The sequence below is a fragment of the Lysinibacillus parviboronicapiens genome, assembly GCF_003049605.2.
Taxonomy (GTDB): domain Bacteria; phylum Bacillota; class Bacilli; order Bacillales_A; family Planococcaceae; genus Lysinibacillus; species Lysinibacillus parviboronicapiens.
This window is the reverse complement of sequence record NZ_CP073713.1, coordinates 1837468-1952810: the sequence shown is the minus strand read 5'-3', so window position 1 is coordinate 1952810 and position 115343 is coordinate 1837468. Positions and strand designations below refer to the sequence as shown.

The 115343-nt window shown below is 37.5% G+C and carries 111 protein-coding genes, 1 pseudogene and 1 riboswitch (2 of these 113 only partly in view); of the genes and pseudogenes, 38 read left to right on the top strand and 74 right to left on the bottom strand.

All coding sequences use genetic code 11. The features are described 5' to 3' along the window. From C9J31_RS09195 to C9J31_RS09175, 5 genes are all read right to left on the bottom strand, one after another. Nucleotides 1-178, bottom strand: the beginning of a protein-coding gene (locus C9J31_RS09195; RefSeq protein WP_054768552.1) for a hypothetical protein. Its footprint begins 233 nt before the window's first position; 178 of the gene's 411 nt are visible here — the first part of the coding sequence; its start codon is at nucleotides 176-178; its stop codon lies beyond the left edge, outside the window. Nucleotides 179-410: 232 nt separating this feature from the next. Beyond that, nucleotides 411-1175, bottom strand: coding sequence for a hypothetical protein (locus C9J31_RS09190; RefSeq protein WP_107948004.1), 765 nt, complete (start codon nucleotides 1173-1175; stop codon nucleotides 411-413). 150 nt (nucleotides 1176-1325) lie between these two features. After that, entirely contained in the window at nucleotides 1326-1889 is a 564-nt protein-coding gene (locus tag C9J31_RS09185) for a hypothetical protein (protein ID WP_107948006.1), read from the bottom strand. 316 nt (nucleotides 1890-2205) lie between these two features. Beyond that, on the bottom strand, nucleotides 2206-2835 hold the full coding sequence (locus tag C9J31_RS09180) for a type 1 glutamine amidotransferase family protein (protein WP_107926180.1): 630 nt from the start codon (nucleotides 2833-2835) through the stop codon (nucleotides 2206-2208). A gap of 82 nt (nucleotides 2836-2917) precedes the next feature. Beyond that, on the bottom strand, nucleotides 2918-3880 hold the full coding sequence (locus C9J31_RS09175) for a helix-turn-helix transcriptional regulator (protein WP_107926177.1): 963 nt from the start codon (nucleotides 3878-3880) through the stop codon (nucleotides 2918-2920). A gap of 295 nt (nucleotides 3881-4175) precedes the next feature. Here C9J31_RS09175 and C9J31_RS09170 point away from each other — a divergent pair, with 295 nt between their 5' ends. Continuing rightward, the gene (locus C9J31_RS09170; RefSeq protein ID WP_107948008.1) at nucleotides 4176-4502 is read left to right on the top strand and encodes a BRCT domain-containing protein; all 327 of its coding nucleotides are present in this window, start codon (nucleotides 4176-4178) and stop codon (nucleotides 4500-4502) included. A gap of 34 nt (nucleotides 4503-4536) precedes the next feature. Here C9J31_RS09170 and C9J31_RS09165 read toward each other — a convergent pair whose 3' ends face one another. The 9 genes from C9J31_RS09165 to C9J31_RS09125 all read right to left on the bottom strand — a co-directional run bounded on the left by C9J31_RS09165 (nucleotide 4537) and on the right by C9J31_RS09125 (nucleotide 12998). Continuing rightward, nucleotides 4537-4920 (bottom strand): WapI family immunity protein, encoded by a 384-nt coding sequence (locus tag C9J31_RS09165; RefSeq protein ID WP_107948010.1) that lies wholly within the window; start codon nucleotides 4918-4920, stop codon nucleotides 4537-4539. A gap of 540 nt (nucleotides 4921-5460) precedes the next feature. Further along, nucleotides 5461-6156 (bottom strand): hypothetical protein, encoded by a 696-nt coding sequence (locus C9J31_RS09160; RefSeq protein ID WP_107948012.1) that lies wholly within the window; start codon nucleotides 6154-6156, stop codon nucleotides 5461-5463. Nucleotides 6157-6217: 61 nt separating this feature from the next. After that, entirely contained in the window at nucleotides 6218-6697 is a 480-nt protein-coding gene (locus tag C9J31_RS09155; protein ID WP_107948013.1) for a hypothetical protein, read from the bottom strand. Nucleotides 6698-7442: 745 nt separating this feature from the next. Next, entirely contained in the window at nucleotides 7443-8627 is a 1185-nt protein-coding gene (locus tag C9J31_RS09150; protein WP_107948016.1) for a thiolase family protein, read from the bottom strand. 15 nt (nucleotides 8628-8642) lie between these two features. After that, nucleotides 8643-9389: a 3-hydroxybutyrate dehydrogenase gene (locus C9J31_RS09145; RefSeq protein WP_107948018.1), complete on the bottom strand. Its 747-nt coding sequence runs from the start codon at nucleotides 9387-9389 to the stop codon at nucleotides 8643-8645. Beyond that, nucleotides 9382-10338 carry a 3-hydroxyacyl-CoA dehydrogenase family protein gene (locus C9J31_RS09140; protein WP_107948020.1) on the bottom strand — a complete coding sequence of 319 codons (957 nt, stop codon included), beginning with the start codon at nucleotides 10336-10338 and terminating at the stop codon, nucleotides 9382-9384. The genes C9J31_RS09145 and C9J31_RS09140 overlap by 8 nt, the downstream gene beginning before the upstream one ends. A gap of 18 nt (nucleotides 10339-10356) precedes the next feature. Continuing rightward, a complete protein-coding gene (locus C9J31_RS09135; RefSeq protein WP_107948022.1) occupies nucleotides 10357-11667 on the bottom strand; it encodes a GntP family permease in 1311 nt (436 codons plus the stop codon). A 16-nt stretch (nucleotides 11668-11683) separates the two neighbouring features. Further along, the gene (locus tag C9J31_RS09130; protein WP_107948024.1) at nucleotides 11684-12328 is read right to left on the bottom strand and encodes a CoA-transferase; all 645 of its coding nucleotides are present in this window, start codon (nucleotides 12326-12328) and stop codon (nucleotides 11684-11686) included. Further along, a complete protein-coding gene (locus C9J31_RS09125) occupies nucleotides 12312-12998 on the bottom strand; it encodes a CoA transferase subunit A (RefSeq protein ID WP_107948026.1) in 687 nt (228 codons plus the stop codon). The genes C9J31_RS09130 and C9J31_RS09125 overlap by 17 nt, the downstream gene beginning before the upstream one ends. Before the next feature lie 105 nt (nucleotides 12999-13103). Here C9J31_RS09125 and C9J31_RS09120 point away from each other — a divergent pair, with 105 nt between their 5' ends. Continuing rightward, nucleotides 13104-13703, top strand: a complete 600-nt coding sequence (locus tag C9J31_RS09120; RefSeq protein WP_107948028.1) for a TetR/AcrR family transcriptional regulator — start codon at nucleotides 13104-13106, stop codon at nucleotides 13701-13703. Between the two features lie 166 nt (nucleotides 13704-13869). On the opposite strand, the gene C9J31_RS09115 is transcribed toward C9J31_RS09120, so the two are convergent. After that, complete coding sequence (locus C9J31_RS09115) at nucleotides 13870-14124, bottom strand: hypothetical protein (RefSeq protein WP_153062516.1); 255 nt, start codon at nucleotides 14122-14124, stop codon at nucleotides 13870-13872. A 177-nt stretch (nucleotides 14125-14301) separates the two neighbouring features. Beyond that, nucleotides 14302-14619, bottom strand: a complete 318-nt coding sequence (locus C9J31_RS09110; RefSeq protein WP_107948030.1) for a thioredoxin family protein — start codon at nucleotides 14617-14619, stop codon at nucleotides 14302-14304. Between the two features lie 241 nt (nucleotides 14620-14860). Between C9J31_RS09110 and cysK the strand changes: the two genes are divergently transcribed. Together cysK and C9J31_RS09100 are read left to right on the top strand one after the other, a co-directional pair. Next, nucleotides 14861-15796: a cysteine synthase A gene (gene cysK, locus C9J31_RS09105; protein WP_107948032.1), complete on the top strand. Its 936-nt coding sequence runs from the start codon at nucleotides 14861-14863 to the stop codon at nucleotides 15794-15796. Between the two features lie 183 nt (nucleotides 15797-15979). Further along, a complete protein-coding gene (locus C9J31_RS09100; protein WP_338016327.1) occupies nucleotides 15980-16414 on the top strand; it encodes a ribosomal maturation YjgA family protein in 435 nt (144 codons plus the stop codon). A gap of 155 nt (nucleotides 16415-16569) precedes the next feature. On the opposite strand, the gene C9J31_RS09095 is transcribed toward C9J31_RS09100, so the two are convergent. The 15 genes from C9J31_RS09095 to C9J31_RS09025 form a co-directional block, all read right to left on the bottom strand. After that, the gene (locus C9J31_RS09095) at nucleotides 16570-17202 is read right to left on the bottom strand and encodes an NAD(P)-dependent oxidoreductase (protein WP_107948035.1); all 633 of its coding nucleotides are present in this window, start codon (nucleotides 17200-17202) and stop codon (nucleotides 16570-16572) included. A gap of 133 nt (nucleotides 17203-17335) precedes the next feature. Beyond that, a complete protein-coding gene (locus tag C9J31_RS09090; protein WP_238602016.1) occupies nucleotides 17336-17719 on the bottom strand; it encodes a hypothetical protein in 384 nt (127 codons plus the stop codon). A gap of 125 nt (nucleotides 17720-17844) precedes the next feature. Beyond that, nucleotides 17845-18465 carry a DUF3885 domain-containing protein gene (locus C9J31_RS09085; protein ID WP_107948037.1) on the bottom strand — a complete coding sequence of 207 codons (621 nt, stop codon included), beginning with the start codon at nucleotides 18463-18465 and terminating at the stop codon, nucleotides 17845-17847. Between the two features lie 200 nt (nucleotides 18466-18665). Continuing rightward, nucleotides 18666-20465 carry a DNA/RNA non-specific endonuclease gene (locus C9J31_RS09080; RefSeq protein WP_107948039.1) on the bottom strand — a complete coding sequence of 600 codons (1800 nt, stop codon included), beginning with the start codon at nucleotides 20463-20465 and terminating at the stop codon, nucleotides 18666-18668. 116 nt (nucleotides 20466-20581) lie between these two features. Continuing rightward, complete coding sequence (locus C9J31_RS09075; protein ID WP_107926144.1) at nucleotides 20582-21253, bottom strand: M12 family metallopeptidase; 672 nt, start codon at nucleotides 21251-21253, stop codon at nucleotides 20582-20584. 949 nt (nucleotides 21254-22202) lie between these two features. After that, nucleotides 22203-22355 carry a hypothetical protein gene (locus C9J31_RS23580; RefSeq protein WP_238602015.1) on the bottom strand — a complete coding sequence of 51 codons (153 nt, stop codon included), beginning with the start codon at nucleotides 22353-22355 and terminating at the stop codon, nucleotides 22203-22205. A 42-nt stretch (nucleotides 22356-22397) separates the two neighbouring features. Further along, nucleotides 22398-23333, bottom strand: coding sequence for a phosphotransferase (locus tag C9J31_RS09065; protein WP_107948041.1), 936 nt, complete (start codon nucleotides 23331-23333; stop codon nucleotides 22398-22400). Nucleotides 23334-23478: 145 nt separating this feature from the next. Beyond that, nucleotides 23479-24258, bottom strand: a complete 780-nt coding sequence (locus C9J31_RS09060) for an ABC transporter (RefSeq protein ID WP_107948043.1) — start codon at nucleotides 24256-24258, stop codon at nucleotides 23479-23481. After that, complete coding sequence (locus C9J31_RS09055) at nucleotides 24230-25189, bottom strand: ABC transporter ATP-binding protein (RefSeq protein WP_107948045.1); 960 nt, start codon at nucleotides 25187-25189, stop codon at nucleotides 24230-24232. The genes C9J31_RS09060 and C9J31_RS09055 overlap by 29 nt, the downstream gene beginning before the upstream one ends. Nucleotides 25190-25213: 24 nt before the next feature. Further along, the gene (locus C9J31_RS09050; RefSeq protein WP_107948047.1) at nucleotides 25214-26674 is read right to left on the bottom strand and encodes a PLP-dependent aminotransferase family protein; all 1461 of its coding nucleotides are present in this window, start codon (nucleotides 26672-26674) and stop codon (nucleotides 25214-25216) included. Next, complete coding sequence (locus C9J31_RS09045; protein WP_107948049.1) at nucleotides 26671-27813, bottom strand: hypothetical protein; 1143 nt, start codon at nucleotides 27811-27813, stop codon at nucleotides 26671-26673. Before C9J31_RS09045 ends, C9J31_RS09050 begins: the two co-directional genes overlap by 4 nt. Beyond that, nucleotides 27810-28997: an arginase family protein gene (locus C9J31_RS09040; RefSeq protein WP_107948051.1), complete on the bottom strand. Its 1188-nt coding sequence runs from the start codon at nucleotides 28995-28997 to the stop codon at nucleotides 27810-27812. The genes C9J31_RS09045 and C9J31_RS09040 overlap by 4 nt, the downstream gene beginning before the upstream one ends. Then, complete coding sequence (locus tag C9J31_RS09035; RefSeq protein WP_107948053.1) at nucleotides 28975-30201, bottom strand: diaminopimelate decarboxylase family protein; 1227 nt, start codon at nucleotides 30199-30201, stop codon at nucleotides 28975-28977. The genes C9J31_RS09040 and C9J31_RS09035 overlap by 23 nt, the downstream gene beginning before the upstream one ends. A 451-nt stretch (nucleotides 30202-30652) precedes the next feature. Then, nucleotides 30653-31528: a helix-turn-helix domain-containing protein gene (locus tag C9J31_RS09030; protein WP_107948055.1), complete on the bottom strand. Its 876-nt coding sequence runs from the start codon at nucleotides 31526-31528 to the stop codon at nucleotides 30653-30655. A gap of 379 nt (nucleotides 31529-31907) precedes the next feature. Then, nucleotides 31908-33037 (bottom strand): IS3 family transposase gene (locus C9J31_RS09025; RefSeq protein WP_107948057.1). Its coding sequence is split into 2 segments (ribosomal slippage): nucleotides 31908-32791 and nucleotides 32791-33037, totalling 1131 coding nucleotides; the frame shifts between segments, so codons are not numbered across the junction. A gap of 39 nt (nucleotides 33038-33076) precedes the next feature. On the opposite strand from C9J31_RS09025, the pseudogene C9J31_RS23575 reads away from it, so the two are divergent. Next, nucleotides 33077-33259 (top strand): annotated as a pseudogene (locus C9J31_RS23575) (class A beta-lactamase); the annotation flags it as partial. 598 nt (nucleotides 33260-33857) lie between these two features. On the opposite strand, the gene C9J31_RS09020 reads toward C9J31_RS23575, so the two are convergent. From C9J31_RS09020 to C9J31_RS09000, 5 genes are all read right to left on the bottom strand, one after another. Beyond that, on the bottom strand, nucleotides 33858-41465 hold the full coding sequence (locus C9J31_RS09020) for a non-ribosomal peptide synthetase (RefSeq protein WP_107948059.1): 7608 nt from the start codon (nucleotides 41463-41465) through the stop codon (nucleotides 33858-33860). Between the two features lie 443 nt (nucleotides 41466-41908). Further along, nucleotides 41909-42058: a hypothetical protein gene (locus tag C9J31_RS09015; protein WP_193766998.1), complete on the bottom strand. Its 150-nt coding sequence runs from the start codon at nucleotides 42056-42058 to the stop codon at nucleotides 41909-41911. 560 nt (nucleotides 42059-42618) lie between these two features. Continuing rightward, nucleotides 42619-43560 carry a hypothetical protein gene (locus tag C9J31_RS09010; RefSeq protein ID WP_107948060.1) on the bottom strand — a complete coding sequence of 314 codons (942 nt, stop codon included), beginning with the start codon at nucleotides 43558-43560 and terminating at the stop codon, nucleotides 42619-42621. 249 nt (nucleotides 43561-43809) lie between these two features. After that, nucleotides 43810-44391: a TetR/AcrR family transcriptional regulator gene (locus C9J31_RS09005; RefSeq protein WP_010859047.1), complete on the bottom strand. Its 582-nt coding sequence runs from the start codon at nucleotides 44389-44391 to the stop codon at nucleotides 43810-43812. Between the two features lie 93 nt (nucleotides 44392-44484). Beyond that, complete coding sequence (locus tag C9J31_RS09000) at nucleotides 44485-45495, bottom strand: fumarylacetoacetate hydrolase family protein (protein WP_107948062.1); 1011 nt, start codon at nucleotides 45493-45495, stop codon at nucleotides 44485-44487. Between the two features lie 167 nt (nucleotides 45496-45662). Between C9J31_RS09000 and C9J31_RS08995 the strand changes: the two genes are divergently transcribed. Together C9J31_RS08995 and C9J31_RS08990 are read left to right on the top strand one after the other, a co-directional pair. Beyond that, complete coding sequence (locus C9J31_RS08995; RefSeq protein WP_107948064.1) at nucleotides 45663-46685, top strand: MBL fold metallo-hydrolase; 1023 nt, start codon at nucleotides 45663-45665, stop codon at nucleotides 46683-46685. A 489-nt stretch (nucleotides 46686-47174) separates the two neighbouring features. After that, a complete protein-coding gene (locus C9J31_RS08990; RefSeq protein WP_107948066.1) occupies nucleotides 47175-47555 on the top strand; it encodes an EAL domain-containing protein in 381 nt (126 codons plus the stop codon). Between the two features lie 230 nt (nucleotides 47556-47785). Here C9J31_RS08990 and C9J31_RS08985 read toward each other — a convergent pair whose 3' ends face one another. After that, a complete protein-coding gene (locus C9J31_RS08985; RefSeq protein ID WP_107948068.1) occupies nucleotides 47786-49465 on the bottom strand; it encodes a formate--tetrahydrofolate ligase in 1680 nt (559 codons plus the stop codon). Nucleotides 49466-49674: 209 nt separating this feature from the next. On the opposite strand from C9J31_RS08985, the gene C9J31_RS08980 reads away from it, so the two are divergent. Continuing rightward, on the top strand, nucleotides 49675-49875 hold the full coding sequence (locus C9J31_RS08980; RefSeq protein WP_054768572.1) for a cold-shock protein: 201 nt from the start codon (nucleotides 49675-49677) through the stop codon (nucleotides 49873-49875). 177 nt (nucleotides 49876-50052) lie between these two features. On the opposite strand, the gene C9J31_RS08975 is transcribed toward C9J31_RS08980, so the two are convergent. Next, a complete protein-coding gene (locus C9J31_RS08975) occupies nucleotides 50053-50838 on the bottom strand; it encodes a VOC family protein (RefSeq protein WP_107948070.1) in 786 nt (261 codons plus the stop codon). Between the two features lie 104 nt (nucleotides 50839-50942). Here C9J31_RS08975 and C9J31_RS08970 point away from each other — a divergent pair, with 104 nt between their 5' ends. The 3 genes from C9J31_RS08970 (at nucleotide 50943) to C9J31_RS08960 (ending at nucleotide 52830) form a co-directional block, all read left to right on the top strand. After that, nucleotides 50943-51542, top strand: coding sequence for a nitroreductase family protein (locus tag C9J31_RS08970; protein WP_107948073.1), 600 nt, complete (start codon nucleotides 50943-50945; stop codon nucleotides 51540-51542). A 15-nt stretch (nucleotides 51543-51557) separates the two neighbouring features. Then, nucleotides 51558-52046: a flavin reductase family protein gene (locus C9J31_RS08965; protein ID WP_107926136.1), complete on the top strand. Its 489-nt coding sequence runs from the start codon at nucleotides 51558-51560 to the stop codon at nucleotides 52044-52046. Nucleotides 52047-52479: 433 nt separating this feature from the next. After that, entirely contained in the window at nucleotides 52480-52830 is a 351-nt protein-coding gene (locus C9J31_RS08960; protein WP_153062515.1) for a YhfM domain-containing protein, read from the top strand. Nucleotides 52831-52945: 115 nt separating this feature from the next. Here C9J31_RS08960 and C9J31_RS08955 read toward each other — a convergent pair whose 3' ends face one another. The 3 genes from C9J31_RS08955 to C9J31_RS08945 all read right to left on the bottom strand — a co-directional run bounded on the left by C9J31_RS08955 (nucleotide 52946) and on the right by C9J31_RS08945 (nucleotide 56090). Then, nucleotides 52946-53515 carry an ECF transporter S component gene (locus C9J31_RS08955; RefSeq protein ID WP_193766996.1) on the bottom strand — a complete coding sequence of 190 codons (570 nt, stop codon included), beginning with the start codon at nucleotides 53513-53515 and terminating at the stop codon, nucleotides 52946-52948. 189 nt (nucleotides 53516-53704) lie between these two features. Further along, complete coding sequence (locus C9J31_RS08950) at nucleotides 53705-53860, bottom strand: YezD family protein (protein WP_107926192.1); 156 nt, start codon at nucleotides 53858-53860, stop codon at nucleotides 53705-53707. 72 nt (nucleotides 53861-53932) lie between these two features. Beyond that, nucleotides 53933-54028, bottom strand: a riboswitch (SAM riboswitch). Nucleotides 54029-54662: 634 nt separating this feature from the next. Continuing rightward, nucleotides 54663-56090: a serine hydrolase domain-containing protein gene (locus C9J31_RS08945; protein WP_107948076.1), complete on the bottom strand. Its 1428-nt coding sequence runs from the start codon at nucleotides 56088-56090 to the stop codon at nucleotides 54663-54665. A 516-nt stretch (nucleotides 56091-56606) separates the two neighbouring features. On the opposite strand from C9J31_RS08945, the gene helD reads away from it, so the two are divergent. Further along, nucleotides 56607-58943 carry an RNA polymerase recycling motor HelD gene (gene helD / locus C9J31_RS08940; protein WP_107948078.1) on the top strand — a complete coding sequence of 779 codons (2337 nt, stop codon included), beginning with the start codon at nucleotides 56607-56609 and terminating at the stop codon, nucleotides 58941-58943. Nucleotides 58944-59134: 191 nt separating this feature from the next. Here helD and C9J31_RS08935 read toward each other — a convergent pair whose 3' ends face one another. From C9J31_RS08935 to C9J31_RS08915, 5 genes are all read right to left on the bottom strand, one after another. After that, nucleotides 59135-59329: a hypothetical protein gene (locus C9J31_RS08935; RefSeq protein ID WP_107948080.1), complete on the bottom strand. Its 195-nt coding sequence runs from the start codon at nucleotides 59327-59329 to the stop codon at nucleotides 59135-59137. Between the two features lie 114 nt (nucleotides 59330-59443). Continuing rightward, nucleotides 59444-60541: a DUF418 domain-containing protein gene (locus C9J31_RS08930; RefSeq protein ID WP_107948082.1), complete on the bottom strand. Its 1098-nt coding sequence runs from the start codon at nucleotides 60539-60541 to the stop codon at nucleotides 59444-59446. Then, nucleotides 60538-61125: a TetR/AcrR family transcriptional regulator gene (locus C9J31_RS08925; RefSeq protein ID WP_107948084.1), complete on the bottom strand. Its 588-nt coding sequence runs from the start codon at nucleotides 61123-61125 to the stop codon at nucleotides 60538-60540. The genes C9J31_RS08930 and C9J31_RS08925 overlap by 4 nt, the downstream gene beginning before the upstream one ends. Before the next feature lie 195 nt (nucleotides 61126-61320). Then, on the bottom strand, nucleotides 61321-61995 hold the full coding sequence (locus tag C9J31_RS08920; protein ID WP_107924316.1) for a phosphopantothenoylcysteine decarboxylase domain-containing protein: 675 nt from the start codon (nucleotides 61993-61995) through the stop codon (nucleotides 61321-61323). A gap of 285 nt (nucleotides 61996-62280) precedes the next feature. Continuing rightward, on the bottom strand, nucleotides 62281-63156 hold the full coding sequence (locus tag C9J31_RS08915) for a LysR family transcriptional regulator (RefSeq protein ID WP_107924315.1): 876 nt from the start codon (nucleotides 63154-63156) through the stop codon (nucleotides 62281-62283). Between the two features lie 134 nt (nucleotides 63157-63290). Between C9J31_RS08915 and C9J31_RS08910 the strand changes: the two genes are divergently transcribed. The 4 genes from C9J31_RS08910 to C9J31_RS08895 all read left to right on the top strand — a co-directional run bounded on the left by C9J31_RS08910 (nucleotide 63291) and on the right by C9J31_RS08895 (nucleotide 68430). Continuing rightward, nucleotides 63291-64187, top strand: coding sequence for a DMT family transporter (locus tag C9J31_RS08910; protein ID WP_107948086.1), 897 nt, complete (start codon nucleotides 63291-63293; stop codon nucleotides 64185-64187). Nucleotides 64188-64791: 604 nt separating this feature from the next. Continuing rightward, complete coding sequence (locus C9J31_RS08905; protein WP_107948273.1) at nucleotides 64792-65871, top strand: GerAB/ArcD/ProY family transporter; 1080 nt, start codon at nucleotides 64792-64794, stop codon at nucleotides 65869-65871. Beyond that, on the top strand, nucleotides 65855-67294 hold the full coding sequence (locus tag C9J31_RS08900; RefSeq protein ID WP_107948087.1) for a spore germination protein: 1440 nt from the start codon (nucleotides 65855-65857) through the stop codon (nucleotides 67292-67294). Before C9J31_RS08905 ends, C9J31_RS08900 begins: the two co-directional genes overlap by 17 nt. 5 nt (nucleotides 67295-67299) lie before the next feature. Continuing rightward, nucleotides 67300-68430, top strand: a complete 1131-nt coding sequence (locus C9J31_RS08895; RefSeq protein WP_107948089.1) for a Ger(x)C family spore germination protein — start codon at nucleotides 67300-67302, stop codon at nucleotides 68428-68430. Nucleotides 68431-68549: 119 nt separating this feature from the next. Here the strand turns inward: C9J31_RS08895 and C9J31_RS08890 are convergent, their stop codons facing one another. Together C9J31_RS08890 and C9J31_RS08885 are read right to left on the bottom strand one after the other, a co-directional pair. Beyond that, nucleotides 68550-69071: a general stress protein gene (locus C9J31_RS08890; protein ID WP_107948091.1), complete on the bottom strand. Its 522-nt coding sequence runs from the start codon at nucleotides 69069-69071 to the stop codon at nucleotides 68550-68552. Between the two features lie 133 nt (nucleotides 69072-69204). Continuing rightward, nucleotides 69205-69645: a Dps family protein gene (locus C9J31_RS08885; protein WP_107948093.1), complete on the bottom strand. Its 441-nt coding sequence runs from the start codon at nucleotides 69643-69645 to the stop codon at nucleotides 69205-69207. A 368-nt stretch (nucleotides 69646-70013) separates the two neighbouring features. Here C9J31_RS08885 and pepF point away from each other — a divergent pair, with 368 nt between their 5' ends. Together pepF and C9J31_RS08875 are read left to right on the top strand one after the other, a co-directional pair. Next, complete coding sequence (pepF, locus tag C9J31_RS08880; RefSeq protein ID WP_107948094.1) at nucleotides 70014-71819, top strand: oligoendopeptidase F; 1806 nt, start codon at nucleotides 70014-70016, stop codon at nucleotides 71817-71819. Nucleotides 71820-72178: 359 nt separating this feature from the next. Next, the gene (locus C9J31_RS08875; RefSeq protein WP_107924309.1) at nucleotides 72179-73162 is read left to right on the top strand and encodes an SEC-C domain-containing protein; all 984 of its coding nucleotides are present in this window, start codon (nucleotides 72179-72181) and stop codon (nucleotides 73160-73162) included. A gap of 283 nt (nucleotides 73163-73445) precedes the next feature. Here the strand turns inward: C9J31_RS08875 and C9J31_RS08870 are convergent, their stop codons facing one another. Further along, nucleotides 73446-73637, bottom strand: a complete 192-nt coding sequence (locus C9J31_RS08870; protein ID WP_054767583.1) for a zinc-finger domain-containing protein — start codon at nucleotides 73635-73637, stop codon at nucleotides 73446-73448. Nucleotides 73638-73820: 183 nt separating this feature from the next. Between C9J31_RS08870 and C9J31_RS08865 the strand changes: the two genes are divergently transcribed. From C9J31_RS08865 to C9J31_RS08845, 5 genes are all read left to right on the top strand, one after another. Further along, entirely contained in the window at nucleotides 73821-74213 is a 393-nt protein-coding gene (locus tag C9J31_RS08865) for a ribonuclease HI family protein (RefSeq protein WP_107948096.1), read from the top strand. Between the two features lie 274 nt (nucleotides 74214-74487). After that, on the top strand, nucleotides 74488-75294 hold the full coding sequence (locus C9J31_RS08860; RefSeq protein ID WP_107948098.1) for an amino acid ABC transporter substrate-binding protein: 807 nt from the start codon (nucleotides 74488-74490) through the stop codon (nucleotides 75292-75294). 190 nt (nucleotides 75295-75484) lie between these two features. Then, a complete protein-coding gene (locus C9J31_RS08855; protein WP_107924306.1) occupies nucleotides 75485-76141 on the top strand; it encodes an amino acid ABC transporter permease in 657 nt (218 codons plus the stop codon). Nucleotides 76142-76152: 11 nt separating this feature from the next. Next, nucleotides 76153-76899, top strand: coding sequence for an amino acid ABC transporter ATP-binding protein (locus C9J31_RS08850; protein WP_107924305.1), 747 nt, complete (start codon nucleotides 76153-76155; stop codon nucleotides 76897-76899). A gap of 502 nt (nucleotides 76900-77401) precedes the next feature. Continuing rightward, nucleotides 77402-78019: a C40 family peptidase gene (locus tag C9J31_RS08845; RefSeq protein WP_107948100.1), complete on the top strand. Its 618-nt coding sequence runs from the start codon at nucleotides 77402-77404 to the stop codon at nucleotides 78017-78019. A 212-nt stretch (nucleotides 78020-78231) separates the two neighbouring features. Here C9J31_RS08845 and C9J31_RS08840 read toward each other — a convergent pair whose 3' ends face one another. The 3 genes from C9J31_RS08840 to C9J31_RS08830 form a co-directional block, all read right to left on the bottom strand. Further along, a complete protein-coding gene (locus C9J31_RS08840; protein ID WP_107948102.1) occupies nucleotides 78232-79887 on the bottom strand; it encodes a methyl-accepting chemotaxis protein in 1656 nt (551 codons plus the stop codon). A 554-nt stretch (nucleotides 79888-80441) separates the two neighbouring features. After that, on the bottom strand, nucleotides 80442-81632 hold the full coding sequence (locus C9J31_RS08835; RefSeq protein ID WP_107948103.1) for an MFS transporter: 1191 nt from the start codon (nucleotides 81630-81632) through the stop codon (nucleotides 80442-80444). A 5-nt stretch (nucleotides 81633-81637) separates the two neighbouring features. Then, complete coding sequence (locus tag C9J31_RS08830) at nucleotides 81638-82036, bottom strand: MarR family winged helix-turn-helix transcriptional regulator (RefSeq protein ID WP_107948105.1); 399 nt, start codon at nucleotides 82034-82036, stop codon at nucleotides 81638-81640. Between the two features lie 299 nt (nucleotides 82037-82335). Here C9J31_RS08830 and C9J31_RS08825 point away from each other — a divergent pair, with 299 nt between their 5' ends. Then, nucleotides 82336-82890, top strand: coding sequence for a DJ-1/PfpI family protein (locus C9J31_RS08825; protein WP_107948106.1), 555 nt, complete (start codon nucleotides 82336-82338; stop codon nucleotides 82888-82890). Nucleotides 82891-82931: 41 nt separating this feature from the next. Here C9J31_RS08825 and C9J31_RS08820 read toward each other — a convergent pair whose 3' ends face one another. The 5 genes from C9J31_RS08820 to C9J31_RS08800 form a co-directional block, all read right to left on the bottom strand. Beyond that, the gene (locus C9J31_RS08820) at nucleotides 82932-83264 is read right to left on the bottom strand and encodes a YqzG/YhdC family protein (RefSeq protein ID WP_327323228.1); all 333 of its coding nucleotides are present in this window, start codon (nucleotides 83262-83264) and stop codon (nucleotides 82932-82934) included. Between the two features lie 181 nt (nucleotides 83265-83445). Further along, complete coding sequence (locus tag C9J31_RS08815; RefSeq protein ID WP_167395940.1) at nucleotides 83446-83589, bottom strand: hypothetical protein; 144 nt, start codon at nucleotides 83587-83589, stop codon at nucleotides 83446-83448. A 27-nt stretch (nucleotides 83590-83616) separates the two neighbouring features. Further along, nucleotides 83617-83841, bottom strand: a complete 225-nt coding sequence (locus tag C9J31_RS08810) for a hypothetical protein (protein WP_107924299.1) — start codon at nucleotides 83839-83841, stop codon at nucleotides 83617-83619. A 488-nt stretch (nucleotides 83842-84329) separates the two neighbouring features. Beyond that, the gene (coaW, locus tag C9J31_RS08805; protein ID WP_107924298.1) at nucleotides 84330-85166 is read right to left on the bottom strand and encodes a type II pantothenate kinase; all 837 of its coding nucleotides are present in this window, start codon (nucleotides 85164-85166) and stop codon (nucleotides 84330-84332) included. 514 nt (nucleotides 85167-85680) lie between these two features. Next, nucleotides 85681-86415 carry an SDR family NAD(P)-dependent oxidoreductase gene (locus C9J31_RS08800; RefSeq protein WP_107948108.1) on the bottom strand — a complete coding sequence of 245 codons (735 nt, stop codon included), beginning with the start codon at nucleotides 86413-86415 and terminating at the stop codon, nucleotides 85681-85683. Nucleotides 86416-86677: 262 nt separating this feature from the next. On the opposite strand from C9J31_RS08800, the gene C9J31_RS08795 reads away from it, so the two are divergent. After that, entirely contained in the window at nucleotides 86678-87526 is an 849-nt protein-coding gene (locus C9J31_RS08795; RefSeq protein WP_107948110.1) for a squalene/phytoene synthase family protein, read from the top strand. Nucleotides 87527-87564: 38 nt separating this feature from the next. On the opposite strand, the gene C9J31_RS08790 is transcribed toward C9J31_RS08795, so the two are convergent. After that, nucleotides 87565-88053, bottom strand: a complete 489-nt coding sequence (locus C9J31_RS08790; protein ID WP_107948111.1) for a metal-dependent hydrolase — start codon at nucleotides 88051-88053, stop codon at nucleotides 87565-87567. A 234-nt stretch (nucleotides 88054-88287) separates the two neighbouring features. Between C9J31_RS08790 and C9J31_RS08785 the strand changes: the two genes are divergently transcribed. Further along, nucleotides 88288-89202: a DnaD domain-containing protein gene (locus C9J31_RS08785; RefSeq protein ID WP_193766995.1), complete on the top strand. Its 915-nt coding sequence runs from the start codon at nucleotides 88288-88290 to the stop codon at nucleotides 89200-89202. 70 nt (nucleotides 89203-89272) lie between these two features. Continuing rightward, nucleotides 89273-90517 carry a ferredoxin reductase family protein gene (locus C9J31_RS08780; RefSeq protein WP_107948115.1) on the top strand — a complete coding sequence of 415 codons (1245 nt, stop codon included), beginning with the start codon at nucleotides 89273-89275 and terminating at the stop codon, nucleotides 90515-90517. A 560-nt stretch (nucleotides 90518-91077) separates the two neighbouring features. Here the strand turns inward: C9J31_RS08780 and C9J31_RS08775 are convergent. The 5 genes from C9J31_RS08775 to C9J31_RS08755 form a co-directional block, all read right to left on the bottom strand. Then, nucleotides 91078-91314 carry a hypothetical protein gene (locus C9J31_RS08775; RefSeq protein ID WP_153062513.1) on the bottom strand — a complete coding sequence of 79 codons (237 nt, stop codon included), beginning with the start codon at nucleotides 91312-91314 and terminating at the stop codon, nucleotides 91078-91080. A gap of 234 nt (nucleotides 91315-91548) precedes the next feature. Then, the gene (locus C9J31_RS08770; RefSeq protein WP_107948119.1) at nucleotides 91549-92367 is read right to left on the bottom strand and encodes an SPL family radical SAM protein; all 819 of its coding nucleotides are present in this window, start codon (nucleotides 92365-92367) and stop codon (nucleotides 91549-91551) included. A 37-nt stretch (nucleotides 92368-92404) separates the two neighbouring features. Beyond that, on the bottom strand, nucleotides 92405-92923 hold the full coding sequence (locus C9J31_RS08765; protein WP_107948121.1) for a methylated-DNA--[protein]-cysteine S-methyltransferase: 519 nt from the start codon (nucleotides 92921-92923) through the stop codon (nucleotides 92405-92407). Further along, nucleotides 92910-93512, bottom strand: coding sequence for a bifunctional transcriptional activator/DNA repair enzyme AdaA (locus C9J31_RS08760; protein WP_054767564.1), 603 nt, complete (start codon nucleotides 93510-93512; stop codon nucleotides 92910-92912). The genes C9J31_RS08765 and C9J31_RS08760 overlap by 14 nt, the downstream gene beginning before the upstream one ends. 56 nt (nucleotides 93513-93568) lie before the next feature. Then, complete coding sequence (locus tag C9J31_RS08755) at nucleotides 93569-94282, bottom strand: 2OG-Fe(II) oxygenase (RefSeq protein ID WP_107948123.1); 714 nt, start codon at nucleotides 94280-94282, stop codon at nucleotides 93569-93571. A gap of 163 nt (nucleotides 94283-94445) precedes the next feature. Between C9J31_RS08755 and C9J31_RS08750 the strand changes: the two genes are divergently transcribed. Continuing rightward, on the top strand, nucleotides 94446-95357 hold the full coding sequence (locus C9J31_RS08750; protein ID WP_107948124.1) for a DNA-3-methyladenine glycosylase family protein: 912 nt from the start codon (nucleotides 94446-94448) through the stop codon (nucleotides 95355-95357). Between the two features lie 339 nt (nucleotides 95358-95696). On the opposite strand, the gene C9J31_RS08745 is transcribed toward C9J31_RS08750, so the two are convergent. Both C9J31_RS08745 and C9J31_RS08740 read right to left on the bottom strand, forming a co-directional pair. Beyond that, nucleotides 95697-96020, bottom strand: coding sequence for a nucleoside triphosphate pyrophosphohydrolase (locus C9J31_RS08745; protein ID WP_107948126.1), 324 nt, complete (start codon nucleotides 96018-96020; stop codon nucleotides 95697-95699). 33 nt (nucleotides 96021-96053) lie between these two features. Further along, nucleotides 96054-96749: a nuclease-related domain-containing protein gene (locus C9J31_RS08740; protein WP_107948128.1), complete on the bottom strand. Its 696-nt coding sequence runs from the start codon at nucleotides 96747-96749 to the stop codon at nucleotides 96054-96056. A gap of 466 nt (nucleotides 96750-97215) precedes the next feature. On the opposite strand from C9J31_RS08740, the gene C9J31_RS08735 reads away from it, so the two are divergent. From C9J31_RS08735 to C9J31_RS08715, 5 genes are all read left to right on the top strand, one after another. Beyond that, nucleotides 97216-97584: a DUF2089 domain-containing protein gene (locus C9J31_RS08735; RefSeq protein WP_054767563.1), complete on the top strand. Its 369-nt coding sequence runs from the start codon at nucleotides 97216-97218 to the stop codon at nucleotides 97582-97584. A 13-nt stretch (nucleotides 97585-97597) separates the two neighbouring features. Beyond that, complete coding sequence (locus C9J31_RS08730; protein WP_107948130.1) at nucleotides 97598-97987, top strand: SHOCT-like domain-containing protein; 390 nt, start codon at nucleotides 97598-97600, stop codon at nucleotides 97985-97987. A 10-nt stretch (nucleotides 97988-97997) separates the two neighbouring features. Continuing rightward, on the top strand, nucleotides 97998-98279 hold the full coding sequence (locus tag C9J31_RS08725) for a hypothetical protein (protein ID WP_107948275.1): 282 nt from the start codon (nucleotides 97998-98000) through the stop codon (nucleotides 98277-98279). Nucleotides 98280-98777: 498 nt separating this feature from the next. Continuing rightward, nucleotides 98778-99266: a hypothetical protein gene (locus tag C9J31_RS08720; protein WP_107924288.1), complete on the top strand. Its 489-nt coding sequence runs from the start codon at nucleotides 98778-98780 to the stop codon at nucleotides 99264-99266. Nucleotides 99267-99643: 377 nt separating this feature from the next. Then, nucleotides 99644-100801 (top strand): pyridoxal-phosphate-dependent aminotransferase family protein, encoded by a 1158-nt coding sequence (locus C9J31_RS08715; protein ID WP_107948131.1) that lies wholly within the window; start codon nucleotides 99644-99646, stop codon nucleotides 100799-100801. Between the two features lie 151 nt (nucleotides 100802-100952). Here the strand turns inward: C9J31_RS08715 and C9J31_RS08710 are convergent, their stop codons facing one another. Together C9J31_RS08710 and C9J31_RS08705 are read right to left on the bottom strand one after the other, a co-directional pair. Then, nucleotides 100953-101147 (bottom strand): hypothetical protein, encoded by a 195-nt coding sequence (locus C9J31_RS08710; RefSeq protein ID WP_107924286.1) that lies wholly within the window; start codon nucleotides 101145-101147, stop codon nucleotides 100953-100955. 223 nt (nucleotides 101148-101370) lie between these two features. Continuing rightward, complete coding sequence (locus tag C9J31_RS08705) at nucleotides 101371-101616, bottom strand: YkuS family protein (protein WP_107948133.1); 246 nt, start codon at nucleotides 101614-101616, stop codon at nucleotides 101371-101373. A 142-nt stretch (nucleotides 101617-101758) separates the two neighbouring features. Here C9J31_RS08705 and C9J31_RS08700 point away from each other — a divergent pair, with 142 nt between their 5' ends. After that, a complete protein-coding gene (locus tag C9J31_RS08700) occupies nucleotides 101759-102235 on the top strand; it encodes a hypothetical protein (RefSeq protein ID WP_238602014.1) in 477 nt (158 codons plus the stop codon). A 301-nt stretch (nucleotides 102236-102536) separates the two neighbouring features. Here the strand turns inward: C9J31_RS08700 and C9J31_RS08695 are convergent, their stop codons facing one another. Next, nucleotides 102537-103853, bottom strand: a complete 1317-nt coding sequence (locus C9J31_RS08695) for a D-serine ammonia-lyase (RefSeq protein WP_107948135.1) — start codon at nucleotides 103851-103853, stop codon at nucleotides 102537-102539. Beyond that, nucleotides 103843-104316: a YaiI/YqxD family protein gene (locus C9J31_RS08690; protein ID WP_107948137.1), complete on the bottom strand. Its 474-nt coding sequence runs from the start codon at nucleotides 104314-104316 to the stop codon at nucleotides 103843-103845. The genes C9J31_RS08695 and C9J31_RS08690 overlap by 11 nt, the downstream gene beginning before the upstream one ends. 186 nt (nucleotides 104317-104502) lie before the next feature. Between C9J31_RS08690 and gdhA the strand changes: the two genes are divergently transcribed. From gdhA to C9J31_RS08675, 3 genes are all read left to right on the top strand, one after another. After that, nucleotides 104503-105876, top strand: coding sequence for an NADP-specific glutamate dehydrogenase (gene gdhA, locus C9J31_RS08685; RefSeq protein WP_107948139.1), 1374 nt, complete (start codon nucleotides 104503-104505; stop codon nucleotides 105874-105876). Between the two features lie 248 nt (nucleotides 105877-106124). Further along, the gene (locus C9J31_RS08680) at nucleotides 106125-106811 is read left to right on the top strand and encodes a phosphoribosylaminoimidazolesuccinocarboxamide synthase (protein WP_107924282.1); all 687 of its coding nucleotides are present in this window, start codon (nucleotides 106125-106127) and stop codon (nucleotides 106809-106811) included. A 189-nt stretch (nucleotides 106812-107000) separates the two neighbouring features. Further along, nucleotides 107001-107651 carry a Yip1 family protein gene (locus tag C9J31_RS08675; RefSeq protein ID WP_107948141.1) on the top strand — a complete coding sequence of 217 codons (651 nt, stop codon included), beginning with the start codon at nucleotides 107001-107003 and terminating at the stop codon, nucleotides 107649-107651. Between the two features lie 367 nt (nucleotides 107652-108018). Here C9J31_RS08675 and C9J31_RS08670 read toward each other — a convergent pair whose 3' ends face one another. Continuing rightward, nucleotides 108019-109221: an NAD(P)-dependent malic enzyme gene (locus tag C9J31_RS08670; RefSeq protein WP_107948143.1), complete on the bottom strand. Its 1203-nt coding sequence runs from the start codon at nucleotides 109219-109221 to the stop codon at nucleotides 108019-108021. A gap of 483 nt (nucleotides 109222-109704) precedes the next feature. Then, nucleotides 109705-110535: an MBL fold metallo-hydrolase gene (locus C9J31_RS08665; protein ID WP_107948145.1), complete on the bottom strand. Its 831-nt coding sequence runs from the start codon at nucleotides 110533-110535 to the stop codon at nucleotides 109705-109707. A gap of 359 nt (nucleotides 110536-110894) precedes the next feature. Between C9J31_RS08665 and C9J31_RS08660 the strand changes: the two genes are divergently transcribed. After that, nucleotides 110895-111509, top strand: a complete 615-nt coding sequence (locus C9J31_RS08660) for a TetR/AcrR family transcriptional regulator (RefSeq protein ID WP_107924278.1) — start codon at nucleotides 110895-110897, stop codon at nucleotides 111507-111509. 174 nt (nucleotides 111510-111683) lie between these two features. Here the strand turns inward: C9J31_RS08660 and menE are convergent, their stop codons facing one another. The 3 genes from menE to C9J31_RS08645 form a co-directional block, all read right to left on the bottom strand. Further along, the gene (gene menE / locus C9J31_RS08655) at nucleotides 111684-113186 is read right to left on the bottom strand and encodes an o-succinylbenzoate--CoA ligase (RefSeq protein ID WP_107948146.1); all 1503 of its coding nucleotides are present in this window, start codon (nucleotides 113184-113186) and stop codon (nucleotides 111684-111686) included. A gap of 69 nt (nucleotides 113187-113255) precedes the next feature. Then, a complete protein-coding gene (locus C9J31_RS08650) occupies nucleotides 113256-114827 on the bottom strand; it encodes an acyl-CoA dehydrogenase family protein (protein ID WP_238602028.1) in 1572 nt (523 codons plus the stop codon). A 305-nt stretch (nucleotides 114828-115132) separates the two neighbouring features. Next, nucleotides 115133-115343, bottom strand: partial view of a sulfurtransferase gene (locus C9J31_RS08645; protein ID WP_107948150.1) — the end only. The gene runs 599 nt beyond the window's last position; the window shows 211 of its 810 coding nt (coding positions 600-810); its start codon lies beyond the right edge, outside the window; its stop codon occupies nucleotides 115133-115135.

Here is a 115343-nt window from a genome sequence, read left to right as displayed (position 1 = left end):
CTTTTCCGATATATTCAATTGAATAGTCTGCCCATTCTCTTTCTTTACTTATTTCAGTCTCGTACTTAACAATCCAGTTGGTACTTTTTCCATAAAAATCATATTCTTTCCCACCACCTGAACAAGCACTTAACATCAAGCCTATCATCATTAGCACTACTATTGGATACGGTTTCACAATGCTCCTCCTAAATAAAATGGTGTATCTATGGTTTATTAATATATTTTCCTGTCATTTTAAAACTAATCAGCATCGTACTACAGTAAGTTCAACAATAAAAATAACGAAAACCCTTCTTCTTAAATCATCTCCTATACTTGGATAATTTATAGTTTGTTAGACAATTTCTTCTTGAACTAATTAGAACCATAAAGTTGTTTCTGTAAATCATAGCTCCTAAATTATATAACTACTCTTTCAATTCATTCTTCGCTTCATCTACAAATGACCAATACATTTGATAAAATTCTTTCTCTTTCATCGATTCTGCTGGTGTTAGACCATAATGCCAATTTCCATTAACACTTGCTAGTAATGTATGTCCTCCGACCATTACATCATAGTCATACCCACCTAAAGAATTCATCGTTGGACGAACAATTCCACCACCTGATAGTGACAGGGATTTATTTGTTGCTGTTGGTATGTTATCCATTTTATTTAAATAATCCACAAGTGATGGGTCTCCCACGGGTGTCATGTGATTTTCAGATTCATGTTTTTTGATTGCCTTCATCGCCTGTTGATGCAATGCTTTTCGATCGGGAGATACCGGTGAAATATACTGGGCTAGTAATTTTTCAATTTGCAGATTAATGGCTGTGCTTTCATCACCATTTCTTCGTGCAGACTTTGCAGCTAATGCCGTTCTTCTAGCTACTTCTCTCATTTGGTTTATTAACTCATCCTGTGGGGGAACGTTCATACCTTTTGTCGGGATCACATCCCAATTAGGTGTATTTAAACCATTTAGGCGCGATGAAACTGGATTTATCGTAGATGTCTTACCGACTTCATGTACTGAATAGTTCCACAATGACGTGGCAGTCTCTGCGCTTTTTCCGGTAAATTCATAGGTGTCCTTTAAAAGAGATTGCTTGTCTTTTTTCTCGTGATGATGATTCGTTGTGTATACAGATTTAGATTGTAGTTGTGATAAAGTAGTGATTTTCATAATTTATGCCACCGCCTTATAATAAGTATCATGAATTGTTCTAAAAAAATGGCTGTCAATAGATAGCGCAGTTGAAGCATTCAGAAATAACGTAATTAGGCATATATGTACATGATTTATAAGTTGTAACATAGTGCAGTTTTTAAAAAATTATTTATATTCCACTATCATTTTTCCGCCTAAAACCGTGAATCCATCCATGCCTGTATGCTGCATAAGAATAGTTCCTTCTAGTTGGACGAACCACTTAATATTCGCCTTTTTGTCCTTAAAGGCTGTTGTTTTACTGGTAGATGTTGGGCTATCTGTTTTCTGAAATTTCACAGCAACTGGTGAACCACTGCCATTACTAATCAGATAGTTGTCTATCGATGTATATTTTGACTGTGTGACTGTTGTATTCGTTGGACAGTAAATAGTGATGCTGACTACTGTTGTATCATCAGGAATTACTTTGGTTAAATCAATGTATTGTCCGATAGATTTAATTTTACCGGTCTGCCCTGTTGAAGTAGCGAAATCCTTAGATAGGATACTTGTTGTAGACTGATTAGTTGCATATAACGATGTATCTAAAACATCCGCTAAAGGTACCTCAATACTTTTTACTTCTTCCGTATCATCTGTTGGTATGTTTTCTGTGGCAAAAGTTGCAGGATTCCCTATAGTCAACATCATTGCCGCCGTTAGTCCTGAGTATATAAGCTTTTTCAAATTCAAAACCCCCTTATAAAATTTGTTTTAAATGAAGAAAACCTTAAAACTGCACTATGAATACTTATCATACCACAAAATAACATATTTTATATAAAGAAACATATTTTTACATATATTTATATTTTTCACTTTATAAAAATACAATATTTTAAGCGTCAACTTTTAAACGATATGTTGAAATATATATTATACAAAATACTAAATATTGGTATGAAAAACCAATATAATACCAGATTATAGACAACATTTTTCTAATCTATTTCTTCCATAAATCAACCCATCGTACTCCATGGCATCTTGCTTTATTAATCGGCTATTTAACAGCATTCATTAACTCGAAGAAGTATTTTGATTCTTGCGTCCTATAAAGATTGAACCATGCATGGTATGCCTCTGGTGCAAAGACATCTAGCACCTTCAATACATGCATCGCAAATTCCAACGGCGCTATTCCGGACGCAGTCACTAAATTGCCATCAGTAACTGCTGGTTCCGTTTCATAATATTTTTCTCCCCTATAATGAGGACAAACCATTTTCAAATAATCTAGATTGTTGCTTGTATGCCTTCTTGCGTCTAGCAAGCCCCTGTTGGCAAGCCCCACTGTTGCACCACAAATCGCCGCAACAACAGTACCTTCTAATAAAGCTTGACAAGCTTTTTTCAATATAGGTTCATGCATTGCTTCTGTCCACGTATTTCCGCCTGGGAGCACTAAAACATCCGTACTTTTCAATATGCATTCATCAATCGAAATACTAGGTAGTATATTCACTCCGCCCATTGTAGTAATAGGGTTTTTATCTACGCCTACTGTTACTACCCCTAAAGGTGCTAAATCTTTTTTAAAATATCTTCCCGAGTTTAGTTCAGCAATTAAGTAACCTACCTCCCAGTCTGCCATCGTATCAAATACATAAAGATACACTTGTTTTCTATGCATACTACACACTCCTTTTGTCATTCATTCGTCGATATACCCCATTATAAAAAAACTTTACTGACATCCTTCGTCAGTAAAGTTTTTAAACTTGATAATAATGCACTAAATCATGAAGAACTTCAATAATTGTTTGCTTCAAACTGCTTGGCTCCAGTACTTGAATAGATTTGCCATAAGGTAACAGTAAATACGGTACATATGTATGAATCGCTTCTTCTTCCAGAAGAAATATCACTTTATTTGCAGTCCGCTCTTTAATGTGATGTCCTAAAAACCAATGCTGGCATAAGCTATCTAGCGCACTTGCCTTACCATCAACGACTAAAGGCATAAGCCCTTTTTTATCTGCTACTGCTGGCAGTAAGCTTTTCATAAAAAATTCACCTGCCGAAAAAAACGTTGGTCGCTGGAAGGTAATGGCTGTTTGATTAATACTAATAATGCGTTCCACTTTAAAACTGCGCAGTTCATTCCTTAGATGACAAAATGCTATGACATACCAGTTATTATTCCAATAAACAAGACCATATGGATCAACAATCCTACGTGTGGCTTGCTCTTCATGACTTGTCTGATATTCAATGTCTACTGATGATTCGTGTACGATAGCTTGCTCCAATTTCTTCAAGACTGGCTCTACAGTTGATTTTGCCATTGGACTTAATACTGTAAGACCTTGTAAATGTTGCTGAATCAGTCTTTCCTGCTGTTGAGTTGCATACATTTTTAGCTTTGATGTTGCGCTATCTAATGCCTCTCCTAAATAATAGCCCGCTTCTTGTGCAAAAGCAGCCGCATGCAGTAATGCCGTTTGCTCTTCCACTTCAAAAAGAAGAGGACTTTCAATAAAATTATGCAACAGGGTATAGCCCCCATTATGACCTGAGTCAGCGATAATCGGTACACCACTGGCCGAAAGTGCATCGATATAACGGTAAACAGTCCTGATATTCATCTCTAACTTTTCAGCTATTTGCTGGGCAGTTATTTTCCTGCCTGAATGCAACATCCATAAAATCGTCATCATGTTGTCAATTTTAGCCATAAGATTTCACCTCATACTTCCAATCTATCTGAACGTCTACCATCACAATAACTGCATCTGCTTAAACACATGTAGTTCAATGTTGAAAGTCTATGTTAACATATTAACGATAAACTTTATTTCTTTAGGGTATGTTTTTCAGTTAGATACATTATTTTTAAAAAATAAATTCATCGATTATTGTATTTGAATATTGAAATACAGGACGATCAATAATTTCTGAGAGATAATTGTACGAAAACGAGTATGACAAAAAAATACCGTGTGATGGTATTCACAATTAAGGAGAAGCACCATGAACAAACAGACAGACGACACAGAAATCATTTTCCTTTGTGAGCCATCGGAATGCCTGATACATCCATTTAATCAAAAACAAATTGTCTTTACAGGGGCCCTTTCCACGATGACACGTTCACAGGCTGCAAAGCATGTACAAGCTTTTGGAGGCATTATGCAAGGTGCTGTTACACAGGACACAGATTTCCTAATTCTTGGAGATAAACGACGTGGTATAAGTACGAAACAAGTAAAAGCTGAGCACTTCATTAGCCACGGCCTGGACATTCAAATTATTCCAGAAGCTGATTTTATGTGGCTCATTTCTATGCACAAAGAATAGCCGTGTATAGATTTAATTACTATATAGTTATGAACTAGGATGCTGTAACAAATTTAGCCTCAGATTTAAATTCAAACTTTAACACAGCTCCATAACCCGCAGGATAACAAGTCTCACCTGACCACATTATTTGACCAGAATAGTTCATTTTACATTCGAAATAAATGGTACTCTCTAAATTTTTTAGGATGGCTTTTCCCTGCAAGCTACTACTCATTAATTTTAGTTCATCCACAAAATCTCTTACATCATCTGTTCTTAAATCCGCATAAAATTGAACCAAATAACCAGGGATTTCAACGTTTATTTTTGAATCAATCCAATTAACATCCCAATAATCAGCACTATTAGGATACTTTCTTGATAATACCTCCATCACTACTCTTTCATTTTCTTCACCCAATAAATGAAATTTCATTTAATCGCCTCGAATATGTATAAATTTTTTAAACATTGTTGCACCGATAGTTGAAGAAAGCCGCTGTCTCAAGTACAACTGTTTTCTTCAACTCTTGCATCCCGTTACTTAAGTATCGTTACTTCTTAAAAAGCCATAGATGATGAGCATTAAACCGACTATGAGAAACAATGGTACATAAAAATTGCTGAAAAAAGTTTATCCTTTGTGCCCCTTCGGAATACTTGATGACACGAAGTGGATACGCCCAAATCCACAGCAACATTTTAATGGTACCTGTGATTATGTATTCCCTATTCCTATCAGTCAGCCACAGCTTTGATCTTATTGTTTTACAATTCCAGTGATTTCAGAGCTTGAAGAGCATCAGACAAAAATTACCAATAATATGCTTTCTAACGTGTTTTTCAAGGGTATATTTGTCCGTTAATTTAATTTATTCCATATTAATACCCCCTTCTTATTTGAATAATAGGAAGGGGGTAAGACTTGTTATACTATTCGCGGATTTTATTTAAAAGACAGTCAGCATTTAAAGAACTATTTGTAAACAGCGAAACATACACCGATTGGCTTACTCGCATAGCCGCTTCCTTTTAATGTATCCCAACCAATAATTGGATCATTCCAAATTTCAAAATTTTTAACTAAATAAATGGGGTATGCCTTAATGTTATACGTTTTTCCAGCTGGCACTGCAATCGTATAGTCATCAGTAACCGTAAAACTCTTTGTCACAGTAAAACCTACTGCCGAACTTACTACCTGAGCATCTACTTCAAAATTAGTTGACCATTGAGCAGTGACACCTTCCGAAATAGACATTTTTGCAGTTGATGGTCCCTGATAATAACTTGAGCGAATTAGTTCTTGTCCACAAGCTTCTCCTGTATGAGTGATTTTTAAATATAGCGCGCGAGGAGCTATAGCTGGCGGTTCTTGTTCTTGTGCTGTATAAGCATACGCAAGACTAACTAACTGTTCACCGTCTTGTTCTAACGGAATATTTAATTCCTCCGCAGCTTTAGCTAAATCTTTCACTTCATAAACGATATTGCCAGAATCGGATTTAATAATTTCTGATTGCTGCTTTTCATAATCTGAGAAATCAGCTACACAGGGCTTAAAACTTTCAACTTCAGTTGTACTGGCATGTGCATTCGTAAGACCAAAGCTACCTAGTACTAAGGACAGTAAAGCAATTGATGCAAAAAATTTACTTGTAATTTTCTTCATTAAATTACCACCTTTCCTATTTATGTTAAATTTTAGCATATATTCTATCTTTAATAAAGCCCTAATTTAAATTTATTCGTTCTTCTTTCTTATTCCCTTGTTGATCATTCCACTTTATAATCATATAAATATCACTAAGTTCATTTATTGAAATATAGTCACCATTTTTAGAAGGAAGTTCATTCCCTTCTATTGACCCCATTTTTTTAGTAGCTATATTTACTTGCTCACCGGACGACTGGTGTTTTTGCATTACTTCATCTTTATTATTTATTGTTGCGTGGACTTCAAATGAAAAAAAGTCAGAGGAATATTCTGTTGTATTTTTCATAGTTAATATCCCATTCCCAAATTTAGAGGAATTAGGCGTTAATTCGATTTCATACCCGCTCAGTTCCCAAGTTTTACTTTCTCCCATAAACACATTAAATAAATTGCCTTTAGGAACCTGTACATTGTCATTTTGATTATGGCAACCAAAAAGAACAGTTGTGAAGATGAACAGTAAGATTCCGATTTTAAACCTTCTCTTATTAAACACGTGAAAACCTCCTAATAAAACCTAAGTTATAATAATGAATGTACCCTTTTCTAATAAAGGTAGTCACATACCCATGAAATTATAACATTTATGTAATATATAGGTATAAATGGTATTAATTACTTATTAAAATTTCAAAAGTAAAATCTAGCGATAACAGTGAATCCCCTATACTGCTTATTTTATCTTTTTATCAAAGCCTGAAGCATTCATGTATGTAGTTAGTTTTACACCTGTATGCATAGTTGTCAGAGAAAATAAAATGATTACAGAGGCTGGGACAAAACTTTAAATTTTAAGAAAGAGCAGCAAATGTATTATTAAATTTTTGTTATCTAAAATGAAGAAAAATTTAGAAAAGAGCACTAGTTGATGGTAGCGAAGGCGGCGACTCCTGGGGGATTAGCGTGACGACTGAGGCTACAGGCTCAGGCCACGCCCCCGGAAAGCGTCCGCCGTAGTGGACATCAATGTTCACAGCAAAAAAGTGTTAGATCGACATCAGTCAATCTAACACTTTTTCTCTTTTTTCCCAGTCTCTTTTAAATGGTTTACTATTAATAATAAAATTCTATCAAATGAACAAATACTACTACTTTTGCGTTTGCTCACAATTCGCTCACGACTTTAAGTGATTAGCAATCATGTATGTGTATAGTTGCCACACCATTCATTCACAGTAAAGCTAAAAAAGTTCTCCTGCTACTAAGCATTGCTAGATAACCCTAAGCCATGTAAATCCACACTACAACGCTGGATTTTCTAGTAACATAGCAATGCCTTGTCCGCCACCGATGCATAAGCTCGCTATGCCGTATTGAACGCCTCGCTTTTGCATCTCTAATGCCAGCGAGTAAGTAATACGCGCACCACTTGCCCCAACTGGGTGCCCCAGTGCTACTGCTCCCCCATTGACATTCACTTTTTCTTGATCAATCCCTAATTCCTTTATAACTGATAAGGACTGTGCAGCGAATGCTTCATTGAGTTCAAACAAACTGATATCCTCTACTGATAAATTTACTTTTTTCAATACTTTACGAATCGCCGGAGCTGGACCAATTCCCATAATTGTTGGATCGACACCGGCCGTTGCTGAAGTGACGATTTTTGCTAATGGCTGTAACTGATGCTCCTGTAAGAAAGCTTCTGATACAAGGACAAGTGCTGCAGCGCCGTCATTAATACCACTCGCGTTCCCCGCAGATACCGAGCCATCTTTTTTAAATGCCGGTTTTAGTTTGGCTAACGCTTCCATCGAAATTTCTTCACGGATATGCTCATCCTCCGTTATTTCTACCGTACCTTTACGTGTTTTCACCATTACTGGTGCAATTTCCTCGGCAAAACGGCCTGAACGACGAGCCTCAGCTGCGCGTTTATGTGAATTGTAGGAGAATTCATCCTGTTGTTCACGTGAGATGCCGTATTTCTCCGCTAAGTTTTCAGCCGTCATCCCCATACCACAACCAGCAACCTCATCGTATAAAGTTGCCCACAACATATCTTCTACGACTGGTGCTTGATTGGGTGACCCAAAGCGTGTACCACGTAATACTTGAGGTGCTTGGCTCATGTTTTCTGTCCCCCCCGCAATTACTGATTGCACATTGCCCAGTTCAATTTCCTGTGCAGCGGAGACAATCGCTTGTAAGCCCGAGCCACATAGACGGTTTACTGTAAGAGCTGTACTTTCTTGCGATAACCCACTTTTTAAGCCGATGTGACGCGCTAAGTATGATGAGGCACTTGTTGTTTGTATGACATTACCAAAGACGATTTCTTCAATCTGAGTTGCTTCCACCCCTGAACGCTGTAATGCTTCTTTAACAACGACAACACCAAGATCAATATCAGTTGTATTCGCAAAGGCACCCCCAAAAGTACCAAATGCCGTTCTACTACCATTTACAATATATGTCGACATGATTCAATCCCCCTTTTTTTACATACCACCTGAAACATTCAGTGCTTCGCCAGTAATACCCGTTGCATGCTTCGAAGTAATGAAATAGACACTGTCTGCAATTTCTTCAGCCGTAATAAAACGTTGCATCGCTTGCTTCGGATACACGATTTCATTTAATGCCTCGGCCTCTGACATGCCTTTGCTCTCTTCCAGATCCTTTATTTGTTTCACAAGTAAAGGTGTTTTTACGGGCCCTGGTAGAACGGCATTTACCGTAATTCCATGTGCCGCACCTTCAAGTGCTGCTACACGTGTTAAACCAATGACACCGTGCTTTGCTGCAACATATGCCACTTTTTCAGGTGTTGCCAGTTCACCATGAACCGATGAAATATTGACGATACGCCCATGTTGTTGCTTTTTCATATAGGGGAACACGTATTTCGTCATTAAGAATGGCCCTTTTAACATGACATTTTGTAGTAAATCCCACTGATCTTCTGGAAAATCTTCAATTTTAGCACGATATTGCAGCCCAGCATTATTGACAAGCACATGAAGTTCGTGTTTTTCACAAATACTATTTATAACATGTTGGACAGAAATTGTATTCGAAACATCTAACGCAATCGCCTCTACCTTCCCTGGATATAAATCTGCCACTACCTGAGCTGCTTCTATCTTTAAATCTGCGGCAAATACATAATCTCCTTGTGCAACAAATTTCTCCACCATCGCTGCGCCTAAACCGCCGCCTGCACCTGTCACTAAAATATTACGCATGCTCCATCCCCCTTTGAATTTTATGAAATGTTTTTAGCTGTTGAATCAATGAACGATCTCGCTCGATTACGTATTCATCTAAGCCTTTTCCCGGATAGTCAAAGAAACCTTTAGAAGATTTGACGCCTAGATTGCCTTGTTCGGTTTTATCATGAATCACGTTAAACGAACGAACTTTCGATTCAACCACTGGTTGTAATTGATCCAATACGATGCCCCAAATATCCAGTCCGCCAAAATCCATAATCTTCAGTAAACCACTCGACGCAAATCGGAAGCCTGGACCTGCGAATATAGCACTTTCTAAATCCTGCTCTGACACCACGCCGTCTTCTAACAAAGCTAAGGCTTCTCGCGCTAATGCTACCTGAATACGATTGGCAACTAGACCTGGCACTTCACGGCGAACTTCAATCGTCACTTTGCCCATTTTTTTCATAAATGCATCCACTTCATCGTATGTTTCTTGCTTTGTATCAGGACCCTTAAGCAGCTCCACAAGTGGTACAATATGCGCTGGATTAAAAAAATGTGTGAGCATCACTTTATCCTTACGCTTATCAAGATGACTAACAATTTCTGAAAGTTTTAAACTTGACGTATTTGAGGCTAAAATTGTATGTGCAGCGCAAACCTCATCCAGTTGTTTGAAGATTTTCTGCTTGAGCGCAAGATTTTCTGTTGCAGACTCAATGACCAAATCACACTCAGCGAGCTTTTCAATATTTGTAGTGCATGTTAAGCATGCTATAATTGTTTCATCTACATCTTCAAATACTGTCCCCTCCTCTCTGAAAATCTTCAAGTAGGTTTTCAGTTTTTCGCGCGCTAATTGTAGAGATTCTTCGTTAATATCCTGTAAAATAACAGGCATTCCGTTCGTGATAAATTGAAATGCAATGCCAAACCCCATTGTTCCTGAACCAATAACCCCAATTTTTCGAATCATCTAGCTTCCCCCTAATAGTTAGTATAATAAAACGGCTGCGATTAGCATTGGAATACTTGCAATTAATGGTGCAATCACAGAAACCGCGAAGATATGCTTGTAAGCATCTTTATGTGTTAACTTTGAAGCTACTAAAATCGTAATAACGGCACCATTATGTGGTAGTGAATCTAGACCACCCGACGCAATAGCCGCTACCCTATGCATCGCATCTGGATTTAATCCCATTTTCAGATAAGTAGATGATAGCGCTTCCATTGCAATCCCAAGTCCACCACTTGAAGACCCCGTGATTCCTGCAAGTGCCGTTGTGGCTAAGAACAGTGAAATCAGTGGACTGCCGGGAATTTGTGCCATCGCTTCATTGAAGATACCGAAACCTGTTGTAATCGCAATGACCGAGCCATAACCAACGTCAGCACTCGTATTGATAATTGGCAGTACCGCCGATACAGCCCCTTCGTTCAGTGTATTTTTCTTGATTTCAATATACTTCCAGAACAATACGGTCGCTAATACTACAACGCCCATCAACGTGTAAATGATTTCAACCTTAAAGATATTTAGGGCAAGCAACAAAGCAACTGGCGGAATTAAACTTACAATCGCATTTGGTAATGCACGTCCCTCGTAGATATCTTTGATGCCCTCTTTGCCTTCTTTATCGGGATTTGTCATACCTGCATACGTTTCCTTGCGTTGTTCTGAACGTTTTAACGCAAACTTCATATACCATAAGTTAATCGCAATGACGAATACCGCTGCGATAATCCCAAGTAATGGAGCCGCTGTAACAGTTGTCCCAAGGTACTTTGTTGGGATAATGTTCTGTACAGAAGGAGTTCCTGGTAACATCGTCATTGTAAAGGTCCCAATCCCTGTAAAAAATGAGGCCATGAATAGATGCCACGGAATATCTAACTCTTTGAATAACGGTTTCGCGATTGGTAATACTGCGAAAATAACGACGAATAGACTTATACCACCATACGTTAAGAACGCACAGATAACCATAATCGCAACTAACACTTTATATTTACTATCTTTTCCGATAATTCGAAGTAAAAGATTGGCGATTTGACGAGCCGCACCACTATCATCCATAAGCTTACCAAACATCGCTGCAAATAAAAAAATAAGGAAATAATTTCGAACATAGCCGATAAACCCTGTCATATATGTTTCTTGGTACGTCTCTAAAACTGGAAATCCATTCGTCACCATGACGAATAAGCTTACGACAGGAGCGATGATGATAATACTAAATCCTCTTAGTGCTAATACGATTAATAGAATTAAAGAAATCGTAATCGTAATCAAACTCCACATACGCTTCCTCCTTCAATTAGATAGTTATTTTTCGTCTTAACGGTAAGCCAATGCGCGATTCTAATTCTTCAAATGTTAAATCACCATAAATATCCTTGATGAAAATCTCACCATCTTGGAATATAAAGTTCGCATACTCCGTCACAAATTGATGAACACGGCGTTCACCGCTAGAATCTAGCGTTAAGGATTTCACTAATTTAGACGAACCATCTTTTGTAAAAAGAGTACTTGCCACGATTACTTTTTTCGCTCCAGCGACCAGGTCCATCGCGCCACCGACACCTAAGATTGGTTGATTCGGCACAGACCAGTTTGCAATCTCACCATAACGGTCAACCTCCAGCGTTCCTAGAACGGCGACATCAACGTGTTTCCCTCGAATCATTGCGAACGAGAAAGCGCTATCAAAAAATGATGCTTCGGGTGTGATTGTCACAGGAGCTTTGCTGGCATCGATTAAATCTATGTCTTGTTCATGGTCATTCGGTGGTGGGCCCATGCCGATTAAGCCATTTTCAGTTTGTAAATAAATCTTTTTATCTTCAAGATATTTCGAAACAAGCGTTGGAATTCCTACACCTAGATTCACTACGTCGCCATCCTTTAGCTCACCTGCAATTTGCTTTGCGATTATTTCTCGACTATTTAGCTTCAACATAGGTCCTCCCTTGTTTGATGTATTTACTTTTGATTACATAATCCACAAAGATGTGTGGTGTGACAATCTCTTCCGGACTTAGCTCGCCAATTTCAACGATTTCATCCACTTCCACAATGACTACCTCTGCGGCTGTGGCCATTATCGGGTTAAAGTTCCTCGCAGTTGTGTGATACACCAGATTGCCTGCTTTATCGGCTTTCGCTGCTTTAATGAGGGCGATATCCCCTTTAATGGCTTTCTCAAATAAATAACGAACGCCATCAATTTCACGCACTTCTTTTCCTTCTGCTAGTCGTGTCCCGACAGCAGTTGGTGTATAAAAACCACCAATGCCAGCACCCCCACAGCGAATTGCCTCTGCTAAAGTTCCCTGTGGTATTAAATCAATTTTTAATTGCCCCATTGACCAAGCCATAATAGCTTCTTTGTTAATCGTGAAAAACGATCCAATCGCTTTATCGATTTTTCCTGCCTCGAACACTTTATGGAGCCCTTTCCCGTCATCCCCAAGATTATTGCTGACAATCTCATAATTTCCTGTGTCAAACTGCGCAACAGCATCTAACAATGTTAACGGTGTACCTGAAATGCCAAAACCCCCGACTAACAAACGCATAGAATCTTTAAACAAAGGTGCTAGTTCTTCCACCTTTCTCAGCTTTTCCATTTTTATCACCCCACCTCATTAGACTAGACTACAGTCTAATGATATAATGAGGTTAGGTTATAGTCAAATATTTCTGAATATTTTTTCATTAAGGAGCACAGACTAATGGATTTAGAAAATAAAACAACAAAAGGTCTTCAAACACAACTTCATATCATGACCGTAGCACTCGATTTATTTAAAACCCTAGGTTACGATAACGTTTCGGTGGATCGAATTGTCAAGGAGAGTAAAACATCCAAGGGGTCTTTTTATCAACATTTCCCTTCTAAATCAAGTATTTTCATGATGCGTTTTATGGAAATGGATGAAAAATATCTTCATATCTACGAGGAAATAAAGCAACAAAACACTTTAGCAATAGAACGATTGGAAGCCTTCTGTCTTGCTGTATTTCGTTGTATTGAAAAAGAGATGGGCAAGGATTTAATGCGTGTCATTTACTCCGCAGCCATCATTAGTAATGAGCATACTTTTTTCACAAATGAGAACCGTAAACTGTATGTAATTCTGCGCCAAATCATTGAAGAAGGAAAAGAAGATAGTTCCATTCAAGACGTTGAGTCCACGAAGGTGTTTTTTCAGATGATTGTCCAATGCTTGATGGGAGCCATTTATTACTGGGGATTACAACTAGATGATGTAACATTGGAAGAATTAGGGAAACCGCTTGTCACAAAACTCATGACAAGCCTCCGTTTATAAATGGTACTTTACAACGGATTGAAAGCTAAAATGCACGCACTAGCTTTTTTTTAAAACTGCGCTAAATTCTGCTTGGAGTTTACCGTGGTGGCGAAAATTCCCACCGAGTTGCACAGCCCTGTTAAGAACGAGCAATAGCGAAGTTACCCTCGATACCGTAGTGATTTTAACACATCTTACGTTGAGAGTAGCTTCGCTTTCGATAGTGGTTTGGTTTGGCATGATATGACGTGATAAGTAGTCGTTGAAACGACCATCTACTGTCATACGGTGATGCCCTATTAGAAAAGGCTCGCCATGATAAAAATTCTTGATAGCGAGCCGTTTTCTTGTTTAGCTGCTCTTTATGTTTGGTTATTTTAGGCATAACAATAACTATAGAAGCCACTATCATCAAAACACGATATACTTGTGACTCCATCTTAACCACCGCCTATGCTAGCCTTTTCTTTACTATTGTTGAAACGATTATAAGAAGGGCATCTCCGACATACTCAACATGCAAAAATAGGCAACTCCTAACAAATTGACATTTCCTTTTTGGGGAGTTTTTTCAGTGCTTGCTAGCATATACGCAGAGATTAGATTTCTAAGTAAATTATGCTTTTAATCCATCCATAAAAGCTTCGATTTCTTGTTGTGTTTTGCGTTCCTTACTAACAAATCTGCCAACTTCATACCCTCTATCGTAAGCAAGAAAGCTTGGAATACCATAGACATCTAATTCGATACATAGATCGATGAATTGATCGCGGTCGATCTTAACAAAACGATAATTAGCATAATTTTCTTCAATTGCAGGTAGTATAGGCTCAATGACACGGCAATCTACACACCAATCTGCTGAAAAAACAAATATCGTATGTTCACCCTTTTTTAGTTCTTCAAATTGTTCAATCGATTGTAAATTTTCCATTTAAAAATCCCCTTATTAAACTGTTTTTTTCTAATAATAGCATATTCGCATAATGTTATTTTATATTTCAAGTAAGTATTTAATCTTGATACTATAGAATTGAATTTATGAAATCCCATTAAAAAGATATAATTTTCGAACAAATAGGTTCTAATACCTTGTAAACAAGTAAGAATAATTTTATCCTTACTTGAAAGGGATGTAATTAAGTTGAATAAAATAACAAATTGGAAGTGATTAGATGAAGAATAGATTATATAATTCTATATTAGATTTGGTTGGGAATACGCCAATCGTTCGATTACATCAACTTGTAGACGAAACGTGTGCAGAAGTCCTTGTTAAATTAGAGTATTTTAACCCAAGTGGTAGCGTAAAAGATCGTGCAGCCTATTCTTTAATACAAGAAGCTGAGCGTCAAGGATTAATCAAAAAAGGCGCTACGATTATTGAGCCCACTAGTGGTAACACAGGTATTGGGCTAGCAATGAATGCTGCTGCTAAAGGATATAAAGCAATTTTTGTTATGCCTGATAATATGACGCAAGAACGAATATCCCTATTAAAAGCCTATGGTGCACAAGTTATTTTGACTCCTGCTATCGAAAAAATGCCGGGGGCTGTAAAAAAAGCGCTTGCATTACATAGCCAAATAGAAAACAGCTTTGTTCCGCAACAGTTCGAAAATCCAGCAAATCCAGCAATTCATCGACTTACAACTGCGCCAGAAATTCTAAAACAAACAGCGGGTAGATTAGATGTCTTTGTTGCTACTGCTGGAACAGGCGGTACAATTACCGGAACGGGTGAGGTATTAAAAGAAAAATTGCCGAATCTAGAAGTGATTGTTGTTGAGCCAAAGGGTTCTCCGGTACTCTCAGGCGGGCAACCAGGCCAGCATAAACTCGTAGGCACAAGTCCAGGATTCATTCCTCCCATTTTAAATACGGATGTTTATGATGAGATTGTACAAGTAACAGATGAAAATGCATTGCAAACAACGCGTGATTTAGCAAGATTGGAAGGGATTTTAGTGGGGCCTTCTTCAGGGGCAGCAGTATGGACAGCGATTCAAAAAGCGCGCAAGTTAGGTCCTGGTAAACGAGTTCTTTGTATAGCGCCTGATAATGGAGAGCGTTACTTAAGTATGGAAGGGTTATTTGGCGTTTCTCAATAAATTAGCGGTTTTTTTCTACTTTTGCGAGGTAGATTATTGCTTATATTATGATGTTGTCGAACGCCTTCACTCGACAGCAAGCGTTTTTTCTATGGAATTTATGAAAAGTTAAGGCGTGCTAATCACTAGGTTCGTTTTTTTAGATAATGGAAGAAATGAATACGATCAACATACAACGAAAGAGTGATTGTATTGAAGACCGTGCATAAATCTATCAATTCAAAATACCGAAATTTACGAATAGTTTATGTAATAGCGATTGTTAGTACTATTTTCTTAGGCCTAGCCTCCAGAAAATGGGGTCTGCTGCTTCCGCCATTTGTAGCACACAATGCTGGAGACGTACTATGGGCTATGATGGTCTATGTTGGATTTCGTTTTTTGCTCGTGCGGAAGAGCACTTACACAGCCATTTGGCTCAGCTTTGTATTTAGCTTCGGCATTGAATGGAGACAGTTGTATCAGCAAGACTGGATAAATGAGATTCGCGTCACGTCGCTCGGTGCGCTAATTCTAGGCAAAAGTTTTCTTGCAGTGGATTTGATTCGCTATACTGCCGGGATTATAATCGCTACTGTCTTAGATAAAGTTGCACTTCACTTCACTCTTCGCAGATAAATAAAGCAATAATTGTCATTATACAATTCAATGAAGCAACTAATTTAAATTATAAATAACTTTACTAACTAACGCTCCTTATGAAACAGTATAAAAATTAATTTATAGTGGTCTTAATCAAACAAAAGCACCTTGTTTATGAAAGAGCATTCGTATTAATTTGAGATAAACGGTGCTTTGTGTACATACTTTAGATTTTCAATTTGGTTAATGATAAAAGTCGCAATATCTCGATTAGTTATCTTTGTACCTGGCATATCTGTAAGATTTTCTTTTATGACTCCTATTTCTGCACCATCAACTATAAATGGGAGCCGTATGAGTGTCCATTTAATTCGTTTATTATGATTAAGAATTTGCCATTCTTTTTTCTTATCTAACATCATAGTAGGAAAGAAGATTTTAAACACCTTTGCCCCAACTTTATTTGAAATACTCTTTTTATCCCCATCAATCGTTAGAGAACCACCTGTAACACCAATATAACGGTCTATTTGTAAATCTGCCATTATTCCAAGTATATTTTCAGTCACACTGCTATAAATAGCTTTCTCTTTGAGTGGTTGACCAAATGTATTAATAACTATTTGACAATCCTTTAGTAGTGTTCGAATATCCTCTAAATTGTGTAGATTGCCTTCCACAATCTCAATCCTATCGTCTTTTAAAGTTACCCTTTCTGGATTTCTAACAAGCATACGAACTTGATACCCATTCTCTAGCGCTCTAGAAGCAATATGGCGTCCTACCTTCCCTGTCCCACCGAATAAAGCTATCTTATAAGCCATACTATACCTCCAAATAAACATAATAATATGTATACGGTTAAATTCCCTTTTAGATTCAAATACTCCGTTCTGCTACGTAAGTAAATCTCATCTTATTATAGAAACGCCCTTTTAGCTCAAGAAAATACTTTTATTACTGGGCTAATGCCAGAAAATATTTCCTTATATCTTCTGGCAATTCATCTACTTCCAGCACTTTTAAATTCTTCGCTCCCGGTGTTGTCATGATGACAAAAGTTTTTTCCTCAAACTCAAGTAATGTAAATTGACCTATACGATTTGCTGAATGATCTTTTATGAAATGAAAGTCTTCCTCATTAAAATTTTCTTCATAACCCTCTAGCATTAACTTTTGTACCTCTTCGAAATTATCCAAAAATGAAATTTCTTGATATAATTCAAGTGAATTTTTAGTCGTAAAGAAATAGACATAGTACATTACTCCACCAACTATGACAAATATGACTATAAAGAAAGCACTCCAACCCATTGAAGTGATTTTCTTTGAGCTCCCCATTCGTAGCAACCCTCCCTTTCGACTGATTTAATAGTGTTCTTGTGACTTGGATATTTTTCTAGCATCTATTCTATTTTCCATAGAACCTAGTCTAATTGTTCACAAAAAGCTGTTATCTGGAGGTTTCACTTGAATTCCCCATTCTTAAAGTAACCAGCTAGTTCTTGATGTACATTCACATCCGTATTCATTATTTCGCATCCTCTGTCATCATAAATGTGAAAAATACACTTCGTCCTTACATTTACAAAGAAAATATCCGGTGCATATAGACAATATTTTTTTCTTAAGCGAGGATATAAGGATTCAAAGTCCTTATGTATGATTGTTTTTAGCAAGTATGCTAATTTTAATTCCGAAACTTTACACAATAATTCCATTTGCTGCACTACAACAGCTTCTTCATCAAATTGCCAAAAAAACTCGTGCATACGTAATGAATATTTTCTTTGTTGTGCCTTTACATAACGTTGAAAAAAGTTTGGATAAACGATGTTATTTGATTGACTTGGATATGAATTAACCACAACAAAGACGTCATCTGTCCTTTTAAACAACAAAGGAAAAATTTCAGCCACTTGTCTATAAACCTCACAAAATCTCTTCCTATTAAGTGTTCCATCTTCCTTAAACTGATAAATACTCTTCCCTAACTCCATATGGATGCCTAAATCAACTGACTGATAAATATCTGGTGTGACAGACAAACCTTTATAATGGTCGTCCATCCATTTCATTATTTGCATCTATCTTTCCACCTTATTTGCTATTTTCTAACCTCACAAGAAAAGTTCAGCTATTTCTTTCCTTTGTTTTACATATTTCTAAGTATAATTTTACTCTATATAAAAGAAACCGAAGTCTTAGCTCAGACTTCGGTTTTTCAATAATGAATTACAATCGTAATTAGTAGTCACATATCAACGAAATCGTTTTAACTGAAAAATCAGACTTTTATATCTTCAGATGTTTCAATAACATGACCAATCGAACCTTCTACACGACTGATTGGATCATAATTTCGCAATTTTCCAAAATCAAGACCTGTTAATTCTTCAATTTTTAAAACAGGTACTTGAAATGTTTTATATGCACCATAAGCATCTTCTAAATCATCAATTAAATGTTTTTGAGATTGTAAATACGCTGTAGCTGATAATTTTCCATCTTCCTTAACCATAACAGCTACTTTCCAAAATTCTGCTGGTATTTGTACGCCACGATATGTTACGTCATCACTACGAAATACTGGTCCAGTAAAAACAGTGGCTTTAAAATTAAATTTTTCAGCTTTTTCTAAAATATAATCCTCCAAATCAAGCCATGTCTTTTGATTAAGGTTTTTATGCTGTGGAGAACAATTTGTAAAATGGAATGTATCCTTATTTGCTTTCTGAGCTAAGTCCCCCCAAATAGGATCACGTCTACGTACAAGATGCCCTTTATCAATTTCATTATTGGCATATAACTCAGGACCACACTGATATTTTTGATCTATACGTGAATCAAAAAACCAATTATTTTCCCGTCCAACATCTACAAGTTTATTGCCATCAAGATTAACAACAGTATAGTAAGCTAATCGACGAGACTCACTCATAACAATTGAAAAATGTGTATAATTTAATATTTTTTCCCCATTTTTAAGAAGCGCTATATCTGTTTCCAATTCAGGGTGTAATGTAGGATGCGGAACTTCATAATCATCACCCAAAAATTCACAATCATGACCTGTAGAGTCTTCATACCAATCCAAAGCTAACTTCTCAGAAAATATCTCTTCGGAGGTATTTTCAACTAATTCCCATCCTTTTGAAAGCTCGTCAAATAATATCTTCTGATCGTCACTTAGATTTTGAGACTGATTCATAAGGAACTGTACAATACTACTAATGCGTATTCCCTCGTTTGCTATATATTTTGTCCTATCTTGCGGGTCAGGAACACCTGCATGGTGAAGTGCGATAACCATCCATTCATCATTAAATACAGCTGATCCAGATGAGCCTGGCTGTGTATCAGTTTCATATTGCACAAAATCATCAAAAATATCTAGAATTTTATTCTCTCGATTTGCTACCATCTTAGGTGCACCTGATGGATGCTGAATGATTGATACGTGTTCACCCACCAATACTTTTCCTTTATTTGGTGAAAGAGGTAAGAAAGCAAAGTCACTTAATTTTGCCCCGTCAGCGGATGTCTCTTCTACAGCAACTAATGTAAAATCAAGATTCTCATCTGTTAGAAAGAAACGATTTGGTGCTAAACGAAAATTTTTTATTTGTCGTTCTTTTAAATCTAGTCCCAACTCATAATTGAATTGTGCAAGACTAAATAGCGCAGCATCTTCATCTGCTAAAACATGATTATTTGTAAGTAATAAAGAAGGAGACACTAGAAAACCAGTACCATGTCCGCGAACCCTTCCGATCCGGTCGCGAACCTCAATTCTACAAACAGACTTAGCCGCTTTAAGTCCTGCTTCAAAATAAGAAATCGGAAATAAATCATTCCCTTCAATAATACGCTCTAACGCTAAACCATCTAGTGGATTAATAATTGCTTTCCGAAAAAAAACTCGTTCTGGTTTGCTTACTTCCAATGGGTTTTTATGTTGTAATTCACTTTTCAGATGTTCACGATTGTTGGAGCGTTCAATATAGCGATTCAGTGCATGTTGTTGTTGCATAGATATTAAATTTTGATTAAAAATTAAATCTATTTCGAATGGCATATTAGACATGTTGTTCATCCTCCAAAATATACATTTTTTTATATCATTTGTATAAATCTAAGTACCTTTTCTAATTCTGTTTAAAATAATATTTGTAGAAGTTCGCTTCCGAATTATTTTGAAACTTAAAAAGGATACATTTGTTGAATGAATTGCTTGTCTTTTTCCGAAAATGTTACTCCACCGATAGCCTCATAATCTCCAATTGTATGCTCATTTGGTATCGTATAAAGCATGATTGATGTTGGATCAAATTCTGTAAAACTTGTTAGGTTTTTATCGTATCGATTAAATATATTGTTATCCACATCCTCTTTGGACCAATTATTTGGTGGGCCCATATAATACGTATAAACAGCTTCTTTATCCCAAGGAATTTTTGCACTAGGATTTTGATGTTCGTGAATACACCCAAGCGCATGTCCAAATTCATGTAATACCACCCTCGAGTATTCAACTTCAGGAGTGTCTGGTTGCAGCCAACCATAATTCATTGTTGGCTCATTCTTAGCCACTTCCTTACAGGATGTTCCGATATACGACCAACTACCGTCATTCATATCAAATGCTATCCGTATTTCTGCGTCAGGATTATTTCCAAATTCTAATTTTATATTCGCGTATTGTTCCCATCTTTTTGCATGTTTTTTGACTTTTTCTTTCACTTCAGGAACTCCCTCTAAAAAACGAACATGTATTGTTTGGCCTGGTTCCCATTTATATTGATTAATAAGGCTTATTTCTTTAGAAAGATTAGATGGTATTTTATCAATACATACTTTAACTGTTTTAGACATAAAACCGCTCCCTTTCTATATTAAAATCAAATAATTCCCAATCTTTTCATATCCACTTAACTTTAAAAATTATGATATTATCAACAACTAATGCTAAATAACTAAATTAAGTTTACATATCAAAATTGAGGTGCCTTTTCTGAGTCATCGCCTATTTCCTCTATAAAGTGCTCAATACTCAACCAATTTCAAAATCACCGATCATTCTTGGCACGTGATATTGCATTGTTTCACAAACCCTATAATTGGAATTATATTCAAAAATACCATATTTTTCAATCATATTTATCTTTTTTGTTTCTCACCTCCTCCACTTAGCCTAGTTTCGTTACATTAGTTCTAGGTAAACATCTGTCCCTTCGAAATTGTAATTACTTAATAAAATCACTCACATCTTCGAACTTTATGGCGGGTGAGCATTTTTTGCTTCCTAACGACTTTCATTCATTGACAATTGTTTTACATTTCATTAGTAGCAGCAATTCAGACCTTGATTGTCAAAAAAATACTCAATGAGCATCTTTTTATGAGCTACTCCCAACTTCTAACAGGAAAAGAGTTTATCCTTCATAGGGTGATTTTGTACACAACTATAATGGAGCTAAACAGTTTTAAAACCCTTTTTGAGAATCTAAGTTCCCAATTTTATTGAAAAATTTGTTAACAATTAATAAAACATATTCCTACTTGTTGTAGAAATCTGCTCCGTTAGTACAATAAGTTCAACAAAAAAAGCATTAATCCTTCTTGGGACTGACCCCTGTATATAAGACAGAGATCAAAAAAGCATTTACCCAACCAGTTGTCGATATTGTACCGGCGACTGGTTGTTTAGTTTCGCTTTTTTTGGTTTTAAAACCCCGTCTACGGTTGTGATTCCTATTAGACGACACCGCAGACGGGTTTCAGGATTTCGACACGACGTACCGGTTCGGTTCATAGGTTCCCGCTAGAATTTGCGCTTTAATGGATTACCAATTTTCGAGGTGTGTTGACGTAAGGTTTGTACGGACATCATGTCTACTCCTTGGCTTCCTTTATTCGCTTCGACTCGCTTTAATGCTTGTATCATATTCGGACGTGCTAGAATTTGATTCAACATCACCATTACTTCCTATCAAGGGTTGAAGCGGCTTAACGACCTTTAATCAAGTAAATAGGCTGAAGAATCCACAAATATTTTTATAATACTTTTAAATAATTTGTATTGCTCATCATTTATCCAGTCTTCTTCATATTCAGCCATAAGCCACATCACTTCATCTAAAAAAACATGACTCAAGGCATATTGCCAATGTTTTTTTTCTAAGTCAGTTAAGGTGATCCACTTGGTATAGCCAGACAAGAATAATTTCCATTGTTTTGGATTAAACAAGGTATCTGGAGCTGTTTCTAGCTCATTATGAAATAAAAGTAAGGATAATGCTAAGTCAAATATTCGTGGAATCCATGTGGCATTATCGGGATCAATTAGGTATGGTTCAGGTGTATAAATTAAATTATTTGCTTTATAGTCATGTGGCGTAGCAACAAAAGGCAATTTTACCTCTTGCAATTGTGTCTGTTGGTCCACAGCTTGTATTAATTTTTCTTCCACCAAGTCAACATTCAGTTTGCGTTTTGTATGCTGAATATGTTGACGAATAGTTATCATATGATCTGTCACTTCTTGTTTAGTAAAATCAAAAACATCATAAACTGGTAATTGATAGTTATTGGTTTGAGGAGATAAATAATGAATTTTTCCTAATAATTGACCTGCTGCATAGATTTCTTCATCTTTTGCTGTATATGTATAACCTTCAATAAAAGGGTACATCACAAATACGTCTTTTTCGATACCTAAAGGATTTGTGAAAGTATCAGATTCAACTGGTGTAACAATATTTACTTGGGCCATGTTTAACGATTCTGTAAATCGCATCAATTTTCGAGCTGCACTTAATGGCGATTTTGTTTTCTTAATAATGACTTGTTGTTTTCCATATTGGACTTTATATACTGGGGAAAATGGATAAATGCTTATCGGTTCTTTATCTATTTCCAAACCAAATCTTTTTAATATGTCTTTTGTATTCATTCCTTCAACCCTTTCTAATGGTTAATATATGTTACTTACACTAACTATGGTAAAAACAAATGAAAATCAACTAAATATCTTAAAATTCAGACAGTTAGGTAATTTTTTAGCTCACCAATTTTTTATTCCAATTATCATTACATAATTAATAATGTCCTAGTAAGCCTTTTTGCTTAGCAAATTTTTCAGCTCTATTAAATACATATATTCCAGTTATAAAATAAATAAGAGAATTCAGTAATAAAAATACAATATCATTTATATTTAGAGATAAAATAGAAAAATTATTTATTGTTATTTCGCGGATTAATTGTAGACCATACATAAAGGGAGCAAATTTTAAAAATGGGGCTGTAGTTAAAGGAATAAAAGTCATTCCCATTATTACAAATTGAAATATTTGGATTAAATATCCTGATTCTTTAATAATAATAGTAATTGAAGAAATCAAGTAGCCCACGCCTAGTACCCCTATTAAAGTAATCAATAGTATTGGTATAATAGATAACAAATCTAAGTTTAAGTTTTGGCGTGTAGTTAACATAGCTAAAAATAATAAAATTGAAATGGATATCATACTAATTATGATTACACTCGTCATTCTTGTAATAAAAATAAACCAAAGTTTATATGGAGTAATTGTTAATTGTTCCAATGTACCTCGTCCAGCTTCATCAGAAATTTCCAACCCAATTCCCTGAGTTAAAGATAGAACTAGATACCAAAAGATATAATTCATAATAATCATTTGAATGTTATAATCCAGATTTTCTGGGTCGCCAATTAGAGATATACCTAGGAAAAACCCTAAGAAAACAATGTAAAAAATAATCAATTCGCTTATGGTATTAGGTAAATATCGTTTCATCTGTATCCATTCTCTTTTAAAGTTCACTTTAAATATATTGTATACTTCCATTTGCATTCTCATCTCCAATAATATTGAGGAAAACCTGTTCAAAGTTTATATCTCTTTGTTCAAATTTTTCAATAGGTACATTAAATTCTTTTAATATTTCTAATACTAAATAAATTTCATTATTTTCTTTTATATTAAAAATCACTTCACATTTATCTTCTAACTCAGATATTTGCAATAAGTTTAAAGAAGATAATAATTTGTCCCTTTGATGATTCTCTAACTTTTTAGTTAATGTTATAATAAAAGACTTTATTTCAAATACACTATTTAAATTCTCAATTGTATTATCAGTAATAATTTTTCCGTTGCTTATAATAATTGCTCTTGAGCACAACTGTTCAATTAATCCCATATCATGAGAACTAATTAATATGGTTTTATTTTCACTTTCTACGATTTGTTTTAAAAAGTGAATCATTTCTTTGTTCGATTTGACATCTAAACCTAAAGTTGGTTCATCTAAAATCAAAATTTCCGTTTCACATAGAATTGCAATAATAATTGCAACTTTTTGTTGCATACCTCTAGATAAATTTTTAACTAACTCAAATTTTTTATCTATTAAATTGAATGTTTTTAAAATAGTATTTATTTTTTCTGTTTTATTTTTGATTGAGTAACCTCTAATACCTAAAAAATATTCAATATTTTCTATTATAGATAAACGCCAGTATAAGTTTCTGTTACCCTCTAAAACAGTGCTAATGTACATTAAACTTTTTTGGGAGAATATCTTATTATTGATATATATATTTCCTCCATCTGGATTAATTAGTCCACATAATATTTTTATTAGTGTTGTCTTACCAGCACCATTCGAACCTAATAAACCTACTATCTCACCTTTTTGAATTGTCAGTGAAACATCGTCCAATACATTTACCCTATTAGATTTTGAGATATAACTTTTTTGAATATTTTCAATTTTGATCATTTCTACACCTCGTATACACTAATATTATTTGATATCGAATCTTATAGCATTAACAGTTGGATAAGACGCCTTCAATTCCGAAAAATCCTTATAATCAGATATTTCTTGCATTAATTCGATTATATTTAATAGATCTATTCCCTTTCTTATACCCATTGCAATTTTAAAAAGTCCTTTATTTTCGCTAGTATTTGGAATAATCACTTCGTACCTACTATCTCTAAATCCAAAACTAGAACCATGATAAAAATTAATCTTCCTTTTTTTCACTTCATATGATAAGACACCCAATAATAATCCATGATTATCCAAGTTATCCTCTCTTAAATGAAATACTACGAATGGTGATTTGGCCCAATCAACTTCAGAGAATAATGAAGGATATACGACTTTTTTAAATATTCCATTTGTATGAATTGTTTCAGCCATTAGTTTATTATTCTCATAGATAAGATTACAATAATCACTATATTTATTTTTATTAAATACAAATTCATTATCCAATAAGGCTATCTCTTGGTATGATAATCCAGCGCCTAAAATGGTTCTAACTTGTCTAAGGTAACCTGCAAAAGCTTCAGCACTTGGTATTGCTACATTATCTTTTAGCGTATAAACACTGATAGCTCCGCCGTTAGAGAACTCTAGTCCCTGTTGATCTAGTTTAAGAATAGAATGTACTTGGATAATTATAATGTTTGGAAAATACTGTAAATAACTAAGTATTTTCTCTAATTGATGATGGTTACCACTTAATGTTGTATCTAGAATTAATATTCTTAATCTATCAGGCGTACTATTAGACAGAATTTCTAGAAATTCATTCAAATCAAATACTTCTAAATCCCAATTATATCGTACCAATTCGATGAAAAATAAATCTGTATGCTCTATCACATCAAAGAATTCTTCTTGTGTTGGGTAATTTGTAATCTCAATCAATTCATTTCTATATAAGTCTGTTAAGACTCTAGTTTCAAAGTAATCTCGCCATGTACTAATGACCAATTTTTTATTTAACGACGGCTTATACATCGCAAAATAACTCTGCATGATAGTAGAGATTGCTGTCATACCACTTGAGCATAACACATTACTTATTTCCCAATTAGAAGGTACTTCTCTATACAGACTAATTTTATTTTCAAGGAAGTCTGGTTGTATATTTCTTTCATAACTAAAGTCAATTTTGTTAGATTGGGGTAGATTTTTAATGATATGTAAAGGCGGGGATTTTAAATGTTTGTTCGTAATATTTTGGACGTAATTCATCCAAATTTCTCTTAATTCCAAGGTTAAAGTGTTAATTTGGATAAACAATAATTCATAATTTTGGTGATTATTTGTGAAAATATAATCAATAGTCCCATCCAACTTTTTTTCCCACTCTTGGTATTCATTTGTGTCTATTTGATTTTTAAATAAACCTTTTAGCGCTATTAATTCTTCAATATTTTCTGATAATAAATCTTGATTAAAAGTCATAAATAATCACCTGCCTTAATAAAGTTATCATCTTTTAAAATCCATTCATTTGGTAAAGGGTATCCATGCATACTCCTCGCCATACTAGCTACATAGGCACCAACAGGAGTCATCAATAAACCATCATTGATTTTTAGGATTCTATGATTTTCTGAAGAAATAAAAATATCATTCTCATAGCATGTATTACCAGCTATTGTATGTTCTTCAGCATTTATTGAATCTGAGTAGCTTTGAACTAAAACAGGATATGCCCAATGAGTTAAATTCCAAGCAGAGCAATCTAATGTAACAATTCTTTTGTTATTAACAAAATCTGATGATTGCACTTTTGAATACAAATATCCGCTCATAGCTAAAACTAACATTCCAGGTTCAATTACCACTTTGATTTCTCTATTAAATCCCTTATTTATTAATAGTATATTTTCCTTGACAGTTTCCCAACTTTTTTTAACTTCTGTTTCGTCTGAATATAAATATGTTAATCCTCCACCGATATTGATTACTTCTAAATCTTGAAATCTATTAGATATTAGAGTGATATATTCCATTACATTTTTGATGACAGATGAATTTTGTAATTCTCCAAGATGGAAATGAATTTGTTTAATTTTTAAATTTTTATCACGCATATATTCAATGTAATCAGTTGAATCTATATCAATTCCAAATCTACTCTTTTCACCGTAAGTTATATCTGAATTCGATAAGTTCAATGGTACTTTTATTCGTATGCCTATTTCATTTAAATTATATTTATTTACATATTTTCCCAACTGAGAAAGACTATTAAAATCAGGTGTTATATCGCTTCTAAACAACTCTTCTAAAAATTCCTCGCTATATACCGGAGAAGTGGAATAAATGGGGTTTATTCCCACTTCTTTTGCTATGTTTAATTCGTGGATAGATGCTACATCAGCACCTAATCCTAAATCCGAAAGGATTTTTAATATATTCCTGTTTCTATTTGCTTTTATTGCAAAGCATAATTCTACATTAGGAATAATATCAATATCATTTTTTATTTTTAATACAGTACTAACAATTGAATTATAATCATATATAATAGCTGGTGAACTAATGCTTGGCTCACGTTCTAGTAAAATTTTCGGAATTTTAGGATGAATGCTCATTTTTTCTCCATTTCCATAGTAATTATTTTTAAAATTATATTTGATATAATTATCCCTTCTACTTCACTTTTTCCAGGTAAGAGTTCTACTACATCTAATCCAATTACTTTCACTTTTCTTACTATTTTTTCGATTATTAATAATAATTCTTTATAGTCGAAACCACCAGAGACAGGTGTTCCAGTTGCATTCATGATTAACGGATTTAACACATCAACATCTAGAGTTATATAATATGATATATCTGAATCTAACGTATCTATAAATTCTTCTAATATATCCAATATACTTATATCTGGATATATTTTTACTTTATTATTTTCATAATTTTTAGAAGTAATTTGTCTTATTCCAACCTGAATAACTTCTTCAACATTTTCTAATTCAAGAACTTTATCCATAAAGTTCCCATGATGTAAGTCCTCTCTCCAATTATTCATTTTCATAAGACCAAAATCTGAATGTGCATCAAACTGTATTACTTTAATTTTTTTATCTTTTGACACACCTGCAATACACGGATAAGCAATAGAATGATCCCCACCTAATGTAACAGGAAAGATATTTTTAGAGCTAAGTTTATAAATTGTGTCTTTTAAAGCATCGAAGTGTGACCCATTTTTAGAAAATACAATTGCTTTAATATCACCACAATCAGCTAATCGTATGTTTTCAAGCTTTTGAGTTCTATCAATTGGATCAAAATATCCTTCCAAACTAGTAGAATCATAATTATAAACTGCTCGGCTTACTTTTCTTAAATAGCTGGGAGCAAATCTAGTGCCAGGTTGATATGTAACATTCAGATCATATGGCATGCCAATAAATGCTACATCACACCAATCTCCACTTAGACATTCTTTAATAGATAATAAGGGAGTATTAAAAATACCGTTTTTATTATCTACTGTATTGGTTTGGGGATGATAGGGTTCAATGATACCTTCACCTATTAGATAGTCTAAAATCTCTATAGCTTTATTTTCATCAATATTATGATTCTTTTTCATTTTTTCAAAAGCTAACTCTCTGTTAACTGGAATGGTGAATATTGAAATAATATCTAACATATGCTCATTTAATATTACTTCCCATCCAGATTTATGTTCCCAAATTTTGCACTTATCGTTTTCTTGCAAGAAAACGATAGATTCTTTTACTTTATAAAATACATTCTTTTTCATTTTTCACTTCTCCAAGCTTATCTAAAACTCCATTTTTTAATAAGTATTCTTGTGGTAAAGGTATCTTATTAAATTGTCTTGAATTTGTAATAGTATATGCACCGAAAGCACACATCATCAATGTCTCACCGACTTGTATATCTTTTGGCAATAAGAAATCCATTGTATTTCCATTAGTGTCTCTACCAAAGATATCCCCCTCATATAAGGTATTACCTGCAAGTCTATATTCCACTAACTGCAGGTTCGAATATAGACTGTTAATTGGTATTACTTGTGGTTTGTGCCAAGGTGCTAAGTTCCATGCTGATGAGTCTAATGTAAGGATATCTATATTGAAAAAGTCATGAAATTCTTTTGCCATGATTTTAGTAGCAAAATATCCGCAACCTGCCAATAAAGCGCCTCCAGGTTCAAATCTAAATTCCATTTCTCTGCCGTTTTTTTCCTTCCAATTAATAACTATTTCTCTAAGTTTTAAAAATGCTTCTTTTGTTTCTTTACGATCTACATATAAATGGAAAAAACCTCCACCGAAATCAATTGTGTGAATATTTTCGTATTGTTCAGCTATAGATAAAAGGTAATCAGCTTTATATAACAATGATTCCGGTGTCATCTGCCCCGTATGTACATGTAATCTAGTTATATGTAGATCATATTTTTCAATTACTAGGTTTAAATTAGGATTGTTAATTTCGATTCCAAAGCGACTATCTTTTCCGTAAGTAGATTCTGATTCTAACTCTTCAGGTAAAGGAATTCGAATACGTAAACCGATGTTTGTATGTGGATATTTCTGACCGTATAATTCTATTTGTGATATTGAATCTAAATCAACAATCACATTTTCTGTATTAAAAAATTCTAAATCACTCAATGTGAAGGCAGGACCCGTTGATGTAATCTCTTTAAAACCTGCACATTTTGCAAGTTTATATTCCCCAACACTTGCCACATCACACCCTATTCCCCAATTTGCGTAGAATTTTAAAATCTCTGGCGTGTGTATAGCTTTTACCGCCAAATTTAATTTTGTATTTGGAACAATGCTAATGTCAGCTTTAATTCGTCTAATAACATCTGTCATTCCATTTAAATCATAAATAAGAGCTGGAGTTGGTATATTTTTAATTAGTTCAAATAATTGTTGAGGCGGTTGAGAATATAAAGGTTCCAAGTTTTTTTCAATATCTTTATTCATATGTTTTCTCCTTTTAATATTATTAGCTACTCAGAGATTCCGCTGAATAACAAAATTTTAAGTATTTATAGTATAAAAAACTTAAGGTTAAAATTTGTTAAAGTTATTTGGTTTAGTTAGTTCGTGGACGAGAACCACCTAAAATAGTTAAATCTAAGTTAACTACAGCAGCTGTAGTTTTCTCTACAGTAAATTGATTTTTTGTTTTCATGTATATCACCTCCTTATATTATTTTTCGTATTCAGCGGAATCTCTGAAAAGCTATTTTATTTACACTGTTAACTTTAACAAGAAAAAAAATTTATTGATTTTTTTCCTCTATATTACAATTGAGCGTCATATACTTTTTAATAGCTATTTTTTATAAAAAAACACTTATTAAATAATTTGGTTTTATAAAATAACCAAATTATTTAATAAGTGTTGGAATTCAAAAAAACAGATACGATATTAATAACTTACTGTATTTTTAGAGAGTTTTTTTATAAACTTTTTTAGATATTCCTCATAGTTTAAAGCATAATTAAAGGCTTCAACTTCCTCAAATATATGTATACAACGCTCAGCAATTGCTAGACCTTCATCATATTTGTTATGCATTTTAAATATAGCGTCGTAAAAGTTTAATATTATCTTTTCTAATATGAATGACTCTTTTATATCTTCACTTTTTAAAATATTTAAATATAATTCTACTTCTTTTAGTTTATTGTATTCTAAACACACTCTAATTGTATTAAAAAAAATTCCGTACATATCACGACGATAACTTATCATTTTTTTGAAAAGCATACTTTTCTTTATAAGTTCAGACGATAACATTATTACTGAATCTACTTCTAAAATATGCAATGTGTTTCCGTACAGAATTATTTCATACTCCCCCCATATTTCTACTTTCCATAAATAATCTATTATTAATTCAATATCCTTTTTTTCTACTCTTCTTTGAGTAAGATCCAAACAAATGGCCTGAATCATTATACTATTTAATTTATGAGTTAGTAATCCTGTATTTTCAAATTTAGAATTCTCGTCATCTATTAGTCTATTTAAAGCTTTTACATTCCCCTGCAAGTATGATTCCCTTAAATTTTCCAGCAATAATTCTAATCCATTGGCTTTGAATTCATTATTTATAATAATAAATTCATTAAATTTGACATTTATTCTGTTAAGTAATTCTAAGATTTTTGGTAAAGTGATTTCGGATTCATTTCTTTCAAACTTTGATAAATATGAAACTGATACAATTCCTTTTGCCACGAACTCAAGATTATACCCTTTATATAATCTTAATTTTCTAAAAGTACTTCCATAATTCATTTAGCCCCACCCTTTTTGTCATATATTACAAATAAATAAATAATTTAACTTCTTATATTATAATGTAATTATAATATAAGAAGGGATGTAACATATGAAAAAATCGAAGTTTTTGTATTTGCTAACTGTAATTTACATTATCGGTTCTGAAAGTTATTCAATGTTTATAGAAACAATTGGATCATCAATATAATTTTAGAAATTTAATAAGTTTTTAATACAAATAGTGGTGAAAACGTTTAATTTTTCGCCACTATTTTGCAATTCCCGAAATGTTGGCGAGACCCCAGAATGATATAGTGCTAGTATTTATTGCAGGAATGCTGTCTTATAGTCATATAAGAAAAGGGTGGTATGTCAACACTAAACCGGACAAAAATTATAAGGTCTGTTGCTTGAATTCCACAGGTGTTAAATAGCCTAGTGTTCCGTGAATTCGAATGTTATTGAACCAATGAACATAATCATCAAGTTCAAGAGCGAGCTTTTCAAGAGTAGAGAAATGTGCACCGTTAGCGAATTCTGTTTTAAATACCTTAAACATCGCTTCAGCCACGGCGTTATCATAAGGGCATCCCTTCATGCTTAAGGATCGCTGGATTCCGAATGTTTCTAGGGCTTTTGAAATGAGCTTATTATCACACTCTTTTCCTCGGTCTGTATGAAACATTTGAATGTCGTTCAAGTTACCTCTAATACTTACTAGCGCTTGATAAACCAGCTCTGCTGTCTTATTTGAACCAGCACTACAGCCAATAATTTCACGATTGAAAAGGTCGACAAATAAGCATACATAATGCCATTTTGTTCCGACACGGACATATGTTAAATCACTCACGATGACAGCCAACGGCTTTTCTTGCTCAAATTGACGCTGTAACTCATTTTTTACCGGCGCTTCATTACATGTTGATTTATACGGCTTATACTGTGCTACTGTATAGTTTGATACTAGTCCAATACCTTTCATTAAACGACCAATTCGACGACGTGATACGTGCTTTGGCTCTGGTAATTTACTTAGTTCTTTCTTGATTTTACGCGTACCATAGTTGTTACGGCTTTCTTTGAAAATACGAGCAATCTCTTTGGAAATCTCTTTATCTTCAGTTTTTAGCGCACATTTGCCACAAACATCGACATGATAGTAATACGTACTTTTCGGAATATCAAGGACGTCACACATTGCTGATACTGAATATTTGTGAGCGTTATTTCGAATCACATCTATTTTCGTCCCATGATCAGCGCTGCTTGCTTTAAAATATCATTCTCCATCAGTAAACGTTGGTTTTCTTTGCGTAATCGAGCTAGTTCGTTATCTTCTTCAGAGCGATTATCTTTGGCAGCGAATGAACCGGTTTCTTGATGGTTTTTAATCCAGCGGTCTAAAGCCGAAGGCGTTATATCGTATTCTCGGGCAATATCAGCACGAGATTTTCCATTTTCATAAAGCTTCACTAATTGTAATTTAAATTCAGATGTAAAAGTTCGACGTTGACGTGACATAGTAGCACGCTCCTTTAAGTTGGTAGTCTAAGTGTACTAGGCGGGGGAGGTTACGGAACACGCAATGACATTGCGATTGTTTGGCCGCCTAACAGAGAACCAATCGTTCTTGCAATACTATCCAGTCGCGATAAACAGGATGCAACTTATAACGATGAGCTTATTGCACAGGCAACAAAGGTTGTAATGAATGTTTTTAAATCCACTCCAAACAACAAGTAACGGGAATGAATTACTAAAAAATACTATCATCTTTTTTATAAAAAATCGCTTAACATTGTAAATATGCGATTTCCTGACACTACTTCCTTATGAAAAAAACAACTAAAAGCCAATTTCCTTAGCGTACAGGAAATTGGCTTTTTCATTGTCGAAATTTGCTTAGCGTACGAAGTTCGCGTTTTGTTGGTATGACCCCATGTCCAACAACTTAAGAAAAAAGAGGCACTTTTTATTAAAAATCATTGAATTAGCTTAAGTACACGGCTATGAGGCGGCGACTCCTGCGGGAACAGCACGAGCGGAAGCACCCGGACTGAGCGAAGCGAAGGAGAAGGCTGGAGCCGTGCCCGCAGAAAGCGTCCGCCGTAGCGGAGAAAAATGACTACGAAGTAGACTAAAAAAACAAAGCCTCGAAGATTTTACTAATCGTAAAATCTTCGAGGCTTTTCATTTTTGAGGTAAGTTGTTTTGTCCCAGCCTCTTTCAGACATAATTGTTTTAATCCAATAGAAAATGCTTTCTTCAGATTAAGGTGCCCCTTTTACCATGCCGAATAATCATTCAATTTATCATGTGCATACCTCATTTTAATCGTCATTTAAACCGTAGTATGTTCTCTGCTAGAGGGGAAAAACCCTATACTGGATCCGTAATCTATCAAATTAGATACAAACTTTGCATCAGGTAATTCGCATACCACACCAACTTCTTGTAAAAAACGTTGCGTATCTTGACACGTTGGGATTGATAAAGAATTTTCAGCTGTTTCTTCTAGTAAAGGCACCATCAATTCCAAAGCATATTTTTGTTTATCAGACAATGTATAGTCTTTAAATAAATTCATAAATTGTTCAGTATCGACAATTTTAATAGGATGACCGCTCTGTTTCAGATATTCAACAAACGGTTTCCATTCAATTTGAACAGGATTACAAATGTGGAAAGTTTCCCCTTCAGTTTCCTTTGTACATGCCAATTGTACAATAGCTTTACTACCAAAATCGATTGGTACTAGATCAATATACGTATGAATGTCCGGTGCAACTTGTAGTAACAAGATAGCTTTTATCACACGATAAAAAGCATTACCTTCTATATTCTCTTGAAACCTTCCGTCAAGTGTATGCCCTACTAGGTTTCCCACACGATACACTGTTGCTGGCACGCCTTCTTTTATTGCTTCTCTGACTAATTTTTCTGCCAAAAATTTACTTTCTATATACACATTATCTAACTGCTGTCCTCTGTCAAAGTCTCGTTCAGAGAACAAAAATTCTTTAGCATCATGAGGAGCATGTCCAGAAATGCTAATTGTTGAAATATAATGAAAACGTGCCCGTGCGTCTTTACTCAGTTCTAATAAGTATTTAGTAGATTCCACATTAACTTGGATAAAATGTTCTCTATCTCCATAATGACGCACATCTCCTCCACAGTGTATGATTGTATCTATTTCTTGAATCAATTGTTTTTTTACATTTGGTGTAATACCCAGATGTTCTTTGCTCAAATCTCCTTCAATGATATGAACGCGATGTTTCATTTTTTCTAAAATAGTCTCTCCAAAGTAAAACTCCATTTTTTCTCGTACTTTATTTTCCATTGAAGTTTGTTTTTGATTCCGAACTAGGCAATAAATCACTGTATCAGGTAGTAATAATAACTGCTCTAAAATATGGGAACCAAGAAAACCTGTTCCGCCTGTTAATAATATACTACGAAGTTTCTGTTGTGAAACTTGTATTAATGTATCCCATTTCTTACTGTTTTCTTGCTTATCTATATAAATATTATTTTCTTTTTTATGCTCACCCACAGTTGCTGCTATACTGTTTTCTTGCTGAAGCGCTTCTGAATCTATTTTTCGAGCCAGTTTTTCTATTGTACGATAGTGAAAGAAATCCTGTATGCGCAAGTGAGGGAAGTATGGTTTTAGTTTCACCAAAGTAGGCATAATTTTTAATGAGTGCCCCCCTAGAGCAAAAAAATCATCTTTTATGTTTAAGTCTTTTATGTTTAATACTTCTGCCCAAACGTTAGCTAGTACCTTTTGTGTTTCTGTAACAGGTGGTTGATGATTTTTATTTTTCCGGTACTGTATCTGATACTGCCCTAGTAGTTTTTGAACATCTATTTTGCCATTTTGTGTGACAGGAATCTCTGAAACACAAACATATCCTTTTGGCACCATATATTCCGGTAAAGTAGTGGAAACATGCTTATAGGCTTCTTCAATACTTATTTTAGATTGGTTATAAACAGTGAAATATGCGTGTAATTCGTTTCCTTCTGCATCAGGTAAAACCACCGCTTGTTGAATGCGAGGCTCTTGCACCAGTACATCTTCAATTTCTCCTAGTTCAATACGATATCCTCTTATTTTCACTTGTCTATCACGTCTACCCATATATTCTACACTTCCATTTAATGCTAGTCTTACTAGATCTCCTGTCCGATATAAAATAGAATGATTTTCAGTAGAAAACGGGTTAGACAAAAATGATTGTTTGGTTCTATCTGGCTGATTTACATACCCGATTGCTGTTCCAACACTCTCAATGTACAGTTCTCCTATTACACCTATTGGACACATTTGCATGTTTTCATTTAAGATATAGACTTTTGTATTTGCAATGGGCTTCCCAATAGGAATCTGGGTAACAGTACTATCCACTTTTGTAGAAACAGAGTAATACAACGAACTAACCGTTGTTTCCGTAGGTCCATATTCATTGACAATCTGTACAGTATCACTCATTTCAGATTGCCATTTTCGAATAGCTTCTGCCGACGCAGCTTCACCTCCCATAATTAGCACACGTAAACTTTTTAATGGAATGTGCTGTTTTGAAGATACTCCATTTGCTAATTGTTTAAAAAAGGCTGTCGCCACATCTGAAATCGTAATGTTATAAGTAGAAACGGCATCGAAATATGCCTGTGAGGAGAAACGTTGTTCCTCATTTAATAGATGAAGTCTTGCTCCAGTTAATAAAGCCGAAAAAATTTCCGAAACAGACGAATCAAAACTGTGAGAGTAAAACTGAGATAACACATCTTGCTCTGTTATATGGAATGTTTGTGAACGCCATTCCACTAAATTAAGTACGCCAGCATGTCGGAGTAATGTACCTTTCGGATTTCCCGTCGATCCAGATGTGTAGATCATATAGGCTGTGTCTTCCGCTGTGTTTTTGTTTAAGATGTCTTGAATTGCAGACGATGCTAACATATCTTCTATTACTGCTACTTGCTCATAATGGGATAGTGATTCTTTTTTTAGAGAATTTTTCGTTAGAATCAGCTTTGCCTTACTGTCGTTTACAATATACGATACACGTTCTGGCGGATATTTAATATCAATTGGCACATAGGTACCGCCAGCTTTGAGAACCCCTAACATACATACAATACTTTCAAAACTTCGTTCTAAGAAAATGGCAGCTACATCATTGAGTTGCATTCCTTTTTCAATCAAATAATGGGCAATTTGATTAGAATAATGATTCACCTCTTCATAGGTATATGAACTATCCTCTGTAGAAATTGCGATCGAATCGGGTCTTTTATATACTTGCTGATAGAAACGTTCTTGTATAGATGAATGTGATGGCATCGCCATATACGTATCGTTCAATTTTTGATACACAGTTTTATCTGTATTACACAACATATTTAATTGACAAAGGGATGTAGTAAAATCAGTTTGTATCATCTGTAATGTTTGCAAAAGTTGTTCTGCAAAACGTGAAATTGTTGTTCTTTCAAACAAATCAGTATTATATTCTAAATCCATAACTAGGCCATCTTCTGACTCTAAGAATGTAAGGGATAAGTCAAATTTACTAATTGCTTGCTCCACGGGTTGTATATCCAATCGATGCAAATTATGTTGTTGAGCTGTGTTCTGTTGATAACTAAACATAGTTTGGAAAATTGGATTATCATGTGCTGTTCGTTCAGGGTTTACTACTTCAATCACCTTATCAAATGGATAGTTTTGATGCTGGAATGCCAAAAGACATTTTTCTTTTACGACTTCACACAATTCTTTCATTGTGGAAGCATCGGTTGTATTTACTCGAATTGCAACTGTGTTGACAAAAAAGCCTTGTACATCTTCAAATGCCGTATGTTGTCTCCCTGTCACAGGTGTTCCTACAATAAGGTCGTTCTGCCCACATATCTGCTGTAAAAATTGTGTATAAGCAGTAAATAGCAATATGAATAGTGAAACTTCCTCTTGTTGTGCAATTTTTCTTAATCCTGCCAAATGTACCTGATCTATTTTCTTAGAAAGCACCGCACCATGGTTCGAAGGAGTACTAGGACGCATCCGATCATATGGTAGTGATAATTGAGGTAGAACGTTTTGAAACTCTTGTTTCCAATATTGTTTTTCTAATTCCCATGTCCCTAACGAAAGGTGTTTATATTGCCATGCTACATAATCTACATATCTAACAGTAGGTTTGGTAGCATGCACGCTTTTATTTAGTAATATTTCTTCATATACCTCTAATAGCTCTTTTAGAAAGCGTTGTAAACTCCATTCATCCATAATAATATGATGGAAATTCAAATATAACCAAGAGCAATCTTCACTCGCTGTGAATAGTATCGTTCGGAATAACGGACCCTGTTCTAAATCAAACTCTTTAGAATCAAACTCCTGTATACACTTCATCCTATATGCTGCTTGTTTACTCTTTTTAATACTGGTAATATCCACATGTTTAGCTATCGTAGATATTTCTTCTCGTATGTGTTGCACAGGCTCCCCTTGCTTTTCCATGAAAACCGTTCGAAAAATTTCATGTCGTTGTACAACTTCATATAAAGCTTTGTTCAACATATTGATTTGTATACCGGGCTGTATTTCTACCAGGACAGGGATGTCATACGTTCTATCTTCTGGATACCTTTTGTATAAAAACCAAAGTCTTTTTTGTGCATGTGATAACGGGTAATACGTTTGTTCAGGAATTTGCGGTATTACAACTTCTTTATCTAAAGGATTTAATTGGTCTATATAATCAGCACATGTATGAATCGTTCGATATATATATAAGTCTTTTAAACTGAACTGTACATGGAATCTGGCATGAATACGATTAATGACTTGGACTGTGAGTAAAGAATGTCCACCAATTTTGAAAAAATCATCTTCGATACTTATCTGTTCAGAATTCATCTGTAAAACTTCTGCCCAGATATTCTGTAAGTGTATTTCAGTATCTGTATTGGGTGGGATATATCTATGGGTACGGTTTTCTAATAAGGACTCTGCTTGCTTTTGTAATGAGTTATAATCTATCTTGCCACTCGGTGTTAAAGGAAACTTCTCGACATCTTGCATGTAATTCGGTAGCATAAAATAAGGTAATTTTCCCGAAAGATATGCTTGGATATCTTCAGCAGTCACAATAGACTCTTTTTGCAATATGTAGAAAGCAATCAATTGCTGATTGCCATTTTTATTCTGATAAACTATCACAGATGCATGTTGAATAGATGGGTGTTGGAGCATTTGCTCTTCTATTTCTTCTAATTCGATACGATATCCACGAATCTTCACCTGGTTATCTATACGTCCTAAAAATTCAACTTGTCCATCTTGTGTGATACGACCTTGATCACCGCTTTTATATAGTCTCGCCTTAGACGAAGTTGGTAAATTTACAGTTACAAATGCTTCTTTGGTTTTATCAGGTTGATTGACATATTGCTGTGCAAGGCTACTCCCACCAATATAAATCTCTCCAGGTACGTACGGCGGACAAATTTGATGCTGTTCGTTCAAAATATAGATTTCTGTATGAGATAACTGTTTCCCAATTGGTATATTTGCTTGTGTTTCATCTACTTTGTTGATAATCGGATATGTGGCCACACAAACTGTCGATTCTGTTGGACCATATGCATTTACAATTGGAATTTTCAAATCTACTTTTTCTTGCCATTTTCGTACTGTTTCCGGTAGCAATGTCTCTCCACCAACAAATATATAGTTTAGTGATTGCAATTTTTCTAAGTCATGAAGAGACGCTTGCGTTAAAGTATGGAAAAATACAGTAGGTAAAAGACAAAAATTTACTTGTTGTTTGTGAATTGCCTCAATAAAGTGATTGAAAGATTTTCTTTCTATCTCCGATAAAATATAAAGCCTTCCACCAGTTAACAAGCTACTATAGATTTCCCAGACAGATGCATCAAAGATAAGTGATGCAAATTGTAGATGTACATGATTTTTCTGAAAATGATACGTATCTTTTAAGGATTGTATAAAGTGAATTACTCCCTTATGAGGAATTAATACACCCTTAGGATTTCCAGTAGAACCAGATGTATAAATGACATAGGCTGCATCTTCCATTGTATGTGTACGTTTCGCTTGTTCAGTAATGAATTGTTTAGGCATATCTTCATATAAAATAACTTGTTGCTCTAGTTGAATATGTCGTAAACTAATCTTATGACTTGTAATAATATGAGTTGACTCACTATCCTGTAATATAAAACGAACCCGGTCTACAGGAAAATCCGGCTCCACAGGTACATAGATACCCCCTGCCTTTAATACTCCAATCATGGAAACAACGGCTTCTATACTACGATTCATAATGATACTTACACGATTTTGTTTTTGAAACCCTTGGTGCAATAAAGTTTGCGCCATTTGGTTCGACAAGACCCGCAACTCTTGATAAGTGATATTTTGCTGACCCACCGTTATAGCAATACGATCTGGATGTATATCCGCTTGTTCATCGATGAGTTGGTCTAATGTCATAGGCATCACATTTTTCACAGCCAATGTGTTTTGATAAACATCATAATCCTGTGGTAAAAGCAATTCTAGATTGCATATAGCTATGTCACTGTTTTCTAACAATATCTGTAGTAAATGTTGAAATCTATCTATAAAGTTCTGTATGTCGTTTTCATCATATATACCAGAGTTATAATCAATTTCAATATTTAAAGCATCACTTTGGTTTTGAACTAATCGCCATACCATATCAAACACACTTACTCGATTTTGATGTGTGATGACTTTCGTTTCTAAGTCTTCCATTCTGAAATTCGGAAGTTTCACCATGTTGAATACTGTTGAATATAAAGATGGGTTATTTCCTTCTCGATTCTTAATTTGCTGAATCAAATGGTCCAATGGATAATCTCTATGTGCGATTGCTTCTTTTACAGAGTCATTCACTTTTTGAACTAACTCTGTAAATGTTTCGGTAGGTGAAAATGCTATACGTAGTGGAACTGTATTCACAAAGTAGCCAAATACCTCTCGCGCTTCTTCGTCACGGCTTCTGGTGTTAATTGGCATGCCAACTACCAAGTCTGTCTGATTTGTCATTTGATTTAATAAAACAATATAGATGCTTAACCATACACGGTATGAGCTAACTTGATTTTCCTTGGAAAATTGTTTTATAAGGTTAGATAAAGTAGGTTTTATTGCATATTGTAAAGCACCTCCTTGATATGTTGGTACAAGTGACCTTGCGCAACTTGTTGGAAATTCACTCCACGGTAAGGTACCTTCTAATCTTGCACGCCAATATTTTTCAGAAGTAACATAATCCTCTGTTCCAATATAATTTTGATGTTTATGTACAAGTTTTTCATACATCTGTATTCTATGAATGTTTTTTTCTGTTTCAAAAGTTTGGTCTAATGAATAAGCTTGTTCTAAATCTTGCAGGAATAATCCTAAACTCCATCCATCAAAAATAATATGATGGAACATAATGTGAAGGAGATATTCATTTGGTTCCAACTGATACAATTTAAATCGAAACAAGGCATCTGAGGTTAAATCAAATCTTGTGTAAAGATTTGATTTCAAAGATTCGTCCAACATCTGATCTCTTTTGGCACCAGGATAAGAAGACCAATCATAAAAATCCATGTCTACATGAAATTGTTCTTTCCTTATTTGTTTCAGACCGTCAATCGTAGATACAATATTCATTTGTAACGCTACGTGTTTCGCTACAATATATTGTAATGCCTTTTGTAGTCTTTTATGATCTAAGTCCCCTTTTATTTGTATAGAAACGGGTTCATTATAAATGCCGGCTTCTATGTCCATTTGACGTGCAAACCATAATACTTTCTGATTTTCTGTTACATCGTATTGAGCTTCGGTTATCAACTGGGCATTTTCTACTTTAACAAATCGGTTCATACTGTCCCTCCTAATTAACGAAAAATATTACCAATAAAATACATAACACATGTGGGTGTTTGTTTAAAATGTATAGTTTTGCCTATATAAACGTGTCTAAAAACTCTTGAATGTGAGAAGAGAGGATGGATAAAACAGCTTCAGCGGGTAGTCTTCGGTTTGTTACACTGCCTAAGCGGCACACTCAGGACTAACTCGAAAGTATTTTGAAGTTGGTCGTGGCATGGCCCCTTTTATAATTATTCAAGTAATCAAACAAAGACTCTCTCCAGTAGGACATGCACATATAGGTATAATGGGAAGATATTCGTTTCACTCACCAGAGGAAGTTGAAAATGGATCTTTACGTCCGTTACTAAAAATGGAATAGAAATAAAATATTTGATGTTTAGAGCCCTATTGCCATTTCTGTTCCGTTACTACATAAACCCTTAGTTCGCTGTTTATAGCGGGTACAGCGTAGTTTTATCGATTTCAGATTGTACTTGTGATGTTAATGAATAACCGTAAGCATCCTCTTTATCGCCGATAGCAACCACACAAGTGTCAACTAAAGCTGGGCCAAGCTCGAATATAAGCTTTTCCCATCTCACATTTTATTACCTAGACAAGGTTTTATATTTATATATCGCAAAGCATGGGAATAGTATATGACGAACGAAATAAATTGTCAAATTTTTACATTAAATCAAGTGGGAAATAAAAGTGACAGCGGTGTCATTTAAGATTTACAATAAAAGGTTAATTTATTACTATAAATTCCACTTTAACCACCTTATATAGAAATAAGACGATTAACGACATTATGTAAGTTGCGATTGCTTGATACGATCTTGGTACCGATTATTAGTTATAATAACACAAATAAATTGGAATACATTTGGAAAAACTGTGACGAATTAATCCTAAGAAGCTTCTACCGGATTTTGGGTTGTTTTTCCCAGTATTCTTTGAAATGTACATTCGTTCATCAGCTAATTTAAAGAGTGCTTCAGTAGGTCCTTCACCTATAGCTATCCCTGTAAGGAATTGGCTTTAAATTGGTCTGATAAATCTATAGGATTTGCCCTTCAGAGTACAAAAATAGTTTATTAGTGTCATCTACACTAATAAACTATTTTTGAAATTATATTTTTCTAATTATTGCAAATGTCTATTTTATATATTTAGAACGAACAATGGTCCTTTTATATGGCTCACCTTGTATCGTTTCACCAGCAATATTTAAAGTTATATTATAGACACCAGACTTTTTATTCGCTGGAAAATTTACCATAAATTTTTGTTCATTAACCTTTTGGATTTGTAGAGAAGAAGCAATATCTTTACCTGTTGGATCTAGTACTCGTACATCGAAAGTAAGTTTTTGTAATTGTTGATTAGCTTGCATTGTAATGATATTATTCGTTTCTAATGCTACTGTTGGAATACTCACCTTAATCAAAGATGGACCCCCGTGTTGAACTGCCAGTAAATACGCATTATCTCCTGCCTGCGTGCTAATATTTAGCTTCCATTCCCCCTTCTCAGAAATAACGTCAGTAAATGTATGGGGTACTCCGCCATTAAAGAAGGAGGCTTCTTCCATGGATTTGATTGTCTGGTTGGTATATTTTTTTCCTAAAGGAGATAACAACTCTATCTTATCACTAGTTAATCCTGTCCATAATTTAACATTACCGAGTGTAGCATCCACATAAAAAGAATGTGTCACATCGTTTGACGATTGTAACTTTCCTCCATAAAAATAATGAGAAGCATCCAACTCTTGAAACGTATCAGATTGAGAAAAGTATTCATTGTTTTCAACGATATGAGCAGTAGAAGCAGACTGTAAATACTGTTCCAATCTAGAAAATACTGCAGATCCCATGCGAATACGGTCATGGTCAAGTGAGGTATCGGTAAATAAATGTGTTCCGTAAGATAACTTAGTGCTTACCTCTTTCACTAATCCATCATTTGGATCGGAAAGATATAGCCCACCCATCCAGAGTGCAGATAGAAATGGTCCTGTATTAGTACCAGCAATTGTATAATAGTGGTTCTTGCTTACGTTGGGGTGATTGTCTATTAGTGAGCGAAAGTGTTCCATTTCCCCAACTTGAAGTGAATAAGTGTATTAACAGGTATTAACGGGTATTAACGATAATAAATATGTCTCGAAAGATGTATAGACAAGCTAACCCCACCTTCCATCTATCCCAATATTCTATAAATAGGAAATGATTCACTTCTAATTTAGACAAAAAAATATAAACAACCAGTCGCCGGTTCAATACCGTCAACTGGCTGTAAAATAAGGTGTTTTCTTACTGTCTCAATATGACACTCAGTGCCCTTTTTATGACTGAGACATTAATCCTTTAACAAACGATGAGACAATGTACTTGTAGAACTCTTCCTCGGTGACGAGTTGGGACTGATATTGCTGGTGAATCAGCTCGCTCATCTGAAAGCCGTAGCACGTCGAGAGAAAAGACATGGCGGCAAGACGCGCATCCTGTCTAGCTATAATTTTTTTCTTCTGCAGTCGTTCAAAATATTCAACCAGCAAAGAGTGCAGCTTCACCGGCGGATCGGTCAGCACCCTGTCCAATTCGGGGAAAATTCCTTTGTCGCGGATGCCAATCAAAATTATGTCCACATTTTTATGGAAAAACAAGCGGTACTGCCGGCTTACATTCAGCAGGTCGACTTCCGGATTATCGGTCGCCTCCTCTTTTAACAGTTTCTCAAATTGCGGGATATCCGAATGTCTTTCAATGATGGCTTCCAGTATTCCTTGCTTGCTTCCAAAATGCCGGAAAATCGTAGATTCATTGACTTTAGCTTCCGCTGCAATGGCTTTGGTGCTTACTCCCCGATAGCCATTCTTTTTTATGAGCCGTGTCGCGGCTTCAATGATTCTGTCTGAAGTATGCATTGTATTACTCCTTTTGCATATGTTAAACCTATTATACTACAAGTTATGCAATGCAAATAGGGTTCGGGGTTCATCATCTTCATAAACGTTTATTTAAGGTAAATCACTTCTTTTTTCCCAGCGACTTGCTTCCGTAATCTTGACATGATCAGGCACCAATTGCGTGAGCGTGCCTAATTTATCGAACGTAATCTGGATTCGGTCAGAGGGCAACAGCCATTGTTCGGTCTCGATTGCGCAGCAATCCGGTATCGTCCCCATTCCTATAATCGTGCCCGGGAGCGGCGTAAAAACTTTGAGAACCTCCTCCATCACTTTTGCAGGGTGCGCGGAATACTCGGATGTGCTTCCCTTCCAGTGCAGTCTCTCTCCGATGCGTACATCCACATCCAGTGCCAGCGGGTTATCGATTTCATCCAGCGTAACCAGAAATGGTCCTATTCCTTTGCTGTAATCAAAATCTTTGCACCGCGTTGGTCCGGTCAACGCCTGAAAATCAGGCCACTGCACATCGCGAGCAGTACTGTCGTTAAAAATAACATAACCAGCAATGCAGTTCCCCTTCCCTGTAACAAAGGCCAGCTCCGGTTCGATATCCAGGTAAGAAGAGTACGAAGGCCAATGAATTGTAGCCCCATCGCCAATCAATGCATTATGGTTACACTTGTAATAACTGAAAGTTACTTTATTCGGTTCCCGCTGGAATTTTTTGGAAATTTTTCGTTTAAACTCTTCTCTTTCCGCCCCTGTGTATTCTCTTTGTAGCAGATTTATGCCAGCATTTCTCAGATGTCTTGGCGTCAACCCGAAATCAATAAGCGCAGCCGGGTTCAGAATCGGCGGCAGCAGTTTTACCGCGGCAATTGGACAGATTTCATTTTCATTGAATTGATGCGGCTGACCAACAGCATATTGCATCAGCTCCTTAGCGGCAGCATGGCTTGCCGGCAAATGTTGTAGATAGCTGTCCATACTTTGTAGACTGTCAACGAATGTCCCCTGCTTTTTCATGATTGCGGCAAAAGACACGACAAATTTCTCGTTAATGACAATCCCAAACAAACGTTCTCTCGAAGTCTTGGTGTGAAAGGTTACCAGTTTCATGTTTGTAGCGCCTCCATCCATGTAATGTGATGTTGTTCAGTTATTATCATATTGCATAGAGCGAATGCATGCAAGTACTCGCTTGCATTTTTATTTTCTATTCTCTATTATACAGATATAGTCAGTGTGACTAACCCCAAAAAACATATACGCAAAGGAGAATTGTTATGAAGTATAGAAGTATTATCCAAAAACCTCGGGTTAAATTTTTTGAAGTCGCAGATGGCGTCTTTGCCGGTATTTCGCCGTATCGTGGTATCAGTTGGGCCAATGCCGGGTTTATCAACAAAGGTGAAGGCCTGGTGTATGACACGTTCTTCGATTTGTTCCATGCGCGAGAAATGCGAGATGCTTTTAAGGAAGTAAGCAATGGCGGCTCTCCCGCCTATGTGGTGAACTCGCACTATAACAGCGACCATGCCTGGGGGAACAAAGTATTTGAAGATGCCTGCATTATTATGCACAAGGAAGCGGCCAGAGAGCGTCTTACCGAAAATATCGCCTGGATGGATAGCATCATCAAAAGAGGGAAGAATTCTCCGGAATCGACTCAGGGCGAGCAATTTTTTGCAGCGGAATTTGAAGGATTCGACCTGGAGGGCGTAGAATGGGTGCACCCGAATATTGAGATAAAGGACGATATCAACATACGTCTTGGCGATACTGAAATTATGATTTACAATGTAGCTCCGGCCCATTCTGACAGTGACTTGCTGTTGTGGATGCCAAAAGAAAAAGTGCTGTTCGCCGGCGATGTTGTGTTTAACGGTTGTACGGCATACAGTGAAGAGGGGACCCTTAACTGGATTAAAGTGCTTGATCGCATTATTGATGACATTAAACCCGAAATCGTTGTTCCAGGACATGGCGCAATCTGCGGCCTGGACTTCGTGAAGGAGCAGAGAGACTACCTCTTGAACCTGATTAGTGAGTTCAACAAGCATTACAATGACGAGATTGATTCCTTGTCTCTGACCAAGCAAATCGATATTTCTCGCTTCCTTCATTGGATTCAGCCAGAACGTTTGTATGTTACGGTGGATATCCTCCTAAAAAGCAAACGGGGGTTGCCATCTCTTCCAAATTGGAATGAGGTTCCTACAAAACTGGAAGGCATGAAAGCTTTTTTGCACGAGAAATATGGCGATCGGATCAAGCAATGGGACCCCATGAGCGTGTGGCAAGAATAGCATCTGCAGAGACTATTGGATTGGTACATCTCTTACCACAAATACAAGAAAGTATCTACCTGTCTCACTGTTAAATGTAATGTGTAATGGATAAATTGGATAAAGGATCCTGTTAACATTTTATAAAAATAGGCTTCTTTACTAAATAGTAAAGTTTATTGAGGCTCACACGCTCTGTATTAATCGAAGCTGGGCAACTCGTAAACCATGCTTATTTTTGCTCAAAGACCAACAAGCAGACTGGGATTTTGTTTAAAAGACAATAAAGTTATGTAATTTTAAAACCTAAAACAAGCATAACCCCGTTCTAAATTTAAGACGGGGTTAAAATATAGTTGTTTAATTTTCGATATAAGATACTTCACTGTACTTAAAAATATAACAATAAAGTCGTTTAAAAAACTAAGTTTTAATAAACAATAGTTCCCTTTATTGGAATAGCTAATCTACTTCTAAAACGAAGGCATAGAAAGCGTCGTCATGAGATAAATTCGCTTCCTTTGCTCAATTTCCATACTGCGAAAATTAGAAAGCCTAGGAATAAAGATTGCTCAGGACGATTTTGGCACCGGTTATTCTTCACTTAACTATTTGAATGTATTGCCGATTCATACCCTTAAAATTGATAGGTCATTTATTCAAAATATGACATCGGCGACAGCAGAAAAAACGATTATCGAATCAATTATCAACCTTGTCCATAAATTAGGTCATGATGTAGTTGCAGAAGGGGTGGAGACAAAAGAACAGTATAATTTGCTCAAAGAATGGAACTGCGACTTTGTACAAGAGTACTATTTCAGTAGGCCTGTTTCGGAAGACAAACTTGTCGAATTGCTGATGGAGGAAAAGAACTCCACAAATCAGTAAAAAATAAGGTTCTTTAATGACATAAATAAACAAACAGCCGCATTCTCTAACGAAAGGCCAGATGCTGATTAAAAATATCTCATGTTCTATCCGCCATTATTTATATGACTTTGTTTCATAAACTAAGAGAAATGATCTGATAATTCCTGTAGCCCTTGTCTTAAAATGATTAAAAGCTGCCCTTTATAATTTAAAGAAGCAGCTTTTTTTGCTTAATTTTCTATCGAATTTTAGAACAACCCTAGCGCATGTCCGTTGCTATCTACATCCATGCGCAATGCCGCTGGCTGTTTTGGTAAACCAGGCATCGTCATAATGTCGCCAGTTAAGCACACTAAAAAGCCTGCTCCTAACTTTGGAATAACTTCACGGATTGTCACAGTGAAGCCTTCTGGACGACCGAGTAAAGTTGGTTGGTCAGATAAAGAGTATTGCGTTTTTGCCATACAAATCGGCAATACATCCCAGCCGAATTTTTCGATTTGCGCCATTTGTTTTTTCGCTTGATCTGTAAAGTTGACGTCCTTGCCACCATATACTTTTTGCACGATGGTACGTACTTTTTCTTCAATGGATTCCGTTACCTCATATAAAGGTGAGAAGTCGTTTTCTTCTTGTAGGACAGCAAGCACTTGCTCCGCTAACTGAATTCCACCTTTGCCGCCCTCTTCCCAGACGTTGGTACGGGCAATGCGTACATGATTTTCTTGACACCAGTTCAGAACGGTTTCTAACTCCGCTTCTGTGTCCGTAATAAAACGGTTTAATGCGATAATTGGTTCAACACCAAATGCGCGAATCGTCTCGACGTGTTTAGCTAAATTTTCGATGCCTTGTAACAGCGCATGAACGTTTTCTCCAACGAGTGCGGTTTTCGCTACACCGCCATGCATTTTCAATGCACGAATCGTTGCCACAAGTACCACGGCACTTGGTTTGAAGCCAGCTTTACGTGCTTTAATGTTCATGAACTTTTCAGCACCTAAATCTGAACCGAAGCCCGCTTCCGTCACAACGATATCGGCTAATTTACGTGCTGTTTGAGTCGCCATAATCGAGTTACAGCCGTGTGCGATATTCGCAAATGGCCCACCATGAATAATGGCCGGTGTGCCTTCTAATGTTTGCACTAAGTTTGGTTTAAAGGCATCTTTTAATAGCAGTGTGAGGGCACCTTCTACTTGCAGGTCACGCACAAATACTGGCTCACGCTCGAATGTATAGCCGATAACAATGCTTGCTAGTCGTTCACGTAAGTCTTCTATGCTTGTTGCTAAGCAGAATACTGCCATAATTTCTGAAGCAACCGTAATGTCAAAGCCGTCCTCACGTGGCATGCCTTGCACTGGACCCCCAAGACCAACAACTACTTTTCGTAGTGCACGGTCATTTAAGTCCATTACGCGCTTCCAGATGATGCGACGCGGATCAATGTTTAACACATTGCCTTGGTGAATATGATTATCGATAAATGCAGCTAAAGCATTATTCGCTGTTGTGATCGCATGCAAGTCGCCAGTGAAATGCAAATTGATGTCTTCCATCGGTACAACCTGTGCGTAACCACCACCTGTAGCACCACCTTTGACGCCCATCACAGGACCAAGTGATGGCTCACGTAATGCAACAAGAACATTTTTATTTAATTGATGAAGGGCATCTGCAAGTCCGACTGTTACCGTTGATTTCCCTTCCCCAGCTGGAGTTGGGCTAATTGCCGTGACTAATACAACCTTGGCATCTTCACCCTGTGCCGTAATTTTTAATGGGTCGATTTTCGCTTTGTAGCGACCGTATTGTTCCAGGGCATCCTCAGGAATCCCTGCAACTTTCGCAATTTCTGTAATAGGTTTCATAACCGCTTGACTAGCGATTTCTAGATCTGATAATGGTTGATTTTTCGTTGTCATTTGGCACCCTACTTTCTCTGTTGTTCAACTCCATTATAGACTTTATTGTGAAATAAAACATAACTAGTTATGCAACATTTCGACAATCAATTGACATCGCCAAGCAATTCAGGTATGTTCTAAGAGAAAATGCAATTATCTCATCTATCAATTATGCTGAGACTTAGTTGATATAGTTTTACATTCAAGCGCACTGGAGGCGAATGCTTATGCAACAAGGAATCGTAAAGTGGTTCAATAATGAAAAGGGTTATGGCTTTATTGAATGTGATGATGGCGAAGATGTATTTGTACATTTTACGGGGATCCACGAGGAAGGCTTCCGTACACTTGAAGAGGGTCAAAAGGTTTCATTTGAAGTAGTGGAAGGCAATCGCGGCCCACAAGCATCAAATGTTGTGAAATTATAAGCGTAAGTGGAGCTGTTCAATAAAAGAACAGCTCCTTTGTGTTCTAAGTATAAGTAATAAAGGACTTCTATTGGCGTTGTCATCTTTCTATCGGCGATTTCAGACTTCTATCCACGATTTCAGCTATTCTATCCGTCAATTCAGCGGTTCTATCCACCCTCCCTGACTCTATCCAACTTAGGGGTTAATCCAATAAAATGCGGCTGGGAAGATTAATGTTTCCTTCGTACGTTCGGTATCTTTTAGCGTTACCCCAAACGGACCTTCACTTTTCCGACCCAGCATCATTTTTGTTGCCGCTTCTTCCTCAAAAAAATCTAAGCGCATATTTGGCAACTGTAAGGAGATACACGGTGGTTGTCTGTCTGGCTCAGATAATTGTAATACTTCCTGCCAACGTTGTACGGTAGCCTGCGCATCTTGTACAAAAAATTGCACAGACTCCATCGTAATAGACTGTTTCATGTTGATGGCACCACTTGCCTCTAATTGCGCCAAACGCTCGTCATCCCCATCTGCCCATTCGATGAAAAATGGAAAATCAATGGCTTGCCCGGGCTCACCAAAGTGCAATAGCTTCCATTTCACAACCGAGCCATCTGGCCGTGTTCGACTACAAGCATCCGGTCCGTAAACTTCAAGTCCCAACGCACGTAGACGAGCCGCCTCTTCATCAATATTTGTGGTACGTAAAGCAATGCGTGAAAACCCGGAGCGCTCATTGTCACCCTTAAACGTATGATGTAATGTATAAGGTAGATTCGCCGCTTCCTCAAATAGCGCTCGCTCATAAACTGCAATTTGCTCGATATATGTTAAGCCAAAATAACTAAGCGTATTATACGTTCCCCACATGGTGTGCTGACCACCATTCACAGTGTGGATATTGCGCTTATTTAAGAAATCCTTTATATTCTCAGGTGACTGAACTTGATGTACTAAATGGTCGAAATATAAAGTCATGATAATTCCCCCTTTTCATTGTTTAATTATATACTTTACCTGTTAGTTTTATTGGTTTAAAATAATATTAAGAATTTTCGAATAGTTAAGGAGTTTTTCTCATTATGACAACTGCATTTTACGAAGCCATTCAAGGTAGACGTTCCATTTTTGGCTTATCGAAAACTTCTCCCATTTCAGATGAACGTTTACAAGAAGTAATTGAATTAGCGGTAAAAAATGCCCCATCGGCATTTAATTCACAAACAGGACGAATCGTCGTGCTACTGAACGATCAGCATGAAACATTTTGGCAGCTTGCGTTAAAAAATGCGCTTGCACATGCAACGCTAGAGCGTATTGAATCGACAACTGCTTGCTTTCAAGGTTTTGTGGAAGGCTATGGTACTGTCTTATTTTTCGAAGATTATGAGGTAATTGACAGTTACCAAGAGAAATTCCCGAAATTAAAAGACCAATTCCCTATTTGGTCACATCAAGGTGCAGGTATGCTTCAATATGTTATTTGGACTGCACTTGAACATGAGGGATATGGTGCTAGCTTACAACACTATTACCCTGAATTATCGGAAGAATTGCGTACAGCTTGGCATATAAAAGCAAGCTGGCAGCTCATTGCCCAACTGCCATTTGGTGGGCCTACTGCCGCACCACGCGACAAAGAAATAGTGCCGGTGGACCAGCGTGTTTTTATCATAAAATAACAAGAGGTGATTGAAATGACTGACAACGTAACAGCATTTAAGCAAGCTTTAGGCAATTACCCCACAGGCGTCACAGTTGTTACTGCATATAATGACGCGAACGAACCGATTGGCTTAACCGTCAATTCCTTTGCATCTGTTTCAATTGACCCACTGCTAATCTTATGGTCACTCGATAAAAAATCACAGCTACATTCACATTTTCAAGCAACCAAGAAATTCGCTGTCAATATGTTAGCGAGTGACCAAGCGCATTTATGTACATTGTTTTCTAGTAAAATTGCTGACCGCTTTGCCCAAACAATCTGGTCTACTTCCGCGCACGGTTTACCGATTTTACATGATACATTATCCACATTACAATGTGAAACTTTCAAGCAAGTTGATGCGGGCGACCATACGATATTCATTGGGCATGTTTTAGCCATTGATAATGCACAGAAAGAACCACTGCTCTATCATCGTCGACATTTAGGTCAAATCCCTGCAAGTTTTTACGAGTAGTTCTGACCCAATTCAATCATTTCTTTCCGATAGTAAAATGCTAAGCACAATAAGTGATTTTACTAATCATATTACGCAAATGATTCGCATTCGTGCAGAAAACAAACGTATATGCCACTTTAGTTTATAAACCAACAGGAGTTGCCTCAAATTTACACGTTGAGGTAGCTCCTTTTATGCCTATAGAAGGAAGTTTCTTACACAGCGAGAATTCTATCTTATGGGGATATTTCTTACAGAACTAAACACGCTTATGCCAAATTAGTGTACTGTAGGAACAGGATAGCAACATCTATTGACCGATCTTTTAATTTGCTTTAATCTGCTGCAATTTATATCACACAGAGAAAGGAATGTGATAATAACGATGTGCCATATTAAAAAAATGCTCGTTCTTGTTTTGGTGATCTTCATGACTGCCAGTTGCGCCGGTATGGAAAAACAAAAAATTATCGTGCAAAAGCATAATGATACGGGTATATATGAGGACTTGAAGGAAATTACCAAAAGGAAAAAGGTGAAAGCAGTTAAAGACATACTGCATAGCGCGAAATGGGAACAGATGAAAGTTGATATGGCCAGAGAGGCTGACTATCAATTCGTTTTTCAATTCGTCGATTCTAACATCCAAGCCAAGGCCATTCTCTACTCCGTGTGGCTAAGTCCAAACAAAGACACATTAGAAGTTGTAGAAGGTGACTATCAATATGTCCACCTCAATCGTGAAGATTCTCAAAAGTTATTCGAAGCTCTTACTGAAACAAACCTAGTCGATGTAAAATGAAACTTTAATCTGTGGGAACTTTCTTCGTCCCACTGATGGTAATGGAAGCAATCAGCTAACCGTTCATGTGAAATCAACAGAAATAAGGGCACCCTTTTCGAAGGATGCCCTTTCTTCAATTATATTTTGTGCGTTGATGAGACATCCAAGTACCAATATTTCGGCATACTAACATAGTCACAATCATGACAATGACACCTTTCACTAGATTGAATGGTAAAATCCCTAAAACAATCATATCTTTTAAGGCGTCCCCCTTCACTGGCTCCATCCCTAAAAACAAGGTGTACATCGGTAGGAACAGCACATAATTCAGTAAGCTCATACCAACTGCCATCACAATTGTACCTGCTACCAAACCAACGATTAACCCCTTGATACGCTGTAGTTTTGAATAGAAAAAAGTCACTGGGATGATAAATAACACACCTGTCGTAAAATTGGCAATATGCCCGACTGGTACCCCCGTTGTGCTTCCTGATAATAACCAATCCAGCATATTTTTTAAAAGTTCTACTAAAATTCCCGCAACTGGTCCCATCGTCATTGCTGCTAATAAGGCGGGCACATCACTAAAATCTACCTGCAGGAAATTTGGAAATGGTGGTAATGGAAAATTAAATAGCATCAGTACTATGGATATACTACTTAGTACGCCTATATTCATGATATATCTTAATTTCAACGTGCTCGCTCCTTTTCAACTGGCACCCATAAAATAAAACTTCAATGCGTGTGTTTTCATCCGCCATGCATTTGTGAGTTGTTCGATCACCTGACCGTTCATGTGACATAAAAAAGACCACCTATAAGCCGAGGGATGATCCCTGCCTATAATGTGGCCTCCAGATTTCTAGTCAGCTGTGTTTATTCTTTATTTTTTCTGTGGAAATCTTTGCTTCTCAAGTCGATTAATTTGCACAATGACACCATCTTGAATGGTAATCTGCACTTCGCCAAATTGTAGATTTTCAATTGCATCGGCAATCACTTGTAATTTCTTGTCATCAATCTTAGCTGTTTGAGACATTGGATACACCCCTTCTTTTTCATACTTTTTTCGTACAAAAGAGGTCAACGCATCATGATGATTCGATGGACCCCCTTATCTCTCAGAAAACTCTGCTGGATTTGGCACCGTTTTAGTCGGTTGCCGAGGCTTTATTGGGCCAGTTCCCTCCACCTCTCTTGATAAGAGTATTACGTTTCTTGGAAATAATTCTATAATTCTGAAAACCTATTGTCAATATAAATATTATAAAACCTACATGAATACTAAGAAATTAAGTAAAATGGTTCATTTTGTAAAAAAACATCCGTACACTTAAAGTTACATAAGCGAAAGGATGTTTTTTTATTTTGCACCATTTGGTCAATTGTCAGCATTTCTAAATGATGTAACTGAGCACAGGCGGCGAGTATAGCAGACGGCATTTGCCTTTCGCCACAGAGCAAAGCTTCCTGCGAAGAATAGCGGGAGCTGAAGGCCGCACAGAAGCATAGCGACAAGGAGACTGCAACCATGCCCTCGAACAGCGAACTGCCTCATAGCGGAAATCAACCGATTTATATAGATACTTCAGTCTAGGTGTGCAGAAATAATAAAGTTGTTTAATTTACAATAAAGTCATTTAAAAAATAATATAGTTGTTTAAAAAATCTTTTTCCACGAACGGAGCAGATTAGTGGAAGCAATAGTAATTAGGTTTGACTGGGAAAATTGTCGATGATATTAAAAAAGACACCGAAGTGTCTTATGTTTTTCAAATTAAGCATACCGATAAATTGAAATTTAATTACTTAACATTATGCTTATTTTGGGAGCGAGGTTTTTATCGGTGAGTGTATACAAACCATGTAATGCTTGCTGTTAATAATGCTGTCGAAATCAAGGCTGTAAGAACACTATATGTTTGCCAAATAAGTATCGTTGACCAATCGAAAGCACAGCACAGTATACCCAGGGCAATCGTAGCGATCAGGAAAATAACTGTTACGATTATTCTCTTTTTTGTCATTGGCTGCCGCTCATTCGTTTTCCTTCTGCGTAATCCTAAGAGAAATAGCAAAACGGCCAATAGGCAAAGAATAATTGTGATAGACGACAAAATGATATCCATAAGCTGTGTGCCACTTATTTCATATGACTGAGTTAGATTGCCGTCTAATATATCTTTAACTTTTAGTACCAGGTTTATATTGGTATTTGCACCGTTGCTCAGCAAGCAGACGGCTGTTCGTTCATTTAGCAGTATGGCTACTTCGGTTCTGAAATTTGGGTTGCCCCCAGTATGTTCTATAATTGTTTGGTCGGCGTTTACCGACCAGCCTGCCGCATAATACATATCGTTGACAGCCGAAACAGACATATCACCCCTATGTGATTTTTCGATAACCGTGTGAAATATTTCGGGTATGTCCTGCACGATACCCATCTGTATGCCCATCCAACGCGCCATATCTTTTGTATTAGAAATGATGTAGCCTGCGGGTTTATTCCCAGCATAATCCGGAGCTTTAAATGGAGTTGTCATAAAAAAGGAAGAACGGTAGCCCTGTGCCAACTGTCCAGTGGCTTGAGCATCTTCTTTATAAACATACGTCTGGTGAAGACCTAACGGCTGAAATACCTGTTCCCTCATAAAGTCTTCATAACTTTGTCGCGACACAATCTCAATAACCAAACCCAATACGTCATAATTTACGGTTCCATAGTTATACTGTTCACCGGGAGGGAACGCCAATTCAGCATCCACGAGCATTTCTACAGTCTTTTGCAACATATCCGGTGTATTGCCCTGTGGAATATTTTGAGTATGCCTAATATTTGTTAGACCACTGGTATGGTGAAGAAAGTTATTTAGTGTAAGGCTTTGCATATCAACAGGTTTCCCTTGATACTTTAACGTAAACCAAGGTAAATGTTTTTGGACAGGGTCAGTCATGGAGAGCAGCCCTTGCTCTTCCAACAGCATAATACCCATACCGGTAAAAGCTTTACTGACCGAGGCTAACTCATAGAGTGTATTTTCACTTGCAGACAACCCCTTTTCACGGTCTGCATACCCTGAAGAAAAGTAGAACACTTCATCATCAGCAAGTATTGAGATTGACATACCCGGCACACCTGATATACGACAGGCATCATCTAGCAACGCTTGTATTGCCGCAGATTTCGAATCTGACAACGCATAACTTTGTGTTGCGAATCCTGAGAATAATATAAATATCGTTAATACAAAAACAATAATCTTTTTCATAAACTCTCCTTTTCGAAAAATTATAAGAGAATAATATAAATAACCTACTTTTACAACTATTAAACTAAATTTTAATTTATCTTTCTATTCACCTATATAATATCTAGTAATTGTGAAGAGTTACACTTAAACGAACAGATGCGTTAGTTCAATAAGAAGTAAACAACTTTAAAGAGCCTTGCTACGTAGAATGTAGTAAGGCTCTTAGCTTTTATTAATCAAAATTCAATAACTTTATTATCATTATACACTAGGACTAGAAAATTAAGGTCAGAAAAAACACCCTCTTATCTAGCGGGTGTGTGTCTTTGCATTCAATTGGTGGATGTTAGCACAAAAAGCATTTAGAAACCACAAGCATAGAAAATATGTCTCAACCATTGATAAAAATGAGCACCTGTGGTAAATTTATATAGATATATGCCTAATAATAACTGCAAGCATTATATCCCTATTTTATATTATATAACATAGTTTTTCGTTTGTCAAACCCAATTTTTTTAAGGAGTGGTTGCTATGGAGTCAGAATTTCAGCAAGAGCAAAAACGAGTAGACAGTGTAATAGAGACGATATCAAAGCAAATCTGCAAATTAGAGGAAGAAACTTCTCGTCGTCGGAACGAACTGGTTAATATACGTAAACACTTTTGGGATGAAGTCAAGGTGAATGTTGATACCTTTGACGATTATCTTGAGACCATCATCGGATTGAGACAAGAAGCTCAAGCTCTTTCCGTAAGCCAAAGCACCCATAGACATGCAGCCAAAAGATTGTCCACGTTGAGCCGTATGCAAAAGGCTCCCTACTTCGGACGAATTGACTTCATCGAGGAAGGACATTCAACACAGGAACAATTCTATATTGGCATCTCCTCGCTGATGGATGACAGTGGAGAGGATTTCCTTATCTACGACTGGAGAGCACCCATCTCGAGTGTCTACTATGATTACCAACCGGGCCCCGCTCAATATGCAACCCCTGGAGGCGTATTCCAAGGCATATTGGAGAAAAAGTGGCAATATCTAATCCGCGGCGGTGTTCTTCAGTCTATGTTCGATACGAGTCTTACTATTGGAGACGAGATTTTACAGCAGGTGCTAGGCCAAGGTACTGACAAACATATGCACAGTATCGTAGCTACCATCCAACAGGAGCAAAACCGAATCATCCGACATGATCGTGGGCGACTGCTCATTGTGCACGGTGCAGCTGGTAGTGGCAAGACATCTGCCGCCCTACAGCGCATTGCTTATTTGCTCTACAAATATCGAGATTGTCTAAGTGCTGATCAAATTATTCTATTTTCACCTAACTCCATGTTTAACAGTTATGTGTCCAATGTACTGCCGGAACTGGGCGAAGAGAATATGCAGCAAGTCACATTTCAGGAATACTTGGATCATCGCTTAAGTAAAGCATTTCACGTTGAAAATCCTTATGAGCAATTGGAATATGTTTTAACAGCTACCAATACCCCGTCCTACAAGTCAAGGGTGGCAAGCATTCGATTCAAAGCATCACCCCTTTTTTTCGAAGCGATCGAATCATATCGAAAGTCATTAGAGGTATCTGGCATGTGTTTCAAAGATGTGCTCTTCAGAGGTACGCCGATTGTTACCGCTCAACAAATAGCAGAATGGTTTTATAATAACGACACTTCACTCCGCTTCCATAATAGGCTTGAAAAGTTAAAGGATTGGCTAATGAACAAAATAAAAGAAACCCAAAAGGCTGAACTGACTATGCCGTGGGTACAGGAGAAAATCGAGCTACTTAGCAATGAGGAGTACCACAAGGCCCGTACCTACTTAGCGAAAAAACGTGGCCTCAATGGGGAATCGATTGCCGATTATGAAATCGAGCTGGAAGAACTTGCCCGCTTGGTTGTTCAACAGAAATTGAAGCCGTTACGTAAACGTGTGCGAGCATATGATTTCATCGACATTAACGGGATATATAAGCAGCTTTTTACTGATCCTCTTCAGATCAACCAGTGGATAGAGGGGGAAACACCCGCGGAGTGGGCGGATATTTGTCAAGCAACGCTAGAAATGCTAGACGACAGCAAACTATTTTACGAAGACGCTACTCCATTTTTACTTTTGCAAGAGTTGATTCAAGGCTTTCAGACGAATCGCTCGATAAAGCACATCCTTGTTGACGAGGCACAAGACTATTCACCATTCCAATTCGAGTTTTTAAAACGTTTATTTCCTTCGGCAAGGATGACTGTGCTAGGCGACTTTAATCAGGCAATATTCGCCCATGCCAGTGAAATGGTGGATTTTGACATCCTGAGCAGCTTATACGGACAAGATGAAACGGAAGTCATCAACATGACGCGCAGCTACCGTTCCACAAAACCGATCATCGAATTTACACGCAGACTAGTACCTAACGGCGAGCGGATTATCCCTTTCGAACGTGATGGTGAGTTGCCTGCCCTGACACAATTGCTCGATCACGCAGAGCTGCACCGCTGCATTACATCCAAAGTTACAGCTTTGCAAAGTCTTGGCTATAATAGCATTGCGATAATATGTAAATCCGCTGAGGAGAGTAAGCATGCTTATGAAGCCTTGTCCAACATTGATGATATTAAGCTCTTGAAGAGCGGCTCACTTGAGTATGAACAAGGAGTTGTTGTCATACCGTCTTATTTGTCTAAAGGCATCGAATTCGAAGCTGTCATCATTTATGACGCGTCAGAGCAAGTTTACGGCGATGACAGCCTGCGCAGACTATTCTACACTGCCTGCACCAGAGCTATGCATCATTTGCAACTTTACAGTGTAGGTAAACCGACCCCATTATTGCGAAACGTCTTGCAGGAAAGTTTCGTCTTAGCTTGACCTTCGTTGAAATGTCAACGATACACAAATGGAGACAATGACCTAAATCAGCCGAAAATATGTAAGCTTTATGCACGGCTTACATATTTTTCGGTTTTTTTGCATTTAAAAAGTACAATAAAACGTACAAACAGTTTTCCATCTCCACTTGCTAGCGTATTTTCCACTGGTAATGATTCACAATCGCCCCTCTAATTCATATGCAGTAATTTCGCCATTATTTCCGCACTTCCTGGTGAGAACATAAAAAATGATAATGACATACAGAAAAGCCCTACTATTACGAAACCAATTTTGTGAACGACCAATGACGGCTTTTTCATAAATAACCCTTTCATCACTAAAAATAGCCCTAAAAATAATAGTAAGAAATACCAAAAACCCATTACCCCACCCCCTTTTATAACAAGACGTCTACGTTATTGGAAGGTTCTTACTGTCCTTTCTCTTACTAAGCTTATTGATCAAACTCGGTTTTTTCGTGAATGAATGTTTCTCCTCTACTTTGTGACTTTTCTCATGATGATCTCGATGGGGCCCCTATTATATTTTCGTCTCCATAGTACAGAGAATAGCATACTGCCCATGAAAAACAGACATGCATAAAGAAGGGAAAAAGCTATTGTTTGATGCTCCAATCGATGGAAGACAATTAATATACCAATCCCAAGGAAGACGTGGCTTACATAATGCGTTAATGTCAATTGACCTGTCTGGATAATGGCACGTATCAGTCCATTTTCAGCAAATTTTTCGGCAATATAAAGAGAAACAACAATGACAATCAGTGCCGTTGCAGTATTGGACACGATGTAAAGGACATTCGGCGGGATTGGTCCTGTTTCAAAGAGAAACCACGCGCTATCCGTATCCAATAGGGATTTGGTCGTTACATTTATCAATATTTTAGATAGGATTTCTGTTAAAACCGTTATCGAAAAGCCAGCAATGAGCAGTTTTTTTCTGACTGTAGCATCTGTTAAATCTAATCGTCCCAAAATTAGCCCGATAAAAAAGAAACAAAACCACGGGAGTACAGGATGATAACCGTTGAAAAACAAGTTTCTCACAAACCCTTCTACTGTCCAAAAATCGAGATATTCTAGTAAGAATTGGTCAGGGTCCCAACCTGCCATATAATTAAAGATTATTTGAAATATTTGTGCTGTCACTAATAGTGCACTTGTTAATAGCATGATTGTTGTGCTAGATGATACGATAAAAAATGAGGCGATGAGCATATATACGCCATAATAATGTAATATGTCTCCTGACCAGCCCACAGCATACAAAATCATACCTAGTACAAATAGAAAAAGAGCTCTTTTCCATAATGTTTTTCTATTTTGTTGTTTAAGGAAAGGGGATTCTGTAGCCCTTGCCTTAGCTGTCATCAGCGCGATGCCTAGCCCAGCCAATATGACAAATATGGCGGAAGCGCGTCCTTGGAAGAGATTTTGAACCCCTATCAACCATGTAGGGCCATTCCCATCTGCGCCTGTAATAACACCAAAGTTTACGACAAACATACCAAACATCGCTAAAGCTCGAGCAAAATCTAGCCCTTCCATCCGTTTGCTAACTTGCCCCTTCGTCATAGCGCTTGTTCTCTCAATACACTCTCTACAGCTTCTTGCCATATTCCTTTGTAATCTAACTTGCTACCCGTTAGCATGAAATTGCTTATATTATCGATGACCATGGCAAGCATATGGGCTTTTGCTTCTATATTTGTAGCGCTTATCGCTTCAATTTCTACCGCATAGCTAAATAAATCCTGATAGCTCTTTAAATAACCAGCTTGAACATCCAGCAGCCTCGTCATATATTTGTCATCCCGTGAAGCTAACAATATGTATTGATTAAAGATTTTATTAAAATGCTTATCGGATGCTTGCTCATCAATTGATTGGTAACCAATTTCCAATAACTTTTGTTTGAGATTTGTTTTAGAAATATCACTGTAGTCAAACGTGTTGCTTAGCGAAATGTCCCTACAGATTTCATCAAATAAATACTCAATTAATTCATCCTTGGATGTAAAGTAATAGTAGATAGCCGGTTTAGATATGCCGACCTCCGCCGCAATCATAGACAAACTCGTTTTATCAAAGCCTTTTTCAGAAAACATGACATAGGCTGTTTCTAAAATTTTTTTAAATGTTTCTTCGCGATTACGCATAGTATACCTCCAGAAATATTTACTTACCTACCGGTAAGTAAATATTAAACTAAAGCAAATGTTAAATCAATTAAATGATAAATGGATTTTTCGTAAACACCTGCTGTCGTCAGAAAAAAACTGTGCAGACTCACTTGCTGTCTGCACAGTTTAGCTATTATGACCGATAGCATTACTTTCTGCTATCCTACGGCTTTAAGTTGTTTGTAAACATTCCATTAATGCTTTAGCTGTTTGTTCTTTGCCCATTACTTTTATTGGTTGTCCTGTTGCTGGTACAATCCAGTGTGGTTCGTCGCCACCATATAAGGACTGTGAGCTATTCGCTACCATAAACTGTGCATGTGCTGAGTCCATACGTAGGCGTGCTCTTGCAAGTAAGAAATCTTCATCATTTGTTGCTTCTAGTTTAAAGCCCACAAGTGTGACATTGGGCTGCCAGTTCTTTATTTGCCCGAGTACTTTTGGCGCTTTTTTAAAGTGGATGATAGGGGGTTCGTCCGAAGGCATTTTACCCGCTTCCTCCATTAAGTTGCCTGATTGGTCATAAACCTTGTCAATGACCCAGTCGGAGCCGGCCGCCGCCATAATCACAATGTCTACCTTTTGCTCTTGAACAGCATGGTGAACCTTAGTCCCTAAATCTTCAATTCCTTCAAATTGTAGCGTACGCATTTTATCTTGATTTTTAGGAAGTTGCGCGAAATAGCCATGCATATACAATACATCGGCTCCGGCGGCAAGAGCTGCTTCAGCCAAATAGCATCCCATACTGCCTTTCGACAAATTCGTATGCCCGCGTACACGATCCCATTTTTCAAGTGTTCCCCCACTTGTAATGAGTACGGTTTTCCCTTGTAATGTCCCCATACACTCACCTTTTTCTTATCAATTACCTCTTTTGCGTCATGTACATCTGGATGTTGAATGGTGCTTAAGTCTCCAAAAAGGTCAACTCGATGTCCGTCCTATCACCAAAGCCTCATGTAATGACAGTCAGTCTGGATGCGACTTAGTTCGACAAACAGCCTTAAATGGACGCCATTTCAATTCCAAACAGCTACCAGAGGTGTTATCAGTCAGTAGTTGTTTAGGCAGCTACTAACTGAAAGCTACATATACATGTCCTATTTTAACGTAAAAAGACAAAATAACCTATTTCTTATTTTGTTCGCTTAACCAAGTGCTTAAAATTTCCGCAAATTTCTTGGTCACAGGTGAAGCATGGTGCTTCATAGCTAGTCCTATGGTACGATATCCACCTTGCTTTAATGGAATGGCTTTTAATGTAGAAGGTAAACGATTAATGACTAATCGCGGTAAAATACTAATGCCTAAATGATGCGAAATCATTGAAAAAATGCCCACCTCTTCCGACAATTCAAAGCGAATATTGGGCTTAACATGATAATGCTCTAAAATCACCTTTACATCATTCGTACCACGATAAGACGTCATGATAAATGGCATATCCTCAAGTTCCACAATATCTATTTCTGTTCTGTCATAGAGTGAACTTTTGTCAGAAACAATACATAACAGAGGGTCCTGCTGAAGCTCGATAAACTGATATTGCTCAGATTTTTGGCCATTTAAAAATCCAGCATCCACCTCGCCACTTTGTAGCCATTGTTCAATTTCATAATAATCTCCTTCGCGCAATTCCACTTGAATGCCAGGAAATTGATTGTCCATAATGCGAACGATTTCGGGCATCCAATTGGAAGAAATACTCGAAATAACTCCGATTCGCACTTTCCCCCGTGTTACCCCATGAATATGCGCTGCTTCCTGCTGCAATAATTCTTCAGCATCCAGTACATGGCGCATGGCACGCAACATCGTATGCCCTTCAGTCGTTAAGGTCACACCAGCTCGGCTCCGGTGAATCAGCGCAAAGCCAAATTCCTTTTCTAAACTAGAGACAGCATGACTGACCGCCGATTGGGTTAAACCTAATGCATCGGCTGCCTTGGTAAAGCTTTCAAGCTCTGCCACCTTATTTAAAATTTCATATTTCACCAAACTCATTTGCTTTGTCCTCGATATACATGAATTTTTTTAATATTAATCATTATAAACATTCGTTTTACTAATCACAACACAAGATATATAGTAAATTTTAGTATAAAACTGTTTTAGTACACAGACTGTAGGTGAGCATAATGAGTATTCAAGGAAAAGCAAATTTATTGATGATAATTGTGACAATGTTTTGGGGGTTGTCCTATACGTTTATGGTAATGGGGCTTGAAACATTGGCTGTTTATAATGTGGTGGCATTACGCTGTGTTATCGCATTTTTAGCGGCAGGTATAATCTTTTATAAACGCATGATAAAGGTCGATTTCAAAACATTAAAATACGCAGCTATCCAAGGCTTTCTCTTATTCCTTGTGTTCGCACTAAGTTTATTTGGATTACAAACGACTTCCGTTTCAAACGCTGGATTTATTTTAAGCTTAACAGTTGTGCTAGTGCCTATTATCAGTAGCTTTATCGACAAAAAGTTACCGTCAAGAGCGGTTAGTTTTGCGATTATTTGTACGATGATTGGCATCACAGTTTTAACAGCGCAAGGCTCTTTTACATTCCAAAAAGGTGATATTTTAGTAGCGATTGCAGCGCTAGGTTATGCTATCTATTTATTATTAAACAGCAAGTTTACTCGAAGCGTAGAGTCGATTTCCTACGGGGTTTATCAGCTTGGTTTTGCGGGCCTCTATGCACTTGTTTGTACACTGTTCTTCGAAGCACCTACACTGCCAAATACAGCCGCTTCATGGCTTGCTATTATCGGGCTCGGCATCATTTGTAGTGCCTTCTGTTTCGTCGGTCAAACTGTTGCACAACAGTATACATCTGCTACACATACAGGTCTCATTTTTTCCTTAGAACCCATCTTTGCTGCCATGTTTGCGATGATGTTCTTAGGCGAAGGATTGACTGTCAAACTACTGATTGGTGGTAGCTTTATTTTAATCGGTAATTTGGTGGCACAATTTGAGCATATGCACTTGTCACGCTTCTTTAAAAAACAAGCGCAAGAAAAAGTTATATGATACCGTATCGGACTAGCGACAAAATCGGCGTTACAGCGATACAGTAAAAACATACACATAGCGAATAGAAAGAGGCTGGGACAAAACTTTAAATTTTAAGAAAGAGCAGCAAAGGTATTATTAAATTGTTGCTATCTAAAATAAAGAAAAATTTAGACGTTCTTCCTTTTGGCATCAATAAAATTTAGAAGAGTGCACTAGTTGATGGTAGCGAAGGCGGTGACTTCTTGGGGATTAGCGTGACGCCTGAGACTACAACAGGCTCAGGCCACGCCTCCGGAACGTCCGCCGTAGTGGACATCAACGTTCACAGCAAAAAAGTGTTAGATCGACATCAGTCAATCTAACACTTTTTCTCGTTTGTCCCAGCCCCTTTTCATTTCTCTCATACTTACATCATTGGTTATTTGTGCAAACCACCCTTGCCCGTTGATTGAAATTTTTACACAAGGCTATACTATAAAGTGAAATTTCAATCAGCAGGATGTTCTTCGCGTTTTATAGTCAGCTGTTCGCCCCCATGTATTCGTTGTCATCTATCCACTTGACATGGGCGTGTAATGACTCACTAATGCGGGGATAAAGAAAGGAGGATTTATCGGTGATGAACAAAAGTATTCAACCTATACATATCTATTGCTTATTATTTTTATCTGTTAGTTTCTTGGCACAATTCATGCTCACCCCCACAATAATTTCTGAAGTTGAACGTGCATCTTGGCTAAGTGCTATCGTAAGCTTACTGCCTTTTCTTGTTTTTGCCATCGTTATTTCAAGAATCGCTTCTACCTTAAAAACGAGTTCTTTACCTCAGTTTATTTCTAGGTATTACAATAAACCGCTTTATGGAATTGTCATTGCTTTATATGTCGTGTATATACTCTTTTCAACTTTTATGACCTTAAAGTTTACGATGATTTGGATTGATGAAAATTTTGCGTTTGAATACCCCTATTTTATCAATGTCTTACTGTTTATTCTCTTATGTTTTTATGGTTCTCAAAAGGGCATTAAGACGATTGCCATCCAATCATTCACCATCGGGAGCATCTACATTCTATTATTTGCCCTTCTTAATATCGGAAATTCAGTTAATCATGAATATCAGCTGCTGTTACCTATTAACCATACGAGTATTTCTTCAACGCTAATAGGTGTAATGTACATGTGTATTGGCATTTTAGAAGTCGGTTTTCTCTTATTTGTAGTATTAGGTCATGCACAAGAAAAAGTGAAATTTAAAGGGATTATAGCTTTATCAACATTGTTGCTGTTATTAACCTTTATAACGATTACATCTACTATTGCTGAGTTTGGGCTTTTTATAGCCCAAAGGATGACTTTTCCAGTGAATGAACAGTGGAAAGTGTTGTCATTCGGCAAATATTTGACGAGACTGGATTCACTATCCGTATTTCACATATTGTCAATCTCATTTATTCGCATCAGTTTGTTTATGTATATACTATCTTCATTTTTCAAAAAAAATCGAAATCGTCATCTCTTACTTCTGTATCTAGGCTTAACATTGGGATTATTAATTCCATGGTCTGTTTCTAGTTTTATTTTATTTATCAATAGGGTCTATCTACCCGCAATATTTATGTTTTTATTCGTTTTTATGATTGTTACCTATATATTATTGCGCTTTAAAAGGGGGCAAAAATTTGAACAAACATCGTAATAGGGAACTTTTATATCAAGCATTAAGGAAGCAAACGGATATAAGAATTAGCCAAAAACATTATTACTTTCATGATGAAAACCAAGAGCTAGTGTTCTTTTACTGCCCAGGGTTAATTGATAATGAGCTTTATTTTAATACATTATTACCAAGTGTTAGACACCTTGCTGAACAAGGACATATGAATGATATCAAAATAATCAATCGCTATTTAGAGGTGGAAGAGTTACATGATTATTTGCAAAAACTGGAGGACATAAACAGCGGCATTTTTTCTGGCTTCATCTATATTTATCACAGTCAATCCGATAAGCTATATGCCATCCAATTAGCGAAACTTCCAGAACGTGCCATTGATGAATCCAATATGGAAGTGTCATTAAGGGGGCCGCGTGATGGTTTTGTAGAAAATATCGATACAAACCTTTCGTTGCTACGGATGCGATTAAAAAGTAATCATTTATGCAGTAAGAGCTATTTAATTGGGACTACTAGTAAGACAAGGGTTTTACTTCTTTATCTAGATAATCTTATAAAACCGGATATTTTAGAAAACGTACAAAACAAGTTAGATGTGATCGATGTAGATGTGATTACCAGTAGCTATCATATAGAGGAATTACTTTATGATAAAACATCTGCACTATTCCCACTAATCGATTATACCGGAAGACCCGATTTTGTCGTCAACTCACTCAATCAAGGCCGTTTCGCCGTACTTGTTGATGGTAGCCCAAGTTGTCTTATTGGGCCGGTTAATTTATTACTTCTTTTAAAGGCGCCTGAAGATGATCAAACCAGTTTCATTTACGGAAGCTTCTCCCGCATTTTAAGAGTGCTTTCTTTATTTACTAGTATCTTTTTACCAGGTTTTTGGATTGCCTTGACTGTTCATCAGCTTAACCAACTACCCTTCCCATTATTAGCATCGATCTCTACATCTAAAATTGGTTTACCTGTGTCCTCTTCTATCGAAATTTTTATCATGCTCATCTTTTTCGACCTTTTTAGGGAGGCTGGGGTACGCTTACCTAAAACGGTTGGTCAAACTGTCGCTGTTTTAGGAGGGCTAATCGTTGGAGATGCAGCCATAAGAGCTGGTTTTACTTCACCGTCAACATTAGTAGTAGGCGCACTTACTGTTATTTCTAGTTATACATTAATAAATCAAAATATATTGGGCAATGTCTTTTTATTGAGAATTGTCACGTTAATAATATCTTCTTTTTTTGGGATGTATGGCTTTTTTGTCTGTGTATTATTTTTACTAACATATATTTCTTCATTGGAAAGCTTTGGACGCCCTTATCTGTCCACACTTTACAAAGTGAATGCTCCAGATATGATGAAAGGTTTCTTGAAAATGCCGTTCAAATTTAAGTCGAAAGACCATATGTATGATGCTCGCCGTAAAAAGGAGTGAATTTCATGGCACCTTATAAAGTGATCCTGCAAGTAATCATTTTTTGTCATTTATCTTGGCTATTAGCTGGCTGTTCAGGAATTAAAGAAATTCAAAGTGAAATTTACGTGACGGCTTTAGGTATGGATTATACGGACAATAAATATCATTTATATCTCCAAGCTGTTGGCTTTAATAATATTACTGGCTCTGAACCAGACATCGCCAAAGAGCCCGCGCCCATTGTAATTGGACATGGAGAAGGCGAAACCATTCAAGAGGCAATGGATGATATTGAAAAACATTCAGTAAATCCCCTCTATTATGGGCATGTACAAGCTATTTTTATTTCCAAAAATATTTTGGAGGGACAACTGGATGGGTTTCTAGATTACTTTAGTAGAAACTATTATTTGCGTTATAATACGTTAATTTATGCGTATGACCATGATATTAAGGAAATCATGAACGTTCGCGGGTTATTTTATAAACCGCCAAACTTAACTTTTACTTATGATCCAAAAGAACAACTATTTTTTAATACATTTTTCCCAACCATCACCGTACAAAACATCATAAAAAGATTTTATGAGCCCATTGGTTCATTAATGATTCCCACAATAGATGTAACCGATAATTATTGGGATGAAGATAGCGACTCAAAAAAAATATTAACGATTAGTGGCGCGTACTTTCTTGTCAATCAACAATTAAAAGGATGGTTACAGGAGGAAGAACTTTCAGGTCTGGATTGGTTTAATAAAGAATTTCATAACATGAAGCTGTCCATTAAAGATAAAGCTGTTTCAATGTCTATCGATGATATAAAGCATACAATTAAAATAGTAGATGGCAAAGCGCCAAAATATGATGTCGAATTAGACGTTAAAGCATCCATTACAGAAAATCCAAAAAATCTTACTAGAAAACAAATTGCGCAACAAACGGAGTCCATCATAGCATCTCAAATCCAACAAACATTTAATAAAGGACTAGAAATTAATGCCGATGTTTTCAATCTTTCAGAAAAAGCTTATCGTTTCAAATCCAAAACTTGGACGAACGAGGAAATAAAAAACCTAACGAATGATTCCATCCATCAAATCACTGTCAACGTTTTTGTAAAAGATGGTGGAGCGGTAAAAATTATCAAGTAATTTCCTGTAAGCCCTATCGTTTCTAGTGATTGTCTTGTTTTTATTGAAACTCTCTTTGAGATTTTTACTGGGGTAATAACAAAAATCGGTGGGAGATAAATCCCCCACCGAAAAGTCTTTTATAAATATCTTCTAATTTGTTCTGCATCGTTCATGCGTTCTTCCGCTTTTAAGCGTTCCTCACGTTGCTCGGATGTCTCCACATTTCCAACCGTATCAAATGGTTCTGGCGCTGTTACGCGTGGATCAAGTGGGTTATGGCGATAGCCATTGGCTTCATCATAGGTTGCAGTTGTCAGTGGGTCACTTGTATCATCGCGTTCAGCAAATAATACGATAGCTCCCTGCTCTACAAGTTGCGCATAATACGCGGTTTGTCCTTCTGTTAAGTCAAATCGCTTTAACCCTTCTGTCACAGCAGACTCGCCCGTAAACCATGATTTAAATTGGTCTACCCAATTCCCTGCTTCATGCGTTCTAACATCCACATCCCATTTGATATCCTCAAATTGGCTTTGATCCTTTGCAATAATATGAATATCTTCTGTACGATATCCAGCTAATCGCATACTTTCTAAAATGTGCAGCATTTCGTCTTTTGTATGTGCCACCTCAATTTGTGGGTTTTGTTCATTCATCATGTTCAATTCCTCCTATTTGTATGGCTTACTATGTTTTTACCCTGCTCGTGGGATAAGAAACGCCTTTTTGTTGTTTTTTATGATTCTGTAATATTTGTCATATTCTATTTCACTTTGTCACACTGGTCATCGTTTAGTTGCCGAGAAAGGCTTTTAACATCCATGCATGCTTTTCTAGTGATTGGTACATCGCATTGAGTAAATCCTCTGTGCGGTCGTCCCCTTCCTCCGCTGCTAGCTCCATTGTTGAATTTAACGCTTTCATTAGCTTTTGGAAATCCGAGATGGTTGTTTCTACCATTTCATCCGTTGTTTCCTTCCCTGTTGCTTCCTCAACATAAGAGAGCTCAAGGTGTTCTTTTAATGTCGCTACAGGCTTACCGTCTTTGGACAGAATGCGCTCGGCAATTTCATCTAAATTTAATGTGGATTCATTATATAACTCTTCAAATTTTGCATGGAGTGTGAAGAAGGCATTCCCCGTTACATACCAATGATAGTTATGCAATTTTGTATACAGTACCGAGTATGTTGAGACCAGCTTATTCAATTGCTTATTTAAGTTTTGTGTCATGTTGTCTCCTCCAATTTCTTTGTTCTAGCCTTTAGTATGCGTTGCATTGTGTATTGGCTATACACTCATTTTTTCCCTACTACCACAATTTAAAACATAACTGAAAATTCTGTGAGTATAGCAAGCAATATTAAATATCAACGATTTGCCTATATATTATAGAAGTCAATCTAGTATTTAGCGTAACTGTGATTTAATAAACGCAGTCAATTTAGCTATAGCAAAGCCATGGAGTTGATGACTAGCACTATGTTCAACAGTTCACAATAAAAATTAAGCACAATATTAAAACTATTCTCTATAATTATTTCACTTTCCGAAATAGTTTCGTTATAATGAAATCACTTACAACAAAGGGGTGTTTATACATGGAAGTTTTACCATTACGCAAGGATGTGCCACTAGAAGAAACTTGGAATTTACAAGATTTGCTGGAGAATGACGCAGATTTTGAACCTATTTTAGCGCAATTGGTGGAGGAAGCTGTGAATTTTGAGCGTACGTATCAGGGCACCATTACAGATGCATCCAAAGTAATTGACGTTCTCACAGCTTTTGAAGTACTGCAAGTGCAATTTGTGCCAATAGGTACGTATGCTAGTTTAAACTTACAGGCTGATCGCACAGACGATGTCGCACAAATGCGTGCGGCAAAATTCGGTACAGCAGTCGGTAAAATTAGTAGTGCGCTCTCTTTTGTGCGTAGCGAACTATTAGCATTAGATGAAAAAGTGTTAGAGGAAGCTGCTACATTGAGCCCTCTTTATGAGCACTATTTACAGGAATTATTAAAACAGAAGCCACATCAGTTACAGCCTGAAGTCGAAAAAGCGTTGGCGGCACTAAGTTCCACGTTTGAAGCACCCTATGAAATCTATAACACAACCAAGCTGGTCGATATGAATTTCGGTGAGTTTGAGGCAAACGGCAAAAAACACCCGCTCAGCTTTGTATTATTCGAAAATGACTGGGAACTTGAAGTAGATACAAATGTGCGTCGTGCAGCATTTGATGCATTTTCTAGTAAGTTACGTGATTATCAGCACACAACTGCGCAGGTATACAACACGCATATTCAACAAGAAAAAACGATTGCTGATTTACGAGGTTTTGACTCTGTCATTGACTATTTATTATTCGATCAAGACGTAGATCAATCGCTCTATCATCGTCAAATTGACCTTATTACACAAGAACTTGCACCGCATATGCGCCGTTACGCGAAGCTTGTTCAGCAAGCGAATGATTTAGAGTCAATGACATTTGCGGATTTAAAAATTGCGCTCGATGCTAGCTACGATCCAAAGTTAACAATGGCTGAGGCGAAGGATTATGTGGAAAAATCCCTAGCGGTCATGGGTGAGGATTATCAAAACATGCTAGAACGCGCATTTAATGACCGTTGGATTGATTTTGCGCCAAACAAAGGGAAATCGACCGGCGCATTTTGCTCAAGTCCATATGGCAGTCATCCATACATCCTCATGTCATGGAACGAACGCATGAATGAGGTATTTACACTCACACATGAGCTTGGCCATGCAGGACATTTTGTGAATGCTCAAGGCCATCAATCGTATTTCAATAGCCGTCCTTCTCTTTACTTTATCGAGGCACCATCGACAATGAATGAAATGCTATTGGCAAATTATTTATTAACACATAATGACGACCTTCGATTCAAACGTTGGGTCATTTCAAATATCGTAGCGAAAACGTATTATCATAACTTCGTGACACATTTACTAGAAGCTGCTTATCAACGCAAAGTATATGAATTAGTGGACGCTGGCGACTCGGTCAATGCGACTGTCTTAAATCAATTAAAACGCACGGTCCTTGAAGATTTCTGGGGCGATACTGTAGAGATTACGGAAGGTGCAGAGTTAACTTGGATGCGTCAGCCACACTACTACATGGGCTTATACCCTTACACATACAGTGCTGGTTTAACGATTTCAACTCAAGTTTCGCAACGCATTTTAAAAGAAGGTAGCTCGGCTGTCGATGAATGGTTAGCAGTTCTCCAAGCGGGTGGCACAAAATCCCCTGTAGAGCTTGCCCAAATGGCAGGTGTGGATGTGACAACAGATCAGCCACTTCGGGATACGATTGCTTATATCGGTCATTTAATCGATGAGCTCGAACGGCTAACTAAGGAAATTGAAGGATAAACATAGCTATCCCTCGCGACAAGCAGCCTACTGATGTAGGCTGCTTTTTTAGCTTGGTTCGCGCGTTCTATCCGCCACTTCCCCTGTTCTATCAGCCACTTTGTGCTGTGAACCACTTGGGCAGTGGATTTTCCCTTGTACCCTGGACGTTTTCCATTCACATGCGTGATGGTTTTCTTTTTTTAGTTCTAAGCGAGAATATACGTACATATACTAGAATCAGGGCGTCCCTCTACATTTTTTTGATATTTCAAAATAGATAATCATTTTCCTTCGTACAAAAGTACCGTTATTATTAAGTGTACGCAATTTATTTAGCAAAAATCGACTAACAATTTTCAAAGGAAGTGTTTCTAATTATGGTAAAACGTAATGATCCATGCCCATGCGGTAGCGGCAAAAAATATAAAAAGTGCTGTGAAGGTAAGCAGCAAGTAACAGTAGAAACTGTGGCAATTGAAGAATTAGAGCGTGTACTACAAACATTCTATTTAGAGTACCCAGAACGCAAAGATGTCCGTGCCTATATTGAGCACGTGGGCACATGGCAGCCTAAATTAGAGAGCGTGTTACAGCGTGAGCTTATTGAAGCAATCGCATTGGACGACTTCTTCTTCCACCAAGAGCCATCTATTTGGAAAGGTTATTTAAAGAAAACAAAGAAAAAGACGGTTCGACCTTCCACTTTAAAAGTGTTAGAAGGTTGGTCACAACCTACATTATTTATTGGAACCGTGTCTGTTGTAGAGGAAAAATATTTCAAAGCTACACATGTGCTGTCAAACCAAGAAATCTATATTCGTCGTGAAAACGACAAGCCAATTCCTGAAGGGATGCAAGTATTTGCATTTATCCTACCTGATGGCACGAAAAAAGAAGCACAGTACTTAGCTGTTTCAACACTTATTTTCTTCCCACAAGACCATGAAAAAGTATTTACACAATTGAAGAAAAACTTTGAGGCTTCTGGGAAAAAAGTGGAGGCTTTCTTAAAAGAGGATCATTTATCTTTCTGGGAGCTCCTTGTATCTAATGGCTACAAAGGTGAAGAATTTACAAGCTTTGAAAACGGTGTACTTGCCCAAGTAAAAGAGTTCCTTGAGCAAAATGAACGTGAAACAGAACCGATGTTAGAGCTATTAGAAGATTATTTAATCGAAGGACAACCTTCTGCACGTAAAGAAGCGGCTATCGCTGCGGGTGCGATTCGCTATGGGCAAGAAAAAGAGCTGTTCGAATCATTATCAATGACAGTAAAAGAAATTGCGGCGACATTTGATATTTCAGCAACTTCACTGACAAAATATTATCAAGACTTAAGTAATTACGTAGCGACGAAATAAAAACATAGATATTAGTGCCGCACGTTCAGGTCAAACCTAGAGCGTGCGGCTTTATTATGTATTTCAAGAAAACGGAGAATAGCGTGCTTTAGCGCACGACACAACGATGTACAATAAAAAAAGCTACTAACTATCTGCATGCAGATAACAAAGTAACTTTTTCTATGGTAACCAACCAATATTATTATTTCCGAACATATTAATATTTATGCGTGGAATACGACAAATATGATTATTTTTAGCAATAAATCTTATTTTATTGTAGTTACTACAGCGGAAGACACTATTTACTATATACTTTCAGTAGCTCTTCCCCTAAAAATTGCAGCCGCTCCCCTACTGTGCAACCTTCAATACAGAAGCGATGCGCTCCCGTTTTACCACGTTCTTTTCGCAGTTGCTTCATGACTAAGCAATCAGCGCAATACATATCATGTAGTTCATCAAGATCTTTCATAACTGTCACTTTATCCATCAAGAACGTTAACCCCTTTCACGTCCAAATTTCGCTTCTTACTATTATGAAGTGAACATTTTGTACAAGCAACTATTTTGTTCATCCTTATTTAACAGAAATTGTTATGATGGTATTGTAGATTGAGAAACAGCATTTTTGCTGTACAATTATCATTGAATCTAATTGAAAAGTAGGGATTTTATGTTGGAAGTTTATATAGATGCCGCAAGCGCAGGTAATCCTGGTCCAAGTGGCATTGGCATTTTCATTAAAGGTGAGGGACACCATCTGCAATTCAGTGAATACATTGGTCACACCAATAATCATATTGCCGAATTCAGTGCTTTAGTGCGTGGTCTAGAAGAAGCACAGAAGCTTGGTACAACCCTTGTCTCAGTGCGCTCAGATTCTAAAATTGTTGTGGCCTCTATGGAAAAAGAATATGTCAAAAATGAAGAATTTAAACCTTATCTTGAGCAAGCATTAACGCTCGCTAGTAGCTTCGAGTTGTTTTTCATTAAATGGGTACCAGATTCACAAAATAAAGCTGCTGATGCGCTTGCACGTGCGGCCATTCAACAAGAAAAAAGCTAAAGTGCTGACAACATAAACCAGCGCTTTTTTTTATTCCTTGTTTAGAAAAGTGACAACAAGTAAATTTATGGTACTTTTTCCTCGAAAACTGAAATGCTTTCCCCGAATAGCCGTAAATCGCTTAAAAAATATATTTATATATTGAATTATTCCCTAGGGATATTGACAACTTTATGCCATGGTGATACCTTTGACACATTAGTAATTTAGTAAGAGAAAGCGTAAAACTATTATTTGCTAGTAATATAATTATTATGTGAGGGGAATTTTGACAATGAAGCGTATTTTCACATTACTTATTATGCTTACTGCCGTGCTAGCTTTAGCCGCATGTGGCACTTCTGATGAAAAATCAAATGCAACAGATAGTTCAACTGACTCAAACAAAGCAACAGAAAAAGTCATCATTGGTATTGATGATAAGTTCGCTCCAATGGGCTTCCGTGATGATAAAAATGAAATTGTTGGTTTTGATATCGACTTAGCTCGTGCAGCGGCTGAACATATGGGGATGGAAGCACAATTCCAACCAATCGACTGGAAAACAAAAGAATCCGAATTAATGAGTGGTCGTATCGACTTAATTTGGAATGGTTATACCATTACAGATGAGCGTAAAGAAAAAGTTTTATTTACAAAGCCCTATCTAGAAAACTCGCAAGTGGTGTTAACAAAAAAAGATTCAACAATCAAAACACTTAGCGATTTAGCAGGAACAGAAGTTGGTATTCAAGCCCTGTCTTCTGCCGCAGATGCTTTAAACAGCAATCCAATTCACAAAGACGTTAAAAAAATCACAGAGTTTGGAGATAACGTTTTAGCTTTAACAGATTTAAAAACAGGTCGTGTCGATGCAGTCATTATCGATGCCGTTGTCGCAGAATATTACATGACGCAAGAACCTGATACATTCAAGTTATTAGAAGAATCTCTAGCACCAGAACAATATGGTATTGGTGTAAAACCAGGAAATGAAGCCTTATTAGAAAAGCTACAAGCCGCTTTAGATAAAATGAATGAAGATGGCACAGCCGCTGAAATCTCTACAAAATGGTTTGGTGAAGATAAGGTTTTAAAATAAAGGGCAACGTGTATTGGATGGGGTTTGTATTTGGTCCTCCTCAATTCGTTGAACCAATCAGGTACTTATGAGTGCTTGACCTTCATTTTCAAATGAGCGTCTTAACTACCGTTATTACGGGATAATTGAATGATATCTATGGCTAAGAGTTTCCTCGTGAAACTCTTAGCTTTTTGGAGGGAAAATATTTATGGTGGACTACTGGCAAACAATGATTTTGCCGATGCTTGAAGGAGCAAAAATGACGGTACTACTGTTCATAATTGCAATTCTCGTATCGATTCCATTTGGCTTCTTACTAACATTAGCTGTAAAAAGTCGGATAAAACCACTATCGTGGCTTGCACATACGTATATTTATGTGATGCGTGGGACGCCACTCTTGCTACAGCTTTTATTAATATGTTTTGGTTTACCGATGATACCCGTAATTGGCGAGTATTTAGTGCTAGATCGCTTTGTTGCCGCTTGTTTGGGCTTTATTTTAAATTACGCCGCGTACTTTGCGGAAATTTTCAGAGGTGGCTTACTGGCGATTGATAAAGGGCAATACGAAGCCGCACAAGTACTAGGCTTGACGAAATGGCAAACAACAACACGTATTATTTTGCCACAAATGTTTCGTGTAGCTTTACCGGCCTTATCAAATGAATCAGTAACATTAATCAAGGACACAGCACTGTTATATGCTGTAGCAGTACCAGAGCTACTTCACTTTGCACAAACAGCAGTAAATCGTGACTTTACGATTGTACCGTACTTCATTGCTGGCGCTATTTACTTAGTCATGACGTTAATGTTAACGGTAGTATTTAAATGGCTTGAAAAACGTTTTAAATTTGAATAGAGGTGACACGTATGGCACTGATTGAAATATCGAGTTTGAAGAAATCATTTGGTGAATTGCAAGTACTAAAACAAATTACATTTGACATTGAGAAAAAAGATGTCGTCGCTGTCATCGGACCATCAGGTTCTGGTAAGAGCACAATGCTACGAAGCCTCGTTCATCTAGAAGAGATTAATGGTGGTAGTATTCGTGTCGATGGGGATTACTTAGTGCAAGAAGGTAATTATGCGAAGCCGCAAGACATAAAAAAAATTACGGCCAAAATGGGCATGGTGTTTCAACACTTTAACTTATTTCCCCATTTAACAGTGCAGCAAAACCTTGAGATTGCACCGGGTTTACTGAAAACGGAAGCGCCGGATGCCATCGCACGTCGCAGTGAGGATTTACTACAAAAAATTGGACTAGCCGATAAAGCGAAAGCATACCCTGCTAATCTTTCTGGTGGACAAAAGCAACGGGTAGCCATTGCACGCGCACTAATGATGAATCCTCAGATTTTATTATTCGATGAACCAACTTCAGCACTAGATCCCGAGCTGACAGGTGAAGTGTTAAAAGTCATGAAGGATTTAGCCGAGGAGCATATGACGATGATTGTCGTAACACATGAAATGGGCTTTGCACGCGAAGTCGCAAACAAGGTGGTATTTATGGATGGTGGCGACATTATTGAAGCAAATCATCCTGAAGAATTTTTTACGAATCCACAAAACGAACGTACAAAGGCATTTTTGCAGAAGAACTTAAAATAATAAGATGGGCTGTTTAACAAAGCTTTGAATCCATTACACCCTCTTATTATATGGTAAACATCCGCGGTGCCTTTTATGCGGGTAAGGCAGGGGCAACAATGGCACGAGGATGGTGGTCACGAAGGCGTTTTCTGGTTGATACTTCGCTGTCACCACATACAACATTTGCTATGTCGCCTTTGCTCCCTCTCCTATGACTGACAGAAAACTTCGTGGATTTTTACCTTTCTAGCTATAAACACTTAAAACATTTATCTAATTTAAAGTCACTCATCTGATGAAAAAATCATGAGTGGCTTTTTTATTTGCTTTCGTCAATGCTTTTCATCGGGCACAGTGTATAGCCACTCTAAAGATATAAAAATAACGGCATTATTATTATTTCACTAAAATAGAAATGTATCCTTAATGTTATTTTGTTGACATGTAACTGTAATATTCCAATGTTAATATCATTAATATACCAAGTTTTAAGCTTCAAAGCTTTAGGAGGATACATATTTTGACAAAGAATAAAAAGATGAAATGGGGCATGAAGTTAGCTGCCTTGGCATTAAGCTCGTCTGTGCTTTTTTCTACGTTTGACACAGCCTCAGCCGCAACATATACAGTAAAGTCTGGTGATTCTTTATGGAAGATTGCCAGTCAACACGGCGTATCTTATCAAACATTGATGAACTGGAATCATTTATCATCTACAAACATTTTTGTGGGACAAAAACTTAACCTGAATACTACGCTAACTGCTGTACCTAAACCAACGACTAACCTCGTACAAATCGCTAAGCAACAACTAGGTGTAAAATACTCGTTTGGTGGTACAAAACCGAGCACAGGCTTTGATTGCTCAGGCTATATCACTTTTGTTTATAATAATGCTGGTATTTCAACACCTCGTAAAACGGCTGCAGGTTTTTATAATTCAGCCAAAAAAGTGACTACACCGCAAGTTGGGGACTTAGTATTTTTCGCTAATACATATAAGCCAGGTATTTCACATGCAGGCATTTATATTGGCAATAATCAAATGATAAATGCTAGCAATAGTGGTGTAACCATCGCTAACATCAATAGCTCCTATTGGAAGCAGTATTTTGTAGGGTATGGTCGTTTATCGTAAACTATCAGACTGAAGACAAACTCGAAAGAAATCGAGTGTCTTCAGTCTTTTTTTATTATAAATCTACCATCGGTAATTTCTACGACTGTATGTTTGAACGCTGTAATTCTCATTCTTTGCAACTTGCTACAAGGCGTTACATGGCGATAACGTGTGCGACAAAGTCGTGCATGCGCTTTATATTTTGAAATGATTAATCTGCGTATCAAGTGCTATTGCTTTTGCGATAATGCATCCGAAGCCGAGGAAATTTCTTGCACAAAAGCTAACTGTTCTTCAATAGCACTCGTAACATTTTCCACAGATGTAGCCGATGTTTCAGCAAACTCATTAATGAGATGAACTGAATGAGCTAACTGCTCAGATCCTGAAGCCAGTTGTTGAACGGCCAAAGTGACCCCGCGAATCTTATCCGTCACGCTGTTAACAGACTGTTGGATTTGCTCGAAGGACATACCGGCAATGCTAACGGATTCAATCCCATTCAATACTTCATCAGTGACCGATTTCATAGAAAGTACAGCGTTATTCGTTTCTGTTTGAATAGAAGAAATAATTTGAGCTATTTTGCTAGCAGATAGAGAGGACTCTTCGGCCAACTTGCGCACTTCTGCTGCAACTACCGCGAAGCCTCTGCCGCTTTCTCCTCCTCTTGCTGCTTCAATGGCTGCATTCAAGGCGAGGAGATTAGTTTGTCCAGCAACTTTGGTGATAGTGCCAACAATTTCACCGATTTCTTCTGAGCGTTGTCGTAAATTGTCTATTACTTGTCCTAACTGATTGATGGAAACATGAATCGAGTTCATTTGCTGCTCTGCTTTCATAATGATTTCGTTTCCTTGTAGCGGTTTTTCGGAAGCGTCAATCGCTATGTTGGATACATCTTGTGCACTGGAAGCAATGGCATGGATATTATCACCCATATATTGCAGTGTATGTGTAACTTGTTCCACAGCTTGTGCCTGATTGTCTATTTCATGAATTGTTTGGGCGATGATTTCACTTGCCATAGTGGTTTGCCCGGCGCTTGCCGCTAGCTCTTTCGAGTAAGCCGCCCCATCCTGCGATGTTTGCATAATCTCGTTGAGAAGCTGCCTTTGTCCTTCCAGCATGTTATTAAAGGCATTTGTTAACTGTCCGATTGCATCTTTTGACACGTAATTGACTTTACCAGTGAAATCGTCCTTCTCGGCTTCTTTCATCTTGTCATTTAAAGTTTCGAGTGGTTTTACAATAATGCGTGTGATGTACCAACCTACCACTATACATAGCACGATCATAATACTTGAGAAGATAAGAGAGAGCAGAGTAACTCGCTTCGCCTCAGCGCTACTTTCCTGACTTCGCTGAGCAGCTTCTTCCTGTATGGCTTTCTCTAATGGATCCGTAATTGCTAAAAGGGCATTAATCGCTTCTATCCCCTTTGTCTTATACTGCTGGTATGCCTCAACATTTTTATTTGCATTTCCAAGAGCTAACAAATTGTTGTGGACATTTAAGTAACTTAGGTAAACCTGAGACAGCTCGGCTAGTGCTTCCTTCTTATCTGAAGACAGATTAGCCTTCTGCAGTTCTTCCAGAATTTGAAGGTTAGCGGCGACTAATTCTTTTTTTTGAGCCAGTAGTTGCTCCCCTTCTTCTTTCGTTGTTTGCTGCATTATTTGAAACAAAATCTTCTCCATTGTGCGGTTGTTTGCCCTGAATTTACCGAAACTTACGGAAGGCAATAAACTATCCTCGTACATTTCCTTCGTATTTCCTGCCAACCGCGACATCTCAATGTACCCGTTACCTACTAAGAAAACCATCGTTACAACAAAAGTAGCAATTAAGACAAATAGTTTTTTAAACATCGTTGCATTACGCATATGTCCATCCCCTTCAAACGATAAATTTTTAGATTTCGCAACAAATTCACAGATAAAATCACAGGAAACAGCCGTGAAACGATGTTCCAAAGAGGCGATTAGTATAGGGAATGGCTACATAGATTGCTGTACTGCATATGTATATAGAAGCATTCTTTTACTAAAACCTAAATTTTTACCATAATTATTCATAATTTTTTATATCATTGATAGCATCAGCGTAACATAATACATTTTCAAATATACATCAATTAAAATGCCTATTATATTAATAGACAGCCAAAAAACTCGCATTCAATAGATATTTTTACCTATTATTATAAACAAATGCTTATTTTCAGGAAAATATTGCGAAATAATTTGCTTATTGTCTTGTTCTTTTACTTGCGAAAGGGAACTGCTGTAGAATTGTGAAATCAATGTGTTAGGTTTCGAGTTTATACACTTATGAACGCATAAAAAAACTCAACGAAAAAAGTCCCGTTGAGAACGAAAAGCTATTGTACTAAGCGATTTATAGGCATTGGTCATCGGGATACAAGAGCCCCGTTGTCCTATATATGAGCTACATTTTTTGCTTTTATTTTGGCTAACCGCAGTAAATAAATGATAAAGACAACGACTAGTAAACCTGCAGCTGTCAAATAAACAGAAGCATAGCCTGCTTGCACGGCCACCATCCCTAGAATATAAGAACCTAGTGCAATGCCGAGGTCAAACATCGTAAAGTAGGTTGCAGTTGCATAACCACTGCGCGTATGTGCTGTTGATTGTACTGCTAAAGCCTGTAAGCTCGTGGTCACAGCCCCATAACCGAAACCAACAAAAATAGCTGCACACAAAAATAATGCTGGTCCTGAAACAAATGCCAGCATAATCAGACCGATTGCAAACGATATTATGCCCGGTATAATCACAAACTGCGGCCCTTTTGTATCATAGAGCTTTCCTGTATACGGACGTGTAATCAGCATCGCTGCCGCAAACACTGCATAAAATAGACTGGCCACGGCCATTAAATCCTTTTGCTGCGCGTAGACCGATAAAAACGATAATACACTGGCATATGAAAAAGCCACTAAGCTTGCAATGGCAGCTACTGGCAATGCTTTACGTTCAAATAAATCATTCATCTTAAATGTCAACTTGCCTTGATGTGCAGGCTGCGGTAAATCATCCGTATTCACCGTTACGGCTAATAGGCCACCTGCTAAAACACAAATACTCATGACAATAAATAACACATTAAAACTACTATATTGAATGAGTAGTAGGCCAATGAATGGTCCAATAACGACCGCTAAGTTCGTAGACATTGTAAAATACCCTAGCCCTGTACCCTTGCGACTCACTGGTACAATATCCGCCGCTAAAGAACCTGCTGCGGTTGTGATAATGCTAAAAAATATCCCCTGCACAAATCGTAAACCGAGTAACAGTCCAAATGGATGAATAAATAAATATAAAACCGTACATAAAAAATAGCCGATGATCGAAATAACTAATAGTTTTTTCTTGCCAAAGACATCCAATAATTTTCCCGAAAAAGGACGGACAATAATAGCGGATAACAAGAAACCTGATAATAAAAGTCCCGCTTCCTTATCGGTTTGATGAAGCTCGCCGATTGCATAAAGTGGTAATGTCGTGACTAAACCATAAAAAACAAAAAATACAGTTATATTCGTTATAAATAAACTAATAAACCGCTTTGTCCATATTTGTGTACTTCCTTCTTGCTGCATGTCTATCAACCTTTCATTTTTTGCAATAGGGTCAGAAATTGCTGCTGTTCTTCCGCAGTCAGTGAACCGACCATTTCTGCCTCAAACGCCAAAATGGTTGCCGTAATTGCTGGTAAGCGTTGCTCAGCCATCGCTGATAATGTCACGATTTTTTCACGCTTATCGTCGCCATCGACGCGTTGCACCCAGCCTAAATCTTCAAGCCGAGAAATGGCTCTAGTGATGCTCGGTGCTTCGATATTCAAATACTTCCAAATTTGCGTTAACGACATAGCACCGTGCTTCTGCAAGCAATATAAAATAGTCCATTGCGAACTATACAGATTATGCTGTTTCAATACTTCATTTAAACTATTCGTTAAAAAGCGACTTTTTTGGAATAAAGCATGGAAGATTGGATTCATATTATCACCGCCTAAATTATTTACCTAGCTAAATAAATACTATACGCTTGATTTTTTTCATTGTAAAGAAAGTTGCTTACCTATGGACCTATGACACTATCTAGTGGCGATTTCCCTGTGTGTTAGCAGCGATTTTCTCTATGTTACTGGCGATTTTCCACGCGCTATCAGTAATTTCGCTTTTTCGAACACTAACTGATCGTCGTATTATCTTTTGGGAAAATCACCCTGTTCGGCAGGGAATCTTCCTATAGTGTCGAATAAAGTTACTAGATTGACAAAGAAAAGGAGTTGGAAAGATGGGGAAAAACGTTTTAATTATTGCTGGTGACGCGGTTGAGGCGTTGGAAATTTTTTATCCATATTATCGTTGCTTAGAGGCTGGCTATAACGTGACGATTGCTGCACCTTCTGTGAAGAAATTACAAACGGTACTACATGATTTTGTGGAAGGCGTCGATACATACATCGAACGTCCTGCGTATGGCTTAGAGGCTCATTCTGCCTTTGCAGATATTGATCCATCGACATTTGATGGCTTAATCATTCCGGGTGGCCGCGCACCAGAATACATTCGTTTAAACGAGCATGTCCCAGCGATTGTCAGCCATTTCTTTGAAGCCAATAAACCCATTGCCGCAGTTTGTCACGCAGCGCAAATTTTCGCGACTATTCCTGAGGTCCTCAAAGGGCGAGAGCTAACAGCCTATATTGCCTGCAAGCCCGAAGTTCAAGTAGCCGGTGCCACTTATATTGAGGCCAATTTGCATACAGATGGCAATCTCGTAAGCGGTCATGCATGGCCTGATTTACCTGGTGTCATGCGGGAATTCATTGAAAAATTACAAGCTTAATGCAAAAGAGGATGCCTAATACCCTATAGGCACCCTCTTTTTTATCTAGCCATTTCTTGAAACTCAATATTGACCACTTTTTCCGTTACGGTCGTATACTTGATTTTTACATAAACGCCGAATTCCTTGTTACCTTCTTTTAGCCACAATTTAAATTTTTCAATCGTTGCATCTGCCGAAGTTTCCTTTCCTTCATGCAGATAGTCAATAATTTTCGCTTGGGGATATTTGGCTTGTGTCTCTTTCATGGCGAGCCTTCCCCATTTTGCATAACTTGGGGCTTGTTGTTGTGCATGAACAATCGTTGACATATGAAGAGGAGCAGCATTAACCATCAAAAAAATGCCAAGTGCCATAAATAATTTTCGCATCATCGAACGCCTCCTTTTACTATCGATTGCGCTAATTACTGAATAGCATGTATTCGTTGGAACGTGAAAAAATGGCATCGGCACTGCATAGCCTCAAAAAGTCATGCCAACAAACCTTTATCAATTTGGTATAAATGTGCGGAATCAGTAAAAAATAAATACGCCAAAACTATTCGTAATCGTTTTATTTATTACTTTGTTTTGGTTGTTGCACGTTATTATGAATCACTGCATTAAACTCAGCTGAATATTCTTCACGATCATTGTTGTTCTTCTTTTTATGTTCTTGCTTTTTCTTTTTAAAACTTGTTTTACCTTTCTTCGCCATTACCGTTCCACCTCCAGCTAAGATTAGTTATTTTCTTTTATTGGATTGTTGATTTTTATCATGGTTCGTTTTATTATTTTTGTTTTTTGCCTTGGCATCAAATTCGGCAGAGAATTCTTCGTTTAGGTTGTCATTTGGGTTATTGTTATTACTATTACTGTCATCAAGGTCTTTGCTTTTATAGGTATCAAAAGGATTGTGCGTTCTGGCATTCATGGTCTTTTTGTTGTTTTTATTATTTCTATTGCCCATAGCTCCTCACCTCCTACTTGTAATGTGCTCAGGAAAGCAAGATTTATGCTTTGGGGAAAACTTCAATGACAGAAGACACCTGTACATTTTGTAGAAGTTTTCTACTCCTAACTTCGGCATAAAATTTTTTCGCATGACCCAAACAGTATTTAAACGGGACTGTTTGCATGCAATCAATGTCACCCCTTTGTTCGCTCCATTTGTTAGTGACATGACTACGCAAAAAAAAACGCCCCAAGCCCTTTAAATAAAAGCATCGAAGCGTTTTTTCTATAGCTTTTAGAGCTTCTCTTTAAACTGCTACACTTTGCTTGCGTCATTTTGAAGTAGCCTAAATGCTCTTTCAGTGTCGTATTCCCTGAGATGGCATTTGATATTTTACATGCTGTTCATATCTCTTTCATCATAGTAAAGGTATTATGTATATTCACAGAAAAAATGTACATCACCAATTTATTATTTATTAGTAATGTACATTTTTTTGTCCTTTAGACAATCGTATATTCAGTTATGTTTAGTAATGCACCGACAGCACCTGAGAAGCCGTGGTCATTAATAAAGATCGGTGTATGTTTTTTTGTACGTGTGTAATTGGCGATAACATTCGCAAGATGTTCGTTATTGCTAAGGGTTGAACCGATATAGACAATATGTTGGGCATTTTTTTCCTCAGCATATTGAATACTAAGTGTTGTAATTACTTCTCCAACAAGGCCTTGAACAGTAGCAATAATATCTTCTGCTGGGTGTTTGACGTACTCTGTAATCCCCACTTTCCCAAAATTACTGGCAGTCAGATGCCCATCGATTGGTGTATCCATGCCTTGATAAATATCTTTTACGAGTAAGTCTATACCCTCTCGATTTCCTTTATCAGCCTTTTCTCTGATTTCATTATAATCGGTGATTCCTGTTGTAAGCGCTGACAAACCAATCAATGTACCACCGCCGACGCCCGTCCCACCTACACGAATATGCGTGTTTCCTTCCATATAATGAATCGAAGTTCCTGTACCAATATTGGTAATCATACTACGTTCAAAGAAATATCCTCCTTTATTTAACAAAAAGCGGACACCTTTCAAGGTAGCTTCAAACTCTACTATATAATGAATCGATTTCATTGTTTTAATGACATCAAGTAATTGTTCCGTACGTCCCCCCGTAACACCAATATCCTCAATATCTGGTTGATTAATAATCCAATCCTTTACAGCCTGCAAATCATTAGACGGAAAAGTTAATAGAATAAGTTCATTTTGCTCGTCTAAATAAGCAACTTTCGTCAATGTGCCGCCTGCGTCAATACCTATAGCCTTTGGCATACCATTCTCCTTTAACTTTATTCAGTAGAAATCTCCTATCTCTATAGATGATGAGATGAATACTAGTTTAGCTTTTATTCAATGGATACTTAAGCGTCCTGAATATAGTTCATGCCTTCAGCAAATGTCACGGATTTTGAAACGAGTAATTGTGTTTGCACAAATCAAAACCTCAATGCCATGTTTATCTGCTCGTTAGGTAACAGCAAAGCATGAGCGACAATTATGCCGAGACGTAATTGAATATTCGCCCCTCCTAAACTTTACCCCTGTTGAAATGATTGTGCAATAACTTAGCAAACTTTCATGAAAAAAACACGAAAAATATCAAAATTCTTTTATAATTCATACGATTTAGGTGATGCATTTTAGTAGCTTTCGCCTAATTTACGGTTGCTAACACTTCAAGCAAATAAAGTTATACTTTATCATTATTCTAGCAAACAATGCAAAAAAGTGAAAATGCACTAACTTCAATGCATTTCCACTTTTTAAATGATCTATGTTGTGCTACTTAACGTGCTGAGTATCCACCATCAATCACTAGCTCTCCACCTGTAATGTATGAAGCTTCATCAGATGCTAAGAATAGAATGGCTTTTGCAACTTCATCGGGTTGTCCAAGACGACCCATTGGTGTTGCCCGAATCAACATATCCATCGCTTCTTTGAATTGACCAATGTTTGCAGTCATTGGTGTTTCGATAACACCAGGGAAAACTGTGTTTACACGGATATTGAATTGACCGTATTCTGCGGCAGCCGCACGTGCAATTGCACGTAAAGAACCTTTTGACGCTGAATATTCGTTGAAGCCAGAACCGATAATTGCTGTATACGATGACGTATTTACAATGGATCCTTTACCAGCTTCTTTCATATATTTAGATACGTGTTTAATCCCTAAGAATGGACCAAATGAGTTGATTTTGTGCATCAATGCCCAATCTTGATCTGTAATGTCTTCTGGCATTTTTTTGCCGGCAATACCCGCATTGTTAATTAAAATATCAATACGACCATATTTATCAACGACCGCTTTTGTCACTTGTGCCCAGTTTTCATCGGAAGAAACGTCTAGTTTCATGCCTTCTACGTTTTCTAATTCAGAAATTTTTGCTAGGTTTTCTGCGTTAATATCAGCGGCAATCACTGTTGCGCCCTCTTTTGAAAACAACTCTGCCATTGCGGCACCCATACCTGATGCGCCCCCTGTAATAATAGCTATTTTATTGTCTAATCGTCCCATTTTCATAACTTCCTCTCATTGATATTCGCATGGCATCGCTATGGTGACTTGACACTCGATAACAACCGCCAATTGCTTTAAGCTTCACATTTTTGTTTATCAATATAATGTATACACTTAAATAGTTTACTATTAAACTTTATCACTTTTTTTGAATGTTTACAAAGAATATGACCGTAAATTGAACAATCTGTTTTATCTTTCCACACTTTTGCGATACGATATACTATAGAAGTGGTACCAATTGAACGGAGGAATACAAGTGAAAGATCAAAAAACACTCTATAAAGAAGCGATGCACGTGTTAAAAGAAACGAGTCGCACATTTTATATACCGATTACATTTTTAAAAAATGATTTAAAAATGTCCGTTGCGGCGGCTTATTTGGCGATGCGTGCGATTGATGAAATCGAAGACCATGAAATGCTATCCAACGATATAAAATTCGATTTACTTACAGCTACGAGTGAATTATTAAATACAGACTTCGATGCGGAAGCATATGCTGCATTATTAGCTCCTTATGCTGAGCAATTGCCTGAAGTATCACTACGTTTAGCTGATTGGCTGATTTTTTGCCCAGAAGGCGCACGTAACATTGTCCAAGCGTCCACAAGTGAAATGGCCTTTGGGATGGCAAAATGGGCAAAAGCAAACTGGCAAGTGCATACACGTGAGGATTTGGATGATTATACATACTACGTGGCAGGGCTGGTTGGTACAATGCTATCAGAGCTTTGGGCGTGGGGTGCAGACGTTCAAACAGATCGTGAGTTGGCAATTGGCTATGGGCGTGGGCTACAAGCCGTCAATATTTTACGCAATCAACACGAGGATATGAACGAACGCGGCGTGAGTTTCGTGCCAGATGGATGGACCCGCGATGATTTATTTGCCTATGCGGAGGAAAACTTGGCGAAGGCTGACTTGTATATGAAGGATATTAATAAACGTACGGTCTTATTGTTCTGCCGCCTTCCCCTTGCATTAGCACATAAAACGTTGAAAGCAATGCAAGATGGCCGTGAAAAGATGACACGCGCCGAGGTGGAGCAAACAGTGGAAGAGATTCAGGTGCCTGGCACTCAAACAATTCACGACAATTCATAAACATGCAAAAACCCCTGGGCGCAGGGGTTTTTTACTTTTCACATGACAGTTATGAATTTACTAATGATTTCATAGCCAAAATAGAGTGAAAGTCCTGATAATAGTGCTAACACGACTTGCTCTACTTTGCCACCCGTTTTCGTTGTGAGTGGAAAACGCACCGGAATTTTGATGGGGAAAAATAATTTCACCCCTTGTTTTGTGCCCATATCGAGCAGGATATGACTGACCATTCCGACTAAGATTCCTGCGGTAATGGCGTCATAGGGAATAAAGGAATGCAGCATGGTCATGACTAGAAGTAAGAAAAGCAAACTATGTGTGAAGGAACGATGACCAAATAGCTTATTGACGATTTTTGAAATAATGGGAAACGTGCGCCCGATTTTACTACCGCCATGGCATATATCCGGAAGTAATGCACCGACAATGCCCGCTCCTACTAAGACGAATGGATTATCATTGGAAATTTGTGCAAAGGCAAGGCTTGCAGTGATGCCCCCAACGATATGTGTATTCCCTTGCATAATTATTAACTTCCTCTCCTTATGTATGGATAAAATTCTACTTTCCTAATTTAACACACTTCACCTAAAAAGAGAACACACATTCCGAACATACACTCGTATTATTTTCTACATCAATATTTTTCAAATCATGTCCCTCTTTTAGTGCACCAACGATATATATTAAGTGAAATGAAAAATGCCTCGTCTGGCATTTCTCAGCTCACAAATAGACTAAAAGGAGATGTGACGAGTATGAACTTACTTATAAAAGAATCCCCTCTACAACTGTTGCCCTCACTCGCGGTAAAAATCGGACTAAATCAAGCCCTTGTTTTACAGCAAATGCATTATTGGTTGCGCTTATCTAAAAATTATAGAGACGGTCATAAATGGATGTATAAAACATTAGAGGACTGGCATAAGGAATTTCCATTTTGGTCAAAAAGTACACTTGAGCGGACAATTCGAAAACTGGAGGAACAACAGCTAATCGTTGTCGGCCATTATAATCGCATGAAAACAGATCGTACCAAATGGTATCGTGTCAATCAACAGGCGATTGATGACCTTTGTGCTGATTTCCCTACGCAAGATGAGGACATGCAAACCTGCGAAATGACGGCATCCACACATGAAACTTCAAAGCTTGCATCTCGGCAAAATGAGAACATGGTTGATTGCAATGTGACATCACCAATACCAATAGATTACACAGAAAATACAACAGAGAATTCCTCATTAGATGTACAGCGTAACGATGCATCTGCGCCAACAGCCGAACACTTTTATAGTCACAACGGCTTTGGTCGTTTAAATCCTTATGTCACTGACAAAATAGCTTATTGGAAAAAAGAATTAACCGAGGAATTAGTGCTATTTGCCATGACAACAGCTATCGACAACAATGTCCCGAAATGGAGCTATGTTGAATCTGTGTTAAAGGATTGGCGGCAACAACAACTTACAACGGTGGCGGAAGCATTATTTTATAAGCAATCCTTTCACACCAAAAAACAAGCGTTACAGTACAAACAACACAGCGAAATCATGCCACATTGGTTTCATAAGCGTCACAACGGACATTTCCCTGTGAATCATGTACTTCCTAGTGATTTTGAGGCAGAGCGTCAAAAAATACTAAACAAATTGACCAGTCAAAAGTCATAATCCACAACAATTCAGGAATTTATTGTATATCTAGTAGGAGAAAAGATAAAAATAAGTACTGGAGGTTATTATGAAATCTTTTAAAGGCATTTTATTTATCATCATTATCATGTGTAGCAGTGCTTTCCTTTGGTATTTTGCGAAGCCCATAGCACCCATTCATGTACTTAACAAACTCAGTCATATGATTGCAGGCTTGGCGATTACCGGATTCTTTCTTGTATTTTTATTATCTACAAGAATTAAAATCATTGAACGCTGGTTCCACGGCCTAGAGCATGTCTATGTTTACCATAAATATCTGGCTATTTTATCTTTGGTGTTCGCGATCTTACATGGACAATTACAAAAGATGGTACCAAACTGGGATAAAGTGCAAAAAACGCCATTCACTGAATTAGCTAAAAACTTTGGAGAAATCGCTCAATATGGCTTTATCGCCCTTATTTTAATCCCACTTTTTGCTAAATTCCTAAAATATGAGCATTGGCGCATCATCCATCGACTATTAGTGATCCCTTATGCATTCGGCCTGTATCATGTCTATTTTTCAAGTCGCTATGATTTACTACAGCCAACGCCTTTAGGCATTTTTACTGCGAGCACTGCCACCATCGGATTTATGTCAGCCCTGTACATGCTGACAATGTATCAAGACATGCGCTTTAAGCACACCGGTAAAATTACAGGCATTCGAAAAATTGCTCCAAGCGCTGTTGAATTACAATTGACACTCGATAACAAACTACCTTACCGCCATGGTCAATTTATCTTTTTGAAAATTTTTCAAGAGGGGTTAGAAGAAGCACCACACCCCTTCTCCATAACGGCTGGAGATGGGCAAAAAATAGTCGTCACCATTAAGGCTCTCGGCGATTTCACTAAAAAAGTGAATACTATGATTCAATTAAATACACCCATAGCGATTGAAGGTCCCTATGGATATTTAAACTTTGAAGCTGGCCAACAACAACAACTATGGATTGCTGGTGGCGTAGGCATTACGCCCTTTTTATCGTATCTAACATCGGCACCCTCGACTCAAAATATTGAATTATTTTACAGTTATCGCGGTCAGGACGACGCCATCCACACAGAGTTTTTACAAGACTATGCAAAAAACAATGAACACTTCAAAGTGAATTTGATTGATACGACGCAAATGGACAGGCTCTGTTTTGCCGATTACAGTGTGCCCGCCCATACTAGCATCTTCATGTGTGGCCCTGAAAAAATGGTAAAACGCTACGCAAAGCAATTCAAATCCCACAATCGTGATGTCGACCTCAACTATGAAGCCTTTAAATTTAGATAATGGAAAGTGTGACCTTTTTGCATGCATTAATCATGACCATCATTTTTTATGGCGTTGTTCAACTTGTAAAAAAGACCTCACAAAAGTATAATAAATATAAGAATTGAATAAATTAAAAAGACTGATTGATGGTGGTACATCAATCAGCCAAATATAATAGCAGGTTCCCTCAAAGGGACTGGCTACTTATAGGTTAGCTAACCCATCTGAGCCGTTAACTCAAGGATGGGTTATTTTTTATGGTTAAATGAAAGAATTGACACAATCAATGCAGCGAACGTAAGCGCAAACATCAATGCTTCAAATACTGTCAATGGCACCACCCCCTTTCAACATGGGAGTGAGCCAACCACCCTTGAGTCACCTAACTATTATCTTTCAATTATAACACACATACGTTCTATTTTAACTACAAAACGAAACTCCAATCAGTGGAAGTTTTCTTCATCTCTCACTGATTAGTAAATAAACCAAGACAGTTGATTGCCCGCCTCGTTGACTGGCTGCCATGTTATACTAAAGCCTCAATTTTTTCATAAAAGAAATGGAAGACCTACTTTTTACACCTTAAATTTCCCTGATTCTTCTTGAAGGTTTGTGGCAAGTTTGGCTAACTGCTCAGAAGCTGACGCCATTTCATTCATTGTAGAGGCTTGTTCCTCCTCTATTGATTTTTCCAGTTCATTTGATGAGCTGAAATAGCTAATCATGGACATGCTCCCTAAAAATACTGCAATAATTGGAATAAGAATACCGATTTTCGCCATAAGCTTGAGATTTCCTAATAGCTTCCTCATTTCCCTTCACCCCGTAAAAGTAATTTCCCCTTCTATTTTCATCTATTGTATACATGGCAGAAAGGTATTTTATTTTAATTTTTTGTAACTTTTTGTACAAATCTTGAGAAAGGAGCTAAACACTTCGGAGCAGTCAAATCTGGGAGAATTCCTGTAACCGTCAAAGGTATTTTGACAATAAAACCTCTTATCGTCATCATTATTATTTACTTGCAAAAGCAAAAGCCGGATTCTCTATGGCTCGAATCCAGCTTGGCTAATATAAATTTGATCTTCCGGAAAAATACGTAAAAATCGCTGCTGTACTTCTTTATAGGCGTGCGCTCCATACCAATCTTCTAACCCTAGCTCTGCATATAATTTATCAATGCCTAATTTTTTTGTGCGTTTGCCCCCACTGCCATCTCCCATAAAATAATCATCAATGCATATTCGATTGACGAGTGGCTTTAATTTATCAGGAAAATATTCGCTACTTGGTAAAACAGGCGCTATTGCCACTTGGGTAGCTATGCCTGCATCCGCCAATTTTTGCAGGGTTTTTAAACGTGCTTGAATAGGTGGTGCCTCGGGTGTAAAATGCCTGCGCATGGTTTCCGAATCGGTTTCAATGGTCATGCTTACTCGAACTTTATCTTTAAAGCGCTGTAATACATCAATATCGCGACTGACAAGTGGGCTTCTCGTTTGTACTAATAAGAAATCGGGCGGATTTTGTGCCATCACCTCTAATAAAGAGCGTGTCACTTTTTCCTGATATTCTATCGGTTGATAGGGGTCGGTACTTGATGACATAAAAATAGTAACTTTCCCCTTTTCTTTCGCTCTACGAAGCTCTTTAGCAAGTAGAGTAGCTGCTCCCTGTTTGACATCCACCCAATGCCCCCATTGGCCTTCTCGAAAGAAAGCTACAGGCATTTGCCGTACATAGCAATAAGAACAACCAAAGGAACAGCCCGTATATGGATTGAGAGAATGCGTGTATCCCGCAAGAAAGCCTGTCCCTTTATTAAGTATTGTTTGCGGATTTTTATAGAACAATTCACTTTTCAAATCGCTCCCTCCTCCATGTAGAAAAATTCATTTACTGCTAGGATTCCCGGCTTTCCATATCCAAAAGTTGCGTCTTCATGTCCAATCCACCTCGATAGCCGGTTAATGAGCCATTCTTGCCTACCACACGGTGACATGGAACAGTCATTAAAACTGGATTAGCGCCAATCGCCGCTCCGACAGCACGAACAGCTTTCGGCTTATTGATGGCATTGGCAATATCCGAATAGGACTTCGTCTGTCCATAGGGAATCCCACAAAGTGTATGCCAAACGGCAAGTTGGAATGCTGTACCATGGTAATCACATGGAACTGTAAAGATTTGTCGTGTTCCTTCTAGATACTCCATGATTTCATGTGCATAAGGGCTAAGCTGTTGTTCATCTTCCACAAGCGGGCTTGTTGGATAATGTTTCAGCACCCATTCAGCTAATTCGTCAAAGGGTTTGTTGGGGGAACCAACAAACGCCAGGCCTTTAGAAGTGCAAGCAAGATAGAGACGCCACTCTTTTACCTGTAACTGAGACCAATAAATGGTTGGCTTATCCTTTCTCATCAATTATCTCTCCCCCTTTAATCATTTGGCGGTATTGTGCGGGTGTATGACCGATTTTCTTTTTAAACAAAGTTATAAAATAGGGCGTATTCGTTATTCCCACACATGTAGCGATTTCTTCAATTGATTTATTCGTCTGCCTCAAATACTCTTTAGCTGCACTTAATCGAAGATGCTGGATATATTCTACAGGCGTAATGCCGTTCAACTTTTTGAACGTTCGCTGTAAATGATAGGGACTGCCATGCGCGATGTCTCCCAATGTTTCAAGTGTTAATTTTTCTGTGAAATTTTTATCGATGTATTGTGTGACTTGCGTTACCCATTCACTGTCAGGCAATCGCTCGTTCGTTGGCTTGCACCGTTTACATGGACGAAATTTTGCGGCTAAGGCTTGCTGCGCATTATGAAAAATACAGACATTTTCTTTATTCGGCACACGCGATTTGCAAGATGGTTTACAGAAAATTTTCGTGGTCTTGACCGCATAGAAAAATATATTATTGTACGAAGCATCATTGCTAATAATGGCTTGCCATTTTTCATCGGTCATTACGCCATAATCGTCGTTGTCTTGAATGCTTTCCATTTACTCACCTCTCCTTTCATAAAAATTCCTTCAACTCTGCTACCTGAAATGTTACTTTATTTTGCATCATGAAAAATAATGCCTAGACCATACCTCTCACCAGAAGTAACTGTACTTACGCCATGACGTACCGTATTTTTATAGTACCCTCTTTTACCAAGGACAGGGCGATAATGAGTAGGAAAAATAAGCGCACTGCCCTGTTCTAACGTAATTACATGCCCCCTGCTTTGAGCACGCGGAATTTGTTCTACTAAGAGGGATTCACCACCGGTATAATCTTTCTCTCGGTGATTTAATACAAATACTACTTGAAAAGGAAAAAATACATCGCCATATAAATCTTGATGCAAGCAATTATACCCACCTTGTTGATATTTTAATAGTAAGGGTGTCGGTCTTAGTTGTTCATATTGTGCGCATATTTTCAAAAAATCTTGAAGAGTCTCTGGAAAAGGTTGCGGTTTTTTTAAATAATGCAACCATCGATTTGCTGTCTTGGCTAATGGCGGATAAAAAGATTCTCTTAAATTTTGGATTAGTTCAGGTAATGGGTAGGAAAAATATTTGTACTGTCCATTGCCAAAACGATATCTTGTCATGTTGATTGTCGTTCTGTATGACGCTTCTCCACTATACAGCTCCATAAAGAATTCACACTCTTGTGGCGTTAAAATTACTGGCAGCTTTGCAAATCCGCTTGCATCTAAGTCATTTTGAATGGATGCCCAATCGAGGCTTTGTATACGCAATGCTATATCCTTGACCATGTTTCATCCTCCTATTATCATCTGGATAACTAACACTATAACCCCATGAAATCAAAAAAATAAGGCTTTTAGAATGTAATAGCAAGATAACAAAACAAATAAAAGATTATGATTGGGTACAGTCAATATGCATTTTGATAAATCAACAAGAGGTGAATGACCATTGATAACACATAACATACAGGAAGAACTTGTCATTACATTACCGAAAGAGTTTGACATGAAAGCAAACTTTGACTATTTAACAAGGGAGAAGAATGAATGCATGTACGAAGTCGACAATGATTTACTTACAAGAGTCATTGTCATTGGAGACACTGGGTTTTTAGTACAGCTACGGGTAATTGCTAATCAAGAAATGGTCGTTGGATTTTTAGGTGATGCGAGACCTACGAAGGATTGGCAACGACAAGAGATTGTCCAATATATTCGTGCATGGTTTGATCTTGATAACGATATTGCGCCATTTTATGAATTGGCACAGACAGATTCATTACTGAAAACACCAGTTAAAAATTTCTATGGCTTGCGTCTTCTTGGTATCCCCGACTTATTCGAGGCTTTATGTTGGGGTGTTTTAGGACAGCAAATAAACTTAGCCTTTGCATACACATTAAAGAAACAGTTTGTGGAGGCATTTGGCGATTGCATTGAATGGGATGGTAAAAAATACTGGATTTTCCCAACCTATGAACGCATCGCACAATTAACACCTTCCGACCTATCCAGTATAAAAATGACCGTCAAAAAAAGCGAATATATCATTGGCATCGCAAAGTTGATGGTAAGTGGTGAAGTGTCAAAGGAGAAATTAATGAACATGTGCTTTGACGAGGCTGAAAAAAACTTAATTCAGATACGTGGCATCGGTCCCTGGACAGCCAATTACGTGCTCATGCGCTGCCTCCGATTCCCAACAGCTTTTCCAATCGATGATGTCGGACTCATTAATGCTATAAGAGATAGCTGTCACATGGACCGCAAGCCTACAAAAGATGAAATCTTGAAACTGTCCTCTCCCTGGAACAATTGGCAATCCTACGCGACCTTTTATTTATGGCGTGTGCTCTACTAACCCATTACAGTGAGAATGTAGGAACATCAAAGGCATCTAGATGTATGTAACGTCTAGATGCCAGTCGTATGCATTTGTTAAAATTAACATAGAATGAAAAAAAGACTGAGTACAGTAACACCCAGTCAAACAGTAATAAGAATGTTTGGCTCAAAGAGTTACCCCCCTGCTTACACGGCGTTAGCGGAATGGTGGTTACTTCTTTTTAATGAAAGAGTTTGTAAGTATTAATTATACATTTTTAATAATGATTAGTCGCAAACTCTTTGTGACTATAACAAATCGAATGAATTCATTCAGTTAAACTTCATATTCGCTATAACAATTATCTCTACTTCTTTATTCCTCCACCTCAATTAAATATATCCCTTGCAAAAATCCCCCGCGTTGCTCCCTCTTCAGCACACGTACTTGTTCCAATTGCTCATACGTCACTCCGTAAATAGCTAAAGCTGTATGTACTAACTCTAAGATATCAGCAAGTTCCTCGACTGCCTCTATTTTAGAAGTTGCCTCTTGAAGCTCCAGTGCTTCCTCTTGCATTTTTGTCTTAATTTCCCTTAAATGTGCATTAGGTTCTAATATACTCGTCACACATGTTTTACCAGTAGCTTCAATCATTTGAGGAATCAAATCTCGCACTAACTTATGATAGACAGGCATTGTTATGCACTCCTTTTTAACGATTAACACTCATCATTTCCCGTACCTCTGCTGAATCGTTTGGACATGTCGGCTTTTTACTTCTTGCGATACTTGCATTTGGGGCAAAAGCTTCTTATAGATAGCTTCAATTTCAGCTTTTGTAAAATATTGTTTGCCAGCTTGTTTTCGCGTTTCAATAAAGTGCTGTAAATCTTCGCGTTTTATAACGTGAACATTGTGCGAAGTCACCTCAATCTTTTTCAGCTCGCAGCGTTCGCTAAAGATAATCACAGAATGAATCACTTCACTTGGTAAAGCTAAGAAATCTTGAACAGCTCGAATATGTGTTGCATTTTGGCGAATCGGATTATAAAACTTAAATTTTTTCTTATTGGGCATCGTTTGTGTCCAATGTTGATGTGCTTCATTACCAAAAATCCAACCACTATAATTTTTCGATTCAATCACATATAACCCCGTTCGATCAATGTATAGTAAATCAAGCTCCGTCAGATCCTGTGACTTTCTTTTTGGTACATAAACATTCACTAATTGCTGATGACTATTCAAAGCATGCTTTTCGATAATACGTGATGTTAAATACTCACCATACCTGCCTTTATCGAACATGACCTTCATCAAATTATGTTTTGTCAGTTGATAATAAATACTTTTTCGATAACCCCTCTGTTTACAATAAAAGGCTAGTGTTACCGTAATGCATACTAGTAACAACAGGATTAACATCAAATCCTCCCCCCTAGCAATAGCGACATTTCCGCTAAGATTTTTCAGAACAACTCATACACACTTTTCTCACCTCAACGGCAACTGTAAAAGATCAAATAATTATATAATTTTAAAACCTAAAACAAGCATAACCCCATTTCTAAATTTTGGAAAGAGTTAAAATGTAGTTGTTTAATTTTCGATATAATCTACATCAATGCTAATGACTGCTGAATCCGCACAATGGCCTATTAACTTAAATCTCAGAAGTGTGCTCATGATGTAACTGGCGATTTTCACTAACAGGAATGACTACATTTTAACCATTATGGTAAATAAAACACATGAACTCAAACAAAAAATCAATAAAGTTAAACAACAAATTAATATTATTGATTTTTTATATAAAAAAATTTAATTTTATTATTTATTTTTTAAATTTCTTGTTATATAATCGAATCAACCAAAGGAAAGGAATTTCATTATGGCTTATAAAGTAATCACAAATTGTCCTGTCTGCAGTAAAACATTGAAAATTACAAAGTTGCAGTGCACTCATTGTCACACGACAATTGAAAATGAGTTTGAATTATCTAAGCTGGCCTCCTTATCACAGGATCAGCTTCATTTTGTGGAAGTATTTTTAACATGCAGAGGGAATATCAAAGATGTTGAAAAAGAACTCGGGATTTCGTATCCAACAGTTCGTGGCAAGCTAACAGACATCATTTCATCCCTTGGCTATGTGCAGAAGAAGAAGAAAAATGAGGTAGACGAGAAAAAGATTGTTACCATGTTGGAAAATGGCGAAATTACACCAGAGGAAGCCATTAAGCTCTTAAAAGAGGAATAAGGAGGAACTTATCATGAAAGATGAAATTACAAGAGTGTTAACAATGGTTCAAGAAGGCAAGATTGATGCAGATAAGGGATCAGAACTGATTGAGATACTACAAGGAAAAGAAGAAACAGCAAATAAACTTTTGGAAAAACCGACTAAATATTTAGATAAAATGTTAAAAGTTCGTGTTGTCTCAGCCGAAAATGATAACGTCACGGTTAATTTGCCGATAAAACTTGTCAAAGTAGTACTAATGGCTGGACACAGTATCGCAGCGAGTATCCCTCAAGCGGAAAAATACGTGAAAGATATAGACATAGGCCTTATTTTGGAAGCAATTGAAAACGAATTAGATGGCCAAATCGTTGATATTAAATCGGCAAACGGGGATACCGTTTCGGTTATCATTGATTAGTGATTTACTTATGATGCATGTAAAAGTGAAAGCAAAAGACATTCGGTTTACCATCCCAGTTCCATATGCTATTTTGAACATTATTATTTCCATTTTGTCGTCAAAATTGTTACAGAAATATGCAAACAAATGGACAAAAGAGTATTTCGAAAGAAAAAAACTGGACTTTACCTTTCCACCCATAGACAAACAAACGCTAATACCTATTGTCAAGGAACTGCAAAATTATAAAGGAATCGTGCTAGTAGATGTCAAAGCTAAGGACGGTACTGAGGTAAAGGTTAAGCTATAATGCATGATCGCCTACACCGACCACTAACTAGCTTTTCAAAGAAAAAGCCTAATTTCTCGCATACAATACCGAGAAATTAGGCTTTGTTGCTTTAATAATAGCCCCTATTGCTGAAAAAAGAGCGTTCGTTTTCATCATTGACGTTCCCGCTAAAATAAAGATCTTACCAAACACGTCCCCTGTAAGATAGTCAATGGCTTACACTGCCACTTTATTCAACTGTCGTAATGCAATGTTCTAGTTTTTTGTGAGCTGGCATATCCTTTGTCGATGTTTCTTTTAGAGAAGTATACCAACGGCTTCTAACATAATTGTATTTTTTATCAAATTTTACATTCATCAGTGAAAGTATACCTACATAAGATAGTCTAGTATTCTCTAAAGATTCCCAGAGATTTACTGGGAAATTCACTAAAAATTACGCAAAAAGTGGTATAGCTTTACTATTCTAGTATTTGTTATGATTAGAAAGCATTTTTAAGAAAAGGAGGTTTTTTGATGAATTATTATGATCCTTATTACAGTGATTATGATGCGGTCTTTGGTGGTTTCCTATTAATTTTCCTTTTGGTGTGCCTTGTATTGGCTATTATCGGTTATATTATTAGTTCACTGATCTATTTTATGGCGTCCAAAACGAATGGCTTTAGCGATGTTGCTTACATTGCATGGATTCCCATTATTAACGTATACAGCCTTTTCCTCTTGACGGCAAATGGTGAGGATGATGCTACAGTCCGTGCAGCCGCGAAAAAGACTACACTGATTTATGCGGGATTATTTATTGTTTCATTTGTCCCATTAGTGGGTATTATCGCTTCACTTGCCATGCTGGGCTATGTGATTTACTACTCCTATCGTTTAATGTATCGTTGGTCAGGTGAATCTGGGAAAGCTATACTTTACATTATTTTATCGATTATCACGGGTGGTTTATTCTTTATGATTTATGGCTTAATGCGCATGAATCGTCCATTCAAGGTTTAATTACTTGCACACATAAAGTGCAGTCAAAAAATCCTCTTTTTTCTCTTAAGAAGAAGAGGATTTTTTGTTGTTTTGCACTCAAATTCACCTAAATAATGCCTGTTCCAGTCTGGTCTTGCCGCCCTTCTTTGGCATCTTCAATGATAATACCGTTTATTTTCATAGAAAGGGACAGCCGACAGTTCGCAAACTGAAGGTTGCCCCCTTTTTACTTTTTGACTGTGTTAAATGCAAAAATAATTTTTCACCTCCCCAAAACTAAGGTAAGTGCCTTGCCTCTCCTACCCTATGTCAAAAAAATAGGTCAATTGAAGGAAAAATATGCTATATTATAGTTAGAAAATTCAGAATTTCATCTGCAAAGGGGATCCATGACTATGTATGAAAATATTTTAAGACATCCAGGGCCAACGCCTATTCCGAAAAAAGTTCAACTTGCCATGAATCGGGATATCTTCAGCCATCGGAGCACTGAATTTGTTGAGCTTTACCGCGAAACCATTGAACTTGTTAAGCCGATTTTTGGGACAAAGCAAGAAATTTTACTCCTGCCCTCAGGCGGTACAGCCGCATTGGAAGCTGCAGCAGTCAATACCGTTGCTGCTGGAGAAGAGGTTGTTGTCATTACAGTTGGTGCATTCGGCGACTATTTCGTTTCGATTTGCGAACAATATGGCTTTCACGTACATAAGCTAGAAAAACAATGGGGACAAGCCTGCACAGCACAGGAATTACGTGAATTTTTACAGCCATTACAACATATTAAAGCTGTTTTTATCACGTACAACGAAACGTCAACGGGTATTTTAAACCCAATTGCTGAATTGGCACAGGTTGTGCGTGAGGAAAGTGACGCGTTATTGATTGTGGACGGCGTTAGCTGCATTGGCGGCACCCCCGCTGAAATGGATGCCTGGGGCGTGGATATTCTCGTTACTGGCTCACAAAAAGCGCTGATGCTACCGCCTGGGCTTTCACTAGTTAGTGTCAGCGAAAGAGCATGGCAAGTGATTGAAGAAAATCAAGCACCTTCTTATTACTTAAATTTAGCAAGCTATCGTAGTTGGGCAGAAAAAGGCATGACACCGAATACCCCTGCCATCACACTTATTTATGGGCTACATGAGGTGTGCACACTCATCGAGGCAGAAGGAGGCTTTGCCAAAACTGTAGCCCGTCATGAACTCATGAAAAATATGGTGCGCAGTGCTATGAAAGCCCTTAATATCGATTTGTTAACAACTGACGAATACGCATCACCAACGATTACAGCCATCATGGCACCAGCAGGCATTGCACTAGGTGATTTCTTGACGCATCTAAAACAACAGTACCATTTAGATTTTGCTGGCGGACTTGGTCATTTACAAGGACAAATGTTCAGATTTGGCCATATGGGCTATTGCTTTCCGAGCGATGTGTTACAGGCCGTTTCTTTAATGGAAGCAGCATTGCAAGACTTTTCTTATGATTTTGAGCCGGGTGCGGGCGTGCGCGCAGCCCACGAAGTATTTTTAACCGCGCAACGCAAATAATTAAAAATTGAACTACTAAAAAAGCATTCTCGGAACAAATCAAACTGTCCCTTGAATGCTTTTTCTCTTCTTGTATTTAGAGTGCGTTTCCTGACCATCTGTTAGCTGACTATAAAAAGCACGGGGATGGATGCCCGATGTTGTACATGCATTAAACACCCATTTTTCTACGAGTATTACTTGTTTTTTTCGGTTGCTGACTTTTCATTTTCTTAGTTGAAAGGTCTGCATTCTGTTTGCCTTTATTCGCTGAAGACTGATTCTTTTTGTTTTCAAGCTGCTGCTTCACTGCTTCTTGCAGACTGATTTTCTTTTTTGGTGCTTCTGATTGATGGTTCTCGGTCATGGAAAATCCCCCTTTTAATACGTTTATTAGTTCAGTATAATCTATTTTCTCTTATTTGTGAAATTTTGCCCTTGGTTTGGCATAATAGCAAAAATAATTTTGGTCCACATTATGTACAGCAACGGGTTTACTACTATGTCCCTCAAGGACGTTGTGGTACAAAGCAAAAGATGCTACCCATTGCAGTCAAAAAAGACTCCGCAGATAGCACCTTGTTCATCATTTAGTTAAAAAATTTGTCTACACGCTGTATAACTTCGTCAGCCGAGAGACCATTCGCATCAATGACAGGTCCTGCCATGACAGGGTCGCTAATGCCCATTACATTTTTGTCTTGTCCTGTGATTACGCAGGCATCACATTTTTTTGCATCCTCTTCATGGCGAAGCTGTAGCACTTCATAACCTTGTGCTTTTAATGCTTCTTCCACATTTGATAATGATTGCTCAACACCAATTATTCTAGACAATATTCTTCCACCTCCTATATGTAATGTGTCATTTTGGATGGCTTATTATTCACCTCATTCACTTTTTTGCTCTATACTCATGGATGTAGTATATAAATAATCTTTAATGATGGACTAGAGAAACCGACAAAGGAGGGTCGAAATGAAAGTATTTATGAAATTATTTACAGGGATGTTCTTAGTTTTTATACTGACAGGATGCATAGGAGAAGATTATGATGTTGGTGTGCCAACTGCTCATTTACATGTTGAAAGCTTTACCCCATCTGTGCAATTAACCGAAGCAAATATCAACTGGGGTGCATCAAGTGAAGATGTCCATCAAACAATAGAAGATATTCAGAAATTCGGATTATCACAAGATGAAATAAAGATTTTTGCGAATGAACAAGCTACTGTAGAATTTGAAGAGAACGAAGAAAATGGCGGAGATATTTGGACAGATCCCGAAACCCAAATATTAGTTGCCCTTCTTAAAGATAAACAACGAACCAAACTCAAAATAAATGATTTTAGTGAATTTCTATTCCCAACTAACAAAGGAAGATATGTTTTAGTAGTTGAATTTATAAGTGAAAAAGGATCTGCTCAATACGTTGGGAATGTCTTAATTCAGTGATATCTTGAACTAACGAGGCTTTAGTTGAAGATTCGATTTACGAAATATTAACTTGTGTTTTAACAGCAACAGTCTTTGAGAAAATACTCTTGCATTTTGTCACTTCTCTAAAGATTGACATTCATCTTGAAAATTCTGAATTACAATCCTCCCTAATACACCATCAGTCAAAATAGCTTAGCACGCTCATTTTCACTGGTGGTATATTTGGAGGGTTTACATCATGAAAAATTTATCCCGCATGAACGGTCAGTGGGCCTCTAATCTCAATTTAAATAAATTTTCACATTTTAAATCAACTTTATGCCTTTTTCAAATACTCTTCGCGCATTTCTTGTGGCACCATACTACCGCCAGTCGCCCATACAAGATGCGTCGCTTGTGCCATTTTCTCCGTTAATCCATGCTTCTCTAAATAAGCTTGCCCATTTTTCATCAATTGAATGGGACCAAACATTCCTGCATGGGCTGATGGCTCTAAAAACAACTCTTCCGACGCCAGCGCTAATCTAAGTGCAGTAAATAATTCTTCATCTTTCACTGTATAGCAACCATTTATATACGTCTCCATCACTTTTCCCACAAATTTTGAGGCACGCCCCACAGCTAATCCATCTGCTTCTGTTTTATTGTCCAGACCGATATCTTCTACGCTAATGGCGTCATGTAAGCCTGTCATCAGCCCAATTGTCATGCAAGGAGACGCCACTGGTTCAGCAAAGAAAATATGGACGTGTTGCCCAAAAATTTCGCGTAATCCGTAGGCCACTCCTCCGGGTCCACCACCAACACCACAAGGTAAATACACGAACAATGGATGTGCATCATCCACTATAATGTTCGTCTTTTCACATTGCACCTTTAAACGCTTTGCGGCCACTGCATAGCCGGCAAATAAGTCTTTTGAGTTCTCGTCATCAATAAAATGGCACAGTGGATCTTGTTCGGCTTCCTGACGTCCTTGTTCAACAGCTACACTATAATCTGCTTCATATTCAATAACAGTCGCACCTTTTTCTTTCAGCAACGCCTTCTTCCACTCTTTTGCGTCACTCGACATATGTACAACGACATTAAAGCCGAGTTTTTTGCCCATAATGCCGATACTTAACCCTAGATTACCGGTAGAACCTACTGCAATCGTGTACTGTTGGAAAAACGCGCGTAGTTCTTCCGTAGCTAAAACAGCATAATCATCCTCTTTTTTAAGTTTCCCATGAGCTATGGCAAGTCGCTCCGCATGTTTTAGTACTTCATAAATACCACCACGAGCTTTAATAGAGCCTGAAATCGGTAATGTATTATCACATTTCAATAGGAAACGGCCAGCAATCAATAGGTGATATTCTTGTTCAAGTGCTTCTTTCATAGCCGGTATCTCTTTTATAGCTGATTCAATAAGTCCCCCACTTTTCGCAAGTTCAGGGAAAGCCACTATTAAATAAGAAGAAAAGCGTTTAAGCGTTTCTTCCGCATCCTCTACCTCCTTCATCGAAAAGAGCTCAGTCCTCGCCTTTTTCTGCCATTTTGTATTTTCCCAAAAGACAGCATCGGCATTTGCCATGTTTTTTAATAACGGATGTCGCTTAAATAGTTCGTGTTTTCGTTCATTTTCCATCTGCTGACGCCTCCATTTTCTTCGCTAAAAGTGCTCGTTCACAAATTTGTCGAAATTTCAATTCGAACGAAATATTGTTTTCTTGCGTTCGTTTTTTTGGTCCCTTGGTTCGTCCACCTGCACGCCTGATTTTCTGTCCAACATGGCGCATATCGAGCAAACGTTCGATGTTTTCATCTGACATTTCCCGTCCATTTTGATCGATTGGATAGCCACCCCTCGCCAAAACCATGGCAGCTAAACCATAATCCTGTGTAATGACAATATCGTGTTTTGAAAGCGCATTCACCAGCGTGAAATCAACCGAATCTGGACCCTTGGGTACCATAATTGTTATAACATTATCACGTTCAATACGGTGGGATGTATCGCAAAACAAGATAGTTTCAATCTCATACTCAGATGATATAGATAGCGCTAAATCCACGACTGGACAGGCATCTGCATCAATTAATAACTTCACAATAAGGCATCATTCCCTTCTCACAATCAGATGAATTAATCATCTTTTAAATATTTTAATATAATAATTTTCACACCCTACTTGCTCATTTTTTCACAAACTTTACGTCCTTGGAAAAAGTATTTTATTGAATAGTGTGAAAAATAGATATACGATACACCTATCAAACATTTGGAGGTTTTCACTATGACAACAACAACTGTAAGCAACGAGCAATTAGCGAAACAATACGTAGATGGCGTATTCGAGCAATTGAAACAACAAAACAGTCATCAAGCGGAGTTCTTACAAGCAGCTGAAGAGATTTTTATCTCATTAGTGCCTGTATTTGCACAACACCCTGAATATATTAAAGCAAATATCTTATCTCGAATCGTGGAACCAGATCGCATTATTTCCTTCCGCGTAGCATGGCAAGATGATCACAACCAAGTTCAAGTAAACCGTGGTTACCGTGTGCAATACAGCAACGTAATGGGCCCATATAAAGGTGGTCTTCGCTTCCACCCTTCCGTAAACGAATCAATCATTAAATTCTTAGGTTTTGAACAAATTTTCAAAAATGCGTTAACTGGCCAACCAATCGGTGGTGGTAAAGGTGGCTCTAACTTCAATCCTAAAGGAAAATCAGACTCAGAAATCATGCGCTTCTGTCAAGCATTCATGACTGAATTATACCGTCATCTCGGTCCAGATGTCGATGTTCCTGCTGGTGATATTGGTGTAGGTGCTCGTGAAGTGGGCTATTTATGGGGTCAATACAAACGTTTAACAAAAGCAAACGAATCTGGTGTTTTAACTGGTAAAACTCCTGGTTACGGTGGTTCATTAGCGCGTAAAGAAGCTACTGGTTATGGTACAGTATACTTTGTAAAAGAAATGCTACAAGATGCCAATGATTCATTCGAGGGCAAAACTGTTGTCGTTTCAGGTTCAGGTAACGTTTCAACTTACGCAATCGAAAAAGCGCAGCAATACGGTGCAAAAGTAGTAGCTTGCTCTGACTCTTCAGGCTATGTTTACGATCCAGACGGTTTAGACCTTGATGCCATTAAGGAAATCAAGGAAGTAAAAGGTGATCGTATCTCAACATACCTAAACTATCGTCCAAATGCTACATTCACAGAAGGTTGCACAGGTATCTGGTCAATTCCGTGTGATATCGCACTACCATGTGCTACACAAAACGAAATTAATGGCGACGCTGCTCGTACTTTAATTTCAAATGGTGTGCAAGCAGTTGGTGAAGGTGCAAACATGCCATCTGACCTTGAAGCAATTAATGAATTTTTAGATGCTGGTGTATTATTCGGTCCTGCGAAAGCAGCAAATGCTGGCGGTGTTGCTGTATCTGCACTTGAAATGGCACAAGATTCTAGCCGTGTATTCTGGTCATTTGAAGAAGTAGATGCTAAACTACACCAAATTATGAAAGACATTTATGCGGATAGTAAAGCAGCTGCTGATAAATATGGCTTCCCTGGCAACCTTGTTGTGGGTGCAAACATCGCTGGTTTCATCAAAGTTGCAGATGGTATGCTATCTGAAGGTGTCTATTAAGTACAGTCTTTTTTCAATTTAGCCTCTGATGGAATTGGACCTTTCCGGTAGCACACGCCTACCATAAAAAGTTTAAATTTTTTTAATTCCACCAAGATGATAGCGATCATTCGTTATCATCTTATTTTTTTGTAGATTACGAGATAAAAAACAGAGAAATTATTGATTAAAACGAACGTTTTTTATATTAAACATTTAAAACATTCGTGTTATAATCATAAGGTACTATGAATATTGGAGGGTTTTTAGTGGAATTATTGTATACAGGTAAAACGAAAAATGTGTTCAAACTAGAAGATGGTCATTACTTATTAAAATTCAAAGATGATGTAACTGGTGAAAACGGCGTATTCGATCCGGGCGCAAACACTGTAGGTTTAACAATTGACGGTGCTGGTCTTGCTGGTCTTCGCTTAACTTCTTATTTCTACTCAAAACTAAACGAACAAGGTGTCCCTACTCACTACGTAGATGCAAACTTCGACGATGCAACAATGACTGTAAAACCTGCAACAGTTTTCGGTAAAGGGTTAGAAGTAATTTGCCGCTTCAAAGCTGTTGGTTCTTTCTTACGCCGCTATGGTGCTTACGTACAAGAAGGACAAGATTTAGATTCTTTCGTTGAAGTAACAATCAAAGATGACGATCGCCTAGATCCTCCTATTTCTGAAGATGCTTTAGCTATGTTAAACCTGTTAACTCATGAAGAATATGCTATCTTAAAGCAACGCACGATTGAAATTTCAACATTCGTTGGCGCAGAGCTTGCGAAAAAGGGTTTAACACTTTACGATATTAAATTAGAATTTGGTCGCGATGCACAAACAAATGAAATTTTATTGATTGATGAAATTTCAGGTGGAAATATGCGTGCTTACAAAGGCGAACAATACATCGAACCATTAGAACTTGAAAAAATGATGCTAGCTGAATAACAAAGCTGAACGGAGCCGCTGTGATGCGGCTCTTTTTATATGTCATTTAAGCCGTCGTGTAGCTGAAGATGTTGACTGGCAGAAGCCTTATATCATCTTCTTTCCTTTTTTATGAAACTTTTCATCACCCCTGTCGTATATTAACTATACGCAACATGCAATTATTCTATTATTTTTGGAGGTAGTTTAATGGAAAACTATAAGGATACACCGCAAGATAGGCAAAATGTTAATCCGTTTTTGCATGTATGGATGCATCCTAAACAAACAGCACGTTTTATGATTGATGTTAAATCCACTGGCTTTGCGATTCTTGTATTGTCAATCGGTTATATCGGTTCATTGCTTTCTGGCCTTATAGAAAGTAATTTTATGCCAGAATTATCCCCTTGGATTATCGCGCTATTTTGTGTGATTTTAGCACCGATTGTTGGAATTATTGGTACTGCCATCTCCGCTTTTATCTTTTGGATATTCGGGAAACTATTTAAAGGGACGGCAACATTCTCCGGATTATTTAAAGCACTGAGCTTAAGTGCCGTTCCATTTATCGCCTTGATTCCTTTTTATTTAATTTGGTTATTTACTTCACCAGAATCTTTAATGGATGCGAATTTTATCGGATCAATACCGTGGATTTTTTGGCCAACGTTATTAGCAACTTTGGTTGTTACGATTTGGTCTGTTGTTGTCACTGTCGGCGTTGTAGGAGAGGCACACCAAGTTTCAAATTGGAAGGCATTCTTTACTATCTTTATTCCTACCATTATTTTAGGCATCGTGTTCTTTATCCTGATTATGGTTCTCGTTATTGGCATAATTGGTGTCGGCTTAATGTAAAAAAACCTCCCCGCTCAACGATGAGTGCGGGAGATTTTTTTATTTTGCGATGATTGATTTTCCCAAGTTTTCTACAGTTTAAAATGAGTAATTAGCGCATTCATGTTTTGTGCTAATTCAGCAAGCTGTGATGCTTTTTAACTATAATGATAGTTATTTTTTATTTTATAATTATAATGGCTATCTAATTTATTACACTGATTATTACACAATACTCATTTTAGTACACAAATAGACAAAAAACAACACTTTTCGAGCACAATATAGACATTACTAACAAAAAAACAACTACTTTCGAGCTACCAAAAAAAGGAGACCATCTGCTTGATGGCCTCCCTCTAGGTATCTCTCTGTTATTTATAGTTATTTATACTGTGAGAACTGTCGTTTGCTGGAATAGCTCAGATACGCCTGATTCAACAGCCGCGCCGCTAACAGCACGTGAAACGATTTCTACAACTCTATCATCTAATGATTTCGGTACGATATATTCTTCATTCAATTCTTTATCACTTACAAGTGACGCAATGGCTTCCACTGCCGCTAACTTCATCGCTTCATTAATATCTGTTGCTCGAACATCCAATGCCCCACGGAAAATACCCGGGAAAGCAAGAACATTATTAATTTGGTTTGGATAATCTGAACGTCCTGTTCCCATAATACGGACGCCCCAAGCTTTTGCATTGCCATACGTAATTTCCGGATGTGGATTGGCTAGTGCAAAGACAACTGGATTTTCATTCATGGAAGCAATATGCGCTTCTGTCAGTAAATTTGCAACGGATACGCCGATAAAGACATCAGCACCTACGAGTGCATCCTCCAATGTACCGTGTACTTTTTGTGGATTTGTTAAATGGGCAACTGTCTCTTTAATTGGATTCATGCCTTCTACACGCCCTTCATAAATAAGGCCCTTGGTATCACACATATAAAGGTTTTTATAGCCCATTTGCACAAGAATTCTGAGGATCGCAATGCCCGCAGCCCCCGCACCATTAATGACAATCTTCATTGTCTCCACATCTTTTTTCACGATACGATTGGCATTCATCATTCCTGCCCCTACGACAATAGCCGTCCCATGCTGATCATCGTGGAACACAGGAATATCACATTCCTGACGCAGACGGTCTTCTATTTCAAAGCATCGTGGTGCCGAAATATCTTCTAAATTCACAGCGCCAAATGTTGGGGCAAGCGCCTTCACAATGCTGACGATTTCATCCGTACTTTTCGTATCTAAACAAATTGGAAAAGCATCAACATTGGCAAAACGCTTTAATAAAATAGCCTTTCCCTCCATAACAGGTAACGCCGCTTTTGGTCCAATATCTCCTAAGCCAAGCACTGCCGTCCCATCCGACACAATCGCCACCATATTCCCCTTCATTGTATAGTCATAAACTAACGATGGATTTTTTTCAATCTCCACACATGGAGCAGCTACACCTGGTGAGTAAGCAAGGCTGAGATCATAGGAATCCTGCACCGGCACCTTTGAAATAACCTCTAATTTCCCACTATAATGCGCATGCATATCTAATGCCTTTTTCATAATATCCATTCGACCCCATCCTTTTCCCTTTAAGTTTTCTTTGTATTCCAGAATCATAATACTTTGTGAAAACATAGTCAACGAAAAATTCTGATAATTATATTTTATCTTTGAAAATACGCCTTTATTTATCATTAAAGTCATTTTTTCGTCTTGTTATAACTTTCACAATCAATTATTTCAACATAATTAATACAACGAAAACCTTTCGTGAAAATGTACGTATAACGCTTTTTAACCTGTTCAACTTTTCACATAGTATTTTTCTTCAGTAAATGAGAAGAATTTCACAAACTGATGTAAGCGCATCCATTGTGACGCCTGACTTTGTCACAATTTCTTCATATTTTTTCACAATCATTTTTATTATTGCAACGAAACCATTATTGTTTCCTTCGTCTAAGTAAATTTATTTTTTTAGACAGAGTCTGAGCGGTCCTCCCATACACCCGAGCGAACAACTCCCTCAGCCACGACACAAAAAAAGAGCCCTTAGCGTAAGGACTCTTGCATAAAATGTTGTGTCAAGGCCGTGATAATATGTTTTGAAGACCACTGCTCCCCCGAAGCTTTCGTAATGGGATAATCGCGACGGAAGATAGTTTTTGTTATTTCATCCACTGTGTGCCCTTGGTCATAAAGTTTTCGGACCTCGCCCTCTAATTCTTCTAAGTACGTAATTTTCTCTTGTATTCTTGCTCGACCATCTGCTAAAAAGCCAGCATGACAGCAATAAACTGTTTCAAAATCATAGTTTAGTAGTTTCTTTAACGACGCCAAGGTATGTACGATGTTTTCTTCATCCAGCACAACCTTCGTTTTCGTCTGTATATATAAATCTCCTGTAAACATGGCACCGCTTGCCCGATTGTAAAACGATAGATGGTCTGTGGTATGTCCGGGTGTCGAGATAATATCCCAGGTAGCCGACTTCGTTTGTAGTGTGTCGCCAAATGGCTGCGCCACAAACGCGGGCCTTTTGCCCCACAGAGCCTCTCGATACAATGGATAATCGCCATCCTGTGCACAAATATCTACGGACTCGCGATGTATATAGATAGGCACATTACGCTGTTGCTGTATCCATGCTGCATTTCCTGAATGATCCTCATGTGCATGTGTCAGCGCCACCTGCTCAATCGCCAGCTCGCTAAAAAACGATTGGAACTCCTGCGACAGCGAGTTAGAACCCGTATCAATTAGTAGGCCGTCTACAAAGAAGCTATAGACACTCATACCAATACCCTGAACGGCTACCTTGCCATGTGCACAGTGCACATCACGATTCTGTCCAATTTCAATGCTTTTCTCTAGTTTATACACGATTTTTCCCCCTTTACCCTTTGTAAAAAGAGTGTAGCACAAAATGAATGGTGAGTCATTTTCAGGTGAACGGACAACAAATGACTTTTTTTAATATTTTCGTAAAGATAATACATGGAGCAATAAACGTACATGCTGCATCTCCCTCTTTCGCTCGTTGGACGAGTATATCCTGCACGATGTCCCCTCCCTTTATCTATTAGACTGGCAAATAATAAATTTAGCTTTCGCTTCAAAATAATAATTGTGATTTCCAAAAAGTCTATCATTTTTTTTGCAAAACTTCATATTGTATATTTGCCCCGTTTTTTATAGAATCTTATATAACATTAAAGTGAAAAAATGAGAAGGTGCCTATTATGGAAGAAAAAGAAATACAAACATTCTCCAAGCGTGAACAGAAAAAACAATTAAATAGACAAAACATCATTAATGCAGCAATCCAACTATTTAGTTCAAAGCCGTTTTCTGAGGTAAGCATGCGGGCTATTGCCAAAGACGCCAATGTTTCGCCTGGACTCATCTATCAATATTTCGATGATCAACAACATCTTTTTATGACCGCCTTTAAAATTGAAAGTACGAATTTATTAAATGCATTACGCCAAACAATAGAAATACAAGATGACCAATTGGCAGTAATAGCGCGTAAATATATAGACTACATGTTCAGACATGATAATTTATATCAAATGATGACTTATTTTATGTTGGAAAACGACCATCATGGAAGTGTTTCGGCAGGACTGCGTGACATCACAGATGACTTATTTGCAATTTTTCGAGAAGCTTTAAGCAAACATCTACCTGAAAAACAATTAAAAAGTGCTGCTCAGCTCTTTTTTGCTTCCTTAAATGGTATTTTAATTACTTATAAAAACTTGCCAGGGCGCTCACAGGAAGCGACATGGCAGCATATCGAGCATTTAGTAGAGGTATTAGTAGCAACTATAAAGAGGGCCTATCCGGAATAAAAGGCACTTTTTTCTGACACTAGGTTAAAAAATTTCGCGACCGTTTCGCACAAAACGACCCACCAGACACTCTTAGTTATAGTAATCTAACGATGAGGCTTGCGGCTTGTCCGAGAAAAGGCAGCGAAATTTTTTACGCTCAAAACTTTATCGACATTCTATAGAGCAGGTCTTTCATCCTTGCACGACTGCTTGTTTCAACTGATGCTTGAGTAACTTTCCAACGGCATTGCGAGGAAGCTGCTCGACAAAAGTGACTTCCTTCACTACTTTATAGAAGGCTAATTTTCCCTTACAGAAATGAATGATTTCTGTTTCAGTAATGGAAGCCTGTGGTTTTATGACGATATAGGCTTTTGGAATCTCACCCCATTTTTCATCAGGCACACCAATGACAGCTACATCTGCTACGCTCGGATGTGCAGCGAGTACTAATTCCAGTTCAGCGGAATAAATGTTTTCACCACCACTAATAATCATATCTTTCATACGATCGACGACGTACAAATAGCCCTCATTATCGATATACCCCACATCCCCTGTGGCATACCAGCCATTTTTCAAGACATTATGCGTAGCTTCTGCATTATCAAAGTAACCAACGAAAACTTGAGGCCCTCGTAAAATAATTTCGCCTACCTGTCCAGCCGGCAATTCTTCCTCTGTCTGGACATCTATAATTTTCAATTCACCATGCATGACAGATTTCCCCATTGAATCAAATTTTTCTTTATCCATTTGTTCCTTCCACATCGTAACAGCACCCGTATATTCCGTAATGCCGTAGACCTGTTGAACAGGAATGCCTAACTGGCGAAAACCGAGAATGAGTGGGGCGGGTACCGAAGAAGCGCCACACGTAATATTGCGCACAGAAGAGGCATCAACACTTGCTCCCTCATACGTTTTTAATAAGTAGGCCAGCATGGTTGGCACCGTCATCATCGTCGTAATCTTTTCCTGTTCAATCAACCTCCATGCAGCCATCGGTTCAAAAGTCTCCATCAGCACCATTGTACAGCCACACATTACATTCGTAATGAGCGGCGCAATCCCCCCAATGTGGAAAAATGGTGCCACCATTAAGAAACGATCCTCCTCCCACCAATCAATTGTTTGGGATAAGCCAATGCCAGCCCCAAATAAATTGTGATGAGAAATCATAGCTCCCTTTGGTTTACCCGTAGTGCCGGACGTATACATAATAAGTGCCACATCATCATTACTGGCATTGTACTGTGGTTCCTTGACATCTTCGTCGAAAATCCCCTGTAAAGAAGGTACTGTTTCATTGGAAATAGTAAAATCAAGCGCTATTTGCTCCTGTAGGGCGTTAATTACCGGCTCAAATTCCACATCATGCACAATCATTTTCACTTGACTGTGTGCCACAATATATTGTAGTTCCGCCACTTGTAAGCGCCAATTCAGGACAACTGTGATGACCCCAATTTTAGCTGCCCCCATTAAAACAGCAATAAAGTCTTCGTTATTCTTACATAGTAAGGCAATGCGATCCCCTTTTGCATAGCCAAGCTTAGTTAAATAATTAGCAAATCCATTTGCTCGAGCATTCATCTGTTGAAAAGTCCAACGCTTACTGTGATGAATAAATGCCTCTTTGTCCCCCATTAAAACAGCACGATTTTGCAATAACTTCCCAATATTGATGTTCATAATTGCCACCCCTTAACAATTTTTTATTTAACATACATGCATCATTGGATACCGCGTGTGCCCAATCTCTTAAGGTAAAATCGGGTAATCTTGTATTTCTTTAATCGTTTGCTCTTGGAATAACGTAAAGATTTCTTCCCAAGTTTGTTCCCATCTTCGCGCAGCACGTCTATTTTCTGCATTCGGTAATGCCGTTAAATCCACCTGCAATAACTGTTCAATTTGTTCCACAAAGTGCTGAATTTCTTGCGCTGAACAAGCTGTTAAAATATTAGACAGCAATTCTTCAACAGAAATTTGCTTGCGCATCTTCATAATATCTCGATAAATTTGCGCAAGTAAGACATTGCGTGGCCCCTCCCACAATTCATTTACCAGGCTATCTCTAAACAACCTTGGCACGGCCGAAAAGTCTTCTATCGCCCCATGCCCACCAAAAATAGAAATCGCCAACCTTAGCTTATCAACCGCTTCTTTTGATGCAAAGATTTTTTGGAGCAAAATCAATTCCCGTACGACATAAGCCTCTGTTGTATGAGGATTTTCTTGTGTTCGATTAAATGCCGTATAAATGAAAAATGCTGTACCCACAATGCGTTTTGCTGCCTGTTCTAAATCTTCAAGTTGAGCGGCAGCCATTGGGAATTCATCGATTTGACGATCAAATACCGTTCGAAAGCGCGCATATAATTTGGCCTCACGAGCCACTCTCATCAAAAAGGCGCCACTCGCAAACCCAATATCCAGTCTTGAACGTGTTAATACAATACCTACAGCTAAAGCCACTCCACGATTTTGAGGTCCAATGCGATAAGCGATTGCCCCCTGATAATCAATTTCCGCAGAAGGCAATTCTGCTGTCCCTATTTTCCATTTCAACCGATTAATCACATGATGATTTCGTTTCTCTTTTACCTTATCCCCCTGCAACCAAGTAGGCACGATGAAAACTGCCACATCATCGGTATGTTCTATGCGCGCAGTCACGACAGAATAGTCAGCATGCACAGCGGAACAGAAAAATTTATTGCCAAATAATCGATAATGATCACCTTCTGGCTGAGCTGTTAATATATTGGCAGGAATATTAGACCCCCCTTGAATTTCAGACATATACTGTGCGCCAATACCGAAATCCCCGCCGATTCCTGCCGTGACATGCTGATAAATGTTTTGTATTTCGGCGGAGGCATCATCCATGAAATGCTCAATTAATGAGACCAGACCGTCTGTACATGCTAATGGACACGTGATGCCAGCTTCCCCATTCCCATGCAAAAAATAGCGCTTAATAATACCTTCATTTTTTAGTTGGTGGTGGGAAAACATGCCGTAACCAAAAATCTCCTGCTCCATGTGTTGCATGTCAGAGGACCGTATAATGCGATCAATCCGTTCATTATACGCATTATAATGCCTTACTCTAGGTTGATTTTCAGGACGTGCATTTTCAGCCGATAGCGTGCGCCAATCCGTTGTTACTTTTTGCACAAAGGGCTCTAGCCGAGGCAGCATTTCATCCCACGTACCAAGGCAAAATTGTTGCAATACCTGCTGTAGAAATGGATTATCCAAATCATTCAATTTATCTCTTTCGTCAATAAATTCTCGAAAACTATACGTTTTTTCTGTAACACGCACCAAAACAACACCCCATTTACTAAATTTTAAAAATATTTTAACACTATAAAACAACAAAGTAAACACCGTTTATTTTTGTGCGCGATTTGGATATTCTACGCTCTATCCATCAGGTTCGCGGTCTCTAGCCGTCACTTTGCACGGCCTATCCAACATTTCGCTGATTCTATCCGTCATTTCGCGGGTTCTATCCGCACTTCGCATGCTCTATCCGTCATTTCGCACGGTCTATTCGCCTCTTCGACTTACCCCGCTTCCATAGCAAAAAAACGCTCACTGAGGTGAGCGTTTCAAGAAAAAATTTGTTATTCGTTTGTTCCTTTTTCTACATCATATGTGGTAATCCAGTCACTAAAGCTGCCTGTATACAGTTGAATATGTTCATAGCCCTCATCTGCTAACACGGCATACAACGGAGAGGCTGTGACACCACTGCCACAGTATACGACCACGTGCTCGTCATGTGCCACCTTCGCACGTAGCGCATCATTTGCTTGTAATGTACCGTCTGCCTTC

Bases quoted from the DNA above. Each gene is read 5' to 3' on its own strand.
- C9J31_RS09190 (WP_107948004.1), bottom strand. From the start codon at position 1,175: ATGAAAATCACTACTTTATCACAACTACAATCTAAATCTGTATACACA.
- C9J31_RS09180 (WP_107926180.1), bottom strand. From the start codon at position 2,835: ATGCATAGAAAACAAGTGTATCTTTATGTATTTGATACGATGGCAGAC.
- C9J31_RS09175 (WP_107926177.1), bottom strand. From the start codon at position 3,880: ATGGCTAAAATTGACAACATGATGACGATTTTATGGATGTTGCATTCA.
- C9J31_RS09170 (WP_107948008.1), top strand. From the start codon at position 4,176: ATGAACAAACAGACAGACGACACAGAAATCATTTTCCTTTGTGAGCCA.
- C9J31_RS09165 (WP_107948010.1), bottom strand. From the start codon at position 4,920: ATGAAATTTCATTTATTGGGTGAAGAAAATGAAAGAGTAGTGATGGAG.
- C9J31_RS09160 (WP_107948012.1), bottom strand. From the start codon at position 6,156: ATGAAGAAAATTACAAGTAAATTTTTTGCATCAATTGCTTTACTGTCC.
- C9J31_RS09145 (WP_107948018.1), bottom strand. From the start codon at position 9,389: ATGCGTAATATTTTAGTGACAGGTGCAGGCGGCGGTTTAGGCGCAGCG.
- C9J31_RS09140 (WP_107948020.1), bottom strand. From the start codon at position 10,338: ATGATTCGAAAAATTGGGGTTATTGGTTCAGGAACAATGGGGTTTGGC.
- C9J31_RS09135 (WP_107948022.1), bottom strand. From the start codon at position 11,667: ATGTGGAGTTTGATTACGATTACGATTTCTTTAATTCTATTAATCGTA.
- C9J31_RS09130 (WP_107948024.1), bottom strand. From the start codon at position 12,328: ATGTTGAAGCTAAATAGTCGAGAAATAATCGCAAAGCAAATTGCAGGT.
- C9J31_RS09125 (WP_107948026.1), bottom strand. From the start codon at position 12,998: ATGGAAAAGCTGAGAAAGGTGGAAGAACTAGCACCTTTGTTTAAAGAT.
- C9J31_RS09120 (WP_107948028.1), top strand. From the start codon at position 13,104: ATGGATTTAGAAAATAAAACAACAAAAGGTCTTCAAACACAACTTCAT.
- C9J31_RS09115 (WP_153062516.1), bottom strand. From the start codon at position 14,124: ATGGAGTCACAAGTATATCGTGTTTTGATGATAGTGGCTTCTATAGTT.
- C9J31_RS09110 (WP_107948030.1), bottom strand. From the start codon at position 14,619: ATGGAAAATTTACAATCGATTGAACAATTTGAAGAACTAAAAAAGGGT.
- cysK (WP_107948032.1), top strand. From the start codon at position 14,861: ATGAAGAATAGATTATATAATTCTATATTAGATTTGGTTGGGAATACG.
- C9J31_RS09095 (WP_107948035.1), bottom strand. From the start codon at position 17,202: ATGGCTTATAAGATAGCTTTATTCGGTGGGACAGGGAAGGTAGGACGC.
- C9J31_RS09090 (WP_238602016.1), bottom strand. From the start codon at position 17,719: ATGGGGAGCTCAAAGAAAATCACTTCAATGGGTTGGAGTGCTTTCTTT.
- C9J31_RS09085 (WP_107948037.1), bottom strand. From the start codon at position 18,465: ATGCAAATAATGAAATGGATGGACGACCATTATAAAGGTTTGTCTGTC.
- C9J31_RS09080 (WP_107948039.1), bottom strand. From the start codon at position 20,465: ATGTCTAATATGCCATTCGAAATAGATTTAATTTTTAATCAAAATTTA.
- C9J31_RS09075 (WP_107926144.1), bottom strand. From the start codon at position 21,253: ATGTCTAAAACAGTTAAAGTATGTATTGATAAAATACCATCTAATCTT.
- C9J31_RS23580 (WP_238602015.1), bottom strand. From the start codon at position 22,355: ATGTTGAATCAAATTCTAGCACGTCCGAATATGATACAAGCATTAAAG.
- C9J31_RS09065 (WP_107948041.1), bottom strand. From the start codon at position 23,333: ATGAATACAAAAGACATATTAAAAAGATTTGGTTTGGAAATAGATAAA.
- C9J31_RS09060 (WP_107948043.1), bottom strand. From the start codon at position 24,258: ATGCAAATGGAAGTATACAATATATTTAAAGTGAACTTTAAAAGAGAA.
- C9J31_RS09055 (WP_107948045.1), bottom strand. From the start codon at position 25,189: ATGATCAAAATTGAAAATATTCAAAAAAGTTATATCTCAAAATCTAAT.
- C9J31_RS09050 (WP_107948047.1), bottom strand. From the start codon at position 26,674: ATGACTTTTAATCAAGATTTATTATCAGAAAATATTGAAGAATTAATA.
- C9J31_RS09045 (WP_107948049.1), bottom strand. From the start codon at position 27,813: ATGAGCATTCATCCTAAAATTCCGAAAATTTTACTAGAACGTGAGCCA.
- C9J31_RS09040 (WP_107948051.1), bottom strand. From the start codon at position 28,997: ATGAAAAAGAATGTATTTTATAAAGTAAAAGAATCTATCGTTTTCTTG.
- C9J31_RS09035 (WP_107948053.1), bottom strand. From the start codon at position 30,201: ATGAATAAAGATATTGAAAAAAACTTGGAACCTTTATATTCTCAACCG.
- C9J31_RS09030 (WP_107948055.1), bottom strand. From the start codon at position 31,528: ATGAATTATGGAAGTACTTTTAGAAAATTAAGATTATATAAAGGGTAT.
- C9J31_RS09020 (WP_107948059.1), bottom strand. From the start codon at position 41,465: ATGAACCGATTTGTTAAAGTAGAAAATGCCCAGTTGATAACCGAAGCT.
- C9J31_RS09010 (WP_107948060.1), bottom strand. From the start codon at position 43,560: ATGGAACACTTTCGCTCACTAATAGACAATCACCCCAACGTAAGCAAG.
- C9J31_RS09005 (WP_010859047.1), bottom strand. From the start codon at position 44,391: ATGCATACTTCAGACAGAATCATTGAAGCCGCGACACGGCTCATAAAA.
- C9J31_RS09000 (WP_107948062.1), bottom strand. From the start codon at position 45,495: ATGAAACTGGTAACCTTTCACACCAAGACTTCGAGAGAACGTTTGTTT.
- C9J31_RS08995 (WP_107948064.1), top strand. From the start codon at position 45,663: ATGAAGTATAGAAGTATTATCCAAAAACCTCGGGTTAAATTTTTTGAA.
- C9J31_RS08985 (WP_107948068.1), bottom strand. From the start codon at position 49,465: ATGACAACGAAAAATCAACCATTATCAGATCTAGAAATCGCTAGTCAA.
- C9J31_RS08980 (WP_054768572.1), top strand. From the start codon at position 49,675: ATGCAACAAGGAATCGTAAAGTGGTTCAATAATGAAAAGGGTTATGGC.
- C9J31_RS08975 (WP_107948070.1), bottom strand. From the start codon at position 50,838: ATGACTTTATATTTCGACCATTTAGTACATCAAGTTCAGTCACCTGAG.
- C9J31_RS08970 (WP_107948073.1), top strand. From the start codon at position 50,943: ATGACAACTGCATTTTACGAAGCCATTCAAGGTAGACGTTCCATTTTT.
- C9J31_RS08965 (WP_107926136.1), top strand. From the start codon at position 51,558: ATGACTGACAACGTAACAGCATTTAAGCAAGCTTTAGGCAATTACCCC.
- C9J31_RS08960 (WP_153062515.1), top strand. From the start codon at position 52,480: ATGGAAAAACAAAAAATTATCGTGCAAAAGCATAATGATACGGGTATA.
- C9J31_RS08950 (WP_107926192.1), bottom strand. From the start codon at position 53,860: ATGTCTCAAACAGCTAAGATTGATGACAAGAAATTACAAGTGATTGCC.
- C9J31_RS08945 (WP_107948076.1), bottom strand. From the start codon at position 56,090: ATGAAAAAGATTATTGTTTTTGTATTAACGATATTTATATTATTCTCA.
- helD (WP_107948078.1), top strand. From the start codon at position 56,607: ATGGAGTCAGAATTTCAGCAAGAGCAAAAACGAGTAGACAGTGTAATA.
- C9J31_RS08935 (WP_107948080.1), bottom strand. From the start codon at position 59,329: ATGGGTTTTTGGTATTTCTTACTATTATTTTTAGGGCTATTTTTAGTG.
- C9J31_RS08930 (WP_107948082.1), bottom strand. From the start codon at position 60,541: ATGACGAAGGGGCAAGTTAGCAAACGGATGGAAGGGCTAGATTTTGCT.
- C9J31_RS08925 (WP_107948084.1), bottom strand. From the start codon at position 61,125: ATGCGTAATCGCGAAGAAACATTTAAAAAAATTTTAGAAACAGCCTAT.
- C9J31_RS08920 (WP_107924316.1), bottom strand. From the start codon at position 61,995: ATGGGGACATTACAAGGGAAAACCGTACTCATTACAAGTGGGGGAACA.
- C9J31_RS08915 (WP_107924315.1), bottom strand. From the start codon at position 63,156: ATGAGTTTGGTGAAATATGAAATTTTAAATAAGGTGGCAGAGCTTGAA.
- C9J31_RS08910 (WP_107948086.1), top strand. From the start codon at position 63,291: ATGAGTATTCAAGGAAAAGCAAATTTATTGATGATAATTGTGACAATG.
- C9J31_RS08905 (WP_107948273.1), top strand. From the start codon at position 64,792: ATGAACAAAAGTATTCAACCTATACATATCTATTGCTTATTATTTTTA.
- C9J31_RS08895 (WP_107948089.1), top strand. From the start codon at position 67,300: ATGGCACCTTATAAAGTGATCCTGCAAGTAATCATTTTTTGTCATTTA.
- C9J31_RS08890 (WP_107948091.1), bottom strand. From the start codon at position 69,071: ATGATGAATGAACAAAACCCACAAATTGAGGTGGCACATACAAAAGAC.
- C9J31_RS08885 (WP_107948093.1), bottom strand. From the start codon at position 69,645: ATGACACAAAACTTAAATAAGCAATTGAATAAGCTGGTCTCAACATAC.
- pepF (WP_107948094.1), top strand. From the start codon at position 70,014: ATGGAAGTTTTACCATTACGCAAGGATGTGCCACTAGAAGAAACTTGG.
- C9J31_RS08875 (WP_107924309.1), top strand. From the start codon at position 72,179: ATGGTAAAACGTAATGATCCATGCCCATGCGGTAGCGGCAAAAAATAT.
- C9J31_RS08870 (WP_054767583.1), bottom strand. From the start codon at position 73,637: ATGGATAAAGTGACAGTTATGAAAGATCTTGATGAACTACATGATATG.
- C9J31_RS08865 (WP_107948096.1), top strand. From the start codon at position 73,821: ATGTTGGAAGTTTATATAGATGCCGCAAGCGCAGGTAATCCTGGTCCA.
- C9J31_RS08860 (WP_107948098.1), top strand. From the start codon at position 74,488: ATGAAGCGTATTTTCACATTACTTATTATGCTTACTGCCGTGCTAGCT.
- C9J31_RS08855 (WP_107924306.1), top strand. From the start codon at position 75,485: ATGGTGGACTACTGGCAAACAATGATTTTGCCGATGCTTGAAGGAGCA.
- C9J31_RS08850 (WP_107924305.1), top strand. From the start codon at position 76,153: ATGGCACTGATTGAAATATCGAGTTTGAAGAAATCATTTGGTGAATTG.
- C9J31_RS08840 (WP_107948102.1), bottom strand. From the start codon at position 79,887: ATGCGTAATGCAACGATGTTTAAAAAACTATTTGTCTTAATTGCTACT.
- C9J31_RS08835 (WP_107948103.1), bottom strand. From the start codon at position 81,632: ATGCAGCAAGAAGGAAGTACACAAATATGGACAAAGCGGTTTATTAGT.
- C9J31_RS08830 (WP_107948105.1), bottom strand. From the start codon at position 82,036: ATGAATCCAATCTTCCATGCTTTATTCCAAAAAAGTCGCTTTTTAACG.
- C9J31_RS08825 (WP_107948106.1), top strand. From the start codon at position 82,336: ATGGGGAAAAACGTTTTAATTATTGCTGGTGACGCGGTTGAGGCGTTG.
- C9J31_RS08820 (WP_327323228.1), bottom strand. From the start codon at position 83,264: ATGATGCGAAAATTATTTATGGCACTTGGCATTTTTTTGATGGTTAAT.
- C9J31_RS08815 (WP_167395940.1), bottom strand. From the start codon at position 83,589: ATGGCGAAGAAAGGTAAAACAAGTTTTAAAAAGAAAAAGCAAGAACAT.
- C9J31_RS08810 (WP_107924299.1), bottom strand. From the start codon at position 83,841: ATGGGCAATAGAAATAATAAAAACAACAAAAAGACCATGAATGCCAGA.
- coaW (WP_107924298.1), bottom strand. From the start codon at position 85,166: ATGCCAAAGGCTATAGGTATTGACGCAGGCGGCACATTGACGAAAGTT.
- C9J31_RS08800 (WP_107948108.1), bottom strand. From the start codon at position 86,415: ATGGGACGATTAGACAATAAAATAGCTATTATTACAGGGGGCGCATCA.
- C9J31_RS08790 (WP_107948111.1), bottom strand. From the start codon at position 88,053: ATGCAAGGGAATACACATATCGTTGGGGGCATCACTGCAAGCCTTGCC.
- C9J31_RS08785 (WP_193766995.1), top strand. From the start codon at position 88,288: ATGAACTTACTTATAAAAGAATCCCCTCTACAACTGTTGCCCTCACTC.
- C9J31_RS08780 (WP_107948115.1), top strand. From the start codon at position 89,273: ATGAAATCTTTTAAAGGCATTTTATTTATCATCATTATCATGTGTAGC.
- C9J31_RS08775 (WP_153062513.1), bottom strand. From the start codon at position 91,314: ATGAGGAAGCTATTAGGAAATCTCAAGCTTATGGCGAAAATCGGTATT.
- C9J31_RS08765 (WP_107948121.1), bottom strand. From the start codon at position 92,923: ATGAGAAAGGATAAGCCAACCATTTATTGGTCTCAGTTACAGGTAAAA.
- C9J31_RS08760 (WP_054767564.1), bottom strand. From the start codon at position 93,512: ATGGAAAGCATTCAAGACAACGACGATTATGGCGTAATGACCGATGAA.
- C9J31_RS08755 (WP_107948123.1), bottom strand. From the start codon at position 94,282: ATGGTCAAGGATATAGCATTGCGTATACAAAGCCTCGATTGGGCATCC.
- C9J31_RS08745 (WP_107948126.1), bottom strand. From the start codon at position 96,020: ATGCCTGTCTATCATAAGTTAGTGCGAGATTTGATTCCTCAAATGATT.
- C9J31_RS08740 (WP_107948128.1), bottom strand. From the start codon at position 96,749: ATGTTAATCCTGTTGTTACTAGTATGCATTACGGTAACACTAGCCTTT.
- C9J31_RS08735 (WP_054767563.1), top strand. From the start codon at position 97,216: ATGGCTTATAAAGTAATCACAAATTGTCCTGTCTGCAGTAAAACATTG.
- C9J31_RS08730 (WP_107948130.1), top strand. From the start codon at position 97,598: ATGAAAGATGAAATTACAAGAGTGTTAACAATGGTTCAAGAAGGCAAG.
- C9J31_RS08725 (WP_107948275.1), top strand. From the start codon at position 97,998: ATGATGCATGTAAAAGTGAAAGCAAAAGACATTCGGTTTACCATCCCA.
- C9J31_RS08720 (WP_107924288.1), top strand. From the start codon at position 98,778: ATGAATTATTATGATCCTTATTACAGTGATTATGATGCGGTCTTTGGT.
- C9J31_RS08715 (WP_107948131.1), top strand. From the start codon at position 99,644: ATGTATGAAAATATTTTAAGACATCCAGGGCCAACGCCTATTCCGAAA.
- C9J31_RS08710 (WP_107924286.1), bottom strand. From the start codon at position 101,147: ATGACCGAGAACCATCAATCAGAAGCACCAAAAAAGAAAATCAGTCTG.
- C9J31_RS08700 (WP_238602014.1), top strand. From the start codon at position 101,759: ATGAAAGTATTTATGAAATTATTTACAGGGATGTTCTTAGTTTTTATA.
- C9J31_RS08695 (WP_107948135.1), bottom strand. From the start codon at position 103,853: ATGGAAAATGAACGAAAACACGAACTATTTAAGCGACATCCGTTATTA.
- gdhA (WP_107948139.1), top strand. From the start codon at position 104,503: ATGACAACAACAACTGTAAGCAACGAGCAATTAGCGAAACAATACGTA.
- C9J31_RS08675 (WP_107948141.1), top strand. From the start codon at position 107,001: ATGGAAAACTATAAGGATACACCGCAAGATAGGCAAAATGTTAATCCG.
- C9J31_RS08670 (WP_107948143.1), bottom strand. From the start codon at position 109,221: ATGGATATTATGAAAAAGGCATTAGATATGCATGCGCATTATAGTGGG.
- C9J31_RS08660 (WP_107924278.1), top strand. From the start codon at position 110,895: ATGGAAGAAAAAGAAATACAAACATTCTCCAAGCGTGAACAGAAAAAA.
- menE (WP_107948146.1), bottom strand. From the start codon at position 113,186: ATGAACATCAATATTGGGAAGTTATTGCAAAATCGTGCTGTTTTAATG.